This window comes from Nitrospina sp. P1_D6, from assembly GCF_052156615.1.
In the GTDB taxonomy this organism is placed as follows: domain Bacteria; phylum Nitrospinota; class Nitrospinia; order Nitrospinales; family Nitrospinaceae; genus Nitrospina.
In genome coordinates this window covers 1-115,343 of sequence record NZ_JBQKUN010000005.1, presented here as the reverse complement: position 1 = coordinate 115,343, position 115,343 = coordinate 1, and the positions used below count along the sequence as shown (strand labels likewise).

General features: G+C 57.0%; 108 protein-coding genes (1 of these 108 running past the window's edge). 55 read left to right on the top strand and 53 right to left on the bottom strand.

The features are described from left to right. The 3 genes in view from mreC to mrdA are tightly spaced (at most 24 nt apart) and all read left to right on the top strand, a layout consistent with a single transcriptional unit that may run on beyond the window. On the top strand, positions 1–566 hold the 3' portion of the coding sequence (mreC, locus tag ACTRXA_RS10125; RefSeq protein WP_442427077.1) for a rod shape-determining protein MreC. 181 nt of this gene lie to the left of the window's left edge; the window shows 566 of its 747 coding nt (coding positions 182–747); its start codon lies off the left edge, out of view; it ends in the stop codon at positions 564–566. 3 nt (positions 567–569) lie between these two features. Further along, complete coding sequence (gene mreD / locus ACTRXA_RS10120; protein ID WP_442427076.1) at positions 570–1,064, top strand: rod shape-determining protein MreD; 495 nt, start codon at positions 570–572, stop codon at positions 1,062–1,064. A 24-nt stretch (positions 1,065–1,088) separates the two neighbouring features. After that, on the top strand, positions 1,089–3,014 hold the full coding sequence (mrdA, locus tag ACTRXA_RS10115) for a penicillin-binding protein 2 (RefSeq protein WP_442427075.1): 1,926 nt from the start codon (positions 1,089–1,091) through the stop codon (positions 3,012–3,014). A 21-nt stretch (positions 3,015–3,035) separates the two neighbouring features. On the opposite strand, the gene uvrB is transcribed toward mrdA, so the two are convergent. Next, the gene (gene uvrB / locus ACTRXA_RS10110) at positions 3,036–5,024 is read right to left on the bottom strand and encodes an excinuclease ABC subunit UvrB (protein WP_442427074.1); all 1,989 of its coding nucleotides are present in this window, start codon (positions 5,022–5,024) and stop codon (positions 3,036–3,038) included. A gap of 219 nt (positions 5,025–5,243) precedes the next feature. On the opposite strand from uvrB, the gene ACTRXA_RS10105 reads away from it, so the two are divergent. Genes ACTRXA_RS10105 through ACTRXA_RS10090 form a run of 4 tightly spaced genes read left to right on the top strand, consistent with a single transcriptional unit; the run spans position 5,244 to position 8,804 of the window. Continuing rightward, positions 5,244–6,440 (top strand): TraB/GumN family protein, encoded by a 1,197-nt coding sequence (locus ACTRXA_RS10105; protein ID WP_442427073.1) that lies wholly within the window; start codon positions 5,244–5,246, stop codon positions 6,438–6,440. Further along, entirely contained in the window at positions 6,440–7,393 is a 954-nt protein-coding gene (locus ACTRXA_RS10100; protein WP_442427072.1) for a phosphoglycerate dehydrogenase, read from the top strand. Before ACTRXA_RS10105 ends, ACTRXA_RS10100 begins: the two co-directional genes overlap by 1 nt. After that, complete coding sequence (locus ACTRXA_RS10095) at positions 7,381–8,187, top strand: formylglycine-generating enzyme family protein (RefSeq protein ID WP_442427071.1); 807 nt, start codon at positions 7,381–7,383, stop codon at positions 8,185–8,187. The genes ACTRXA_RS10100 and ACTRXA_RS10095 overlap by 13 nt, the downstream gene beginning before the upstream one ends. Then, positions 8,184–8,804: a methyltransferase domain-containing protein gene (locus ACTRXA_RS10090; RefSeq protein ID WP_442427070.1), complete on the top strand. Its 621-nt coding sequence runs from the start codon at positions 8,184–8,186 to the stop codon at positions 8,802–8,804. The genes ACTRXA_RS10095 and ACTRXA_RS10090 overlap by 4 nt, the downstream gene beginning before the upstream one ends. Before the next feature lie 13 nt (positions 8,805–8,817). Here the strand turns inward: ACTRXA_RS10090 and ACTRXA_RS10085 are convergent, their stop codons facing one another. After that, positions 8,818–9,483, bottom strand: coding sequence for an SOS response-associated peptidase (locus ACTRXA_RS10085; protein WP_442427069.1), 666 nt, complete (start codon positions 9,481–9,483; stop codon positions 8,818–8,820). A 132-nt stretch (positions 9,484–9,615) separates the two neighbouring features. Here ACTRXA_RS10085 and ACTRXA_RS10080 point away from each other — a divergent pair, with 132 nt between their 5' ends. Further along, positions 9,616–11,028, top strand: coding sequence for an aminopeptidase P N-terminal domain-containing protein (locus tag ACTRXA_RS10080; protein ID WP_442427068.1), 1,413 nt, complete (start codon positions 9,616–9,618; stop codon positions 11,026–11,028). A 3-nt stretch (positions 11,029–11,031) separates the two neighbouring features. Here the strand turns inward: ACTRXA_RS10080 and bcp are convergent, their stop codons facing one another. The 6 genes from bcp to ACTRXA_RS10050 all read right to left on the bottom strand — a co-directional run bounded on the left by bcp (position 11,032) and on the right by ACTRXA_RS10050 (position 16,681). After that, positions 11,032–11,493 (bottom strand): thioredoxin-dependent thiol peroxidase, encoded by a 462-nt coding sequence (bcp, locus tag ACTRXA_RS10075; RefSeq protein WP_442427067.1) that lies wholly within the window; start codon positions 11,491–11,493, stop codon positions 11,032–11,034. Between the two features lie 13 nt (positions 11,494–11,506). Next, a complete protein-coding gene (locus tag ACTRXA_RS10070) occupies positions 11,507–11,962 on the bottom strand; it encodes a hypothetical protein (RefSeq protein ID WP_442427066.1) in 456 nt (151 codons plus the stop codon). Between the two features lie 172 nt (positions 11,963–12,134). Continuing rightward, positions 12,135–13,748 carry a tetratricopeptide repeat protein gene (locus ACTRXA_RS10065; RefSeq protein ID WP_442427065.1) on the bottom strand — a complete coding sequence of 538 codons (1,614 nt, stop codon included), beginning with the start codon at positions 13,746–13,748 and terminating at the stop codon, positions 12,135–12,137. A gap of 12 nt (positions 13,749–13,760) precedes the next feature. Beyond that, entirely contained in the window at positions 13,761–14,294 is a 534-nt protein-coding gene (locus tag ACTRXA_RS10060; RefSeq protein WP_442427064.1) for a DUF1566 domain-containing protein, read from the bottom strand. A 91-nt stretch (positions 14,295–14,385) separates the two neighbouring features. Continuing rightward, positions 14,386–15,828, bottom strand: a complete 1,443-nt coding sequence (gene gatB, locus ACTRXA_RS10055; RefSeq protein ID WP_442427063.1) for an Asp-tRNA(Asn)/Glu-tRNA(Gln) amidotransferase subunit GatB — start codon at positions 15,826–15,828, stop codon at positions 14,386–14,388. A gap of 109 nt (positions 15,829–15,937) precedes the next feature. Continuing rightward, on the bottom strand, positions 15,938–16,681 hold the full coding sequence (locus tag ACTRXA_RS10050; RefSeq protein WP_442427062.1) for an SDR family NAD(P)-dependent oxidoreductase: 744 nt from the start codon (positions 16,679–16,681) through the stop codon (positions 15,938–15,940). A gap of 116 nt (positions 16,682–16,797) precedes the next feature. Between ACTRXA_RS10050 and ACTRXA_RS10045 the strand changes: the two genes are divergently transcribed. From ACTRXA_RS10045 to ACTRXA_RS09995, 11 genes are all read left to right on the top strand, one after another. Further along, entirely contained in the window at positions 16,798–17,073 is a 276-nt protein-coding gene (locus ACTRXA_RS10045) for a hypothetical protein (RefSeq protein ID WP_442427061.1), read from the top strand. Between the two features lie 82 nt (positions 17,074–17,155). Next, the gene (locus ACTRXA_RS10040) at positions 17,156–17,371 is read left to right on the top strand and encodes a DUF2383 domain-containing protein (protein ID WP_005011682.1); all 216 of its coding nucleotides are present in this window, start codon (positions 17,156–17,158) and stop codon (positions 17,369–17,371) included. 5 nt (positions 17,372–17,376) lie between these two features. Further along, positions 17,377–18,045 (top strand): heavy metal response regulator transcription factor, encoded by a 669-nt coding sequence (locus ACTRXA_RS10035; protein ID WP_442427060.1) that lies wholly within the window; start codon positions 17,377–17,379, stop codon positions 18,043–18,045. 3 nt (positions 18,046–18,048) lie between these two features. Continuing rightward, positions 18,049–19,479 (top strand): sensor histidine kinase, encoded by a 1,431-nt coding sequence (locus tag ACTRXA_RS10030; protein ID WP_442427059.1) that lies wholly within the window; start codon positions 18,049–18,051, stop codon positions 19,477–19,479. A 125-nt stretch (positions 19,480–19,604) separates the two neighbouring features. Beyond that, complete coding sequence (locus tag ACTRXA_RS10025) at positions 19,605–20,894, top strand: ABC transporter substrate-binding protein (protein WP_442427058.1); 1,290 nt, start codon at positions 19,605–19,607, stop codon at positions 20,892–20,894. Then, entirely contained in the window at positions 20,878–21,753 is an 876-nt protein-coding gene (locus tag ACTRXA_RS10020; protein WP_442427057.1) for a carbohydrate ABC transporter permease, read from the top strand. Before ACTRXA_RS10025 ends, ACTRXA_RS10020 begins: the two co-directional genes overlap by 17 nt. Next, entirely contained in the window at positions 21,750–22,562 is an 813-nt protein-coding gene (locus ACTRXA_RS10015; RefSeq protein ID WP_442427056.1) for a carbohydrate ABC transporter permease, read from the top strand. Before ACTRXA_RS10020 ends, ACTRXA_RS10015 begins: the two co-directional genes overlap by 4 nt. Positions 22,563–22,565: 3 nt before the next feature. After that, complete coding sequence (locus tag ACTRXA_RS10010) at positions 22,566–23,585, top strand: ABC transporter ATP-binding protein (protein WP_442427055.1); 1,020 nt, start codon at positions 22,566–22,568, stop codon at positions 23,583–23,585. 45 nt (positions 23,586–23,630) lie between these two features. Continuing rightward, a complete protein-coding gene (locus ACTRXA_RS10005; protein WP_442427054.1) occupies positions 23,631–24,548 on the top strand; it encodes a PfkB family carbohydrate kinase in 918 nt (305 codons plus the stop codon). Next, entirely contained in the window at positions 24,548–26,710 is a 2,163-nt protein-coding gene (locus ACTRXA_RS10000; RefSeq protein ID WP_442427053.1) for an HAD-IIB family hydrolase, read from the top strand. Before ACTRXA_RS10005 ends, ACTRXA_RS10000 begins: the two co-directional genes overlap by 1 nt. Continuing rightward, a complete protein-coding gene (locus tag ACTRXA_RS09995) occupies positions 26,676–29,123 on the top strand; it encodes a sucrose synthase (protein WP_442427052.1) in 2,448 nt (815 codons plus the stop codon). Before ACTRXA_RS10000 ends, ACTRXA_RS09995 begins: the two co-directional genes overlap by 35 nt. A 36-nt stretch (positions 29,124–29,159) precedes the next feature. Here ACTRXA_RS09995 and ACTRXA_RS09990 read toward each other — a convergent pair whose 3' ends face one another. The 5 genes from ACTRXA_RS09990 to ACTRXA_RS09970 all read right to left on the bottom strand — a co-directional run bounded on the left by ACTRXA_RS09990 (position 29,160) and on the right by ACTRXA_RS09970 (position 32,464). Continuing rightward, positions 29,160–29,627: an SH3 domain-containing protein gene (locus ACTRXA_RS09990; protein ID WP_442427051.1), complete on the bottom strand. Its 468-nt coding sequence runs from the start codon at positions 29,625–29,627 to the stop codon at positions 29,160–29,162. 212 nt (positions 29,628–29,839) lie between these two features. Continuing rightward, positions 29,840–30,586: a DnaJ domain-containing protein gene (locus tag ACTRXA_RS09985; RefSeq protein ID WP_442427050.1), complete on the bottom strand. Its 747-nt coding sequence runs from the start codon at positions 30,584–30,586 to the stop codon at positions 29,840–29,842. Positions 30,587–30,612: 26 nt separating this feature from the next. Beyond that, positions 30,613–31,197, bottom strand: coding sequence for a DedA family protein (locus tag ACTRXA_RS09980; protein ID WP_442427049.1), 585 nt, complete (start codon positions 31,195–31,197; stop codon positions 30,613–30,615). Continuing rightward, positions 31,197–31,475: a zinc-ribbon domain-containing protein gene (locus ACTRXA_RS09975; RefSeq protein ID WP_442427048.1), complete on the bottom strand. Its 279-nt coding sequence runs from the start codon at positions 31,473–31,475 to the stop codon at positions 31,197–31,199. The genes ACTRXA_RS09980 and ACTRXA_RS09975 overlap by 1 nt, the downstream gene beginning before the upstream one ends. A 14-nt stretch (positions 31,476–31,489) precedes the next feature. Beyond that, positions 31,490–32,464 carry a DUF5685 family protein gene (locus ACTRXA_RS09970; RefSeq protein ID WP_442427047.1) on the bottom strand — a complete coding sequence of 325 codons (975 nt, stop codon included), beginning with the start codon at positions 32,462–32,464 and terminating at the stop codon, positions 31,490–31,492. Positions 32,465–32,486: 22 nt separating this feature from the next. Between ACTRXA_RS09970 and ACTRXA_RS09965 the strand changes: the two genes are divergently transcribed. From ACTRXA_RS09965 to ACTRXA_RS09950, 4 genes are all read left to right on the top strand, one after another. Further along, entirely contained in the window at positions 32,487–33,623 is a 1,137-nt protein-coding gene (locus ACTRXA_RS09965) for a glycosyltransferase (protein WP_442427046.1), read from the top strand. A 150-nt stretch (positions 33,624–33,773) separates the two neighbouring features. After that, positions 33,774–34,094, top strand: coding sequence for a TfoX/Sxy family protein (locus tag ACTRXA_RS09960; RefSeq protein WP_442427045.1), 321 nt, complete (start codon positions 33,774–33,776; stop codon positions 34,092–34,094). A gap of 30 nt (positions 34,095–34,124) precedes the next feature. Further along, positions 34,125–34,706, top strand: a complete 582-nt coding sequence (locus tag ACTRXA_RS09955) for a hypothetical protein (RefSeq protein ID WP_442427044.1) — start codon at positions 34,125–34,127, stop codon at positions 34,704–34,706. Positions 34,707–34,805: 99 nt separating this feature from the next. Further along, positions 34,806–35,174 (top strand): hypothetical protein, encoded by a 369-nt coding sequence (locus tag ACTRXA_RS09950; RefSeq protein ID WP_442427043.1) that lies wholly within the window; start codon positions 34,806–34,808, stop codon positions 35,172–35,174. Between the two features lie 23 nt (positions 35,175–35,197). Here ACTRXA_RS09950 and mazG read toward each other — a convergent pair whose 3' ends face one another. After that, on the bottom strand, positions 35,198–36,016 hold the full coding sequence (gene mazG, locus ACTRXA_RS09945) for a nucleoside triphosphate pyrophosphohydrolase (RefSeq protein WP_442427042.1): 819 nt from the start codon (positions 36,014–36,016) through the stop codon (positions 35,198–35,200). Continuing rightward, the gene (hemW, locus tag ACTRXA_RS09940; protein WP_442427041.1) at positions 36,013–37,149 is read right to left on the bottom strand and encodes a radical SAM family heme chaperone HemW; all 1,137 of its coding nucleotides are present in this window, start codon (positions 37,147–37,149) and stop codon (positions 36,013–36,015) included. The genes mazG and hemW overlap by 4 nt, the downstream gene beginning before the upstream one ends. An 88-nt stretch (positions 37,150–37,237) precedes the next feature. On the opposite strand from hemW, the gene era reads away from it, so the two are divergent. The 6 genes from era to ACTRXA_RS09910 all read left to right on the top strand — a co-directional run bounded on the left by era (position 37,238) and on the right by ACTRXA_RS09910 (position 42,779). Beyond that, positions 37,238–38,149, top strand: coding sequence for a GTPase Era (era, locus tag ACTRXA_RS09935; protein ID WP_442427258.1), 912 nt, complete (start codon positions 37,238–37,240; stop codon positions 38,147–38,149). Further along, a complete protein-coding gene (map, locus tag ACTRXA_RS09930) occupies positions 38,136–38,897 on the top strand; it encodes a type I methionyl aminopeptidase (RefSeq protein WP_442427040.1) in 762 nt (253 codons plus the stop codon). Before era ends, map begins: the two co-directional genes overlap by 14 nt. Before the next feature lie 24 nt (positions 38,898–38,921). Continuing rightward, positions 38,922–39,398 (top strand): bacterioferritin, encoded by a 477-nt coding sequence (gene bfr, locus ACTRXA_RS09925; RefSeq protein ID WP_442427039.1) that lies wholly within the window; start codon positions 38,922–38,924, stop codon positions 39,396–39,398. 710 nt (positions 39,399–40,108) lie between these two features. After that, positions 40,109–41,437 (top strand): hypothetical protein, encoded by a 1,329-nt coding sequence (locus ACTRXA_RS09920; protein WP_442427038.1) that lies wholly within the window; start codon positions 40,109–40,111, stop codon positions 41,435–41,437. Positions 41,438–41,538: 101 nt separating this feature from the next. After that, a complete protein-coding gene (locus tag ACTRXA_RS09915) occupies positions 41,539–42,111 on the top strand; it encodes an FMN-binding protein (RefSeq protein ID WP_442427037.1) in 573 nt (190 codons plus the stop codon). 41 nt (positions 42,112–42,152) lie between these two features. After that, the gene (locus ACTRXA_RS09910; protein ID WP_442427036.1) at positions 42,153–42,779 is read left to right on the top strand and encodes an FMN-binding protein; all 627 of its coding nucleotides are present in this window, start codon (positions 42,153–42,155) and stop codon (positions 42,777–42,779) included. 41 nt (positions 42,780–42,820) lie between these two features. Here ACTRXA_RS09910 and ACTRXA_RS09905 read toward each other — a convergent pair whose 3' ends face one another. Further along, a complete protein-coding gene (locus ACTRXA_RS09905; RefSeq protein ID WP_442427035.1) occupies positions 42,821–43,456 on the bottom strand; it encodes an L-2-amino-thiazoline-4-carboxylic acid hydrolase in 636 nt (211 codons plus the stop codon). A 260-nt stretch (positions 43,457–43,716) separates the two neighbouring features. Between ACTRXA_RS09905 and thiO the strand changes: the two genes are divergently transcribed. Genes thiO through ACTRXA_RS09890 form a run of 3 tightly spaced genes read left to right on the top strand, consistent with a single transcriptional unit; the run spans position 43,717 to position 46,582 of the window. Further along, positions 43,717–44,823, top strand: coding sequence for a glycine oxidase ThiO (thiO, locus tag ACTRXA_RS09900; RefSeq protein WP_442427034.1), 1,107 nt, complete (start codon positions 43,717–43,719; stop codon positions 44,821–44,823). A gap of 16 nt (positions 44,824–44,839) precedes the next feature. Beyond that, entirely contained in the window at positions 44,840–46,213 is a 1,374-nt protein-coding gene (gene bioA, locus ACTRXA_RS09895) for an adenosylmethionine--8-amino-7-oxononanoate transaminase (protein WP_442427033.1), read from the top strand. Next, positions 46,214–46,582, top strand: coding sequence for a 6-pyruvoyl trahydropterin synthase family protein (locus tag ACTRXA_RS09890; protein WP_442427032.1), 369 nt, complete (start codon positions 46,214–46,216; stop codon positions 46,580–46,582). It begins immediately after the preceding gene. Between the two features lie 85 nt (positions 46,583–46,667). On the opposite strand, the gene ACTRXA_RS09885 is transcribed toward ACTRXA_RS09890, so the two are convergent. Genes ACTRXA_RS09885 through bioD form a run of 3 tightly spaced genes read right to left on the bottom strand, consistent with a single transcriptional unit; the run spans position 46,668 to position 50,076 of the window. After that, complete coding sequence (locus tag ACTRXA_RS09885) at positions 46,668–48,323, bottom strand: formate--tetrahydrofolate ligase (RefSeq protein WP_442427031.1); 1,656 nt, start codon at positions 48,321–48,323, stop codon at positions 46,668–46,670. A gap of 21 nt (positions 48,324–48,344) precedes the next feature. Further along, complete coding sequence (locus ACTRXA_RS09880) at positions 48,345–49,367, bottom strand: NAD-dependent epimerase/dehydratase family protein (protein WP_442427030.1); 1,023 nt, start codon at positions 49,365–49,367, stop codon at positions 48,345–48,347. Further along, positions 49,360–50,076 carry a dethiobiotin synthase gene (gene bioD, locus ACTRXA_RS09875; protein WP_442427029.1) on the bottom strand — a complete coding sequence of 239 codons (717 nt, stop codon included), beginning with the start codon at positions 50,074–50,076 and terminating at the stop codon, positions 49,360–49,362. Before bioD ends, ACTRXA_RS09880 begins: the two co-directional genes overlap by 8 nt. A 154-nt stretch (positions 50,077–50,230) precedes the next feature. Between bioD and ACTRXA_RS09870 the strand changes: the two genes are divergently transcribed. Then, positions 50,231–50,518 (top strand): hypothetical protein, encoded by a 288-nt coding sequence (locus ACTRXA_RS09870; protein ID WP_005011599.1) that lies wholly within the window; start codon positions 50,231–50,233, stop codon positions 50,516–50,518. On the opposite strand, the gene ACTRXA_RS09865 is transcribed toward ACTRXA_RS09870, so the two are convergent. Continuing rightward, the gene (locus ACTRXA_RS09865) at positions 50,519–51,283 is read right to left on the bottom strand and encodes an MBL fold metallo-hydrolase (RefSeq protein WP_442427028.1); all 765 of its coding nucleotides are present in this window, start codon (positions 51,281–51,283) and stop codon (positions 50,519–50,521) included. It lies immediately after the preceding gene. 10 nt (positions 51,284–51,293) lie between these two features. Continuing rightward, positions 51,294–52,193 (bottom strand): cation diffusion facilitator family transporter, encoded by a 900-nt coding sequence (locus ACTRXA_RS09860; RefSeq protein WP_442427027.1) that lies wholly within the window; start codon positions 52,191–52,193, stop codon positions 51,294–51,296. Between the two features lie 265 nt (positions 52,194–52,458). On the opposite strand from ACTRXA_RS09860, the gene ACTRXA_RS09855 reads away from it, so the two are divergent. After that, positions 52,459–53,046: a peroxiredoxin gene (locus ACTRXA_RS09855; RefSeq protein WP_442427026.1), complete on the top strand. Its 588-nt coding sequence runs from the start codon at positions 52,459–52,461 to the stop codon at positions 53,044–53,046. A 78-nt stretch (positions 53,047–53,124) separates the two neighbouring features. Then, a complete protein-coding gene (gene surE / locus ACTRXA_RS09850; RefSeq protein WP_442427025.1) occupies positions 53,125–53,883 on the top strand; it encodes a 5'/3'-nucleotidase SurE in 759 nt (252 codons plus the stop codon). Between the two features lie 72 nt (positions 53,884–53,955). Here the strand turns inward: surE and pnp are convergent, their stop codons facing one another. The 18 genes from pnp to ACTRXA_RS09760 form a co-directional block, all read right to left on the bottom strand. Beyond that, positions 53,956–56,061 (bottom strand): polyribonucleotide nucleotidyltransferase, encoded by a 2,106-nt coding sequence (gene pnp / locus ACTRXA_RS09845; protein WP_442427024.1) that lies wholly within the window; start codon positions 56,059–56,061, stop codon positions 53,956–53,958. A 19-nt stretch (positions 56,062–56,080) separates the two neighbouring features. Then, positions 56,081–56,350, bottom strand: a complete 270-nt coding sequence (gene rpsO, locus ACTRXA_RS09840; protein WP_442427023.1) for a 30S ribosomal protein S15 — start codon at positions 56,348–56,350, stop codon at positions 56,081–56,083. Positions 56,351–56,498: 148 nt separating this feature from the next. Then, positions 56,499–57,428: a tRNA pseudouridine(55) synthase TruB gene (truB, locus tag ACTRXA_RS09835; RefSeq protein ID WP_442427022.1), complete on the bottom strand. Its 930-nt coding sequence runs from the start codon at positions 57,426–57,428 to the stop codon at positions 56,499–56,501. Continuing rightward, on the bottom strand, positions 57,421–57,777 hold the full coding sequence (rbfA, locus tag ACTRXA_RS09830; protein WP_005011570.1) for a 30S ribosome-binding factor RbfA: 357 nt from the start codon (positions 57,775–57,777) through the stop codon (positions 57,421–57,423). Before rbfA ends, truB begins: the two co-directional genes overlap by 8 nt. 22 nt (positions 57,778–57,799) lie before the next feature. Beyond that, positions 57,800–58,096 (bottom strand): DUF503 domain-containing protein, encoded by a 297-nt coding sequence (locus tag ACTRXA_RS09825; protein WP_442427021.1) that lies wholly within the window; start codon positions 58,094–58,096, stop codon positions 57,800–57,802. Positions 58,097–58,136: 40 nt separating this feature from the next. Beyond that, entirely contained in the window at positions 58,137–60,626 is a 2,490-nt protein-coding gene (gene infB / locus ACTRXA_RS09820; protein ID WP_442427020.1) for a translation initiation factor IF-2, read from the bottom strand. A 51-nt stretch (positions 60,627–60,677) separates the two neighbouring features. After that, a complete protein-coding gene (gene nusA / locus ACTRXA_RS09815; RefSeq protein WP_442427019.1) occupies positions 60,678–62,435 on the bottom strand; it encodes a transcription termination factor NusA in 1,758 nt (585 codons plus the stop codon). Next, positions 62,432–62,935, bottom strand: coding sequence for a ribosome maturation factor RimP (gene rimP / locus ACTRXA_RS09810; RefSeq protein ID WP_442427018.1), 504 nt, complete (start codon positions 62,933–62,935; stop codon positions 62,432–62,434). Before rimP ends, nusA begins: the two co-directional genes overlap by 4 nt. A gap of 181 nt (positions 62,936–63,116) precedes the next feature. Continuing rightward, complete coding sequence (locus ACTRXA_RS09805; RefSeq protein WP_442427017.1) at positions 63,117–64,826, bottom strand: proline--tRNA ligase; 1,710 nt, start codon at positions 64,824–64,826, stop codon at positions 63,117–63,119. Positions 64,827–64,896: 70 nt separating this feature from the next. After that, positions 64,897–66,666 (bottom strand): phosphoenolpyruvate mutase, encoded by a 1,770-nt coding sequence (aepX, locus tag ACTRXA_RS09800; RefSeq protein WP_442427016.1) that lies wholly within the window; start codon positions 66,664–66,666, stop codon positions 64,897–64,899. Further along, positions 66,663–66,965, bottom strand: a complete 303-nt coding sequence (locus ACTRXA_RS09795) for a hypothetical protein (RefSeq protein ID WP_442427015.1) — start codon at positions 66,963–66,965, stop codon at positions 66,663–66,665. Before ACTRXA_RS09795 ends, aepX begins: the two co-directional genes overlap by 4 nt. 19 nt (positions 66,966–66,984) lie before the next feature. Beyond that, entirely contained in the window at positions 66,985–68,358 is a 1,374-nt protein-coding gene (gene rseP / locus ACTRXA_RS09790; RefSeq protein ID WP_442427014.1) for an RIP metalloprotease RseP, read from the bottom strand. 10 nt (positions 68,359–68,368) lie between these two features. Then, a complete protein-coding gene (gene lolA / locus ACTRXA_RS09785) occupies positions 68,369–69,025 on the bottom strand; it encodes an outer membrane lipoprotein chaperone LolA (protein WP_442427013.1) in 657 nt (218 codons plus the stop codon). Further along, positions 69,022–69,657, bottom strand: coding sequence for a phosphoribosylglycinamide formyltransferase (gene purN / locus ACTRXA_RS09780; RefSeq protein ID WP_442427012.1), 636 nt, complete (start codon positions 69,655–69,657; stop codon positions 69,022–69,024). The genes lolA and purN overlap by 4 nt, the downstream gene beginning before the upstream one ends. 100 nt (positions 69,658–69,757) lie before the next feature. After that, positions 69,758–71,785 (bottom strand): UDP-3-O-acyl-N-acetylglucosamine deacetylase, encoded by a 2,028-nt coding sequence (gene lpxC / locus ACTRXA_RS09775; protein WP_442427011.1) that lies wholly within the window; start codon positions 71,783–71,785, stop codon positions 69,758–69,760. Positions 71,786–71,822: 37 nt separating this feature from the next. Continuing rightward, positions 71,823–72,494 carry a tRNA (guanosine(46)-N7)-methyltransferase TrmB gene (trmB, locus tag ACTRXA_RS09770; protein ID WP_442427010.1) on the bottom strand — a complete coding sequence of 224 codons (672 nt, stop codon included), beginning with the start codon at positions 72,492–72,494 and terminating at the stop codon, positions 71,823–71,825. 8 nt (positions 72,495–72,502) lie between these two features. Beyond that, entirely contained in the window at positions 72,503–72,994 is a 492-nt protein-coding gene (locus ACTRXA_RS09765) for a GreA/GreB family elongation factor (protein ID WP_442427009.1), read from the bottom strand. A 30-nt stretch (positions 72,995–73,024) separates the two neighbouring features. Then, complete coding sequence (locus ACTRXA_RS09760; RefSeq protein WP_442427008.1) at positions 73,025–73,876, bottom strand: septal ring lytic transglycosylase RlpA family protein; 852 nt, start codon at positions 73,874–73,876, stop codon at positions 73,025–73,027. Positions 73,877–74,203: 327 nt separating this feature from the next. On the opposite strand from ACTRXA_RS09760, the gene ACTRXA_RS09755 reads away from it, so the two are divergent. The 3 genes from ACTRXA_RS09755 to ACTRXA_RS09745 all read left to right on the top strand — a co-directional run bounded on the left by ACTRXA_RS09755 (position 74,204) and on the right by ACTRXA_RS09745 (position 79,985). Continuing rightward, positions 74,204–75,058: an HDOD domain-containing protein gene (locus ACTRXA_RS09755; protein WP_442427007.1), complete on the top strand. Its 855-nt coding sequence runs from the start codon at positions 74,204–74,206 to the stop codon at positions 75,056–75,058. A 130-nt stretch (positions 75,059–75,188) separates the two neighbouring features. Continuing rightward, positions 75,189–76,175, top strand: a complete 987-nt coding sequence (locus ACTRXA_RS09750; protein ID WP_442427006.1) for an MBL fold metallo-hydrolase — start codon at positions 75,189–75,191, stop codon at positions 76,173–76,175. A gap of 72 nt (positions 76,176–76,247) precedes the next feature. Then, entirely contained in the window at positions 76,248–79,985 is a 3,738-nt protein-coding gene (locus ACTRXA_RS09745) for a hydantoinase B/oxoprolinase family protein (protein ID WP_442427005.1), read from the top strand. A 12-nt stretch (positions 79,986–79,997) separates the two neighbouring features. Here the strand turns inward: ACTRXA_RS09745 and ACTRXA_RS09740 are convergent, their stop codons facing one another. The 4 genes from ACTRXA_RS09740 to ACTRXA_RS09725 form a co-directional block, all read right to left on the bottom strand. Beyond that, positions 79,998–80,510, bottom strand: coding sequence for a carboxymuconolactone decarboxylase family protein (locus tag ACTRXA_RS09740; RefSeq protein WP_442427004.1), 513 nt, complete (start codon positions 80,508–80,510; stop codon positions 79,998–80,000). Positions 80,511–80,618: 108 nt separating this feature from the next. Beyond that, positions 80,619–81,644 (bottom strand): alcohol dehydrogenase catalytic domain-containing protein, encoded by a 1,026-nt coding sequence (locus ACTRXA_RS09735; protein WP_442427003.1) that lies wholly within the window; start codon positions 81,642–81,644, stop codon positions 80,619–80,621. A 36-nt stretch (positions 81,645–81,680) separates the two neighbouring features. Then, positions 81,681–82,412, bottom strand: coding sequence for a YkgJ family cysteine cluster protein (locus ACTRXA_RS09730; RefSeq protein ID WP_442427002.1), 732 nt, complete (start codon positions 82,410–82,412; stop codon positions 81,681–81,683). Positions 82,413–82,495: 83 nt separating this feature from the next. Beyond that, the gene (locus ACTRXA_RS09725; RefSeq protein ID WP_442427001.1) at positions 82,496–82,936 is read right to left on the bottom strand and encodes a DUF1844 domain-containing protein; all 441 of its coding nucleotides are present in this window, start codon (positions 82,934–82,936) and stop codon (positions 82,496–82,498) included. A gap of 191 nt (positions 82,937–83,127) precedes the next feature. Here ACTRXA_RS09725 and ACTRXA_RS09720 point away from each other — a divergent pair, with 191 nt between their 5' ends. Next, a complete protein-coding gene (locus ACTRXA_RS09720) occupies positions 83,128–83,991 on the top strand; it encodes a TRAP transporter TatT component family protein (RefSeq protein WP_442427000.1) in 864 nt (287 codons plus the stop codon). Next, the gene (locus ACTRXA_RS09715; protein ID WP_442426999.1) at positions 83,978–85,057 is read left to right on the top strand and encodes a TRAP transporter substrate-binding protein; all 1,080 of its coding nucleotides are present in this window, start codon (positions 83,978–83,980) and stop codon (positions 85,055–85,057) included. The genes ACTRXA_RS09720 and ACTRXA_RS09715 overlap by 14 nt, the downstream gene beginning before the upstream one ends. A 6-nt stretch (positions 85,058–85,063) precedes the next feature. Here ACTRXA_RS09715 and ACTRXA_RS09710 read toward each other — a convergent pair whose 3' ends face one another. The 4 genes from ACTRXA_RS09710 to ACTRXA_RS09695 form a co-directional block, all read right to left on the bottom strand. Then, positions 85,064–86,716 carry a fatty acid CoA ligase family protein gene (locus tag ACTRXA_RS09710; protein WP_442426998.1) on the bottom strand — a complete coding sequence of 551 codons (1,653 nt, stop codon included), beginning with the start codon at positions 86,714–86,716 and terminating at the stop codon, positions 85,064–85,066. Between the two features lies 1 nt (position 86,717). Next, the gene (locus tag ACTRXA_RS09705) at positions 86,718–87,464 is read right to left on the bottom strand and encodes a DnaA/Hda family protein (protein WP_442426997.1); all 747 of its coding nucleotides are present in this window, start codon (positions 87,462–87,464) and stop codon (positions 86,718–86,720) included. A gap of 105 nt (positions 87,465–87,569) precedes the next feature. Then, a complete protein-coding gene (locus ACTRXA_RS09700; RefSeq protein ID WP_005011513.1) occupies positions 87,570–88,007 on the bottom strand; it encodes a hypothetical protein in 438 nt (145 codons plus the stop codon). Then, positions 88,000–88,200 (bottom strand): DUF2065 domain-containing protein, encoded by a 201-nt coding sequence (locus ACTRXA_RS09695; RefSeq protein WP_005011511.1) that lies wholly within the window; start codon positions 88,198–88,200, stop codon positions 88,000–88,002. Before ACTRXA_RS09695 ends, ACTRXA_RS09700 begins: the two co-directional genes overlap by 8 nt. A 493-nt stretch (positions 88,201–88,693) precedes the next feature. Here ACTRXA_RS09695 and ACTRXA_RS09690 point away from each other — a divergent pair, with 493 nt between their 5' ends. The 4 genes from ACTRXA_RS09690 to ACTRXA_RS09675 all read left to right on the top strand — a co-directional run bounded on the left by ACTRXA_RS09690 (position 88,694) and on the right by ACTRXA_RS09675 (position 94,081). Next, positions 88,694–90,175 carry a DegQ family serine endoprotease gene (locus tag ACTRXA_RS09690; RefSeq protein WP_442426996.1) on the top strand — a complete coding sequence of 494 codons (1,482 nt, stop codon included), beginning with the start codon at positions 88,694–88,696 and terminating at the stop codon, positions 90,173–90,175. Positions 90,176–90,263: 88 nt separating this feature from the next. Continuing rightward, on the top strand, positions 90,264–91,661 hold the full coding sequence (locus ACTRXA_RS09685) for a Do family serine endopeptidase (protein ID WP_442426995.1): 1,398 nt from the start codon (positions 90,264–90,266) through the stop codon (positions 91,659–91,661). A gap of 34 nt (positions 91,662–91,695) precedes the next feature. Then, positions 91,696–93,702: an NAD-dependent DNA ligase LigA gene (gene ligA, locus ACTRXA_RS09680; protein WP_442426994.1), complete on the top strand. Its 2,007-nt coding sequence runs from the start codon at positions 91,696–91,698 to the stop codon at positions 93,700–93,702. A gap of 70 nt (positions 93,703–93,772) precedes the next feature. Further along, the gene (locus ACTRXA_RS09675; RefSeq protein WP_442426993.1) at positions 93,773–94,081 is read left to right on the top strand and encodes a hypothetical protein; all 309 of its coding nucleotides are present in this window, start codon (positions 93,773–93,775) and stop codon (positions 94,079–94,081) included. A gap of 225 nt (positions 94,082–94,306) precedes the next feature. On the opposite strand, the gene ACTRXA_RS09670 is transcribed toward ACTRXA_RS09675, so the two are convergent. Continuing rightward, the gene (locus ACTRXA_RS09670; protein ID WP_442426992.1) at positions 94,307–95,704 is read right to left on the bottom strand and encodes a DEAD/DEAH box helicase; all 1,398 of its coding nucleotides are present in this window, start codon (positions 95,702–95,704) and stop codon (positions 94,307–94,309) included. A gap of 364 nt (positions 95,705–96,068) precedes the next feature. On the opposite strand from ACTRXA_RS09670, the gene ACTRXA_RS09665 reads away from it, so the two are divergent. The 5 genes from ACTRXA_RS09665 (at position 96,069) to ACTRXA_RS09645 (ending at position 102,014) form a co-directional block, all read left to right on the top strand. After that, the gene (locus ACTRXA_RS09665) at positions 96,069–97,778 is read left to right on the top strand and encodes an FAD-binding protein (RefSeq protein ID WP_442426991.1); all 1,710 of its coding nucleotides are present in this window, start codon (positions 96,069–96,071) and stop codon (positions 97,776–97,778) included. Further along, positions 97,778–98,716 carry a succinate dehydrogenase/fumarate reductase iron-sulfur subunit gene (locus ACTRXA_RS09660; RefSeq protein ID WP_442426990.1) on the top strand — a complete coding sequence of 313 codons (939 nt, stop codon included), beginning with the start codon at positions 97,778–97,780 and terminating at the stop codon, positions 98,714–98,716. Before ACTRXA_RS09665 ends, ACTRXA_RS09660 begins: the two co-directional genes overlap by 1 nt. Next, positions 98,713–99,597 (top strand): CoB--CoM heterodisulfide reductase iron-sulfur subunit B family protein, encoded by an 885-nt coding sequence (locus ACTRXA_RS09655; protein WP_237100792.1) that lies wholly within the window; start codon positions 98,713–98,715, stop codon positions 99,595–99,597. Before ACTRXA_RS09660 ends, ACTRXA_RS09655 begins: the two co-directional genes overlap by 4 nt. Positions 99,598–99,788: 191 nt before the next feature. Continuing rightward, complete coding sequence (locus ACTRXA_RS09650) at positions 99,789–100,388, top strand: hypothetical protein (protein WP_442426989.1); 600 nt, start codon at positions 99,789–99,791, stop codon at positions 100,386–100,388. A gap of 69 nt (positions 100,389–100,457) precedes the next feature. Further along, positions 100,458–102,014, top strand: a complete 1,557-nt coding sequence (locus ACTRXA_RS09645) for an SLC13 family permease (RefSeq protein ID WP_442426988.1) — start codon at positions 100,458–100,460, stop codon at positions 102,012–102,014. A gap of 3 nt (positions 102,015–102,017) precedes the next feature. Here ACTRXA_RS09645 and ACTRXA_RS09640 read toward each other — a convergent pair whose 3' ends face one another. The 4 genes from ACTRXA_RS09640 to waaC form a co-directional block, all read right to left on the bottom strand. Further along, a complete protein-coding gene (locus tag ACTRXA_RS09640; RefSeq protein WP_442426987.1) occupies positions 102,018–102,803 on the bottom strand; it encodes an enoyl-CoA hydratase-related protein in 786 nt (261 codons plus the stop codon). A 95-nt stretch (positions 102,804–102,898) separates the two neighbouring features. Continuing rightward, positions 102,899–104,395 (bottom strand): aminomethyl-transferring glycine dehydrogenase subunit GcvPB, encoded by a 1,497-nt coding sequence (gene gcvPB, locus ACTRXA_RS09635; RefSeq protein ID WP_442426986.1) that lies wholly within the window; start codon positions 104,393–104,395, stop codon positions 102,899–102,901. Between the two features lie 35 nt (positions 104,396–104,430). Next, positions 104,431–104,628 (bottom strand): Trm112 family protein, encoded by a 198-nt coding sequence (locus ACTRXA_RS09630; RefSeq protein ID WP_442426985.1) that lies wholly within the window; start codon positions 104,626–104,628, stop codon positions 104,431–104,433. Positions 104,629–104,641: 13 nt separating this feature from the next. Continuing rightward, positions 104,642–106,288 carry a lipopolysaccharide heptosyltransferase I gene (waaC, locus tag ACTRXA_RS09625; RefSeq protein WP_442426984.1) on the bottom strand — a complete coding sequence of 549 codons (1,647 nt, stop codon included), beginning with the start codon at positions 106,286–106,288 and terminating at the stop codon, positions 104,642–104,644. Between the two features lie 98 nt (positions 106,289–106,386). Between waaC and ACTRXA_RS09620 the strand changes: the two genes are divergently transcribed. From ACTRXA_RS09620 to ACTRXA_RS09595, 6 genes are all read left to right on the top strand, one after another. Further along, the gene (locus ACTRXA_RS09620; RefSeq protein WP_442426983.1) at positions 106,387–107,085 is read left to right on the top strand and encodes a TIGR04282 family arsenosugar biosynthesis glycosyltransferase; all 699 of its coding nucleotides are present in this window, start codon (positions 106,387–106,389) and stop codon (positions 107,083–107,085) included. Continuing rightward, complete coding sequence (gene hisD / locus ACTRXA_RS09615; RefSeq protein ID WP_442426982.1) at positions 107,082–108,365, top strand: histidinol dehydrogenase; 1,284 nt, start codon at positions 107,082–107,084, stop codon at positions 108,363–108,365. The genes ACTRXA_RS09620 and hisD overlap by 4 nt, the downstream gene beginning before the upstream one ends. Before the next feature lie 520 nt (positions 108,366–108,885). Further along, on the top strand, positions 108,886–110,712 hold the full coding sequence (locus ACTRXA_RS09610; protein WP_442426981.1) for a cytochrome ubiquinol oxidase subunit I: 1,827 nt from the start codon (positions 108,886–108,888) through the stop codon (positions 110,710–110,712). Between the two features lie 93 nt (positions 110,713–110,805). Next, entirely contained in the window at positions 110,806–112,164 is a 1,359-nt protein-coding gene (locus tag ACTRXA_RS09605; RefSeq protein WP_442426980.1) for a cytochrome C, read from the top strand. A gap of 86 nt (positions 112,165–112,250) precedes the next feature. Beyond that, entirely contained in the window at positions 112,251–113,198 is a 948-nt protein-coding gene (locus ACTRXA_RS09600) for a c-type cytochrome (RefSeq protein WP_442426979.1), read from the top strand. A gap of 60 nt (positions 113,199–113,258) precedes the next feature. Continuing rightward, positions 113,259–114,974 carry a c-type cytochrome gene (locus ACTRXA_RS09595; RefSeq protein WP_442426978.1) on the top strand — a complete coding sequence of 572 codons (1,716 nt, stop codon included), beginning with the start codon at positions 113,259–113,261 and terminating at the stop codon, positions 114,972–114,974. A 152-nt stretch (positions 114,975–115,126) separates the two neighbouring features. Here the strand turns inward: ACTRXA_RS09595 and ACTRXA_RS09590 are convergent. Continuing rightward, a partial coding sequence (locus ACTRXA_RS09590) for a DNA-directed RNA polymerase subunit omega (protein ID WP_442426977.1) occupies positions 115,127–115,343 on the bottom strand: 217 nt, incomplete at its 5' end.

The following is a 115,343-nucleotide window of genomic DNA, read 5'->3' as shown; positions in this document are numbered from 1 at the left end:
ACACCCTCATCAAGGAAAAAACCGAACTGGAAGAGGAGGTGGCGCGCCTCAACCGAATTTACAACCTGACCCAATATCAGGCCGAGGCGAAAGTGGCGTCAGTGGTTGCCACGGTCATTGCCTACGATGCCTCGCAGTGGGCGAAGACCGTGGTCATCAACAAGGGGTCGAATGACGGACTGCGCGAAAACCTTCCAGTGGTCACGGCGCAGGGTGTGGTCGGGCACATTATTCAGGTCGGTTACAACTCCGCAAAGGTCATGCTGATTACCGACAGCCGCAGTGCCGTGGACGCCCTGTTTCAGGCGGATCGCGCCACCGGGGTGGTGGTGGGCACCGGGGATGATTCGTGTGAAATGAAGTACGTACCGATAAACGCCGGGGTGGAGGTGGGTGACGATGTGTTGTCTTCGGGATTGGGCGGGGTGTTTCCAAAGGGACTTCATTTGGGTCGCGTGATCCAGGTTCAGAAGGCCACGCAGGGCCTGTTCCAGGAAGTGACCATTGCTCCCAGTGCGGACCTCGCCCGGCTGGAGGAAGTGCTGGTCCTCCTTCTCCAGGATTGAATCATGTGGTGGCGCATCGCGTTGACATTCCTGCTGTTGTTCACGTTCCAGACCACGCTTTTGGACACGGTCTCCGTGGGCGGTGTGCGACCGGATCTGGTTTTGATCCTGGCGGTGTATTGTGCGATCATTTTTGAAGAAAACGCCGGGGTGGCCATGGCCGTGGCCCTTGGATTTTTTCAGGACTGCCTTTCCGGTGACCTGCTGGGGGTCAATACGCTGTCAAAAGGACTCATTGGGTTTATGTTTGCCAACTTGAAAAGCAAACTGGTGCTGGAAGGGTTTGGGCCCACAGGCACGTTCTTCGCGCTTGCATCTTTGTTCGATGGGATGATTTTTTACCTCGTGTCCGTATTCATATTTAAAGCTCATCTTGCATTCGGCGTCTTTTTTCCCTCACTCATTATCTTCACGATCTACAACGCGGTTGTGGGGGTCGCCGGATTTTATCTTCTCAACTGGGTCCGCCGCCGGTGGGTCCGGCGGCCTGGTTTTTGACGGGTTTCGAATGGGGAACGGTTCGTGAACAAATATCTTTACAGCCATGACGTTTCCGAGGAAGTCCGCAGAAAAGTACGGATTTTCGTCATTCTGGTGGGTGCGTGTTTTCTCGTCCTTTGGATGCGTGTGTGGTATTTGCAGATCCTCAAGGGAGAAAACTTTGAGACCCTGTCCGAAAACAACCGGGTCCGCCTGGTTTCCCTTCCCTCGTTTCGCGGCAAGATCCTTGACCGCAATGGCACGGTCCTGGCCTCCATCCGCCCCTCGTACAATCTGTACATCACTCCGGAGGACGCTGGAAACCTCAACCAGACGCTACGCACTCTGAAACGGCATTTGGATTTCGATATCGACCGCGTCCTTGAGGACGCACGTACGTCGCGTCCGTTCAAGCCGGTTCTCGTGCGGGCGGACATCGATCGAAAGGTCGTGGCGTTCATTGAGGAAAACAACCGTATCCTGCCCGGGGTCCAGATCAAGGTGGAGCCTCTCCGCAATTACCTGCACGACCATCTTGCTTCCCACCTCATGGGTTACCTTGGCGAAATTTCCGAAGCGCGCCTGCAAGTCATGAAAGATGCCGATTACATGATGGGTGACATGATCGGGCAGTACGGTCTGGAGTTGTTCTACGAGTCGGAATTGACCGGCAAAAAGGGTTACAAGGAAATCGAAGTGGATGTCGCGGGTCGCCAGTTACGCACCCTGCGCAAGCTTCCGCCCCAAAGCGGCCGCAACCTCGTTTTGACTCTGGATTACGAAGTGCAGAAAGTGGTTGATAAACTGATGACCGGTACGAAGGAAAATCCCATTGTCGGGTCGGCAGTGGTGATGGACGTCACCAACGGGGAGGTCATCGCCATCGTCAGCAAGCCCGACTTCAACCCCAACCTGTTCGCGCGCGGCATCACGCTGGAGGAATGGCGGCAGATGCAGTCCGCGTCCCACAACCCCCTTCAGAACCGCGCCGTGAACGGGGTGTATCCCCCGGCTTCGACTTACAAGATTGTGACCGCCTACGCGGCGATGGAAGAAGGGATCATCCAGGAAGACACGAAATACAATTGTCCAGGTTTTTTCTCCTTCGGCCCCCGCAAGGGGCGATTCAACTGCTGGAAACGAAGCGGGCACGGGCAGGTCAATTTGTACGATGCCCTGGTCCAGTCCTGTGACGTTTTCTTTTACCACATCGGTTATGAACTCGGCGTGGACCGCATTGCCCAGTACGCGCGGCAGATGGGGTTGGGCGATTTCACGCAGGTGCGCATGAACGGGGAGAGGCCCGGGCTGGTGCCGACCGTCAAATGGAAAACCACCACTCAGCGGGGACTGTGGTTGCCCGGCGATACCATCGCCGCCTCCATCGGTCAGGGTTACAACCTGGTGACGCCCATCCAGCAGGCGAGGCTGATCTCTGCGATTGCCAACGGCGGCAAGCTGTTCCGTCCCATACTGATCAAGCAGATCAAGGACAAGGACAACCGGGTCCTCACTGCACCGGAACCGGAACAGGTCGCCCAGCTTCAACCCAGGACGCATGTACTGGATGTGATCCGCAATGCCCTTCTGGGAGTGGTGTATGACAAGAAAGGCACCGGCCGGCGCGCGGGTTCGAGGAAGATCAAGGTAGCGGGAAAGACGGGCACCGCACAGGTGGTCGCATTGAGCGCGCTCACCAAATATGAGGAGAAAGAAGACATCCCGTTTGAGTTTCGTGACCACTCGTGGTTCGTCGGGTTTGCACCGTACGACAATCCCAAAATCGGCGTGGCGGTGATCCTCGAACACGGAGGGTCCGGGGGCAAGGTGGCCGCTCCCCTCGTGCGCAAGATCATTGAAGCCTATAATAAGGTCAATACGCTGGACAAACCCTCAACGCCCGATGGCCTGCCTCCGGAAATGGCGGGCACCAGCCGGGAATCCGGACGCGCGGTGAAGGACATCTGACCACCGCATTCCCTTTTGGGGTCAGGAACCGAATTCCAGTTCTTTCTGCCGAAGCGTTTTGATTCGGTCACGCAACTCCGCCGCCTTTTCGAACTCGAGATTCTTTGCGTGGGTGTGCATGCGTTTTTCCAGCTGGGCGATGAAGTCCAGCACATTGCCGCCTGCCATGTATTCTTCCTCTTCTTCCTGAACCATGGGCACTACCGTGTGCCGTTCCCAGTCGCCCATCGTGTCCTTGATCGATTTTTGAATGGAGGTCGGTGTGATGCCGTGCAGTTCGTTGTATTCCGTCTGGATGGCGCGGCGGCGCCCGGTTTCATCGATTGCCTGCTGCATGGCGGGGGTCACCTTGTCGGCATACATGATGACGTGCCCCGAAAGGTTGCGCGCGGCGCGGCCTGACGTCTGGATGAGCGAGGTGGCGGAACGCAGAAACCCTTCCTTGTCTGCGTCGAGAATGGCGATCAGCGACACCTCGGGGATGTCCAGCCCTTCGCGCAGGAGGTTGATGCCGATCAATGCGTCGAACTCGCCCAGCCTGAGCTCGCGGATGATCTGGATGCGCTCGATGGTCACGATGTCCGAATGCAGGTACTTGACCTTCAATCCCATCTCGGTGAAATGTTCGGTCAAATCCTCGGCGAAGCGCTTGGTGAGGGTGGTGACCAGTGTCCTTTCGTCGCGCTCGGCGCGTTGGACAATTTCGTGGTACAGGTTGTCCACCTGTCCACTCACCGGACGCACCTCAATCAGTGGGTCGACCAGTCCCGTCGGCCGCACGATCAATTCGGCCACCTTGTCCCCGGACTGCTCCAGTTCGTGGGAGCCGGGCGTGGCGCTGACATATAGCAGGCTGTTGTGCCGTGCCGAAAATTCCTCCCACTTCAGCGGCCGGTTGTCGAAGGCCGAGGGCAGGCGGAAGCCGTAACGGATGAGCGTCTCCTTGCGCGCGCGGTCCCCTTTGTACATGCCGTGCAATTGCGGGATGGTGACGTGACTTTCGTCGATCACGAACAGGGCGTCGTCCGGAAAGTAATCGAGGAGGGTGGGCGGCGGGCTTCCGGGGTCTCGTCCCATCAAGTGCCGCGAATAGTTTTCGATACCCTGGCAGTATCCGATCTCGCGGATCATCTCCAGGTCGAACATGGTGCGCTGTTCGATGCGCTGGGCCTCAATGAGCAGGTTCTGGCTGCGGAAATACTGGATGCGTTCGCGAAGTTCGTCCTGGATGTCGGAGATGGCCCGCTCCAGCTGGTCTTTCGGCGTGGTGTAGTGGCTGGCCGGGTAGATGGCGATGCGATCGATTTCATTCAGCGTCTCCAGCGTCAGGGGGTCGAACGTGGAGAGCCGCTCGATTTCGTCCCCGAAAAACTCGATGCGCACCGCCTCGTTGCGTTCGTACACCGGCAGGATTTCGACGATATCCCCCCGCACGCGGAAGGTGCCGCGCTGGAAATCGATGTCGTTGCGCTTGTACTGGATGTCGACCAGCTTGCGCAGGACCCGTTCGCGGTCGGTTTCCATGCCGCGTTCCAGAAACAACAGCATCCCGTGGTACGCCTCCGGCGAACCGAGGCCGTAAATGCACGAAACGCTGGCGACGATAAGAACATCCCGTCGTTCAAACAAAGCGTGGGTGGCTGCGTGGCGCATCTTGTCGATCTCGTCGTTGATCGAGGCGTCCTTCTCGATGTAGGTGTCGGTGGTGGGCAGGTACGCTTCCGGCTGGTAGTAGTCGTAATAACTGACGAAGTAGCCCACTGCGTTGTCAGGGAAAAAATCCTTGAACTCGTTGTACAACTGGGCAGCAAGGGTTTTGTTGTGGGCGATCACCAGGGTCGGCCGCTGGAGTTTTTCAACCACGTTGGCGACGGTGTAGGTTTTTCCGGATCCGGTGACGCCAAGCAGGGTCTGGTGACCGCCTTCCGTGTACTGCCGGACCAGCTGTTCGATGGCCCGTGGCTGGTGCCCGGAAGGGGAAAAATCGGCTTTCAATTGAAAGGGTTGCATATGCGGAATTGCGTTATTGTCTGGTTTTTGGCAAGTGTGTTACATTAAGGACCTGAAAACTCTGACTTTTCAGAACCCTGGAAGCCCAGCGTCCTCCCCGGACGATCTTCAGCACGGCGGACCCCGGAAGGTTTTCCGGCGCCGGTGCCCGCGGAAAGAAAGCGAGGGCGGCCTTCGGTACAGTTTACGACACCTCCAACCCGCGAAGGAAACGATTTTGTGGAAGCCGCCTCCAATGCAGATGTGATCAAAACCCTCCACCACAACGGCACCACGATCACCCTCCTCGGCACCGCCCACGTTTCGCAGAAAAGCGTGGAACTGGTTGAGGAAAAGATCCGTACCGGCGATTACGACTGTGTTGCGGTCGAGTTGTGCCCGCCACGATACGAAAACATGGTCAACCAGTCGTGGTGGAAAAACCTCGACATTTACCAGATCCTGAAAAGCGGAAAGGGATCGCTGTTGCTCATCAACCTGGCGCTTTCCGCCTACCAGCGGCGACTGGCGGACAAGCTGGGCATCGAACCGGGCAAGGAAATGGCGCGGGCCATTGATCTCGCCAAGGAGCACAATCTGCGGCTGGAGGTGATCGACCGCGATATCACCACCACCCTCCAGCGCATGTACCGGCGGGTGGGGTTCTGGCAGAAATTGAAACTGGTCGGCGGCATGATCGCCAGCATTTTTGTCGGTGAAGAGGTCACGGAAGAACAAATCGAAAATCTGAAAGAAGGCGACATGTTGCAGTCGCTGGTAGAAGAATTCGGTGAGGAATTGCCGGAGATCAAGGAAGTGCTGATCGACGAACGCGACCAGTACATGGTGGGAAAACTGGTGAAGCTGGCCGAGACCCCCGATGCACCGAAGAACATTCTGGCCCTCGTCGGCGCCGGCCACCTGATCGGCATGGTGCCGGCGTTCCAGTCGCCCCCGGATACAAAGGTGGTGGAAGAGCTTGATCGGAAACCGCCTCCCGGCCGGGTGGGGTATTACGTCGGCTGGGGCATCGGGCTGTTTATCATCAGTATGTTCGCCGTGGGGTACATGCGCTCGCCGGAGCTCGGCACCGACCTCATCCTCACGTGGGTGGTGTTGAACGGAAGCCTGAGCGCGCTGGGTGCGGCGCTGGCGTTCGCGCATCCGTTGTCCATTCTCACCGCGTTTGTCGCGGCTCCGATCACCTCACTCAACCCCACCATCGGGGCCGGCATGGTGGTGGGCATCGTGGAATCCTTCATCCGCAAACCTCGGGTTGCAGATTTCGAGTCCATGCGGTCAGACATCGCGCAGTGGTCCATGTGGTGGAAAAACCGCGTGGTGCGGGTGTTCCTCATCTTCTTTTTCGCCAACCTGGGGTCCGCCGCCGGAACCTTCCTGGCCGGCACCTCCATCGTCCATCAACTGGTGCGCTGATGACTTCCGGGAATGCATCCCGCGTGGCGGTGACTCCCCCCGCGATCAGCAAATCTCCCTTCCTGCGCAAGAGTATTTCCGACCTGTTTCCCGACGTGCGGTTCAATGATTCCGGCCGGTACCTTACCGAAGACGAACTGATCGGGTTTTGCGATGGAGTGGAGGCATTGTTGATCGGTCGCGATCCCCTGACCGAAAAAGTGCTCGCGGCATTGCCTCAACTTCGCCTGGTCGCCAAGTACGGCGTCGGACTGGATAACCTGGACATCCCGGCCATGGAACAGCGAGGGGTGCGCCTGGGCTGGAAGGCGGGGGTCAACCGGCGCTCGGCGGCGGAGCTGACCCTGGCCTTCATACTGGGCCTGTGCCACAACGTGTTTCGGACCGGAAGCGCGCTCAAACAGGGGCAGTGGGAAAAAGCAGGAGGCGTCATGCTGGAGGGGAAAACCGTTGGGGTCATCGGTTGCGGCCATATCGGTTCCGACGTAGTGCGGCTTCTGCTACCGTTTGACTGTCGCATCCTCGTTCGTGATATTCTGAACAAGCATTCGTTCTGTGCTGACATGGGAGCCCAGCAGGTGGATTTTGACACGGTGATCCAGGAATCGGACATCGTCACCCTGCATGTCCCCCTGACCGATGAAACGCGAAACCTGATCGATCCCTGGGCGTTTCGGGAAATGAAACCGTCGGCGTTTCTGGTGAACACCAGCCGCGGTGAAGTCGTGGACGAAAAGGCCCTCAAGCGTGCGCTCATGAATGGTGACATTGCCGGTGCTGCATTGGACGTTTTCGCCTTGGAGCCGCCGGAAGATGCGGAACTGCTGGACTGTTCCAACCTGTTTGCCACGCCGCACATTGGGGGCAATTCCAAGGAGGCGGTGGAAGCCATGGCGCAATCGGCCATTTCGTTTATCGTGGACCATTTCAAGGAAAGTGGGTGGATTCTGTGAACGCACGTGGAACGATATTGGTAATGGGAATGCTTTGTGGCCTGTTGGGGTTCCTGCCGTTGGCTCAGGCGGTCCAGACCGTGGACCCTCTGAAAGCTTTGGAACTGCTTCGCCAGAAAAAAGAATTTGAAGAAAAAGAACTGAAAAGGCTGTCTACCATGAGGAAAGTTCCCGCCGGGGAGTTTGTGATGGGACGCAACGGGGTCAACAAAAACGAGGCTCCCGCGCACAAGGTGTACCTGGATGCGTTCTATATCGATGTTTACGAAGTGACGCAGCTGCAGTATCTGGAGGTGATGAAAGAGAACCCCAGTTATTTCAAAGGTTGTTTACTGTGCCCGGTGGAGAAAGTGACGTATTTCCAGGCTGTTTCCTATTGCAGCAAGGTGGGCAAACGCCTTCCCACTGAGGCGGAATGGGAAAAGGCCGCACGGGGAGGGACCCAGACTCCCTATCACTGGGGGAAGGACCTCATCGATTTTTATGCGTGGTACGGCAACAACTCCGGAGGCCGCACCCAGCCGGTGGGCCAGCGGAGACCCAACTCCTTCGGCCTGTACGACATGACCGGCAACGTATGGGAATGGGTGTCTGACTGGTACAGCCGTGATTACTACAAAATCGCCCCGGCGAAAAATCCGCGTGGGCCCGATGCGGGCACATTGAAATCGGTGCGCGGCGGCGGATGGGGCGGACCGCCGGAGTTGCAGGCGCACGCCTACCGCGATTACAAGGAGCCGGACACGCGCTATATCAACGTCGGTTTCCGCTGTGCAAAGGATGCCCAATCATGAGCGACGAGCTGGAAGACTTGACCGGCGACGGTTACACACACGCGGACTGGCAGAAACATTATGACGACGGCGATATGCCCTGGGACCTGGGTGAAGTCGCGCCCCCCTTCGTGCGTTTGTGGGAAGACGGGCGCGTGCCGCCGGGCCGCATGATCGTTCCCGGGTGTGGGCAGGGCCATGAAGTGAAGTTCTTTGCGGGGCACGGAATGGATGTGACCGCGGTGGATGTCGCTCCCGGGGCGGTTGAGCGACTCCGCACCCATCTGCAAAATGCAGGAGTGGATGCAAGGGTGATCCATGCAGACTTCTTTTCACTGAGCGGCGAAAACGATTCGCTTTATGATGTGTTCCTGGAACAGACGTTTTTCTGCGCCATTCATCCCGATCTGCGCGCCGGTTATGCGGACGTCGCCCACCGCATCCTGAAACCCGGCGGATTGCTGATCGGATTGTTTTACGAAACGGGAGAAAAGGGCGGGCCGCCGTTCAACACCACCGCCGACGACATCCTCCATCATTTCAGCGAACGGTTTTCCATCCGCAACCTTGAAAAATGTGAAGATTCCATCGAAAAACGCCAGGGCAAGGAGTGGTTGGCGATCCTGCAGCGTCAATGAATGGAAAAGCGGTTCAGTTTGTGAGCGGTTTCCGGCAATCCGCGACGTCGTTTTTCGTTGAATTGACCAGAGTGGTGACAGGGTGAAAGCCGAGTGTGTCATCGGCCAGGGGGCGTAGCAGGGTTTTTAAGGTCTGGGGCGGCGTGGAAGCGTCAAGCCAGACACCATAATTATCCGGATTCAGAATTACCGGCATTCGGTGGTGCAACCCCTGCAATTGCCGGTTGGCTTCCGTCGTGATGATTGTGAAGGTGTCCACCGGCCCTTTCGGGTCGTTCCAGGTGGACCACAATCCCGCAAACGCAAACAGGCCGCCGTCCTGCATGAATATGTATTGCGGCGTTTTGGCGCCGTTGTCCTGTTTCCATTCGTAAAACCCGTCGGCGGGGACCAGACAACGGGTTTGCCGGAACGCGGTTTTAAAGCTGGGTTTTTCGTGCACCGTCTCGGCGCGGGCGTTGATCAGCTTGTGTCCCAGCTTTTCGTCTTTTGCCCACGTGGGAAGCAGTCCCCAGCGCATGGGGCGCAACTGACGTTCCCCATCCTCGGTCACCACGACGGGCAAAACCTGGCTGGGAGCGATGTTGAAACGCGGATTGTGTGTGATGCCGACAGGAAGTGCCTCAAAATGTTCTTGAAGGGTTTTCACAGGTTTGGTCAGGCTGTAGCGTCCGCACATGGTTATTGGTTTCCTGTTTTACTGGAAAATGCAGAAGGGGGTTTCGATTCCTGTTCCTATGAATATAATAATATTAATTCACATTGCAAATGCTAACTGATTTATTCGCGGTCACAGCGGGGTTTGAACTTTATGATGCAGAGAGACGGTAAAAAAATCTATTCCGGTATTTTTCGCGACGGCGGCGCAGGGGCTTACGCCAAGCGCCGCTTCCGGGAGCGCCGTAAAAAATTGATGGATGCGGAAAACATGTTGATGGTTCTGACCGGTGTACCGTACGGTCCCGGCCAGGAAACGTTGTGGACGTACGCCTTTGTTCCGACTTACCAGGAACCGAGCCTCATGTACCTCACGGGGGTCAACCAGACGGAAGTGATCCTTTTGCTGGATCCGCATTCCAGGGAATCGGATGAAATCCTGTTCGTGAAAAAAAAGGATCCGAGCAAGGAGTTCTGGGACGGAATCCGCTTCGGCGTGGGCGATCCCAAAAGCGTGAACGAAGTCAAACGCGTGACCGGGATGAAAGATGTGCGGGATATCGACGATTTCGAAGCGGTATTCAAGGAGCGCTTCCTGAAACAGCCGGAGAAAAAAGTCGGCGCGTTCTGGCTGGAAGGCATCCGTAACGGCAAACGGACCACCATCAAGTCCGACCACAACTGGAATTTCAAGCAGCAGGTTGAGCGTATGTTGCGCAAATGGAAGGCTCCGAAAGGGGCTTTGCACAACATCATGGAAACGCATTTCGATCTGCGCCTGCCGCTGGACAAGTACGATGTGGAGAACACGTTGAAGGCGAACCGCCTGACGGCCGCGGCATTCAAGGAAACGCTGGGACGATTCCGCGAGTTCAGGACCGAGTACGAGATTCAGGGCTTCATCGAAGGGCAGATGCAAATGCGTTCGCCCTACGGATTGAGCTTCCCTTCCATCATCGCCTCCGGTCACAATGCCACGGTTCTGCATTACGTGAAGAACGACGATCCGGTGAAGAAGCAGGAGATGGTTCTACTGGATTTCGGTGTGCGCTGGATGACCATGCACGCGGACATCAGCAGAACGGTTCCCGCATCCGGAAAGTACAATCCATTGCAGAAACTTCTTTATGAGATTGTGTTGAAAGCGCAGTTGGAAGTAGAGAAACAGGCCTGCGCCGGCCGGACCATCCAGGAACTCAATGAACTGTGCTGGGATACGGTAAATTATTACCTTAAAAAAGATTTCCTTGATGAGGGCGGCAAATGCAAGCTCAAGTACAAAGAGCGGCCGCATGGAGTGAGTCATCTCATCGGCGAGCAGGAGCACGACGGCGATCCGTTCCGCAATTACGCCGTTCAGCCCATGAAGCCCGGCTGGCTGATCAGCAACGAGCCCGGCCTATATGGCCAGTTCAAGATCAGGTTGAATGGAAAAAGCTTCGATCAGGAAATCGGCATCCGCATTGAGGACAACCTGTTGATAACGGAAAAGGGATGCCGCAATCTTTCGCAGTCCGTACCGAAGCGCGTTGCGGAGATCGAAAAGCTGATGAACGGGAATAAGTGAGGACTACTTCAATTCCTTGAGGGATTCCAGAACTTCTTCGGCGTGGCCCTTGACCTTTACTTTCGGCCAGATTTTGCGCACGACGCCCTCTTTGTCAATCAGGAAGGTGCTGCGCACGATGCCCATGAAAGTCTTGCCATAGAGTTTCTTTTCCTGCCACACGCCGTATTTCTGCACCACCTTCTTGTCCTCGTCGCTGATGAGAGTGAAGGGCAGGTCGTATTTTTCGATGAACTTCTGGTGGCGTTCCGGGGAGTCGACGCTGACGCCAAGCACCTGCGTGTTTTTGAATTTCTGGTGGAGGTCCCTGAAATCGCAGGCTTCGGTGGTGCAACCCGGGGTCATGTCTTTGGGGTAAAAATAAAGGACAACGTTCTTTTTGCCGCGGAAGGAACTCAGCTTGACCTTGTCGCCTTTTTGATCGGGAGCCGTGAAATCCGGCGCTTTGCTGCCTTCTTTTATCATACAGCGCCTCTGATCACAGCCCCAGTTGGCCGTAAGCCTTATCGAGATTTTGATTGAGCTCCTGAATCATTTTCATGAGTTCCTGAGGCGGGGTGCGGCCGGGAGTTTTATTGACGATTTGCCGTGCCAGGTCCAGATTGGCGGCAATGGTGTTGAATGTTTCCTGGGAAGGTGCATTGGATTTCGAGCACAGGGTGTCCCAATGGGTCACCAGCCGGGCCAGCTTGCTGTCCACCTGGAAGCCAATCATCGACTCCCCTCTAAGAGAGGTGGCTTTTTCCATATAACCCCATACCCCTCCCTGTGCCTGGGTGGTTTGTAAGTTTCCCCGCAACTGTTTTGCAGCTTCTTCACAGGCCGACTTTTCTGCGAGCCCCACATTGGCAAAAAACAAGCTGGACATAAGAAAGAGGCCCAGAAGACGGGAAACAGTTTGGACTGGGCGGCGGTTCCTAACATTGTCAAACATCCTAACCTCCTTTTAGGGCGGTCACAGATCTGTCCGGTTGATCAGTTGATTACACTTTTATGATTAACTTTCCAGCATCTAATCATTTATTGACCAGTTGTGTCAAATTTTATTTAGAGTCCAAAGTCCATCAAAATATTGAAAACAGGGAAGCTTTGCTTGAGCCAATGCTTTACCGAAAGAGGGCGAGGTGCCGGTATTTGGTGAAAGCGGGATCCTCCCGGAGACTGGGTAAAAGTTCAGGTTTATTCTCTCTGACAAATTGGAGATTGCGTACCATCTGGGGTTCGTCGCCTTTTTGTGCGTAACATTTGGCAAGCAATACGTGGTGCGACAGGATGTATTCGTGATTGGGGTGGTTCATGGAAATTTTTTCCAGCATGGAGATGGCGCGGCCGTACTCGCCGGTGTTGTAGTGGGTGGCGGCGGTGTTGAGCTTCGCCATCAGGTGGTTTGGTGCCATGCGCAACACCATGGAGTACACGGCCAGGGCCCGTTTATGCATTCCGTAATGAGAAAACAATTCACCACGGCGGTTCAACGCTTCTGCAGGAAGAAAAAACAACTCGTCCGGATCCAGGGCGTTGGGGATGCTGTGATCGTTGGGTGGTAACTCCGAAAGGCTGGTTTTGGCCAGATTGTCCGGGTCCCCCAGCTCCATGGCTTTCTGGTAAAACTTACGTGCATCTTTCATGTTGCCGCGCAGAGCATACAAATCCCCCATCTCCTGGTAAGACTTGGCCTGCAATATGGGGTCGCTGTCGATGTTGGCCATCATGGTTTCGATGGAGATCTCGGTCAATTCCAGCCGGAGCAGGAGGCTGGCGAGACCCACCAGGATTTCCTGAGTGGGTTTGTCCTTCGGATTCAGCCGTGCTGCGGTCTGGATTTCAAACAGGGCCAACCCATATTCGCCCGACTGGTAGAGGGAGCGTGACCGGCTCATGTGATACTGGTGTGCAATCACGGTTTTCGGTAGTTCATCGACGCGATCGGTCTTGATCATTTCAATCAGTTTGCGCGCAGATTCCACCTTCGGGTGGTTGGTCCGCATTTCATAAAGGCGCTCGAGATACGACTGCGACTTTTCAAGTTCGCCGCGCACTGCGTACAAGTAGCCCAGTTGATACAGCGCGTCCAGATGTTTTGGGTCGATTTCGATGGCTTTGAGAAACGCCTTCTCAGCGCCGGGAAGGTCGTTCAGGTAAAAATGATTCATCCCTCTTTCATAGGGGTAAACGGGGGATTCTGGATCCAGCTCCGCGGCCAGTTCGAGTTCCAGGTTGGCTTCGTTCATCTCCCCGTTTGCCGCGAGTGTGAGCGCGTACTCGTAATGAGCCTCCGGCAGTTTCTGGTGCTGGTTGACGGCAATACCGCATCCGCGCTTGGAAAGATCCACCACCCCAAGCATCCGGTAAATCTCGCAATTTGCGTAATGGATGGCCGGGTGACGGGGCTGGATACTGCGTCCTTTCAACAGCGTCTGGTGTGCTTCGCGATAACGGCCCAGTTCATACAGGAGAAGCGATTTCAGGACCAACGGTGTGCCCTTGTTGGGCCGTTCCTGGATGAGTTTTTCTGTAAGCGGCAGTGCCTCGGCGAACTCATTCTTCTCTGCGTGCGCCAGCACTTTTAGATACTCCTTGTCCTGGCGGTCCTGCCTGGCGAAGTGCGGGTCCCACAGGGCGATTTCGATGCTCGGCCAGGTGGCGAAAGCGGGGGAGGCCTGCAGGGCGAAAGCCGTGAGCAGGCCTGCTGTTCCAATCCAGAATTTCAAGCGTTTCAAAATAACGTTCCTTTATTGTTGAAGGTATTTCCTGCGGAAGTCGGGATTTTGTATGAACCGGACCGCGCGGGTCGCCTTGCGGCTCCGCGATTTTTTGTTGGCCGAAAACCGGGTGCCGGTGTTGAATATCACGCCGAAGGAATTGAAGTGGCCGTTGGCTTCGGAGGACCACAGGGCCCCGCATCCCTCTTTTGCGAAAATGGGGTCAATGTGGATGACCATCTCACTTCCGACCTGGGAGCTGTTGGTTTTGTCGGCCTCATACAGCGTGCGCAACTCCTCCAGCGTCGGCATCCGCCAGTCGATGTGACCGGCATAGGTGGTGTCGTTCAGGTCCTCAACGTAGGAAAACACTTCCCGCCAGTTCATCCAGCGCCCCGTATCGAGATACGAATCCTTTTTGGCCCACATGAGACCCGTCCGGGTGTCGCTGATGGTGCCGTCGCCGTGGTCAATGAACCTTTTGTCAGCCGACCACGCCGCAACCGGCATGTCCAGGGATTGGCCGGGGGTGGCGCCTGCGAGCATCAGAATCAAGGACAACATCAGTCCGGATAGGACAGGCAAAAGACGATGGGATATTGATTTCATTCTTTCCATATTATAAAAATCCCGTGCGAAACAAAACCCCGGCGATTCAGGCCTGCCCCAGCTTCTCCTTGAATAGTTTGTTGAGCAGGCCGGGATTGGCCTGCCCCTTGCTGGCCTTCATGGCCTGTCCGATGAAATAACCGAGCACCTTGTCCCGCCCCTCCTTGAATTGCTGCACCTGATCGGGGCTGGCGGCGATGATGTCATCCACGATCCTGCCCAGCTCCCCCTCGTCGGAAATCTGCGTCAGTCCCTTTTCTTCAATGATAGCGGCGGGTTCCTTTCCGGTCTGGTACATTTCCTCGAATACCGCCTTGGCAATCTTGCCGCTGATGGTCCCGGCATCGATCAATTTCAGCATGTCAGCAAGCTGACCAGGGGTCACCGGGCAGTCGCCGATGTCGCGGTCATCCTGGTTGAGCAGGCGCAACAGTTCCCCCATGATCCAGTTGCTGACCAGCTTCGGCTGGTTGAACAGCGCGACGCACTCTTCGAAATAGTCGGCCAGCGTGCGCGAGGTGGTCAGCACCCCGGCGTCGTATTCGGGAATGGCGTACTGCTCGACGAAGCGCTGGCGTTTTTCCTCCGGCATCTCCGGCAATTCGCGGCGGATCGATTCAATCCAATCCGCATCGCATGCGACGGGAACGAGGTCCGGTTCCGGAAAATAGCGGTAGTCGTGCGCCTCTTCCTTGGAGCGCATGGAGAAGGTGACGCCCCGGTTGGCATCGTAGAGCCGGGTTTCCTGAACCACTTGATCGCCCTGATCAAGTATCTTGGTCTGCCGCTCCACCTCGTGCTCGATGGCCTTCTGCACGAATTTGAAGGAGTTGATGTTCTTGAGCTCGACACGGGTGCCGAATTCCTGTTGCCCCACAGGGCGGAGCGATACGTTGGCGTCGCATCGGAAACTGCCTTCCTCCATGTTGCAGTCGCTCACGTCCGCGTACTGCAACACAGATTTGAGCGCTACGAGGTACTCCCTCGCTTCCTCCGCGCTCCGCAGTTCCGGTTCGCTCACGATTTCGATCAACGGCACACCGGTGCGGTTGTAATCGACATAACTCTTGTCCCGATCGCCCAGGTTGTCGCCGTGGATGGACTTGCCGGCGTCTTCTTCCATGTGGATGCGTGTGAGGCGGATGCGCTTCGGTCCGCCGGAAGTCTGGATGGTCAGGTGGCCGCGGAGCCCGATGGGCAGATCAAACTGCGAAACCTGGTAGCCTTTCGGCAGGTCCGGGTAAAAATAATTCTTGCGCGCGAACTGGTTCACCGGCTGGATCTCGCAGTGCGTGGCCAGGCACGCCTTCATGGCGTATTCCACCACCTTGCGGTTGAGCACCGGAAGCACCCCCGGCATGCCCAGGCAGACCGGGCAGGTGTTCTCATTGGGCTCTTTGCCGAATTCGGTGGAGCAGGAACAGAAAATCTTGGACCGGGTTTTCAACTGGGCGTGGACTTCCAGTCCGATGACCGTTTCGTATTTCATGGGGCGTGTGTTTCCGGGGCCGTGGGCCGGGTTGCATTGCGGCCGGAGGCCGGGCAATGGATTGAATTTACGGATTCTAATACATGGCGGAAAATGCCGTCAACTTTCTCTACATGGCGGTGAAACCCCCGTCCACCGGAAGCAGGGTGCCGGTGACGAACGACGACTCGTCGCTGGCCAGAAACAGGCAGGCGTTGGCGATCTCTTCCGCCTTTGCGAACCGCCGCAGAGGATAGTAATGTTCCTTCCAGTCCTCCATCAATTCGGCGTTGCCGCGCAGTTCCTCGGTCATGTCCGTCTCCACCATGCCGGGACAGACGGCGTTGGAACGGATGTTCATGGGACCGTACTCCACCGCAATCGAACGGGAAAGCTGGTTGAGTGCGCCCTTGGAGACGTTGTACGCTCCGGTTTGCGGAACGGCAACGAGGCCCAGGATGGAACTGATGTGCACGATGGAGCCGGATTTCCGTTCGACCATGTGGGCCAGCACCCGGCGGGTCAGGAGGAACAGGCCGCGCAGGTTGATGTCCAGCACCTGATCCCACATGTCGTTGGGGGTCTCGTGCAGGGAACCGCCCCCGAGTGTTCCCGCGTTGTTGACCAGCACGTCGATCTGGCCGAACTGCTTGAGGGTGAGGTCGATCAACCGGTCCACGTCTTCTTCTTTGGTGATGTCTCCCGGCACGGCCAGGACGTTGGCTCCCAGCCGCCGGGCCGCCGCTTCCAGCGGGTCTTTTCGCCGCCCGAACAACGCGAGGCGCGCACCTTCCCTATGAAACCGCTCCGCGCAGGCAAGGCCGATGCCGGTACCGCCGCCAGTGATGATGACGGTCTTGTTTTCAAGTCTCATGGCCGATTCCCCGTACAAATGTGGATGTTTCATCTATATAATGGTGAAGCCTGAAATATACCATTTCACGCCGCAGCAAAACACCGCAATTCTCCAACGGACCCGGAGGCACCGGAATGGCCAGTTTGAAATACGTTTACTACCTGTTCGGCGGATTCATCGGATTCGTCTGCGGGCTCATTATCCAGATGATATTCATGGCGCTGGAGCGGTCCGGCACCCTGATCCTGGGTAACTTCGCCCGCGACTTTGGCGTGGTGGGCCGCATCCTGATTTACCTGGTGGAGGGCATCCCCTACATGGGTGTGGCCTTCGGCGTCCTGCTCGTCCACTATATGTTCGGACAGCGGTTTGCCGAGGAAAATCAGGAGGATGGCGGTAAAGAAAATTGAAACCAAAAACTGCAAGGTTTACAATAGCCTCCGATTGAATCGGTGATACAATAAAAATATCAATACCTTCTGACGCAAATTCATGACCAGCAAGTTCAACGAAAATATCCTGAAAGCCCTCACCACCACCGAAGAGGCGCTTAAAATATGCAAAGAGGCGATGGAAGACGCCAATGACGAAACCTGTCGCGCCATGTATGCGGCCATGATCAAGGACTGCGAAAAGCACGTCCAGATGCTGAAAGGGGAGATCGATCTCCACAAAGTCCAGAAAAAATGGGATGACAACTCGAAGTAGTGAGTATGCGTATCTTGATCGTTGAGGACGAGAAAAAGGTCGCCGGATTCATCAAGAAAGGCCTGGAAGAGGAGACCTACGCCGTCGATGTGGCTACCGACGGGGAGGAAGGCCAGAACCTGGCGGAGATGAACCACTACGACCTGATCATCCTCGACCTCATGTTGCCGAAGATCAAAGGGCTTGATGTGCTCGCTCACCTGCGCGGAAAGAACATCAATACCCCGATCATCCTGCTGACAGCCAAGGATTCCGTGGAGGACAAGGTGACGGGGCTCAACCAGGGCGCCGACGATTACCTGACGAAGCCTTTCGCCTTTTCGGAACTGCTGGCGCGCATCCGGTCGTTGTTGCGGCGGGGGCAGAACGAGACCAAGACCCTCCTGCAGGTCGGCGACCTGACGCTTGACCTTGTGAGCCACAAGGTGAAGCGCGGCGGTGAGGAGATCGAGCTCACAGGCAAGGAATACAGCCTGCTGGAATACTTCATGCGCAATGCGGGCAAGGTGCTGACGCGGACGATGATCGCCGAGCACGTGTGGGATTACAATTTCGATACGTTCACCAATGTCATCGACGTGTACGTCAACCACCTGCGGAAGAAGATCGACAAACAATACGATCACAAGTTACTGCACACCTTGAGGGGCGTCGGATATGTGATGAGGGAATAGAAGATGGTATTCAATTCCATTCGTTCCAGACTGACCGCCCTCTACGTCGCCCTGCTGGGAATCATCCTGATTCTGTTCAGCATCATCCTCTATTACTTCCTCAACAACCGCCTTTACGAAAGCATCGACAACTCCCTCAAGCTGTCGGCCAGCGTGGTGCGCAAGACCGCGCAACTGGATTACTCCCGCACGCCGCTTCCGGGCCTCGAGTTCTTCTTCGAGCAGTTTCTGGGCTACGGCAACCTCAATAAGTTCTACCGAATCTACGACGGCTCCGGCAACGTCGGCTCGCGTTCCAAAAACATCGATGCCTCCAAATTTCCGTTGTCGCAGGATGCTTACGGGCGGGCGTTGAAAGGTGAGATGACGTACGAGACCTTCACCGTCGCCGACGGCCACCCCATCCGCGTCATCACCATGCCGGTACTCCGAGACGGCACGCTGGTCAACCTCATCCAGGTGGGAACGTCGCTTGAAGGCGTCAAGGAAACCATGCGGAACCTGCGCATTTTTTTGTTCACCGGGGTACCGACCGTCTTGCTGTTGAGTGCGCTGGTGGGACGCTTCCTCGCGCGGCGGTCGCTGGAACCGGTGGCGAAGATCACGCACACCGCACGCGACATCGCGAGCGGCGGCGACCTCAGCCGGCGCATTCCGGTACCGGAGGTGCAGGATGAAATCGGCAACCTCGCTCTCACGTTCAATGACATGATGGACCGCCTCGAGCGGTCGTTCGCCAAAATCCGCCAGTTCAGCAGCGATGCCTCCCACGAACTGCGTACGCCGCTGACGGTGATGAAAGGGCAGAGCGAGCTCGGGCTCAGCAAACTGCGCAAGCCGTCGGAGTACCAGGAGGTGCTGTCCAGCAATCTGGAAGAAATCAATTACATGTCGCACATTCTGGACGACCTGTTTGTCCTCGCGCGGGCGGACGAGGGGCAGCTTCCCATGGAAACGGAACGGGTCAACCTCGTCACCGTTATTGAGGACGTGTGCAAGAACGTGGAAATCCTGGCTGAAGAAAAGGAAATCGAAATCAAGATCGCCTACCTGGAGTCGGCGGAAGTCATTGGTGACGGGCATCGCCTGAAGCAGATGGTGTGGACGCTCCTGCACAATGCGGTCAAGTACACACCGGAAAAAGGGCTCATCAAAATCACCCTGCAGGATCTGGGCGACTACGCGTTTCTCAGCATTCAGGACAACGGCATTGGAATCCCGGAAACAGACCTGCCGTGGATTTTTGACCGGTTCTACCGGGTGGACAAGGCGCGGTCACGTTCTGAAGGCGGCAGTGGGCTGGGTCTCAGTATCTGCAAACACATCGTCGAGATGCACAACGGCACGATCGAGGTGGACAGCAGGGTGGGCGAGGGCACCCGCTTCAAAATCCGGTTGCCCAAGGACCGGGCCGCCAGCCGCAAGATCGCCTGAAACTCCTTCGAAACCTCCGCTTTCTCTCTTTTCGATTTCTCCAGCCTGGCTTGCCGGGATTCTGCAGAATTAGAATTTCCGTGGTACCCTGTACTCATTCCCCTTCCACATTCCACAGGAGATTTATGGTTGGACTGCGGATTGTGTTCATTGCCCTGTTTCTTGTGGCCCCCGGCTGTTTATTTTCCGGCACCCCGCCGGAAGCTCCCAATACAGTCCATTACTATCAGTTCTCCCTTCCCGGTTTCAGCGCCACCTTTGACTCACTGGCCAAACGGTTCCATCAGCTTCACCCCGACTACCGGGTTCAGGTGCATCAACTTCCCACCGGCACCGACGACCAGCACCAGTTTTACCTGACACATATGAAAACCCGTGGATCCGGCCGCATTGACGTGTTGGCACTGGATGTCATCTGGATGGCGGAATTTGCCCGGGCCGGGTTGCTCTCTCCACTCAATGAGGTTGTGCCAGAGGAAGAGTGGAACGATTTCTTTGCCGCCAGTGTGCAGGCGGGAATATTTGGTGAAACCCGCTACGGTGTGCCGCTGTTTGTCGATAGCGGTGTGATGTACTCAAGAAAAGACTTGTTGCAAAAGCATGGATTCAGCAAGCCACCCGCCACATGGGGTGAGCTTGTGACGATGGCTGAAACCATCACGCAGGCGGAACAGGACGACCGGCTTTACGGGTTCGTCTGGCAGGGACGCCAATATGAGGGGCTGGTCTGCAATTTCATGGAGTTTCTGCCCCGGGGCGAGCCGTGGCTGTTACCGGGGAATGGAGAGCGGTTGAACCGTGCCCTGATCGAACCGCGTCTGCGGTTCATGCGAAGGCTTTTGACCGACGGAGTCTCACCGCCGTCTGTTTTGGCGATGGCGGAAGAGTCGAGCCGCCATGTTTTCCAGAACGGGCGGGCGGTGTTCATGCGCAACTGGCCGTATGCCTGGCGGCTGATGCAACAGCCGGATTCGCCGGTGGCAGGCAGGGTGTGGATGTCGCCTCTGCCGGCAGTGGAACGGGGTGAGGCGGGACGTGGAACGCTGGGCGGGTTTTTGCTCGGCATGCATCGCGACACGCCGGTGCCGGAAGCGGCGCGGGCTTGGATTGCGTTTCTGACACAACCGGATGTTCAGCGCGTGTTGTGGCTCAAGCTGGGATTGACCCCTGCGCGCAAATCGGTTTTGCGAGGTGCCCCGCCTCCGTATGCTCCACCTGTAAACGTTCTATTTGAGGCGATGGAATACGCGGCGCCGCGTCCGGCCATGCCGCTGTACATGCCGCTGTCGCAATCCCTGCAGGCCTATCTGAACGGGGGGCTGGGGGATGTGTATACCATAGACGAGGCCATGCGGTTGATAGACGCGGACCTTCAACGCTTGACGCGGGTGCTGAACGATGAAGCAGGAACTTAAAGACCGCCTGCTGTTTCTGGGGCCAATGTTGATTCTTCCGGGACTCTTAGTGGCGTGGCCGCTTTTCGAAATCGTGATCCTCGGATTCAAAACCAGGGTCGCGCTGTTCGGGATCGACCGCTGGGTGGGGCTGGAGAATTACCGGTACCTGTTTGGTGAGGATTTTCGTTTCTGGAAATCGGTGACGAACACGTTGTACTTCACCGGCGTGTCCGTGATGCTGGAATTTGTCATTGGACTTTTTTTTGCACTGTACCTGCGGTTCGGGTCGGGATCGGTGTGGTGGAAAACGATCCTGCTTCTGCCGTGGGCGATTCCGAACGTGGTCAGCGCGCGGTTGTGGCAGTGGATGTTCCACTCGGAAGCGGGAATTGTCAATCACATCCTGCAGGCACTGGGAACCGTGGAGGGGCCGGTGTACTGGCTGGCGGATCCGGACCTCGCTCTTCATGCCGCCATTCTGGCGGACGTGTGGAAGACGACCCCGTTCATGACGCTTCTTTTATTCGCAGGATTGCAGCGCGTTCCAGAATCTCTTTTGATGGCGGCGCGGGTGGACCGCACACCCCCGCTCCGCCTGCTCATGCGCATTTTGCTTCCGGCACTGCGTCCGGCAATCCTCACCGTACTGGTCCTGCGTCTCCTCGACGCGTTCCGGGTGTTTGACGTGATTTATGTGATGACAGGCGGCGGCCCGGCCAACAGCACGGAAACGCTTTCCATTTATGCTTACCGCACCTATTTTCAGGCATTGCAGTTCGGGTACGGTTCGTCGGTGGCGCTGGTGCAGGTGGGAATGATGGTCGCCATCACCTGGATTGTTGTCGCTGTCTTAAAAGACGGGAGGCAGACGGTATGAGGCGGGTGAATCATTTTCTTTTCCTGTTCGTATTGTTCGCGTGGAGCCTGGGGCCTTTTATCTGGCTTTGGATCACCTCGGTGAAGCCTCCCGGCACGGTGGCGCAAATGCCACCGGTGTGGCCACAGACGTTCAGTTTGGAGAACTACCGTTCCGTTTTGCTGAACGAGGCGTTCCTGAATGTGGTGGCGAACAGCCTTTGGGTGTCGCTGGGTGCGACGGGGGTGTCGCTCGTAGTGGGAACGATGGGTGCGTTCGGATTGAGTGTGCTGATGACGCGGAACCGCGAGCCGGTCCTTCTGGCCTTGCTGGTGGTGTTCATGCTGCCGCAGGTGGCGGTGGTGACGCCACTGTACGAAGTGTTGGGTGTTCTGGGTGGAATGGACACGGTATGGGGGCTCGTCCTCGTGTACAGCCTGTTCACCGTACCGCTGGTGGTGTGGGTGATGACACGGTATTTCGAGGAGATTCCCCTTTCCTTGTACCACGCTGCGCGGGTGGATGGATGCGGCGCGTGGACCGCGTTCCGGCGCGTGTACCTGCCACTCGGCGTGCCGGGCATGGTGTGCGCGGGACTGCTCGGAATCCTCTTCTGCTGGAACGAGTTCCTGTTTGCCTTGACTTACACCACGTCCTACGCGTCGCGCACCATTCCGGTTGGCATCACCCTGTTCACGGGGCAATTCGAGTTTCCGTGGGGAGAAATCGCCGCCGCCAGTTCCCTGGTCACATTCCCCATTCTTCTGGCGGTGGTCGTGGCGCAGAAATACCTGGTACGCGGACTGGTGGGAAGCGGGATCAAAGGGTGAAATATGGGTACCATTCGTCTCGAACACATCGCACACCGCTTTGGCGAACGAAGAGTCCTAAATGACATCGACCTCGATATCGAGCAGGGCGAGTTTCTCATCGTTCTCGGTGCCAGCGGCTGTGGTAAAACCACCCTGCTCAACCTGGTCGCGGGATTGCTGACGCCGGAATCCGGCCGCATTCTGTTTGAAGAGCGCGACGTCACGGTGCAGGATGTGTCCCGGCGCAATGTCGCGTACGTATTTCAGGATTACGCGCTTTACCCGCACATGACGGTGGAGGAGAACATCCGGTTTCCGCTGGAGAATATGAAATGGTCGAAAGCGAGTATGGCGGTCCAGGTGGAAGAAACGCTTGAGCGTCTCCATCTGGAAGACGTCCGTGACCAGATTCCGGCTCAGTTGTCCGGCGGACAGAAGCAGCGGGTGGCCGTTGGGCGGGCGCTGGTACGGGACCCAGCCTTGTTCCTGTTCGATGAACCGCTTAGCAACCTGGACCCGCAGCTTCGCGACCATCTGCAGGTCGAACTCAAACACCTGCACCGCCAGCTGGGAAAAACGTTCATCTATGTGACGCACGACGCGCATTCGGCGATGGTGCTGGGTGACCGCGTGGCTTTTTTATCGGGGGGGCGTATCCGGCAGGTGGCGTCGCCTGGGGTCCTGTACCGGGAACCGGCGACCTTGGAAATTGCCCGGTTTTTCGGCTTTCCCCCGTTCAATGTCCTTGAGCAGGAAGGGTTGAACCAATTGTTACAGGAACCGGTTCCGAAAACCGCCGTGAAAGCAGGCATCCGTCCGGAACACGTGCGGATCGTCCCCGATGAAAGCGGGCCCCATCAAGTCCTGTGGGGGCAGTTGCTGGGAGACCGGGCTTTCGCTACGGTGTCGTTGGGAGGTGTTTCCCTGTGTGGTGTGTGCGAATATTCCGACCTGCGGGAAGGGGAAAGGGTGTCCGTTCACATCGATAAAAATAATATGATGTATTTTGACGATGAGGATTTTAGAATAGCGGATTGTTGACTGGTTTCAAAAATTTGTGGATGGTTTGAAGAGGAGGAATCTGGGATGCGGGTGCACCGACCTTACGGACCGGTTCTTGTGATGGGCGAGGTCCTGTTTGACAAGTTTGAAAGTGGAAAGCGGCTGGGAGGGGCGCCGTTCAATTATGCCTTTCATCTTCATAAGATGGGCATTCCCGTGCACTTCATCAGCCGGGTCGGAGACGACGCCGAAGGCCGTGAAATTCTGGAGTTCGCCCGGAGCCACGGATTCCCCACCGGGGGCATCCAGATCGATCCTCACCATCCCACCGGCGAGGTGACGGTCCGCCCCGATTCAAGCAACGGGCATCGATTCGAAATCCTGCCGGACCGCGCTTACGATTTCATCGAGGTCGATGTGTATCTCCAAAAACGTTTTCGTGATGACATTCCACTGGCTTACTTTGGTACCCTCATCCAGCGAAATGGGAAATCCCGCGAAACCTTGCAGGAGATTCAGAAGAAGCTGGGGCTGAAGTCCACCTTCTTGCTGGATATCAACCTGCGTGCTCCGTTTTATGACCGTGATGTGATCGAAAATTCGCTTAAAAACTGCGACATCCTGAAAGCCAACCGGCATGAGCTTCAGGAAATCAAAAAGCTTCTTGCCATAGATAAAACGGTGGCGGAGCTCCCACGGTATCTGGCGGAACGTTACAAGCTGGGGCTGGTCTGCGTGACGAATGGAAACAAGACCAGCGTCATTTTTGAAACGGGAAACCGGAATCCGTTCCAGTGCACCCCGGATGACAGCTATGAAATCGTGGATTCCGTCGGGGCGGGGGACGGGTTCAGTTCCATGTTGTCGCTCGGCTACTTGGCAAGCTGGCCGTTGCAGACGGTCCTCGAGCGCGCCTGTGTGTTTGCCACCGGGTTGTGCGGTGTGCAGGGCGCGTTGCCGGGCGACGACAAATTTTATCAACCCTATCGACTGGTCAGGTGATGGGTCAGAACAGCCAGGGCTTGTACATCATGATGTTCAGCATCCACGGATTGGTCCGCCCCCGGAACATTGAAATGGGCCGGGACGCGGACACCGGCGGACAGGTGAAGTACGTCATCGAACTGGCTGAAGAACTGGGCAAGCGTCCGGAAGTCCGGCGGGTGGATCTGTTCACACGTCTCATACGTGACCGCCGTGTCTCGGAAGATTATTCCGTTCCGGTGGAAAACCTCACCGACAAGGTTCGTATCGTTCGCATTCCCTGCGGCGGCGGCAAATACATCCGCAAGGAATTGCTGTGGAACCACCTCGACGAATTCATCGACAAGACGGTTAAGTACATCAAGCGCGAGGACGACATCCCTTATCTCGTTCACGGGCATTATGCCGACGGCGGTTATGTGGCCCGTCACCTCGCGTCCTTGTTCGGGGTGCCGTTCGTTTTTACCGGGCACTCACTGGGCAAAGCCAAAAAATCCAAGCTGTGCGACGAGGGCTTGTCCGACGAAGACATGAACCGGAAGTATCACATCGATTACCGGATCCGGGTGGAAGAGGATATTATCGGTTGCGCCGACCTTGTGGTTACCAGCACGCACCAGGAGGTGGAACGGCAATATGGAATGTACGAGCACAACACCGTTCCCGAATACCTGGTCAATCCCCCGGGGCTTGATCTGGAACGATTCTTTCCTTATTACGCGGAGGATCAGGAAAACGAGCACAGCCGCCAGGCGCGGGTGGCCATCGACAACGAACTCAATCGTTTTTTCCTGAACACGGACAAACCGCTCATTCTTGCTTTGTGCCGTCCGGACAAACGAAAAAACATCGGCGCACTCATTCAGGCATACGGCGAGAGCAAGGAGTTGCAGGCCATTGCCAATCTGGCCGTCTTTCTCGGCATTCGCAAAAACATCATGGACATGGGCGACAACGAAAAATCCGTGCTCATTGAAACTCTTTTGCTCATGGACAAATTCGATTTGTACGGAAAGCTGGCGATTCCGAAGAAACACGATTTTACGTATGAGGTGCCGGAGCTATACCGCATGGTGGCTTTGCGTCAGGGGGTGTTCGTGAACCCCGCACTCACGGAGCCGTTTGGCCTGACCCTGCTGGAATCCGCCGCCTGCGGTGTTCCCATTGTCGCCACCAATGACGGCGGTCCGGTGGACATTGTCAAGAACTGCCAGAATGGCCTTTTGATCGATGTCTCGGATCCGAACACCATCAGCCGGGCTATCAAGGAAATTCTGATCGATCCGGAAGAATGGAAGAGGTATTCCAGCAACGGTATCAATAACGTGCGCACGCATTACACCTGGGATGCGCATATCGATCGTTACCTGGAAACGATCCATGGTTTGAAGGGCGGGTCCCATAAGGATTTGTATGCCATTGACGGCGATCCCATTGCCGTAAAGATGCTGAGCCGCAACAAGATGATTGTGTGTGACATCGACAACACCCTGACCGGGGACCCGGAATCCCTTGAAAAGCTGCTTGCCTTGATTGACCCTTATAAAAAATCAATTGCATTCGGTGTGGCAACGGGTCGAACCATCGACTCCGCCCTGGAGTTTCTCAAGGAGAATAATGTTCCGGTTCCGGAGATACTGATCACCTCTGTCGGCGCTGAAATTTATTATGGAGGATCCGGCAATCCCGATCAGGGCTGGGCCATGCACCTGCGCCAGAAATGGGACAAGGAAAAAATCAAGAGGTTGCTTGGCACGCTTCCTTTTTTGGAACCCCAGGAGCCTGAAACCGAACGGGAATTCAAGGTCAGTTACTATATGGAACCTAAAGAAGAATATCTAAAGCAGGCTCATGATCTGTTGACCCGCAACGGTTGCCGTTACCAGTTGATTTATTCGCATCAGCAGTTTCTCGATATTCTGCCGCAACGTGCCTCCAAGGGGAAAGCGCTTCGCTACCTCAGCTATAAATGGGAGATTCCGCTGGAAAATTTCCTGGTTGCCGGGGATTCCGGAAACGACGAGGAAATGATGCGCGGTGACCCGAAGGGTGTGGTGGTTGGAAATTACAGTGAGGAAATGGAAATGCTTAGAGGCAAGCGGGGTGTATATTTTTCCAAACTAAACTACGCGGCGGGAGTGATCGATGGCATTCACCGCTACCGATTCCTGGAGTCTTGAAGTGAACGATTCGTATTCCATCGCAACGCTTTTGAAAGAAGAGGAGATCAAATGCTTCCGCGAGTTCATTTATGAACTGGATCATGATCCGCAGAAGCATTTTCTACGCAACGACATTGTTCTCAAATCCGAAGCGTACCTCAGGCAGAAAAACCAGGCCCATCCGGAATTGGGCGGATTCGAAGGTCTGGAACTCTTTCTTTCGCGGACGCAGGAGATGCTGTTGCTTGACCAATACGCAGTGCTTCTCTATCGCGCGAAAGTCGGTCAGTATCAGTTTTACCGGTTTCATAAAAATGAAGAAACGGTGGATGAATTGAATCCGGAGGAGTTTCTGGATTACCGCGAAGTGGTTGCGGGCTACCCGTACGAACCCGCCGAAAAGAAACTGGAAATCAACTTCGGCCCTTTTTACAGTCTGGGGCCGGTGATCCGGGACCACCGTAAAATCGGTTCGGGGCAACGGTTTTTAAACAGTTTCATGGCGGGAAAACTGCAAGGGGAATGGAGCAAATGGCAGGCCCACCTTTGCGACTTCCTTAAAATTCACAGTATCAACGGGGAACAGATTCTCGTGGATGGGCAAATCGTGCAGGACCCGCACCAGCTGTTCGAAGCCCTGCAAAAAGCCATCAGCTACCTGGAAAGTCAACCGGAGAACGGACCGATCCAGAAGGAAAAAAGTCATTTGCGGGGTCTGGGGTTCTGTGACGGGTTCGGCGATACGGTGGGCAGGGTGCTCAAGAACCTCCAGTTGCTGGCCAACCTGCTTGAGGAACCGCGGGCGGAAAACCTGGAGGAATTCATCAGCGTCATTCCCATGGTGAGCCGGGTGGCCATCATTTCTCCCCATGGATGGTTCGGGCAGGAGAATGTGCTGGGCCGTCCGGATACGGGAGGGCAGGTCGTTTATATCCTCGACCAGGTCAAGGCTCTCGAAAAATACCTGAAGGCCTCGCTTCGGAACGCGGGCCTCAAGGCCCAACCGAAGATCATCATCGTCACCCGCCTGATTCCGGAAAGCGAAGGAACCACCTGCGACCATCGTTTGGAAAAAGTACACGGAACACAGAACTGCTGGATATTGCGTGTGCCGTTCAAGGACGAGCATCAGAACATCGTTCCGCACTGGATGTCACGATTCCGCGTGTGGCCCTACCTTGAGCAGTTCGCGCTTGATGCCAAGAACGAACTCTTGACGGAATTCGGCGGAAAGCCCGACCTCATCGTCGGCAACTATTCCGATGGCAACCTGGTTGCGTCGCTTCTCGCATCGTGGTTGCAGGTCATTCAGTGCAACATCGCGCACGCGCTGGAAAAACCAAAATACCTGTTCTCCGCACTGTACTGGAAAGATCTTGAGCCCGACTATAATTTTTCCCTGCAGTTCACAGCCGACCTCATTGCCATGAACAAGGCGGACATCATCATCTCCAGCACCTCGCAGGAGATCGCGGGCACCGACACGAGCATGGGCCAATACGAATCGTATCGACTATTTTCCATGCCGGGTCTATACAAGGTGGCCAATGGCGTCCATTTGCATCACCCAAAATTCAATGTGGTGTCGCCGGGTGTGGATGATTCCTTGTACTTTCCGTTTACGCAGAAGAACAAGCGCATGGAAAATCAGACGGGCGAGTTGACGGAACGATTGTTTCACCACGGTGGGCCTGAGGCCTACGGCGAGTTGAGCGATCCGGACAAGCCGCCTATTTTCACCATGGCACGCCTGGATAAAATCAAAAACCTGACAGGGTTGGTTGAGGCATATGGCCAGAGTCCGCAGTTGCAGGAAATGGCGAACCTCATTGTGGTGACGCGGTCAATTCGCGAAGAGGGTGTGGAAGACGATGAAGAGCGGCATCAATTGAAACGTATGTATGAATTGATCGCGCAATACGATCTGTATTCCAAAATACGCTGGGTGGAAAACTCGTCACGACAGAACGGAGCTGAGATGTACCGGATCGTCGGAGATCGCCAGGGGGTGTTTGTGCAACCAGCCCTGTTTGAAGCTTTCGGGCTGACGGTGCTGGAGGGCATGGCCAGCGGCCTTCCTGTATTTGCCACGCAGTTCGGCGGGCCACAGGAGATCATTCAGGATGGCAAGAACGGCTTTCTCATCAACCCCACCCAACCTTCGCTCATCAGCGAACCCCTGGTGAAGTTCCTGGATCGCGCCGGATCCGACTCAACGTATTGGAAAACGATTTCGGGCCAGGCCATTACGCGCGTTAAAGAGGCATACACGTGGAAGCTGTACTCGGAGAAACTGCTCAAGTTCGCAAAGTTGTATGGATTCTGGAATTACTCGGAATTATCGGAGGAAAAAAAAGAGCTGGATCAATACTGCAATCTACTGTTCCACCTGTTTTTCAAGAAACGCGCCGACATGTTGATGCCAAAATAAATCGGTCATTTGGAAACGTGGCATGTGGCGGCCAGGTCAGCGGATCCACACCAAGGGCTGGTACACCCATGCCTTGTCGCCCATCGCATCAACGATTTGCACCCAGTTGTTCTCCACTTTGAGGACTTTTACCGAAAAGTATTTGTCCACCGGGCTCCACGGCACGCGGGAATGATTGGTTCCGGGCCCCGTTCGCATATTTGTTTTGTTCTGTTTGACCACCGCGCATTTGAAGTCATTGGTGATCAGTCTCTCGTGCAGCCAGTAGATGTCACCGTCTACATCTTGAACCCTGAGCCATTCGCCTTTCTTTGCCAACTGCTGGAAGGGCATGTACTTAAACACCTCCCACAATTTTTCGTAATTCAGGCCGGGACCTTTTCGTAAATTGGCTTTTTTGACGTTCACACATAGAGCCTGCGCCTCGGTGACGGCAAAGGGATGAGAAAGAAGGGTGACAGCGAAAATAAAAAGGAACGCGAAAGGCAATTTAAAGCGGTGCATGGTTGTTTCCGGGTTTGATGGTGATTGCTGGATTGAAGTTCGAAAACCTTGAAACATGCTGCAACAGTGGTCTACAAAGGATCCTGGGCGACAAGCCGCTTCGGTCAAACTTTGAATGCAGATGAGGTGCCACCTGCAAGTGAAATGTTGGCATTCAGCTTACCACCATCCAATGCCAGATTCAATTGGCCCTCCGGCGCAGAAAAACGCACTCAACGCCGTCTTCGTTCCAGCCACCACAGACCGCCTGAAAGCACCAGATGAATCATTCCTACCTGTAAAAGGAATCGCGGCAAACTCCAGTAAGAAATTTCGCGGTCGTTCAAACGGTAGGTGAATGAAAAAAAATCTTTCTTGATGCGGTCGCCTGCCTGGACTTCCTGGTACAGGTCGGGCTTCACCCGCTTTTTCTTTTCGACGCCTTCATCGTTTTTCACCGACAAATAATAGGACTGTGTTTGAAACAGTTTCTCCTCAATGTTTTTGTCCGTGATCTCCCCGGTCATTGACGTAAAGAATTTAAAAAAATAAAGGGCCCCGAACACCGCGATCATCAGCACCCTGGGATTCAAAAGCAGGCGCTGCATGCGTTCTTTTTCTGATGGACGCGCCCGCAGGTCGCCCACGAAAAAGGAGTGGATGAACGGGGTGATGAAGTCGTACTGGAAATACGGGTAGCCGGAGTAATGAGGACGGTAAAACCGGCGGGGACCCTGCGGCCCGGAGTGTGGCGATGAAGTGCCAAACAACTGTGCGTCGTAACCCCTGCGCCGGTTCAGGTTGGACAGCACGCGGTAGGCTTCCGCAATTTCGGCGAAGCGGTCGTGATGGCCGTCATGGCTTTCCGGGTTTTTGTCCGGGTGATGCTGTTTCGCCAGTGTGCGGTAGGCCTTTTTGATTTCTGCATACGTCGCTTCGGGTGCCACGCCCAGGATTTCGTAAAAATTCTTTTGTGTCATAGGGGATGCATGTTGGTTTGCCGAATTCAGGGACGGTGCGGAGAACGCAGGGTTCGGCGGGCGATGATGTACAACACCAGTACGAAGCACACCGCCACCGCCACGTTGCCCCACTTCAATTCCTTGAGTGCATCCAGCACAAACGGTCCCGAATAAAAACTGGCGGCGGTGTAGGTTATCGAGAACAACACGTTGCCCAGAAACGAATACACCACGTAACGGCGCGTATCGTAGTGGATCATCCCGGCGAACGGCGGAATGATTTTCGACACCGCAAACAGGAAGCGGCCGAGGATCACCACCACTGCCGGGCGCGTCTGGAACATGCGGTGCGTGGTGACAATGGCGCCTTCCATGCGGCGCACCCAGGAAAACTGCATCCAGTAAGCCAGCCCCGTCTTGTAACCGAGAAAGTAGAGGAACAGGTCGGCGATCCATCCCCCCGCAAACCCGCACAAGAGAACGCCGTACACGTTCAACAGGTCCTTGGACGCGGCGATGCCGCCGAACACCAGAAACAGGGGGATGCCGTAATGATCGAAATAAGTGCCGGCGAGAACGATGCCGTACCCGTAATCCGCGACCAGACCCTCAATGGTCTCGGGAGACATTATTCACAGGCATCGCAAAGCAGGTTGGACAGGGCGTTCATACAGCAACATCCGGCATAGGCGCCGGCCCCGGAGGTGGCGCTGTGGACGAAGGTTTCCTTCAGGTCCGGGCGCTCGTAATAGCCGGGCGGCATCTGCCGGTTTCCCTGATGGGGCGGGCCCGGTTGCTGGTATTGCTGGGGAGTGCGCATTTCGGGATTGTCCACGATCTGCGTGCCGCACCGCGTGCAGAAATTGGCCTGATCCGAGTTCTCCGCTCCACAGTTCGGGCAAAACATAGTCTCTCCTGTCGTTAAAAATCCTTGCAGTTGAAAAACATCTTTTCCGAAACGGGCTTTCGAAGCACCATCGCGTCGTACGCCTGCCGCGCTTCCCGGTCCAAACTGTAAGTGACGATGTTGTTCACGATCGGCCAGGCGTCGCGCAGGTCCAGATCCGGAAGCCGGTTCAGCATGCGGTCGCGGCCCGCGTGGACCGTTTCGAGGTACTTATTATAGTAATCCCGCAGGCAATTTTCATCGGTTAAATTCAACCCCGGTTCGGCGCGCAGGATAGGGTTGAACCGGCTCGCCGAACGGTCCGCGTGCAGGTCGGCCATGGCATCGAGAAGGTTTATCAGCCGGCCCAGCTCAAAGAAAAAAGCGTACAAGGCTTCAAAGCGGTCTTTGGCAATTTTATCCTGGAACGCCTGCGTCATGATGTGCGCGAATACCTTGCCCCACTGACCGAGAAAGCGGGCGATGTCCGTCACCGACAGGTCCTGCTCCATGCGGTGCAGGACGGCGACCTCCCGTTCGATATATTCGAGGTCGATGTGGAACCGGTTATACAGTTTTTTGCTTTTGCGGAATGTGCGATTGAGACGGCGTTGAACCCAGCCGTTGTATCGCCTCAGCCAGAACCCGGTTTCGTCTTCCAGGTTGTCCTGAAACTTGATGACGAAGGCGAGGAGGGATACCGCCGCGCCCAGTTGCACCGCCTCGTGCTCCGGGGGCAGGGCGGCAACTTTGGCGATCGGCACACCGGAACAGCGGTCCTTGACCGCCCCGATGTCTTGCACTACCATCTCGTTATAGAGCATTGCCAACAAGGTGCCTTCATAGCTGTTGATGAAAGCGTAAGGCCGCGAATGGTTGCGCACCAGGTGTCGGCACACACTGCAATAATACAGCTTGTAGTAAGTGCAGTCCTTGACCAGCAGTTCCATTTTGAAGGGTTTGACCAGTCCCAGCATGGGGGTATCCGTGTTGAAGGCCGCAAGTTTCAATTTTTCCCCGGTATTGTAGCAGATGGCATGGCTCACGGTTTTGCAAATAATAGTGGTTGTGATCGTTGTGGTGTATTTCGGATCCAACCTGCTGTCGCTGGTCCGGGTGCGCCCGGCCGCGCCACCCCTGCCCAGCATGCCGCTTGTTTCCATCTGCGTCCCCGCTCGCAACGAAGAACGCGACATAGAAGCCTGCCTGACGTCCCTCCTCCAACAGGATTACCCTGAGTTTGAAGTCATTGCGGTCGATGACCACTCCACCGACCGGACGGCCGAAATCATCCGCGCGTTGCAGGAAAAATATCCGCGCCTGAAAAGCATCCAGAGCGCCCCTTTGCCGGAGGGCTGGTACGGAAAGCCATTCGCCCTTCACCAGGCCAGTCAGGTGGCCAGGGGCAAGCTGTTGCTGTTCACCGACGCCGACCCTGTTTTCGAGCCGCACGCGCTGGCCTCGGCGGTGCACTTCATGCAGTTGCGTCGGCTGGATCTGTTGACCCTCATGCCGCGTGCGCTCTTCGGTTCGTTCTGGGAGCGGGCCGTGCAGCCCGTGATCTTCGGTCTGATCGCGGGATTGAGCCGCTTTCGGAAAATCGCCGATCCCAACGACCCCCACGCCATGGGTTTCGGCGCGTTTCTCCTGATCACCCGCGATCTGTACCGCAGGATGGGGGGACATGAATCCGTGCGCGCCCGCATTTTGGAAGACATCAGTCTCGCCCGCGTGGCCAAGCAGAACGGAGCCCGCATGCTGGCTGCCGACGGCAAACGGCTGTTCTCCATCCGAATGTACCATTCGCTCCGGGAAATCTGGGAAGGCTGGCGCAAGAACGTGTTCCTTGCTTTCAAGCAGTCGATCCCGAAAACGTTTTATTACGTCACCATGATCCTCGGCTTTACCCTGACACCGTGGGTTCTGGCTGTCGTCAATGCAGCGGTCGATGCCGCGGCGTGGGTGCAGGCGGTGTCCACCGTTACGCTGCTCATGGTGCTGTTCACTGAAGTCAGCCTGTGCGAGGAACTCGGCCTCTCCGGGTGGTGTATATGGATTTTTCCGCTGGGTGGCATTGTGGTGTGCGGCATCCTCGTCAATTCCATGATCCACGTGCTGTTCAAGAAACAATCCATGTGGCGGGGACGGCGCTACGCTTCTCCTACCTGAATGGTCGTATTTTCCCTTGCTCTGGAACCCCCAGGCTTTCCGTGAGTTGAATAATAAACAAGCTCCGTCCATTTGGCGTTATGATGGAAACAGTCTGTTCGCGGCGGTTTTCTGAGGGCCGGGTTGTTCCCCATTTATCCCAATATAAATATGACAGATTCTTCTTTCACCGACTTTGTACTGGAGCAGCTTGAAGGGATGGGACCAGTGCGCTGCCGTGCCATGTTCGGCGGTCACGGGCTCTACGCCGATGACGTTTTTTTCGCCATCATTTACAACAACGTGCTGTACTTCAAAACCGATGGGAAAACCGTGTCCCAATTTGTGGGGCAGGGGATGCGACCGTTCCAGCCGAGGCCGGGCCAGACCCTCAAAAATTATTACGAAGTTCCTACAGAGGTTCTGGAAAACGCTGACACGCTGATCCAGTGGGCGAGGCAGGCTGTGGCCGTGGACGACTCCAAAAAGTGAGGGGATGCGCTTGAATATGGAGACTTTTTTATGAATTGGACATCTAAATGGTGGAGGAGCGCACTCATCCTGCTTCTTTGGATCGGTGTGGTGATCCCTGGCTTTTACGGGGAAGCGGAATCGGCGGACAGCCCGCCTGAGTTTTATATTTCCAAAAACATCTGCCCTTTCGAGTGCTGCAGCTATGGCCGCTGGCGTGCGGTGAAACCCGTGGACCTGAAAGATTCGCCCAACGGCAAGGTGATTGGAAGGGTTGAGGAGGGAGAACGCGTCGACGCCATCACCGGAGAGGTTCACGCGAAGCCTGGCATTCTGAAAGTGGTGGTTCCTTTCAAACAGTTCAAAAAAGGCGATACGATTTACATCCTTCATTATGTTGGCGAAGGTTTTTTCAAATATTGGCATCAGGGGAAAGTCGGTGGGGAAGAATTCATTTTTCTCCTGAACCTGGCGGAGGACGATCCCCTGTGCAAAACCCCGCGCGAGGACTGCTGGGGACAGTTGCAAAAGGCCGAGGAAAGCGTGTGGTGGGTTCAAATGAAAAACGACGGCGGAACCGTCGGCTGGACGGACCGTCCGGAACTTTTTGGCGACAAGGACAGTTGTGGTTGACACAGGGAAAGGGGTGCCTTTGCGTTTTCGCCCTGGAAGGACGAGGAGCGACAAACGTGGCCGGCGAAGTTCCTGTGAACGTTTACTAGAGAGGTGTTTATGAAACTCACTCCCGGTAACTGCTGGGCTTATGTGCTGTTGCTGATCGTCACTGCGGGGTACAACGTGATGGTGATCTCCGGGCTCGCTTTGCTCAACCAGCACCTGGAGGCCATTGCGCCGGTCACATACTGGCCGCGCATCACGGTGGTGTTTGCCAACGAAGCGACGGTGATGCTGTGGCCGATCCTCGGCATCGTGTCACTGATTGGAAACGTCGCCTGGGGTGTGCACCGCGCCGGCGACACCGCCAATCGCGCACCGCATGCGCTTCCCATGTTCTGCCACCTGGCGTGGATCGTCGCCTGTTCGCTGTGGCACATTGCCGGAGCCATGGCGCCGTTCATCCTGATGGGTGAGCATCTTTAAGGAGGGAAGGGGAGGGGAACGGCTTATTTGCTTTTCGCTTCCTGCCAGTAGCGTTCCATCTCTTCAAGCGGGGTGTCCTTGAGCGCCTTGCCCTGTTTCGCCACCTGTTCCTCAATGTAATGAAAGCGTTTTACGAATTTGTTGTTGGTCTGGCGAAGGGCTTCCTCCGCATCCAGCTTCTGAAACCGCGCCACGTTGGCCAGCACGAATAAGATATCTCCCAGCTCGCTTTCCACGTGCGCCTCGTCGCCGTCCCGCACCGCTTCCTTGAACTCGGCGATCTCCTCGTCCAGTTTGGCGAACACCTCGTCAATCTTGTCCCAGTCGAAACCCTGCTTCGCGGCTTTCTTCTGTAACTTCTGCGCCCGTTTGAGTCCGGGTAAATGCAACGGCACGCCATCCAGAGCCGAGGAACGCCCTTGATTGGCTTTCTCGGTTTTCTTGATCTGTTCCCACTGGTCCACCACCTGGTCGGGCGTGTGCAGTTCGCCTTCCTTGAACACGTGCGGGTGCCGCCGCACCATCTTGTCGGCGATGGTGTTGACCACGTCCCGGATGTCGAACTCCTTTTGCAGTTCGGAGATTTTGGCGTGGAATAAAATCTGGTAGAGCAGGTCGCCCAGCTCGTCCTTGATTTTTTCCGGATCGTTGTGGTCGAGTGCTTCCAGCGCCTCGTAGGTTTCCTCCACGAGGTAGGGTTTGAGCGACTCGCGCGTCTGCACCCGGTCCCACGGACACCCGTTTTCCCCCATGAGGCGATCCACAATGGCGACCAGCTCTCCGAACGCTTGTGCGGCGTTTTCGTTCATGTTGTCTTCCTTGTTGATGTTGGATTGGTTCATTCGATGAATTCGAGGATCACCGAGTCGGCCAGGTACAACCCGCGCGTGGATAAGGCCAGGCGGTCGCCGTGCACGGACACCAGATCCTGTTCGCGCAGGCGTTCGACGACGGAGCCGAACACCGTTTCGAACGGCACCTGGAACCGCTGTTCGAATTTCGGGATGTGTACGCCGCGTTTCATACGCAGGCCCAGCATCAGGGTTTCGCCCATGGCCTGCCGGGCGTCGAGGCGTTCCCGGGTCTGTACCGCGTGGCCGTCGGTTTGAACACGGTCGATGTAATGCGCCGGCGTGTTGAAGTTTTTGCAGCGCACGCCGTCGAGGTAAGACGACGCCCCGGCGCCGAGTCCGAGGTAGTCGCCGTTTTCCCAGTAGAGCGTGTTGTGCCGGCTTTCGTAACCGGGTTTTGCGAAATTGGAAATCTCGTAATGCTCGTAGCCGGCTTCCCCCAGCCGCTCGATGCTGTACTGGTACAACTCCAGTTGAAAATCTTCTGAAGGCAGGGTGAGTGTTCCCGCTTCATGCAGTTTGTGAAAAGCCGTGCCCGGTTCGATGGTCAGGTTGTAGGCGGAGAGGTGTTCCGGGTTTTTGGCGATGGCCTGTTCCAGGTTGTCCTGCCAGCGTTCTTTCGACTGGCCTGGCAGGGCGAACATGAGGTCGAGCGACAGGTTGTCGAAACCCGCCCGGCGGGCGCGCTCGACCGTCTGGTGGATTTCTTCGACGCTGTGCACGCGGTCGAGGGTTTTCAGTTCGTCCGCGTCGAAGGACTGCACGCCGACGCTCAGGCGGTTGATGCCCGCGGCGCGGAGGCATTTCAGGTTTTCCGTCTCGACGGTGGACGGGTTGGCCTCGGTGGTGATCTCCGCGTCGCTGGCTACGTCGAAATACCGCCTGCAGGCTTTGAGGATGCGGATCTGGTCTCCCGCCGGAAGCGTGGTGGGGGTACCGCCCCCGAAAAAGATCGTCTCCACCCGGCGGTCTTTCAGCCGGGGGGCGTAATGGCGGATTTCTTCGATCAATGCCGGAACGTACCGCTCCCGTTCGGAGGCGTTCTCCGGATGCGAATTGAAATCGCAGTAGCCGCACTTGTGCAGGCAGTAGGGGATGTGGATGTAAAGGCCGATCGGGTCCATTGCGTTAACCACTTGGTTTCTGGTTTCACCTATAATACAATCTAACATTTTCGGCGTATAGCCCGCATTTTTAGGGAGTGCCCACAACATCACCACCCACGACACAGGATTCAAATCCGGATATGCCAGCCTGATCGGCAAGCCCAACGTCGGCAAATCGACGTTGCTCAACCGTCTGGTCCGCGAAAAACTGGCGGCCATGTCACGCCGTCCCCAGACCACGCGCAACCGGATCACCGGGGTCTGCCACCTGAATGGAGGGCAGATCATCCTCATGGACACGCCGGGTATCCACCAGGGGGCGAGCAAGCTGAATGAGGAGATGGTGAAAACCTCGCTCAGCACCTACGGCGATGTGGACCTGATCCTGTTCATGATCGACGCCCGCCACGGGTGCGGGGAGGACGATGTGTTTGTGCTGGAATCCCTGAAGCAGACGCGCACACCGAAAATCCTGGTGATCAACAAGATCGACCTGATCCCCAAGGCGCGTATTCTCGAATTGACCGGCGAAATCAATGCACGCGAGACGTTTGTCGAAACCGTGCCCATTTCGGCATTGAAGGATGACGGGCTGGACCTGCTGGAGCAGGTGATTCTCAAACACCTTCCCGAAGGACCGCGCTATTTTCCTGATGACATGATCACCGACGCACCAGAAGAATTCCTGATAATGGAAATCATTCGCGAAAAAGTGTTCAAGCTCACCGCAATGGAAATTCCTTACTCCGTTGCGGTGATGGTGGATGGTTTGCGTGAAGGAAAACGTGGTATGTTGGTGATCGATGCAACCATTTTTGTGGAAAAAGCATCTCAAAAGAAGATAGTCATCGGTGGAGGTGGAAAACTGCTCAAGAAGATCGGCACCTGGTCACGCGAAGAGATCGAGCGGCGGTTCGGCAACAAGGTATTCCTCAACCTGTATGTTAAAGTGAAAGAGCGATGGCGCGACAACGTTCGTGACCTTAAGGAGTTTGGGTACAAGCATGGTTTCCATTAAAACCGATGAAGAAATCGAAAAGATGCGGGTGACCGGCCGGCTGGCGGCGGAGGTCCTTGTGATGATTGAGTCGTACATCAAACCGGGCGTGACGACCAACGAGCTCAATGACATCTGTCACGACTACATCATCAAGAAAGGGGCTATTCCTGCTCCCCTGAACTACCGGGGGTTTCCCAAAAGCATATGCACTTCGGTGAACGACGAGGTGTGTCACGGTATCCCCTCCGACCGCAAGCTGCGAAACGGAGACATTGTCAATCTGGATGTCACCACCATCGTGGACGGATACCACGGCGACACCAACAAGACGTTTTTCGTGGGGTCGCCGCGCAAGAACGCGCAGAAGCTCACCGAGACCACCAAGATCGCCCTGCACAAGGCCATCGACGTGGTGCGGCCGGGGGCCCATCTGGGCGACATCGGAGCCACCATCCAGCAGTTTGTGGAAAAGAAGGGGTATTCCGTGGTGCGGGAGTTCTGCGGGCACGGCATTGGAGCCAAATTCCACGATGAACCCCAGGTGCTTCACTTCGGCCAGTTCGGACAGGGTATGGAGTTGAGGCAGGGAATGACATTCACCATCGAACCCATGGTCAACATGGGTGGACGGGAGCTGCGGATTCTCGATGACAACTGGACCGCCATCACTCTGGACGGTTCCCTGTCTGCGCAGTTCGAACACACCATCCTTGTTACGGCCGATGGGGCAGAAGTGCTGACTCGAACAGAAGGAACCTCATTTTAAACGTTCTACTTGGAGGAGCGATTCATGAAAGGTGATAAAAAAATCATCGACGCGCTCAATGATATTTTGACCGGGGAATTGACTGCTATCAATATTTACTATCTGCATTACAAGATGCAGGAAAACTGGGGGTACGAAAAACTGGCCGCGCACAGCCGGGAGGAGTCGATGGAGGAGATGAAGCACGCAAACCAGCTCATCGAACGCATCCTGTTTCTGGAAGGCGCTCCCAACATGGCCCGGTACGAGGAAATCCCCGTCGGCAAAAATTGCCAGGAGCAGTTGAAAAGCGAATACGCCTACGAAAAGAAACACGTTGAAAAACTGAAAAAGCACATTCGGCTGTGCCTAGACAAAAACGACTTTGTCACCAAGGAACTTCTCGATGGGATCCTGAAGGATTCAGAGGAAAGCTGTGACTGGCTGGAGACCCAGTTCTCGCGTATCCAGGACATTGGGATTCAGAATTATCTGACAGAGCACATGAAGACCGAAGAATAACCCTCCTCACACGGACTCTCCCCCGAATTCCAGGCCGCCCGGTTTTAACCGGGCGGCTTTTTTTGTCCCACCTCAAACCATTTGATTCCGGATTTCATTTTCAATTGGGAAGTCATGAGAATACTGAAAACAGGAATTGCTTTGAACCACAGGATGTCAATAAATTATTGTAAATAAAGTAGTTTTGTTTTATCTGTAAAAATTTTGCGAGCCCCCATTGACAATGATTCTCAATTTCGGTATTAATGACTTTATATGAATGATAATGAATCTCAGAATCTTTGATTTTTGGAGGCATCCCTATTCATGAATGGCCACGACACATCCATCACGGTTTGCCAGGGACCAGGCTGTAAAGCCTGGGGATCGAAAAGTGTGTTGCGAACTCTGCGGTGCCATTATCGTGAACATCCCGAAGCCATGGGGTCGGTCCGAAGTTCACGGTGCATGGGTCGTTGCGGTGGAGGAGCCGCGGTTCAGATCGATTCGCAGGATCGTGTGATCAAGGTACGCAAGGCAAAGGATGCCATTCGTAAGCTTTTGAGATTGCCTTAGTGGAAATTCAGTTACGTTCTGAGTCAAAGGTAAGTTGCCAAGGTAGGTGTCGGCTTCCCGTCAGGGATCGGGTGCCGACATTTTTTTGTAGTTCATTCGCCCTTTAAGGATTGGGTTTTCCCATACGGGCGCGACAAAAAAATCTGGAGGAGGTAATGAAAAAAACACTTGCAACGTTAGTGTGTCTGGGCATGTTTCTGGGCGGGACCACCGCCTGGGCTCAGCCTGGTGGTTTGATCATTGAGGAGGAAGAAATCGGCAAGGGAGGCGAACTCATCATCATTGAGGAAGAGGGCGCCAGCCTGGAAGCTTTGGAGAAGCAGGTTGAATTGATGGCGGAGGAAATCGACGGCCTGCGCGATGATGTCAGCACCTTCCGCCGCAACGTCAACGTAACCGGTTACGGGGAAACCCACCTGCGGTTTCCTTCGGATGAACGCCGCAACAATTTCGACGCGCACCGGTTCGTCATCGGCATCAACGCCAAGTTCAACGACTGGATCTTCCTGAACGCGGAAATCGACTACGAGCACGCGGCTCAGCAGTTGGAATTCGAGATGGGTTACCTCGACTTCCTGCTGGATCCGAAATTCAATATCCGTGCGGGTACGGTCCTGATGCCTGTCGGCTTCCTGAACGAATTCCACGAGCCGGTCTTCTTCTGGACCGTCGAACGCCCGCTTCTGCAAAACCGGGCGATCCCCACGACCTGGAACGGCACCGGTGGTGGTGTGTTCGGTACCTTCGGAAACTTTCTGGGCGGCATGAACTATCGCGTTTACGTGGTCAATTCCCTGCAGGCCATCCGCATCAATTCCAGTGATACGGGGTCCGGTGTCGGCGCTGGCGGGGCAGCGGGTCAGTTTTCCTCCAGCGGCATCCGCGGTGGTCGTTTGCAACCCAACAACATGATCGCTTCCGACCTGGCCGTGGTGGGCCGCTTTGAATTGCCCAACCTGTTCCCTGGATTCCAGTTGGCAGGTTCGTTCTACACCGGCGACACGTCACAGAATTTCATTGATGCGGGAGCCCGGGTCACCCTGTTGGAAGGTGACATCAAGTTCCGCAAACGCTGGTTTGAGATGAACGCCACAGTGGTTCACACTCACATCAACAACGCGGCACAGATCAATGCCCACAACCAGGCGAACCTGGGTGCCCCTGCAAACTCGACCGGCACCTTCGTCGCATCGAACCTCTTTGCCTGGAACGTGCAGGCGGGTATTCACCTGTTCCAGTTGATGAAGGTGGCTACTTCGCACGATCTGGTTCTGCACGGCATGTACGAGCGCATCGACACCCAGAACGAAATGCCTGCGGGTGCTGCGGCCGACCCGGCTCAGGAACTCGATGTGTTCACGGGTGGTTTTGCCTGGTTCCCGACTCCGAACGTGGCGATCAAGCTGGATTACACCAATCAGGACCGGGGTAATGGTACCAGCAGCCAGGAGTTCAACCTGGGTATGGCGTACATGTTCTTCTAATCGAACTTTACCGGTCGGACTGGGAGGAGGAAACCGGCTGTTCAGCCGACCGGATACAGTCTAAATCTGTTAATATAGGTGTTAAAAAAAGAGGATCGCAAATGAATAAATTGAACGCGAAGAAACCCAACCCGCTTTATGGGGGCCTGGCGTTGATCATGCTGGCTGTATGGATCGGGATGACCGCATTGCCTGCCCATGCTTTGAATGTCAGCAACAAGGAGGATGCGCTCAAGCACCTGTTTCCCGGCGTCAGCAAAGTCATCAAGAAAAAAATCTGGCTGAGCACAGCCCAGCGGAAAGCGATTTCCAAACTTGCCCAGCAAAACGTATCCGAAGACCGTGTCAACGTGTACGTGGGTATGCAGGGCAGCACCCCTATGGGCTACGCCATTTTCGATTCGGTTAAAAACCGCTCCTGGCCCATCAGCTATGTGACGGTTTTGAACCAGGATGGTACGGTGAAGGATGTGGAGGTCCTGCAATATGAGGGGGCTCGCGTCTGGAACGTGCAGTACGACTCCTGGCTGAAGCAGTTTTTCGGGAAAAAGATCGGAGCCGATTACATCCCCAACGCTGTCACCGGGGCTACGGTATCCGTCCGCGTTGTTACGGCCGGGGTAAAAAAGGCCTCCGCCATCTACCAGATCCTGTTTCTGGACAAGGTAAAATGAGTTTGGACAAATTCAGGTTGTTGTTTATATAATAGCCACCTATGCAATCTGAACCGGGTTACAAACCCGTCCATCCGGGCCGCTGGTCCGGGTTGGGCGGGTTTGTATTTTTACTTTTGATCGTTTCCTTTATTCTTCTACCCACCCTTGTGGTGTTCGGGGAAGAAGAATACGTGGAGACCGTCTACCTGACCAAGATGGAAGCGCTGAAACTCGCGTTCCCCAACACCCGCTTCGTCAAAAAGAAAAAAGTCTGGTTGAGCGAAGCCCAGCGCGAAGCCATCTCCAACATCCTGGAAGAAGATTACGACGAACGCCGCCTCACCTGGTATATCGGGCTGGACGATAAAAAAGAGCCCCTGGGCTACATGGTGGTGGGAAACGAGATCGGCCGTTCCTATCCCATCACGTTCATGGTGGTCATCAATCCGGATGGAACGGTGCGGGATGTCGAAATCATGGTCTATCGCGAGCCGCACGGGTGGGAGGTGCGGTTCGAGCCCTTCATGAGCCAGTTCTTCGGCAGGGACTCGAAGAACCCCTTCAACGATATCAACAACATCACCGGTGCCACGTTGTCTGTGCGGTCCATGACGCGGGGGGTGAAAAAGGCCGTTGCCGCCTATAAAGTGATCTTCATCGACAAGGTGGAAGGCATCCTGGGCTGAGGCGCCCGCGGGTTCCCCCACTCAACCGGATTGAGGGACGATCACTCTCCCTCAGAGGGGGTGTAGCGGAACTGGCAGAAGGTGCCCAGTTTGGCGAAGGTGTTGTTGAGTTTCAGGTTCACGTAATCCGTTCGGGCCTCCGCCGGAATGCGGTCGAAGTTGCAGGCGGTCTCGATGTAGTCCGGACGCCCCAGCCGGATGAACAGACTGTGGAACCAGCAGGACTTACTCTTGAACTGGAACTCCTTGTCGCTCGCCTTTTTGACTTCCATCAGGAAATGCCGCCAGCTGAAGTAATCCTCCACCCGCGGCTGTTCCTTCTCCACAAAGGTCTTGAAGGGGTTGTCCGAGGCCTTCTCCTCCGCCACCTGTTTGTCCGTTTCCGGAGCCAGCCACGCCCTCAGCGCATCCGCGATGTACTCCCGAGCCCGAATGACGTTGATGCTGTAGTCGTCCAGCGCGTTGTGGCAGGTGTAGATGAACAGGCCGATGGTGGCCAGGTACTGCTCTTCTTCCGACAGGGTGTCCCCGCTTTCGAACTCCCACATCTGGTTGAAATGCGCCCGTATGCGGTCGAAGTCGATATTCTGGCCACCTGCCTTCAGGTGCGCCAGCATCGGTTCAATGCGTTCAGAAGCGTTGGTCTGGGTTTCGGTCTGTTCGGGATTCTCGGACATGGTCCATCCTTCAGGTTGCGTTGCATGAATTCGGTTCAGGCATTCCAAGTATTCCGAAGTTCGGGAATCGCCTGAATTTGAGACTCGGACAGGTAAAAAAGTACCACATACCATGCTCGCAGTTCAAGGAAACTCGGGGTGGCGGCCCGGCCCGGCCAACGGCCGGAGGCTTGTAAAATCCGGGCTTTGTGTGGTCTGGTGCGGGAAAGTCGTATACAATGAAGCTTTAAGCCACCCGTCATGGAGCGAGGATTCACGCAGTGCCGCAGTACGATGTGGTGATCGTCGGGGCCGGGGTCATCGGCCACAGCATCGCCTTCAAAACCAAGCAGGCCCGCCCGGACTGGAGCATCGCGGTGCTGGGCGACCCCATGCATTCTCTTGCGGCTTCCCGTGCCGCTGCGGGGATGCTGGCCCCCTTCTGTGAATGCCGTGAGGCCAACCGCTTCTTCCAATTCTGCCGCGAATCGCTGGACAAATATCCGCGTTTCATCGAAGAGGTTTCCTCGGTGAGCGGGAAAGACGTATTTCTGTCCGACGCGGGATCGATCATGCCGGAGAAATCCATCGGCGACCAGTGGGACGAGCGTCTGCAGTTCTTCAAATCGGAAAACGTGCCGCACACTGTGTGGTCCCCGGCCGAGGTGCGGAAAAAACTGCCGCACCTGTCGCCGGATGTCGGCGCCTGCATCTGGGTCGGCGAGGCGCAGATCAACAACCGCCAACTGCACGACGCACTGGTTGCGGCCTCGGCGAAACTGGGCGTCATGGTGGAGAACGCCAGCGTCACTGGATTCCGCCGCGACGGTTCGACGTTGTTCGCCGCGGTGACGGATACGGGTGAGGTGGAAGGAAAACGGTTCGTTCTGGCGGCGGGAAGCTGGTCCCAACAGCTGGGGACGGTGCTCGGTGTCTCCATGCCGGTGCGTCCCATCAAAGGCCAGATGTGCCGCGTCGATGTGGAAGACATGACACTCGCCTATACCATCCACGGCATGTGCACTTACATTGCGCCGTGGCGGCAGGGCAATGGATTCGTGCTGGGCTCGACGATGGAGGACAAGGGGTTCGACAGCCTGATCCAGGACGACGTCATCCAGGCCATCATTGACCGCGCGGCCGCCATCCTGCCTGCCATCCAGGATGCGCCGCTCATCGAAACGTGGGCGGGGCTGCGTCCTGCGGCGGAAGACCGCATGCCCGTCATGGGAGCGAGCAGCAAGTTTCACAACCTGTATTATTCAACGGGACATTTCCGCAACGGCATTTTGCAGACGCCCAACCAGGCCGACTACATGGCCGGGATTGTGACCGGCGATGCGCAGGAGTTGGTCGCCGAGTTCGACCCGGCTCGTTACGAAATGTGAACACAAACCGGACGTCATGAAACTCCCTAAAAGCGCGCCCCCGCGCGACGAAGACCTGATACGCGATTTCCATTACATCTGGCACCCGTGCACGCAGATGAAGGATCACGAATCGGACCCACCCCTGCTGATCGACCGCGCCGAAGGCCTGCACCTGTACGACCGGGAAGGCAACGGCTATCTGGACTGCATTTCGTCGTGGTGGGTGAACCTGTTCGGCCACAACCACCCGCATATCAACACAGCCATCACCGATCAATTGCAGAAGATGGCGCACGTCATGTTCGCCGGCATCACGCACCAGCCGGCGGTGGACCTCGCGCACAAGCTGGTGGAGTGGTCGTCGCCGAACCTCTCCAAGGTTTTCTTTTCGGACAACGGTTCCACCTCAATCGAGATCGCGCTCAAGATGAGCCTGCAGTTCTGGGCGCAGACAGGCAAACCCGGGAAAAAGCGGTTCGTTTATTTGAAAGGTGGGTACCACGGGGAGACGCTGGGGGCGCTGTCCGTCTCCGGCATCGACCTGTTCCGCGATAAATTCGAACCGGTTCTCATGGACAACCTGAAGGTGGAAGGACCCGACTGCCTGCGCTGTCCTTATGGCCTCACGCGCGACACCTGCAAGGCCGAATGTTTTGAGCCGATGGAAAAGGCACTTGTGGAAGAACATCAGAATATCGCCGCCGTCATTGTCGAACCTCTCGTGCAGGGGGCGGCCGGGATGAAGATGTACCCACCGGTGTACCTCGAAAAACTGCAAACCACCTGCGAGACTTTGCGCGTGCACACCATTTACGACGAGGTCGCCGTCGGATTCGGCCGAACCGGCGGTTTGTTTGTCTCGGAACAGCTGCGCCACAAGCCGACGTTCCTGTGCCTGTCGAAGGGCATCACCTCCGGTTACCTGCCGCTCGCGGCGACGCTCACCGAGGACCGCATCTACCAGGCGTTTTACGGCGATTACGATACCTTCAAGCTGTTCATTCACAGCCACAGCTACAGTGCCAACCCGCTGGCCTGCGCTGCCGCCAACGCCACGTTCGAACTTTTTGCGGAAGACGGCTTCTGGGACGCGCTCAAAACACGCATCGCAACAATGAAAGAGTGCGGGGAGATGTTGAAGGAACTGAAATGGTGCGGAGAGTTCCGGCAGACGGGACTCATCGGTGCGGTCGAGCTGGTGCGTGACCGCGACACGCTGGCGGAATTTCCCGTCACGCAGAGGGTGGGCTACCGGATCTATAAAAAGGCGCTGGAACGCGGACTGTTCCTGCGTCCCCTGGGCAACGTGGTTTACTTCATTCCGCCGCTGGTGATCGATCCCGATACCATCCGGTCGATGATGACCACGGCGCGCGACTGCATCCACGACGTGTTGAGCGAGGTCTGAATGTACGAAGTCTATGTCACCACCCGGTTCTCCGCGGCGCACCAGTTGCGCGGCTACGACGGTAAATACGAAAACCTGCACGGCCACAACTGGACGGCGAGTGTTACCGTCGAGGCGAAGGAACTCGACGAGATCGGGGTCGGCATCGACTTCGTCGAACTCAAGAAAATGGTGGACGATTTTCTCTCAAAGCTGGATTACCACAACATCAACGAAGTGCCACCGTTTGACAAGCAGAACCCTTCGGCTGAGAACATTGCGCGCTGGCTGTTCAAACAGCTGGAAGGGTCTATCGACAAACAGCACGCCCGCGTCAAGCGCGTGGAAGTGTACGAAACCCCCGAAAGCGGCGCCGCTTATTTTGAATAAGATCCCTTCTCCCCTTGCGGGAGAAGGCCAGGATGAGGGGGCTTTATGATTTTTCCTTTATCAATAGCTCACCAACATTTTACTGTTATTTAATCCCCTCAATACGGCCATCGACGACGTCGATGTGCTCCGCCTGCGGATTTTTGGGCAGGCCGGGCATGCGCATGATCTCGCCCGTCACCGGGATGACGAATCCCGCTCCCGCCGACAGTAAAATCTCCCGCACCGTCACCGTAAACCCCAAAGGCCGCCCGTACAGTTTGGGATCGTCGGAGAGCGACGACTGCGTTTTGGCGATGCACACCGGCAGTTTATGGTAACCCCATTTCTCCAGGGTCTTCAGGTCACGCTCGGCTTTTTTGCTGTACTCGATTTTCTCGGCGCCGTACATGCCGTGCGCCACCTTCCAGATCTTCGTCGGAATGTCTTCCGCCCAGTCGTAAAGCGGATGAAACGGGTCGGGTACTTTTTCCGCGTGTTTCATGACCGTCCGCGCCAGTTCCATCGCCCCGTCACCTCCGTTCGTGAAATGATCGCTCACCGCGAAAGGCACTTTGAGTTTGTTCTCGCAATGCTCACGTACGATCTGGGTTTCGGCGTCGGTGTCGGTGTCGAAGCGGTTGAGGCAGACGATGGGGGGTTCGCGGAAGCGCTTGATGTTCTCGACGTGACGGTCGAGGTTGACCAGCCCTTTCGCCAGCCGTTCGGGATCGGGGGAGGTGAGTTCGTCTTTTTTCGCGCCGCCATGCATTTTGAGAGCCCGGCAGGTGGCGACCAGCACCACGGCGGCGGTATCGAGCCCCGCGCTCACGCATTTGATATCGAAAAACTTTTCCGCGCCGAGATCGAATCCGAATCCCGCTTCGGTCACCGCCCAGTCGGCGAGACCCATCGCCATTTTTGTGGCGATCACGGAGTTGCAGCCGTGCGCGATGTTGGCGAACGGACCGCCGTGGATGAACGCGGGCACGCCTTCGGTCGATTGCACCAGGTTGGGCATGAGTGCGTCTTTGAGGAGTGCCGTCATCGCGCCGGTGGCGTGGAGCGAGTCGGCGGTGACGGGTTCGTCGTCGTGGGTGAAGGCGACCAGGATGCGTGCCAGGCGTTTTTTGAGGTCATCGAAGTTATCTGCCAGGCAGAGGATGGCCATGATTTCGGATGCGGCGGTGATATCGAACCCGCCTTCGCGTGGCACTCCCTGCAGGACGCCCCCCAGTCCCAGCACGATGTTACGCAGGGCGCGGTCGTTCATGTCCATCACCCGCCGCCACTGGATGCGCCGGGGATCGATCTGGCTCATGCCTTCGTGATAGATGCGGTTGTCGAGGAGCGCCGAGAGCAGGTTGTTGGCGGCGGTGACGGCGTGGAAGTCGCCGGTGAAGTGGAGGTTGATCTCGTCCGCCGGGTGCACCTGGCTTTGTCCGCCACCGGTCGCGCCGCCTTTCATGCCGAGGCACGGCCCCAGTGAAGGCTCACGCAATGCGAGGCACACGCGTTGGCCCAGTTTCGCCAGTCCCTGGCCGAGTCCGATGGTGGTGGTGGTCTTGCCTTCCCCCGCGGCGGTGGGGGTGATGGCGGAGACGAGGATCAGTTTGCCCTTCGGTGGATGTTTTTCCAGCAAGTTCAGCCGCACCTTGGCCTTGGTATGGCCGTAGGGGACGAGGTCGGCTTCCGCCAGACCCAGCTTCCCGGCGATTTCGATGATGGGTTGCAGATTGGGGGTGGTGGAATCGGATGGCATGGCGTCTCCTCTATTAAAAGATTACAGCCAGCGGTGTTGCCGGTACCAGTTTATGGTGCGGCTGAGGCCCTCCTTCAAATCATAACGCGGTTGAAATCCGTACGTGGCAAAAAAACGTTTGGGCGATGCCGTCCACGCGCCCTGGTCGATGTCGCGGACACGCTGCCGGTCCAAAAGCGGCGGCTCCTTGCTGAACTTTGAAAACGTTTCCGACAGAAACGCCAGCGCCGTGAGTGCGGTCTGCGACAGAACGATGCGGCGTGCGCGTACGTTCAGTATTTCGATCACCGCCTCGGCCACCCGGTCCCACGAATAACACTCGCCGTCGGTGACGAACAGCACCCGCTCGCTTTCCGGAGGACGGGCCGCGGCGTGCAGGATGGCGCGGGTGAGATCTTCGATGTAAATGAGCGACAGGATTTTCGGTTTCCTCCCGATATGCACGTTCCAGCCTTTGCTGATGAGCTTGATGTAGTCGAGCAGGTTGCGATCACGTTCGCCATACACGACGGGAGGACGCAGAATGGTGATCGGCAGGAAACGCGAGAAGGTGAGGGCAATCACTTCCCCTGCCAGCTTGGAATGGCCGTAGTCCGAGTGCGGCCGGCACGACGCGGTCTCGTCGATGGGCGCATCCACGGGGGACGGACCCGAGGCGGCGATGCTGCTCAGGTGAACGATGGACTTCAGGTGCCTGCCGTGTTCAAGGCAGGTTTCGTACAGGCTGTTGCAGGCGGTGACGTTGTTGCGGTTGAAGTCGGACGGTTTCCGAGCCCGCACCGTGCCGCCGCAGTGGAGAACGACGTCCACCTGTTTCAGCAGATCGCGGTAGGTGGCGGGTTGCAGGAGGTCTCCGGTATGCAGATCGATTTTGGTTGTATCCAGCCACTTTGCGCGTTTGGGATTCCGCACCAGCGCCTGAACCGTGATGTTTTGTTGAAGAAGCGCGTCCACCAGGTGGGAACCGATGAATCCGCCGGCTCCCGTCACCAGCACGCGCGCGCCGTAGAGGTCGGGGACTTCGGTCCTGTCCTTGTCAGCCATCGAGGAGCGCGGGCAGGTTGATCATCTGTTCCAGGTGAGCGCACACTTCCGGGGTGAAGCTGTCGGTGGACAGGTCGTCGATGAAGGGCAGGCGGCCGAGAACCGGGACCTTTGACAGGTGCGAGATGAGCGCGGGTTGCAGGGCTTCGACATCGGTCAGCCCGTCCTCCTTACGATCGCTGAAAATCACGCCTTTGACCGGGATGCCCCGGGCGTGGAGGGCGTCGAGGCTGAGCAGGGTGTGGTTGAGCGTGCCCAGTTGGAACCCGGAAACGAGGATGACCGGAAAGCCAAGCGCGGCGATGAGGTCGATCACATGATAGTCAGGAGTGATGGGCACCCGCAGACCGCCAACGCCTTCGACCAGCAAAGGATGGTAACGCGAGGCCAGGGCGCGGCAGGCGTCCTCGATGGCCGCGGGATCGATTTCCCTGTTCTCGACTTCCGCCGCCTGGTAGGGCGCGGCGGGGGTTTTGAGGATCAGCGGACAGATGGCTTCCAGCGGCTCGTTGAGGCCGGAACATTCCAGGAGGAATTTGGCGTCGGAGTTGGCGGCGGAACTGCAATGTGTGTCCACCCCCGTCTCGATGGGTTTGATGAACCCCGCGTTCTGTCCGTGCTGGCGGAACAGGGTCAACAGCACCGCTGTGACCACGGTTTTGCCGATCCCGGTGTCGGTGGCGGTGATGAAGTATCCGTTTGCGGCCATGAAAAGGGGTCTCCTTGAACAAACGCGTTCATTGTAGGCAAGGTGGCGTTGCTTGCCAACGTGAATTTAGCCGGGGGGCTCCCTTTTCAGTGCCCCGGCTCTCTGATATAATTTAAAACATTGGAGTTGTTTAACTGAATCTTGAAGGCGATTTATGAGCGACAAACTTGAAATCCTCTGCCCCTGTTGTGAAGCCAAACTGCAGGTGGACCAGAAAACCGGGCAGGTGGTGTGGAAGGAAGAGAAGAAAAAGCCGGTCGGCAACCTGTCTGACATGGTGAAGGACCTCGACCGTCACCGCAAGGAAGCCGAAAGCCTGTTCAAGAAGCAGAATGAAATCGAAAAGGACCGCTCCCGCCTGCTCGACGAGAAATTCAAGGAAGCGCAGAAGCACGTGGACAAGGACAGCTCCAAACCCCTCCGCGATTTCGACCTCGACTGATCACGCCTCCACTTCCATCCGGTCGAAAGCAAGTTCCACATTCTCCGGCAGTTCTTTGTTCACCGATTCGTGATCGAATTTGTGATTGATGTGCGTCAGGATGGCGCGTTTCGGTTTCAGCATGTCGATGGCCTTCAGCGCGTCGTCGAGGCAGAAATGCGTCGGGTGCGGCTCGAATCCGAGTGCGTTCAAAACGAGCACGTCCAGCCCCTTCAGTTTTTCCACGCTTTCCTCCGGGATGCCGGAGCAGTCGGTGACGTAGGCGAGGTCGTTGATGCGGTAGCCGAGGATGGTCATGTTGCCGTGAGTGATGTCCACCGGCAGGACGTTGAGACCCCCCAGCTCGAACGGGTTGGATTCGATGACGATCGGATCGAGTTGCGGGATGCCGCCGCCCATTGGCTTGTGGCCGTTGAAAATGTAATTGAAGTTGCGCTGGATCGCCTCGAGCGTCATGGCATTGCCGTAACAGGGGATGACGGTTTTGTGGAAGAAATTGAACACGCGCAGTTCGTCGATGCCGTGCACGTGATCGGCGTGGTGGTGGGTGTAGAGCACGGCGTGAATACGGTCGATGTCGTGGTTGAGGCACTGCTGGCGCAGGTCCGTGGAGGTGTCGATCAACAGGTTGAAGCCGTTGTTCTGCACCATGACCGAGGCGCGCAGACGTTTGTTGCGCGGATCGTCGGAGCGGCAGACGTCGCAGGGACAGCAGATGGTGGGCACGCCGGTGGAGGTGCCCGTTCCGAGAAAGACGAGTTTCATATCAGGCCGTTCAGTGTTTCATGTCACACAACGCGTCCGACACACTGCACGGGCTGAACTCGAACTGGATGGTCGAATGGGTGATGTTGAAGCGGTCCTTCAACAACGCCTTTATTTCCTTCAAAGTGTCGTCCACCTGGGAGACCTTGCTGTTGTTCACCAGTGCGTGCGTGCTGAGCGCGTAGATATTTGAACAGATGCACCACACGTGCAGTTCGTGGATGTCTTCCACCGCCGGGATGGCGGTGAGTTCCCGTTCGACCTCTTTCAGCGAGATGCCGCGCGGGACGCCCTCCAGAAGGATGTGGAAGGAGTCTGCGATGATCGACCGTGCGCCCCACATCAGGATTAGGGAGATGAGAGCGGCAATGACCACGTCCAGCACGTACCATTGAGTGTACCACATCACCACACCACCCAGGAGCACGGCCACCGAGGCGAGGGTGTCGCCGATGACGTGATAAAACGCACCTTTCAGGTTGAGGTCGTGGTGATGACCGTGGCCCACGGAATCTTTGAGAAAATACATGACGCACAGATTCGTGACAAGGCCCAGCAAGGCCACTACCATAACCGTCGGCGTGTGCACCGGAACGGGCGACTGGAATCGTTCCATGGCTTCCCATAGAATCCAAAATGCCATTATAAACAATAAGATACCATTTATGAGCGCGGCGAAGATCTCCATCCGGTGGTAGCCGTAGGTTTTGGTGGCGGTGACCGGTTTATCGGCAATTTTGAGGGCGAACCAGCTCAGGCTGAGGGAAAAAACGTCGGTCAGCATGTGGGCGGCGTCGCCCAGAAGCGACAGGCTGTGCGCCAGGATTCCGCCAACCGCCTCCGCCACCATGACGAGGGAGGTCAGGAAGATAGCCAGCTTCAATTTGTTTTGGACCAGGGCGGATTTCATATTTTTGAAACTTTGGTGGGGTTGGGGCATCTAATCCAGCCGACGACACCCATTCCGGAAAATCAGATAGAATCCAGATTTATAAGAGCTTTCTCATTTTAGGTTGAGCCGGAATACCTGTCAAGGAGGTCGCCAGGGCGCTGAAATACCGCAGTTTGTGTTCCTGGAAAGCCCGGCCCGCCAATGCCTTCAATTGAAGACGCAGGATCATTTGTGCTACATTAAAGCCCTTTGAATTTAACATTTATAGAAAGAGGAGTTAAACATGGCGACATTAGTTGCAAAGCAAGCCCCCGATTTCACCGCTCAGGCCGTCATGCCGGATGGGAGCTTCAAAGAGATCAAACTCTCGGACTACCGTGGAAAATATGTGATCCTCTTTTTCTACCCGCTGGACTTCACCTTCGTGTGCCCGACGGAAATCATTGCTTTCAGCGACAAGATCGGCGAATTCAAAAAACGCGATGCGGAAGTGCTGGGCGTCTCCATCGACAGCCAGTTTTCCCACCTTGCATGGCGTAACACGGACCGCAAAAAAGGCGGTCTCGGAAGTATCGACTACCCGCTCGTCGCGGATCTGGATAAAAACATCAGCGCCTCCTTTGACGTCCTCACCGAAGACGGTATCGCGTTCCGCGGGCTGTTTCTGATCGACAAGGACGGGGTGGTGCAGCACCAGCTCATCAACAACCTGCCGCTCGGCCGCAACATCGACGAGGCCATTCGCATGCTTGACGCGCTTCAACATCATGAACAGCACGGCGAAGTGTGCCCTGCGAACTGGAATCAGGGCAAGGACGCCATGAAACCCGGTCCCCAGGAGTCGCAGGAATATTTCCAGAAACACGGTTGATTCCCAAACCTATTCCCTGCTGAAAGCTTTTCAAAAACAGACAGGCGGAACCTGCGGGCTCCGCCTGTTTTTTTGCCTATGATTGTCCTGACAAATGACGACGGGTTTTACGCGGCCGGCATCCAGTCCGTGTGGAAGGCCCTCAAGCCGCTGGAAGACGTGATCATCGTTGCTCCGGAAAGCGAGCAGAGTGCCGTCGGCCATGCCATCACCCTGGCCAATCCGCTTAAAGCGCTTCCGGTGAAAACCCAGGAACACGGCCTCATCGGGTATGCCGTCAGCGGCACCCCGGCGGACTGTGTGAAAATCGCGGTGACGGAGCTGCTGGACGAGCCGCCGGAAATGGTCATCTCCGGAGTCAACCACGGCGGCAACATGGGAACCAGCATCATTTACTCCGGAACCGTGTCGGCGGCAACGGAGGCGGCAACGATGGGCCTGCCCGCCATCGCGGTGTCTCTGGATTCGTGGGAGAGCCGCGATTTCAGCGTGGCGACGGAGTTCATCCGCCAACTCTACCCGCGGGTGCTGGAGCACGGACTGCCGGAAGGGGTGTCGCTCAATGTCAACATCCCCGCCGTGCCGCGTGACGAGATCAAAGGCGTGGCGGTGACGCGTCAGGGCAAGTCCCGAGTCATCGAGAAATTCGACAAGCGCGTGGACCCGCGGAACAACATCTATTACTGGCTGGCCGGGGAGATGACCTTCATGGAAGTGGAGCCGGGTACGGACTGCGAGATGGTGCGGGAGAACTACATCAGCGTCACGCCCATCCATTTTGACCTGACGCGGCACGATGCGCTGGACCGCATTAAAGAATGGAAGTTGGAGTTTTGAGCTTTCAAACGGGGAACAAAAAAAACGGGTTCAGGGACAATCCCTGAACCCGTTTTATTTTTGCGTTGGACTTTAGCGCAGAGCGGCCTCGGCTTCGTCGCGCATGGCCTCCTTGCGGCTCAGCTTGACTTTGCCGTTGCGGTCCACGTCGATCACCTTGACCACGATTTCATCTCCCTCGGAGATTTCATCGCTGACGCGCTTGATTCGCCGGTCGCAGATCTGCGAAATGTGGACCAGTCCGTCGGTGCCGGGGAAGATTTCGACGAAGGCGCCGAAGTCCATGATCTTCTTCACCTTGCCCATGTAAATCTTTCCGACCTCGACATCCTGCACGAGGTTCTGGATGATGCCGATCGCCTTTTCCGCGGCCGCTTCGTCCGCCGAAGCGATGGTCACCAAACCGCTGTCGTTGATGTCGATCTGGACACCGGTTTTGTCGATGATATCGCGGATCACCTTGCCGCCCGGCCCGATAACGTCGCGGATCTTGTCCACCGGAACCGTAATGGTGGTGATGCGCGGCGCGTACTTGGACATCTCCGGGCGCGGTGTTTCCAGCGCCTTGGCCATTTCGCCCAGGATGAACAGGCGTCCGGCCCGGGCCTGTTCCAGCGCCTGCGCCATCAGCTCCTTGGTCAACCCGTCGATCTTGATGTCCATCTGCAGAGCGGTGATGCCGGCATCGGTCCCGACGACCTTGAAGTCCATGTCGCCCAGATGATCCTCGGTGCCGGTGATGTCCGACAGGATGGCGATGTGGTCCTGTTCCTTGATGAGGCCCATGGCAATGCCCGCTACCGGTTTCTTTACCGGCACGCCCGCGTCCATCAGGGACAGGCTGCCGCCGCACACCGAAGCCATCGACGACGATCCGTTGGATTCCAGAATGTCGGAGACGATGCGGATGGTGTAGGGGAAATCATCGCGGCTGGGGAGCATCGGAGCGAGGCCGCGTTCCGCCAGCATGCCGTGGCCGATTTCGCGGCGGCCCGGACCGGAGATGAATTTCACCTCCCCGGTGCAGAACGCCGGGAAATTGTAATGGAGCAGAAAGTTTTTACTGCCGCGGAAATCCAGCGTGTCCATGCGCTGTTCGTCCGACGAAGTGCCGAGCGTGGTGGTGACCAGCGCCTGCGTCTCGCCGCGGGTGAAGATGGACGAACCGTGCGCCCGGGGAACGTACCCGGTCTGGCAGGTGATCGGCCGGATTTCGTCCGGTTTGCGTCCGTCCACCCGGGTCTGCGTTTCCAGAGTCAGGCGGCGCATGACTTCCTTTTCCACTTTCTTGAAGTACCCCTTGATCTCGCCTTCCAGATCCGGGTCGGCTTCCGGGTTGAACTGTTCCTTCATGGATTCCTTCAACTGATCGATGGCATCCTGGCGGTCCTGCTTGCCGGGAATCTGCATGGCTTTTTCCATGCCGGGCGTGAGGAACGCGACGATCTTGTCCTGAAGGTCGGCGTTGACCTCCGGAGCTTCGACCTGCGCCTTTTCCTTGCCCAGCATCTCGCGCAGCTCGACCTGGATTTTCACGATTTCCTTGATGTGCTCGTGGCCGAAAGCCAGAGCCTCGATCATGGTCGCCTCGTCCAGTTCCTGCGCTCCCGCCTCGACCATGGTGATGGCGTCGGCCGTTCCGGCCATGACCAGATTGAGGTCGCTTTCCGCCATCTGTTCGAGAGTCGGGTTGATGAGGAACTTGCCCTCCTTGTCGCGTGCGACGCGGGCGCCGGCAACGGGAGTGTGGAAGGGGATGTCGGAAATGAGCAGGGCGGCCGAAGCGCCGGTGATGGCGGCGACGTCTGCCGGATTTTCCTGATCGTGGGAAATGACGAAACAGACGACCTGCGTCTCTTTCTTGAAATTGTCCTCAAACATGGGACGGATCGGCCGGTCGATCAACCGGCAGACCAGCGTTTCCGGGTCGGAAGGCCGCGCCTCCCGTTTCAGAAATCCGCCCGGGAAGCGTCCCGCGGCGTAGGTTCGTTCACGAAAATCAACAGTCAGTGGAAAAAAATCGATACCCTCGCGGGCGCTGGCGGCCATCGTGGCGGTGACCAGCACCATGGTGTCGCCTTGTCTCACAACGACGGAGCCGTTGGCCTGCTTGGCCAGCCATCCGGCTTCCAGCGACAGGGTTTTGCCGTCCAATACGGTCTCTACCTTCTTTTGCATTCACTTGTCTCCAGTAAAATTAGCGTCGGATACCCAGATCCTGAATGATCTTCTGGTATCGTTCCAGGTCTTCCCGTTTCAAATAGTCCAAAAGCTTGCGCCGCCTGTTGACGATACGGATCAAACCCCGGCGGGAATGATGGTCCTTGCCGTGGGTTTTGAAGTGGTCGTTCAGGTAGTTCAGGCGCTCGGTCAAAAGTGCGATCTGCACCTCGGAAGACCCGGTGTCCTGCTCGGTTACCTTGTACTTCTCAATGATGTTTTGTTTCTTATCCTTCGTTAATGCCATTGCTGACACCTCCTAAATTGGTTCTGCGTTCTGCCGGAGGTGTGCCGAATGTTTTCGTAGAGAAAATTCACACCACGGCCCGTTTGTCACGTCCGGGGAATTTCCCCTGCGAAAACATTCCAGCCACTCCGGCAGGTCTATCAAAAACTCAAATCAAAACGCGTTTGAGCTTAAAAGCAATTTCGTCCGGTTCCAGGTTGATAAACCGGTCCTGGTCCACCAGCGGCTCGACGATGGCCACGAGGCGGTTGTCTTCGTTTGTCACACGGAAGTTCATTCCCGGTCCAAACCGGTTGGGAGAATGCTGAACCCAGGCCTTGGTAAGGGCACGGCCGTGGGCAATGGATTGGACTCGATCCGGATGGACCTGGATTTCGGGCAGGAAATCCAGAGCCTGTTCCGCTTGCAGGAGTTTGGTGGAAAGGTTGCCTTGTTCCTTGGCGAGTTCCAGTTCTTCCAAAGACAGGGAAGACTCCAAATCGAATTCGCCCACCTTCTCCCGAATCAGGTGCGACATGTGGGCGCCGCACCCCAGCGTTTCGCCGATATCATGACACAAGGTGCGGACATAGGTCCCCGCGGAGCAATGCACGCGAAAATGGACCTTCTCGTCGATCTTTTCGATAAACTCGGTGGCATGGATCCGGATATCCACCGGTTTTCTGTCGATAGTAATACCATTTCTGGCCAATTTGTAAAGGGGAATCCCATTCTTTTTTTTGGCCGAATACATTGGCGGCACCTGTTTTTGCAGTCCCACGAAGCGGGCCAGGAGGCTTTTCACATCTTCTTCCGTCACCCCGGCGGGGTCGCGACGCTCCAGGACCTTGCCCTGCCGGTCCTGCGTGTCGGTGCTGACCCCCAGGGTCATCGTCGCCCGGTACACTTTGGTAAGCGGGGTCAGGAACTGGATGACCCTGGTGGATTGGCCGAGGCAGATGGGCAGGACGCCCTCGGCCAGGGGGTCCAGGGTGCCGATGTGTCCGGCTTTTTTGACTTTCAGCAGACGCCGGACCGACCGTACCATGTCGAACGAGGTGGGCCCGGCGGGCTTGTACAGGTTGATGATTTTATTCATCGTCGTCTTTGTGGATTTGCCTCAACAGCTGGGTGATGCGGTCCACCTGGTCTCCGGAGGCATCCAGTTTGAAATCCAGTTCGGGAATCGCTTTCAGGTACAGTCGCTTGCCCAACTGGCTGCGTAAAAATCCCTTCGCGCTGTTCAGCCCTTTCAGGCTTTCTTCCCGCACCTGATCGGTCCCCATGATGCTGACGAACACCCTGGCATGTTTCAGGTTGTCCGTCAGGTCGATCCGGGTCAGCGTCACGAAGCCGATACGCGGGTCCTTCAGCTCGTGCTGGACCATTTTGGACAACTCTTCCAGGAGCAGTTCCTGGACCCGTTCGGATCGTTTGTAGCGAAACATGATGGTTTCCCGGCTTCCTGGGTCAGCCTTTGCCGAGGTTCAAAACTTCTATCTGGTAATCGGTCATTTCGGCCAGGTGCATCTGGTCGATGAAGTTGACAACCTGTTGCATGAGGCCCTCCACATAGGGGCCGTCGCCACTGACCGCCGCAATGCCGAGATGGATGCTCTGGTGCACATCCTGGTCGCCCACCTCGGCGATGCTGATATTGAATTTGTTTTTCACCCGGTCTTTGATGGCCCGGATGATCTTGCGCTTTCCTTTCAGCGATTCGTTGCCGTGCAGGAACAATTTGATGGCGCAACATCCCACTTTCATGGCGGATCCTTGAAAGAACGGGCGCTGTTTCGAACTCGTATTACGGGGCGACTTCTTCCAGCACAAACGGCTCGATGATGTCGCCCTGTTTCACATCCTGAAATTTTTCCAGCGACAGGCCGCATTCGTATCCGGAAGCGACTTCCTTTACGTCTTCCTTGAACCGGCGGAGCGTCTGGATTTTGCCCTCGTACACCACCACGTTGTCGCGCAGGAGGCGGGCGCGGCGGTTTCTCTCCAACGTGCCGGAAAGCACGTGACAGCCCGCCACCACACCGACCTTCGGGATGGTGAACACCTCACGGATTTCAGCACGTCCCGTGACCTTTTCACGGAAGGTGGGCTCCAGAAGACCTTCCATCGCTTTCTTGATGTCTTCGATGGCGTCGTAAATGATGCCATACATACGCACATCCACGTTTTCCTGCTGGGCCATGGCCGCCGCCTGTTCCGTGGGCCTTACATTGAAGCCGATGACGATGGCATTCGAGGCGCTTGCCAGCAGGACGTCGGATTCGGTGATACCGCCCACCGCGTCGTGAATGACCTTGATCCGCACCTTGTCCGTTCCGACCCGCGTCACTGCTTCCTGAACCGCCTGGATGGAGCCCTGCACGTCGGCCTTGATGATCAGGTTCAGCTCCTGGATTTTGCCTTCCAGAATCTGCTGGTGCAGGTCTTCCATGCTGATACGCGGTTTTGCCGACAGCACGGTTTCCCGCTGGCGCTGGAGTTTGAGCTGGCTCAACTGGCGCGCCCGCTTTTCATCCTTGACCACCATGAACTTGTCGCCCGCATCCGGAACTTCCGGAATACCGACCACCTCCACCGGCATGGCGAGCGTGGCTTCATCGATGGTTTTACCGAGGTCATTGTTCAAGGCGCGAACCTTGCCGAAATAGTTTCCGACGATGAACGGGTCGCCCACTTTGAGACTGCCTTTTTCAACGATGATGGTGGCGACGGGGCCGCGTCCCTTGTCCAGATGCGATTCGATGACGGTGCCGCGCGCCCGGACCTTGGGGTTGGCTTTCAATTCCATGATCTCCGCCTGCAGGAGCAGCATTTCGAGCAGGTTTTCAAGTCCGGTTCCCATTTTCGCCGAAACTTCGGCGATGATGGTCTGCCCGCCCCATTCTTCCGGAATGAGACCCTGGTCGGCCAATTGCTTCTTCACCTCGTCCGGCTTGGCATCGGGTTTGTCGATCTTGTTGATGGCCACGACCAGCGGCGTGCCCGCGGCGGTGGCGTGGTGGATGGCCTCCTTGGTCTGCGGTTTCAGACCATCGTCGGCGGCGACCACGAGCACCACGATGTCCGTGATCTGGGCGCCGCGCGCCCGCATGGCGGTGAAGGCCTCATGGCCGGGAGTGTCCAGAAAGGTGATGGGTTTCCCGTTGACCTTCGCCTGGTACGCGCCGATGTGCTGGGTGATGCCGCCTTTTTCCGACTCGGTCACGTTGGTTTTGCGGACGGCGTCGAGCAGGGAGGTTTTGCCGTGGTCGACGTGGCCCATGATGGTGACGATGGGCGGACGCGGAACCCGGTCCTTCTCATTATCCGGTTCGTCCTCATCCTCAAAGCCCACTTCGGACTCAGGCGTGACGCGTTCTACCTCGAAGCCGCGCTGGTCTGCCAGTTTGAAGGCAATATCAAAATCCAGGCTCTGATTGATCGTGGCCATGACCCCCATACCCATCAGGTCCTTGATGAGGTCGTTGGGCGTACATTTGAGTTTGTCGGACAGGTCGCGCAGGGGGGTGGTGTCCATGAGGCGGACCACTTCAAACCCTTCTTCCTCCACAACGGCTGTGGGTGCAGGGGCCGGCTGCGTTGCTGCCGGACGCCTCGGTATGTTCCTGTCACCGCCGCGTTCGCCTTTTTTCTGCGACGGTTGCGGTTTTCCTTTGGCACGGGGCGGCTTGGGCGTGCTCTCCTTGTCCTGGCCTTCTTTTTTGACGATTTTAAGACCCAGCTTGCGTCCGGTCTTGTTCCCGTCTTCGTCCAGCTCTTCCTGGTCAACCGGCTTGACGGCACGGCCGCCGGCGTCTTTCTTTTTCGGCTTGGAGGGCGATGGTTTCTCCGTCTGGGCTTTCTTTTGGGTTGATTCCTTGCCCGGAGCGACTTCTTTTTTGGCCGCGGGTTTGGAGGCGGTTTTGGGTTTGTCGGTTTCTTTCGCTTCGGTTTTTTTGGAGGTTTTGGCCTTGGCAGGTTTTTTCGCGTCCCCTTCTTTTTTCTCTACGGTTTTGGTAGCGGCCTTGGCAGGGGTTTTGGTCGCCGCTTTTTTCTTGGTCGCGGTTTTGGCTGTGACTTTCGAAGTCGCCTTGGCTTTGGTGGTGGAGTTTTTCTTTTTGCCGGCACCGTCAACCGGTTTTTCGGTAAAAAAATCCCGTATGTAATTGGCCATGTCCTCATCAATGGAGCTCATGTGGTTTTTGACCGGGCAGTCTTGATTCTTGAGCTCGTCGATGATCTGGTCATTCTGGACGTTGAGTTCCAACGCCAATTTGTTAATCCTGATTTTAGCCAAAGGCAACCTCCTGAACTGTGGATGTTATTTTAGGTCCTCATAATCATCCCCTCAAACGTTTTCGTACTTCTCCATAAGCAGTTTGGCCTGGGTGATGATGGCCTGAGCCGTATCTTCGTCAATACCTTCGATTACCGCAAGTTCTTCCACTGCGGTGACGGACAACTCGGCAACGGTCTGGAACCCGCTGTCGGCCAGAGAGTCGATGATGGAGGGGGAAACACCCGCCAGCGCTTCAAGCCCGAGTTCCTGTTCTTCTTCCTCTTCTTCCTCATTGTTGTTATTTGCGGAAACAGTCTCTTCCTCCGCCGGCACCGGTACCGCTTCTTCGGCGGGGGTCTCCTCCGGCGCGGATGCTGTGGCGGTTTCGTCCTTTTCTTCACGGGGCTCAGCGGCTTCCGTCAGGGAATCCAGAAACCCGGATTCCAATGAGGGTTTCTTGAGACTGGGGGAGGTGTAAACGAGGTTGTCGTTTTCCTCCACCGTGTTCACCACGGGCGGTGGAGCCGCCGGTGCGGGCTCGGCTGCTTCCGGACGTTTGGCGATCTGTTCCTCTGCAAACTCGACCAGCGATTCGGCTTTTTTCGGACCGATACCGGGCAGTTCCTGCATGCCGGCGGGGCCGCGCTTCACCACTTCGTCGAAGGAGACGATGTTGTCGTTGAACAGGATGGAGACGATCTTCTCCCCAAACCCCTTGGTGTTTTTAAGGATCTCGAAAAAGTCCTCTTTGGGGGAAGTCGAAGTCTGAAACAGGCTGGGTGCTTCCAGCAGACCGCCTGCCTCCGATTCCCCTTTGATATCGATCTTCCATTTGACCAGCTTGGCGGCAAGGCGCACGTTCTGCCCCTTCTTGCCGATAGCCAGCGACATCTGGTCGTCGGCGACAATGATGGTCATCTGCTTTTCGTCCTTGTTCATCAGGATGCGCGAAATCTTCGCCGGGCTGAGGGCGTTGCGGATGAAGATTTCCGGGTCTTCGGAGAACTCGACGATGTCGATTTTCTCGCCGCGCAATTCCTGCACGATGGACTGGACGCGCAGGCCACGCATTCCGACGCAGGCGCCGACGGCGTCGATGTCGCGGTCGTTGGTGCGCACGGCGATCTTGGTCCGGCCGTTGGGCTCGCGCACGATGCCCATGATTTCTACCATGCCTTCGCTGATTTCCGGAACCTCCAGTTCGAACAGGCGCTTGATGAGTCCGACGTGGGTGCGGGAAAGGATCACCAGTGTGTTCTTCGCCGTCTTGCGCACGTCAAGGACATAGGCGCGAACGCGGTCACCGCGGTTGAAGGATTCGCGAAACACCTGTTCTCGTCGTGGAAGAATGCCTTCCGCCTTGCCCAGGTCCACGATGATGTCGCCATGCTCGAAGCGTTGCACGATGCCGTTGATGAGGTCGTCTTTCTTGTCGATGAATTCGTTGTACAGGATTTCAATTTCCGCTTCCCGCACCTTCTGCAGGATGACCTGCTTCGCCAGCTGCGCGGCGATGCGGCCCAAATCCTCCAGTTCCCGTTTCACCAGCACGACGTCCCCGTTCTCCGCGTCGGGGTGCAGTTTCTGCGCCTGCTTTTTGGTGATCTGCGTTTCCGGGTCGCTGACCCGGGAGACGACAGTGCGCTCGGTCAGGATTTCCACTTCGCCGGTTTCTTCGTTGAAATGGCTTTGCAGGGTTTCGAGGTCCGGCAGTTTTTTGCGTACGGCGGCTTCCACAGCGCTCTTGAGAGCATCGATCAGCACGTCGCGGTCGATGCCCTTTTCCCGGCACAACTGGTCAATGATGTGGATGACTTCAGAGGTCATAATTTGAATTCGATTTCCAAACGGGCGGAGGCGATGTTATTCAGCGGAATGGCAAAGGTCTGCCCCTGCGCATCCACGTGCACATCGCCGTCCTCAAAGTTTTTCAGAGTACCCTTGAAGTTTCTGCGGTCGCCGATCGGGGCATAGGTGGTGATCTGGACCTTCTTGCCCAAATAGCGCCGAAAATCCTTTTCCTTTTTCAGCGGCCGGTCCAGACCCGGCGACGATACTTCCAGGATGTAATGCGTGCGGACAATATCGTCCACCTCAATCATGTCTTCCACCATGCGGCTGACTTTCTTGCAGTCCTCCACACCCACACCACCGGGTTTGTCGATGTAAATGCGCAGGATCCAGTTGCGACCTTCGCGCCTGTATTCGACATCCACCAGTTCCAGACCCTGGGCCAGAATGACGGGCTCCACCAGCGATTCAACTGCTTGTGGTATTGAGCCTTTGGACATGGTGTGGCCGGTTGCCGCTAGGTTGCCAGTTTGCATGGTTGTCAAAATTCCGTCTAATGCGCTCTGGAATTTTGACGTACGGTTTGCATGATTCGATACAAAAAAAGCGGGCTGGAAGCCCGCCATCAATGCAGACCGCTCAATTTGTGTAAATTTTAACCGAAATTCGGCGGAGCTTGCAAGCTAATTTCATGAAACGGAAGGGCCGGGAGCAAAATCAGAGTTCCGAAAGCAGCGCCGGAATTTTTTCCAGAATGGCGGGGAAGGGATGGTTAACCGACTCTCCGGTCCGCCGGGTTTTGACCTCGATTTCACCCTGTTCCAGGTTTTTGGGACCGATGACCAGTTGCAGGGGGAAGCCAATCAATTCGGCATCCTTGAACTTGACCCCCAGCCGGTCGGCGCGATCGTCCAGCAGTACCTCCACGCCCAGCTCGGTGAGCCGGCGGTAGGCGGTGTCGGCGGCGTCTTTCACCTTCTCGTCGGAATAGTTGGTGGGCAGGATCACCACCTGGAACGGTGCCAGGGGCGCGGGCCAGACGATGCCCTTGTCGTCGTGGTTCTGCTCGATGGCCGCGGCGGCGGTGCGCCCGACGCCGATGCCGTAGCACCCCATCACCAGCGTCTTTTCCTTGCCGTTCTCGTCGAGAAACCCGGCCTTCATCGCCGTGCTGTACTTGGTGCCGAGGATGAAGATGTGTCCGACCTCGATGCCGCGCCGGATCTGATAGGTTCCGCCGTCGCAGTGCGGGCAGGGGTCGCCTTCCTCCACCGTGCGCAGGTCGCCGACCTGCTCGACCTGAAGGTCGCGCCTGAACTGAACGCCGGTGAAGTGCGCGTCGGCCTTGTTCGCACCGGTGACGAAATCCTGCATGGCCGCCACTTCATGGTCGGCATACACGGGCAGGGGCAGGTTGACCGGTCCGACGTAGCCCACGGGGAGTCCGGTTTTCTCCCGGATCGACTCTTCGCTGGCCGGGTGCAGCCATTCGCAGTCGATCAGGTTTTTCAGTTTGACCGGATTCAACTGCCGGTCGCCGCGCACCAGTCCGGCCACGAGGCCCTTCTCGTTTTCGAGGATGAGCGTTTTCACCAGCTTCTGGGGCGGTACTTTGAGGAATGCCGTCACCGCCTCGATGGTTTTCTGACCGGGTGTCGAGACCTCCGTGAGCGCCTCCGAACCGTTGGCCGCAGTGCCGTTTGCGGGTGGCCGGGCGGCGGCCTTTTCAAGGTTGGATGCGTAGCCGCAGGCGTCGCAGAACACCACCGCGTCTTCGCCGGAAGACGCCAGCACCATGAACTCGTGCGAGAAACTGCCGCCGATGGTGCCGCTGTCGGCTTCCACCATTTTAAAATCGAGCCCGCACCGCCGGAACACGTTGTTGTAAGCGATCTTCATGTCCTCATAGGTTTTCTGCACGTCCTGTTCGTCGGCATGAAAACTGTAGGCGTCCTTCATGGTGAACTCGCGTCCGCGCATCACGCCGAAACGCGGCCGCACTTCGTCGCGGAATTTCGTTTGAATCTGGTACAGCACCAGCGGCAGCTGGCGGTAGGAGCGCACTTCGCGCCGGACGATGTCGGTGATGACCTCTTCATGCGTCGGACCGTAGCAGAACTTGCGATCGTGGCGGTCGATGATGCGGAGCAGTTCCTTGCCGTAGAAATCCCAGCGGCCGCTTTCCTGCCACAGCTCCGCCGGCTGGATGCTGGGCAGGAACACCTCCTGCCCGCCGATGGCGTTCATCTCCTCGCGGATGATCTGCTCGACCTTCCTCAGCACGCGCAGGCCGAGCGGCAGGATCGAATAAATGCCACTGGCGAGCTGGCGGATCATCCCGGCGCGCACCATCAGCTTGTGGCTGATGACTTCCGCGTCGGAAGGCGCTTCCTTAAGAGTGGGAATCAGTAACTGCGAATAGCGCATGCGTGGTCTCGTGAGTTCGTTTCAGACCGGCAAAACCGGTTGAGGGATGATAAGCAACCTGCCGAATAAGTCAAGGGGTGGGAATTTGCGGCGCATCGGATGCGGTGGAGACGAAAAGTTCGTTGGCCAGTTCGATGTCCTGCGGGAAATGAATCTCCAGCCAGCCTTTGTGGATTTCGAGGTAGTGAACGTTGAAACCGCGGTCGATCATTTCCTGTACGAGGTCGGTGAGACGGAACTTGGAGACGTCTTCCGCTTCCTGGATCTGGCCCCGCAGGTTCTGCCGCACGTCGTGCCAGGTTTCGAGGAACTGCTCGGCGCCGGTCTTGGTGAACTTGGCAAGCCCGATGAACTCGTGCGTCGCCAGTGCGGGGTCGATCTTCTTGCCGATCTTGGCGATGGTGTTCTGGTAATCGAAACTGATGGTGCGTCGTCCGCGGTTTCTCTTGTTGCGGCTGATGACGTAATCCGTCGCCTTGCCGTCCACAGAGTCGAGATACTGGATGGAGTTGTCCACCACCAGAACGATGTCTTCGCGTGAAGCCAGCAGTTTTGAGAACACGCCATACTCGACCAGGATGTCGGAGTACAGCATGATGAAGCCGTTCGACATCTTGCCCTCGGCGGCCAGGATGCTGTCGAGCTCGGTGTTCTTTTCGTAATCCGGCGCTTCGATGAAGCTCACACCCTCCGCCCGCATCTTGTCTTTGCCGTGGCCGGTGACCACGGTGATGTCGGTCAGGCGGTTGATGTTGAGCGATTTGATCTGGCGTGCGAGCAGGGTTTTCCCCGCGATGTCGATCATTGCCTTCGGCGTGTCGCCGATGACTTGCTCAAGATCCGGAGCGCGGCCCGCCGCCGGAATGATGACCGGCGTGTTTTTATTGGACTCGTCGAGCCGGTCTTTTTCCTTCACATCGAGGAAGCCCACGGCATCAAAGATGTCGCGCAGCGGCGCGCACATCGGATCGGCCTCAAACGAACGCTGGTTGAGCAGAATGGTGCGAGCGGTTTCGAGCATCGACTTGTACGCGGTGCGCAACAGGTGGTTGGCGTAGATGACGATGTGGAATCCGGATTGTTTGAGTTCGTCCTCGACGATGTTGTTGTATGTGGTCGGCACGCAGACAAGCGGCTTGTCCATCTCCAATTCAGCGAGGAGACTCTGGTAACGTTTTGCAAACTCGAGGATCTCAGAAGGGTCCTTGGATTTGGAATGGATCATGATGCCGTCGGCCCCGGCCTCGAGATAGGCGCGGGCTCGGTCGAGTGCGTCGTCGAGTCCCAGTCCGGCGATCAGGCTTTCCAGCCGGGCGATAATCATGAAGTCGCCGGTCATCTGCACGGCCTTGCCGCGCTTGATCTTGTAGGCGAAGGCCTGCGGTTCCTGCAGGGTCTGCGTGGTGCCGGCCTCCAGGCTGTTGCGTTTCGGGAACACCTTGTCCTCGATGATGACGGCGGAGACGCCCGCGCGTTCCAGTTTGGACACGGTGTATTCGAACATGTTGGGATCACCGCCGGTGTCGCCGTCCACGATCATCGGTTTCCTGGTGACGGCGAGGATTTCCTGGATGGTGTGCAGGCGCGAGTCGAAGCTGATGACCTCGATGTCCGGATGGCCCTTGGAGGCGGAGTCGGTGAGGCTGCTTTCCCAGATGGCGTCGAATTCACGGACCACCTGGTTGCCGTCCGCGTCCTGCCCTTCGATGCGGGCGTTGTCGGCAATGATGCCGCTTAGCCCGTTGTGGGCTTCAATGGCGCGGACCAGTCGGCCCTGTTGGAGCATGTGTTTCAGTTTGCCGCGCCGTTCTTCCGGCAGGGTTTTGTTCAAAAGGGTCATGGCGATGGGAATTCCTGATCCGGGCCGCCCAGCTTTTCGCGGATCCAGCCTGGAACGTAAATGGTTTCCAGATCGAACGATTTCAACACGTTCAGAATGATTTCAATATGTTGAACCGGACTCAGCGTTTTGTCCAGCACAATCAGGTTCCGGCCGTGGACTTTGCAGTGGCCGCTGGCGACGGGAAATTCGGTCTCGTCCAGTCGCGTGACCTGGATTTCAATGTTCAGTTTTTGCGCAACCGCGTGCAGGTCGTCCAAGCGTTGTCGCGTGAGGGCGTCGGGTTCGGCTGGCGGCATGGGCGCACCGGGTTCTCCATCATTTCATGATTCGCATGATGTCGTTGTAGAACGCGAAGATCATGAGGAAGAGGATCATGAACAGGCCGACCTGGGCGGCGCGTTCGCGGCTTCGTTCGCTGACCGGCTTGCCTTTAAGGATCTCGATGAGGAAAAACATGATGTGGCCGCCGTCGAGAATGGGGATCGGGAACAGGTTGATGAGGCCGAGATTGATGCTGAGAAGCGCGGTGAGCCGGATGATCTGGTTGAATCCCTGTTCCGCCTGCTGGCCGTAAAACTGGAAGATCATGATAGGCCCGCCGATGTTCTCCGCCGACACCGAGCCGAAAATCATTTTCTTCACGCTGACGGCGATGAGGTAAGTCAGCTTCCACGTCTCTTCCACCGACCGCCACATGGAACCGAAAAGGCCATACTGTTCGACTTCCATCTCACCCTGCAGGGCGACACCCAACTGACCTATGGTGATGTCCTTGCCGGTTTCGTCTTTCATCTTCTCCGGCTTCGGCGTCAGCTTGAGATCGTAAGTCATGCCGTCTTCACGGAGCACCGTGACATCCAGTTGCTTGCCCGGGTGATCCATGGCGGCTGTCTTGAGGTCCTGCCAGCCGCGGATGGGCGTGTTGTTGATCTCCAGCAGGACGTCGCCTTCCTGAATGCCGGCTGTCTCCGCGGCAGACCCCTCCTCCACGGCAGCGATGCGGCGGACCAGCGGCGTGATGCCGATGAGGCCGACGGTTTCTTTCTCACCCCACAGGTTGGTGATTTCTTCGGAAACCGGAGTGATGGTTTTTTCAACCAGGGACTTGCCATCCTTTTCCACAACGAACTGCATGGGCTCCCCCGGCGCGTCGTGCACGATTTGCAGCAGTTGATCCCAGAACCGGATTTCCTGTCCATTGACCTCGACGATGCGGTCGCCGGTCTCGATGCCCGCCGCCAGCGCCGGGGAGTCGTCCCGCACCATGCCGACGGTGGTGCCCAGTGCAGGTACCCCGTTCATGTAGACGATCACGTAAATGAGGATGGCGAACAGAATGTTGAACAGGGGGCCGCCGAAGGCGATGGCGATGCGGTGGTACACGTTGGCGTGGGAGAACGAACCCGTGGTGTCCGCCAGTTCCTCACCGGGGTCTTCGCCCTTCATTTTCACGTAGCCGCCCAGCGGGATGGCGGCGATGAGGTACTCCGTGCCGCCCTGCTTGAAGCCGACGATTTTCGGTCCGAAACCGAGCGAGAATTTTTCGACGACGACGCCGCACTTGCGCGCGATCAGGAAATGACCGAGTTCGTGAACGAATATGAGGGCGGCCAGGCCCAGCAGGAACACGAACATGTCGATGCCAAAGGCGGCGATGGAATCCAGGGAAATTGCGGCGACGTCAAACATGTCGGATGTTTCAGGGTTGAGCGGCAAGGTCGATCAGTTCCACGCCCGGAGGTACCTGGAACTGAAACTGGGAATCGGAAATGCCGGGATTGTTTTCGATATCTTCAAACATCATCTGTGTCCGGTTCCCTAATTTATCATACACACTGGACCCGATGATTTGGAAATTATTCCGGTCGGCCAAAAGCACCAGGCGATCCAGGCCCTGTTCTTCGGTTTTGGGAATCAATTCCACTACGAGGTTGCCGTCTTCATGTTGAATTTTGCCCACATTGAACGACTCGGTGAGCTTGCCTTCGCCGGACAGGAAGAGGGCGGGGGTGTTCGAGGAATAGATGCTGTCCACCTTCATGCGGGTCACCTGCGACTCTTCCGGCAGGTACAGCCACAACAACTTGTTGTTGCTGATGAGCACCTGTGGATCCGGGGCGTTGTAGGTCCATTTCATCTTACCCGGTTTTTTGATGAACACCTCGCCTCTGGCTTCCTGTGTCTGGTCCATCACCTTCAGGTAGGACTTCTGCACAAATCGGGCTTTGAAGGATTGTGTCGCGTCGTATTTCTTCTGGATGGCGGCGATGATGTCCTGCTTCGATTCCGCCAGCAGGGGCGTGGTGAAAAAGAAGAGAAGGGCGAGGAAAGCAGTGTTTTGAACGATGCGTTTCATGGTTGCCTTTCGGGACTCTTTGCGTGGACCACCCGGCGGTTTTCGATGCGCAGTTGGTTGTCCACGATCTGTTGGATGGCTTGGGGATAAATGACATGTTCCTGCTCCAGGATACGGGCCGACAGCGTTTCCGCCGTGTCGTCGTCCTCCACCGGCACCACGGCCTGCAGGATGATGGGCCCGCCATCGACTTCCTCATTCACGTAGTGCACCGTGCATCCGGAAAACCTGACGCCGTAATCGATTGCCTTCTGCTGCACGTCGAGACCCGGAAATGCCGGAAGAAGGGAAGGGTGGATGTTGATGATGCGGTTCGGAAACGATTCGAAAAACGGCTCCCGCACGATGCGCATGTACCCGGCGAGACAGACGAGATCGACCGCCTTGCCCTGAAGGATTCTCACCAGCTCCGCATTGTACGCCCTCTTGTCGGCAAAGGCTTTGGGATCGACAAACTGCGCTTCGATGCCGTGCTTTCGGCCCCGCTCCAATGCCTGCGCGTCTTTTTTATCGCTCAGGATGACGGCGATTTCGGCGGTCAACCGTCCGTTTTCGATGTGGTCGATGATGGCCTGCAGGTTGGTGCCGCGCCCGGAGGCGAGCACTCCCAGTTTGAAAGCCTTTGAGTTCATGAAATTCCAGCAAGGGATTGGCGGAAAGCCGGTTGGTTCCGGGGTTGCTGCAACCAGATTACCACCGGCGGAAAGCAGGAATCAACGGACTGCGTCGACCTCAGCAATAGGCGGCCTGGATTTGTTTGAGCAGGCCGATGTTCTGGGTGTGCCCGGATTTGTGCGCCCTGATGTGGCCCCGCACCGGTTTTCCGAGCAGGTAGAAGTCGCCGAGAATATCCAGAATCTTGTGGCGGGCGAATTCGTTTTCGTAGCGCAGTTCGGTGTTGAGGACTTTCTTTTCGTCGAGCAGGATGAAGTTGTCCAGGTTTCCCCCCGCGGCGAAACCCATTTTCATCAGCATGGCCACGTCTTTCATGAACCCGAAGGTGCGCGCCGGGGCGATTTCATTTTTGAACTGGTCCGGGCTGGAAAAATCGAATACGTGATCCATCACCCCGATCGGTTCCGGGTACTCCATGTGGTAGGAGACCTTGAACCCGTCATAGGGTTCGATGCTGATGTGAGCCTTGTTCGGGTCGTCGCCGAAGCTGAGCTTTTCCCTGATCACCAGTTCTTCGTAGCAATCTTCCTGGTCCTCGAACTCTCCGTCTTCGACGAGCTGGCAGAAGTCCTTGGCGGAGCCGTCCATCACCGGAGCTTCGTCGCCGATCTTGATGAGCAGGTTGTTGATGCGGTACATGTGCAGGACCGCCATGATGTGTTCGATGGTGGACACCGACGCCGCGCCCTTGCGCAGGCAGGTGGCGTATTCCGTGGACTGCACGTTTTCCAGACGGGCCGGGATGGTGGCTCCACTGGAGATGTCGCCGAAGATGATGCCGCTTCCCGGAGGAAGGGGTTGCATGATGAGCCCGGTTTTGATTCCGGAATGCAATCCACTGCCGCACAACACCACACTGCGTTTCAGCGTTTTCTGTTTGAGTTGCCCGTTGCCGTTGCCGTTGGTGGCGGCGGTGGCCGCACCCGTTTGCATGGCCCGGATGGCGGGAGGCAGGTGATTGACGGTGATTTCGTCTTCCGGGTGCACCTTGCGGCTGAGTTGCTCCAGCACCAGACGCATTTCCTTCAAATTTTCCGGCCAGTCGTAACGGCTGAGGACGTCCATCGCCTCCGGAGACACCTGGTGCGCGGGCAGGTCGCTGCGTTCCGCCTGTTCCTCAAAGAACCGGGTGACGAGAGAGGGAATCATCGCCGCGTGTTCCTTGAGTGGAGGGATGTACACGGTTTGTTCCTTGAGGAATTCGTAAAGATCCGCGTTGAACTCGCCCTTTTCCACCATGTCTTCCAGGTCGCGATTGGTCGAGGCAAAGATGCGTGACGGCAGGAGGTACGCAGACACTTCCGCGGGGGCTTCCGGGTTCAGGCATTCGGCCAGGCGCTCCTGAACCGGACCGGCCAGGGCGTCAATGTTTTTCAGGTACACCACGCGGCGGCGCGATGGATGCGACCGCGAGGGAAGACGTTTGCGGCCCTTGGCCTTGCCGGTGGATTCCTGCGCGAACAGCTCGGATTTGATCTGGTTTGTGGGGCGCAGGCCGCAGTTGAGTTTCACGAACGGCATGTTGTTTTTGCGGCTTTGCTGGTGGATTGCCTGCGCGATGAATTCCTTGCCGGTTCCAGACTCGCCCTGAATCAGCACCGGACGGCCTGTGCGGGCGTGCTGCTTGATGGTTTTTTTCACGTCAACCATCAACTGGAAGCAATGCGGCAGTTCGTGCTTTTGTGGAACGTGGCCGTTGGCACCGTTCTTCGACGTTTTTTGAGAGAGTGCCTTGCTCACCGACTGGACGATCTGGTTCAGCGAAAACGGTTTTTCGATGAAATCGAACGCGCCCAGCTTGGTCGCGTTGACGGCGGTGTCGATCGTTCCATGGCCGGACATCACCAGGACTTCAATTTCCGGGTAATACGTCTTGAGTGTTCGCAGAACCTCGATACCGTCCATGCCCGGAATCCAGATGTCGAGCAGGATGAGGTCCGGAGGGTCGTTCTGCACCATCTCCAGGGCATCCAGGCCGTCCTCGGCGGTGGCGATTTCGTAACCTTCATCGGAAAGAATTTCCTGAAGGGAACCGACTATATTTTTTTCGTCATCGACGATCAACACGCGTTCTTTGTTAGCCAACAGTCTTCTCCGTAATGCAATTCAATAAATTTGATAATCAGGGGGCCAGGACGGGGGAGACGGGTTCCGGTTCCGCCACCTCGGCGCATTTGATGAAATCCATGTAATAAATCTGTTTGCCGGCGTTGATGAAATTCCGTTCGTACTTGGTGCGCGGCGTGTCTTCCCGAAACGTAATGTAACCCTTTTCCGGGTGGCGGTTTTGAAGGGACGACTCGGCATTCAGAAACTCGATCATTTCCTGAAAGTATTCCTCGTGATCGGTTGCCAGCCTCAGCGACCCCTCCATTTTCAGTTTGCGTGACAGCATGGCGATGAAAGGCGGTTTCATCAGCCTCCGCTTGTGATGCCGTTTCTTCGGCCACGGGTCCGGGAAGTTGATATAAACCTCATCCAGCTCTCCGTCCTGAAAAATTCCGGGAACGCGTTCCTTGGCGTCGCCGTAAGCCAGTCGGACGTTGGGTATCTGCAGTCGGTCGAGACGCGTGATCACCTTGCGGATTCCCTTGTGGTAGAAATCCATCGCCACAAAGTTGCTGTCCGGTTCGCGCACAGCCATGTCGATCAAAAAATTGCCGTTGCCGAAACCGATTTCCAGCTTGAGGGGCCTGTCATTGCCGAACACCTTTCTCCAGTCCGGCCACTCTGCAATATCCAGAAAACAGGGATGCGCCTGGACCTTCTCAAAAGGTAAATAATTTTTTGCCATGTTCTATGTCAGGATCCATGCCCTGAATTGTTCAGGCTGTCGTGAATGGTGGTGACCTGCAAAACTTCGAACTCCTGTTGTTTTCCACCAAATTTCAATTCCACGTCGTCGCCTTCGGTTTTTCCCAATAACGCCTTGCCCAGCGGGGAGGCGAGGGAGATCCTGCCTTCCTCCGGGTTCACTTCTTCAGGAAACACGAGGTTGAAGGTTTTTTCCTCTCCGGAATCCAGGTCTTTCAGGAGCAGGGTGCTTCCCAGACCCGAACGGTCCTTGGGGATGCGGTTGATGTCGATGGACACGATGTCGCTGATGCGTTTTTGCAATTGCGAGACACGGGATTCGAGAAACATCTGCCGCTCCTTGGCGGCTTTGTATTCGGCGTTTTCACTGAGGTCACCCATGTCGGTGGCCACTTTGAGTGCTTTGGGAATGTCTACTTCCAGTTCCCGTTTGCTCTCCATTAAATCTTTTTCGAGTTTGTCGATGATCGGAAGTCGCATGAATATGAACCCATTGATAATTCAGGGGAGTCAGTTATTGAGCGCGGCCGAAGAGGGCCGCCAGTTCCTTATAATAAAAGCATCTTCCCGCCCTTGTCCACGGAGTTTTTCTCTCAGGAGTATGGCGTTCTCGTAATCGGGGGCATGGCCTGCAATCACCTGGTACCAGGTTTGGCCGTCGCGGTCCACCGGACGTACTTCGCCATCGTATTGCCGCGAGAGCTGCTCCGCCGAGTTGCGGTTTTCAAAAAGGCCCAGTTGAATGCTGTAGAAAACAGTGCCCGGTCCGCTGGCCAGGGTGACTTCGGGTTTCCGGGCGGTTCCGGATTCTAGCACCGTCACGCGCACCCTTGCGGTCCCCTGGTCGGCCATACCGAGCAGTTGCGCCGCCTTGAAACTGAGGTCGATGACCCGGTCCCCGACAAAAGGGCCCCGATCATTGATGCGGACGGTCACCACTTTTCCATTTTCCAGATTGGTCACCCGGACACGGGAATGAAACGGCAGGGTTTTGTGTGCCGCCGTCAGGGCATTCATATTATACACTTCTTTATTGGAGGTTTCCTGCCCATGAAACGGGTGCCCGTACCAGGAAGCGACCCCTTCCTCGGAAAATCCGTCAGCCCGGTCCAGCGGCTCATACACTTTGCCCTCCACATCATAAGGCATGGTTTCATCCACCGTGGAGGTTTCATGAGAAATGGGTTCGGTTGGCATGTGTTTGGCATTGAGGTTGTCCATTCGTTCCAGTGCGGGGCTCAGTGCCCCGTGCCCGTGCCCCATTGCGGGCGTCAGGTCATGCGTGCAGGCGGAGGCACCTGCCAGTATCCATAATGTAAGCAGGTACTTAAAGGTAAATGAGAGGGGTTGTCGGCTTTCCATTGGGACAGATCCTGATTGAATGATTGATTTGAAGGAGGAAGGGGAAGCCCGCGAAATCAGGGAATCCGGTGAATCAGGGCTGACAGTTTCATGGGCTATCCTATAACCTGTTCAAACTCAATCAGTTATGGATGAAATCGTTTTGATTGTATGAATTTGCGGGTGGGAGGTCAACCTTTATCTGGAAATGTTGTCATGCAGGCGAAACTTCCATAAATCATTGACAGATTTGGGGAAACCAGTGACAATCGTTATATGAAACCCCTTTTTGGTCCCATCGGGCATCTAACAGTTTTTATATCAATATTTTTTTGAATATTTCCTCCCATGCGGGAACACATTCTGGAAATCATCCAGGAGAAGAAGAACATACCGCCTTTGCCGGACATTTTGCACCGTCTGGAAGCCAAAATTGGCAGCCCCAAAAGCCAGGTCAGCGACATTGCCATTTTGATAGAAACCGAACCGATCCTGTCCGGCCGACTGATCCAGCTTTCCAACAGCGTTTTTTTTGGCGGCACCGGCTGCAAGGTGGAGAAGTTGCCCGACGCCATAATCCGGCTGGGTCTGAAAATGATCCTGGACCTCGCTTACACGCTGGAGTTGCCCAAACTGTTTTTACGCGAGAGTGCGTTGAACCAGAAAAAGTTCTGGCAGCATTCGCTGGCCGTGGCCATCCTCGCGCGCCTTCTGGCCGAAAACCTGAAGCCACTGAATTGTGATCCGGACCCCTGTTACCTTTCCGGCCTGATGCACGACATCGGAATCATGGTGTTCAGCTTTGTGATTCCGAAGGAATACGGACAGTTTTTGAAAGATGTGCGCGGCATCAACCAACCCTTGCATGCACTGGAGCAGAAGCGGTTCGGCATCGCCCATCCGGAGCTGGGAGCGGAGTTTATCAGGAAATGGTGGCCGATTCCCTCCAATGTGGTGCTGGCTGTGGAAAAGCATTTTCTGCAGGTGTCAGAAAAAGGAAAAAAGTTTCCCACACTGCTCAGTGTGATCATGGCCAACGACATCGCCAACCATTTTGGCATGGATCACAATATTTCTGCCTACAAGGAGGAATTGGATCGCGGTTTCCTGCAATCCTACGGATTGACCCCCGCCATGCTGGATGAAATGATCGATAAAACCCGCGACAGTCTGCATATGGCGCAGGAAGTGCTTTATAAATGAAACCAATCCTTTATAATTAAAAACTCGTTCCCAGCCGGAACGGCATCAACATGCGGGGTGGACCCCTCGGTGAGGTTCCCCGCGTTCACGCCAACCCTGATTTCAGAAACCGGATTCAAAGCAACTCATCATGCCAGCAGACCAATTTCAAGTAACCTTCCGGGGTGTCCGTGGATCGTTGCCTTCCCCCCAGTTGAGCCACGATATCGAGGAAAAAATTTTGAAAGCGCTGGAAATGGCCAACCCCGCAGATTTGCAGGACGAAGCCAGTCGTCAGAAATACGTCAGTACGCTTCCGGAGCATGTCCGCGGCTGTTTCGGCGGCAACTCGGCCTGCGTCCAGCTGGAAGTGGGGGGCAAGAATCTGGTTTTCGACTGCGGTTCGGGGTTGCGGGAGCTGGGGCATCACTATATGCAACGGGAATTCGAAAAGGGGCAGGGGGAAGTCCACATTTTCCTGTCGCACACCCATTGGGACCACATCATGGGCCTGCCGTTTTTCGTGCCGCTGTTCACCAAGGGCAACCGCATCCGGTTTTACGGGGTTCATAAGGATATCAAGGAACGCCTCATGAACCAGCAGGATCCCCGCTATTTCCCGGTGGCCTTCGGTTCCTTCACGGCCGATGTTGAAGTGCTCACCCTGAATGGGGAAAAGAACATCGTGTTCGGGGAGGAGTCCGATCCGGTCACCGTCACCTGGAAGGAGATGGATCACCCCGGGATGAGTTTCTCCTATCGGGTGGAATACCGCGGCAAGTCAGTCGTGTATGCCACGGATGCCGAATACAAGAAACTGTCGCCGGACGATCTCAAACCCACCATCGACTTTTTCCGCGAGGCGGACCTGTTGATCTTCGATTCCCAATACACTTTCATCGAAGGGGTGGAGAAGGAAGACTGGGGACACAGCTCGACGTTCATCGGCGTGGACATCGCGCTGGAGGCAGGGGTGCGAAACCTGGCTTTCTACCATCATGAACCCACCTACAGCGATTTCAAGCTGGTCAACATCCTCGACAAAACCCGCAAGTACCTGGCTGCCATCGGCGGCGACACCCCCCTGAACTGCTTTCTGGCGCGCGAAGGAAAAACCTTCGACCTCCTTGCGGAATGATTCCAGACCATGGGCCGCGGCTCTCCTTTCCGCGGCGCGTTGCACTTTAGCCATTGACCGGGAGAGGTGCCGATGGCCGACCCCAACCGTTTCCGATTTTCCATAGACCGCGGAGGCACCTTCACCGACGTGTACGCGGAAGTGCCGGGCGAGCCGGGTTACCGCGTGGTCAAGCTGCTTTCGGAAGACCCGGACCACTATCCCGATGCGCCGGTCGAGGGCATCCGCCGTGTTCTGGAAGAATTATTGGGCACGCCTTTACCAAAGGAAGGGTTTGATGCTTCGTCCGTCGAATGGGTGAGGATGGGGACGACGGTGGCGACCAATGCTCTTTTGGAACGGAAAGGCGCAAAGACGGCGCTGGTCGTCACCAGGGGATTCGCCGACGCGCTGGCCATCGGCAAGCAGAACCGCCCGCACCTGTTCCAACTCGCCATTCCCACTCCGCAACCGCTTTACTCGACAGTGCTCGAAATCGACGAACGCCTGCGCCTGCTCAAACCCGATGAAATCGACCGCACCCCACACGCCATCCGTTGTCCTTCCGGCGACGCGGTGGAGGTGCTGGCCACTCCGGAATGGGGGGAGGTTCGCGACGACCTGCAACGTCTCAAGGACGACGGGATCGAGAGCCTGGCCGTGGTCCTGCTCCACGCCTATGCATGGGATGCCCATGAAAAAAAGATAGAGGCACTGGCGCATGAGATCGGGTTCGCGCACGTGTCCGTGTCGTCGGCCACCATGTCCCGCATCAAACTGGTGGAACGGGGGCAGACCACGGTCGTGGACGCGGCCCTCACGCCCCATATCCGGCTCTATCTGCAGGGGTTTCGCGGGCGATTTCAGAATCCCAAAACGGACCTTCTGTTCATGCAGTCGGACGGGGGACTCGTCCGCGCCGACCGGTTTAAAGGATCGAACGCGATTCTTTCGGGACCGGCCGGTGGGGTGGTGGGCTACGCCGCGACCGGGTTCGATCCGCACCATCCGCAACCGCTCATCGGTTTCGACATGGGGGGCACCTCCACCGATGTGTCGCGCTTCGACGGCCATTACGACTGGGTGCAGGAAACCGAAATTGCGGCCGTGCACCTGATGGCGCCGCAGCTGGATATCCGTACGGTGGCGGCAGGTGGCGGCTCGCGTCTTTTTTTCCAGAACGGCATGCTGGCGGTGGGACCGGAGTCCTCCGGCGCGCATCCGGGTCCGGTGTGCTACCGCAAGGGCGGTCACCTCTCTCTCACCGACGCCAATCTCCTGCTGGGCAGGCTGGTGCCGGAGTTTTTTCCACATATCTTCGGTCCCAATCATGACGAACCGCTTGATACAGACGCCACGCGCTTTGCGTTTGAATCGCTTGCACAAAACATCAATGCCGAACAGGAACTTCGAGGCGAAGCGCCGTTGAGTCTCGAAGCCATTGCTTTGGGATTTGTGGAGGTGGCGAACGAAACCATGGCCCGTCCCATCCGCGAGCTTTCCATCGCCCGCGGTCACGATGTGCGCACCCATGCGCTGGCGTGTTTCGGCGGCGCCGGGGGGCAGCACGCCTGTGCCATCGCCCGCTCGCTCGGTATCCGCCGCATCCTCATCCACCGCTTTGCGGGCATCCTCTCGGCCTACGGGCTGGCCCTGGCTGACGTGGTGGTGGAAAAAGAAGAACCGGCGTCGTGGGTCTGGGATGCGAACGGCAAAGCCAGGTGGGAACCGCGCCTTGCAGATCTGCGCGGGAAGGCTCAAGAGGCGTTGCAGGCGGAAGGATTCAACCCGGCCTCCATCGAGGTGCAGGAGTTTTTGAGCCTGCGTTATGAGGGCACCGACCATGCGGTCATGGTCCTGCGTCCGGATGACGACGACTTCGCCACCCCGTTCCGCAACTTGTACCGCCGCGAGTATGGATTCGAACTGGAAGGACGGCCGATTCTCATCGACGGCCTGCGGGTACGCGGCATCGGCAAAACGTCCCGGCCGGACGCGCCGCCGCTCGCGCCCAAACAAACGCCCACTCCACCTGCGGCGCATACCAAGTGTTACTTCAAAGACGGCTGGCAGGAGACACCGGTGTTTCGATTGGAGTCGATGGGAGCGGAGGAAACAATATCCGGCCCGGCGATCATTTTAAATAATACGTCCACCGTACTGGTCGAACCCGACTGCACCGCGCTCATCACAACAGCGGGCGATGTGGAAATCGAAGTCGGAGCCGTTTCCCGGACGAAAGTGGACACGCGCTGGGACCCGGTCCAGCTGGCCCTGTTCAGCAACCGGTTCATGTCGATCGCCGAGCAGATGGGGCATACGCTCCAGCGCACGGCGGTGTCGACCAACATCAAGGAACGGCAGGATTTTTCCTGCGCTGTGTTCGATCCGGAAGGCGGGCTCGTCGCCAACGCACCGCACCAGCCGGTGCACCTGGGGTCGATGGGCGAGGCGGTGCGGGCGCAGATCCGCCTCCATGGCGACGCCATGCAGGACGGAGACGTGTTTCTGTCGAACCACCCGCAGGCGGGCGGAACGCACCTGCCGGACATGACTGTCATCACCCCTGTGTTCAAAGATGGACGCATTGTGTTTTTTGTCGCCAGCCGCGGCCATCACGCCGACATCGGCGGCAGCACACCGGGATCGATGCCCGCCTTCTCCACCCGCATCGAAGAGGAAGGTGCGGCGGTGGAATCGTTTCATCTGGTGAAGGGCGGTGTGTTCCAGGAAGACGCGCTCAAGACCTGGCTCACCACACCGCCGGATGTGACGCGACCTCCGGGCGTACCGCCGCTTTCCGGCACGCGCGCGCTCGCGGATAATGTGTCCGACCTCAAGGCGCAGATCGCCGCCAACCGGCGCGGTATCGACCTCCTCGGCTCGCTTATTGAGGAGTGCTCGCTTCCCGTGGTTCATGCGTACATGGGCTACATCCAGGAGAGTGCGGAGATGGCGGTGCGCGAGGTGTTGAAAGAGTTGTACCGGAAACACGGAGGGCAGCCGCTGGCCGCGGAGGATCGGATGGACGACGGGACTCCGATTCACTTGCAGGTCGGGTTGCAGGAAGATGGCGGCGCGGTGTTCGATTTCACCGGCACGGGAAAGGAGGTGGCAGGTAACCTGAACGCGCCGGTGGCGGTGACGTACTCGGCCGTGCTTTACTGCCTGCGTTGCCTGGTGCGCCGCGACATCCCACTCAACCAGGGCTGTCTCAATCCGGTGCGGTTCGTCATCCCGGAGGGATCGATCCTGAATCCGTCCAGACACGCGCCGGTGGCGGCGGGCAATGTGCTGACCTCGCAACGCGTGGTGGACGTGGTGTTGAAAGCGTTCGGTGCGGCAGCGGCTTCGCAGGGATGCATGAACAACCTCACCTTCGGCAATGAACGGTTCGGTTATTACGAGACCATTGGCGGCGGGGCGGGGGCGGGAGCGGGCTGGCACGGTCGCTCCGGAGTGCACACGCACATGACCAACACGCGCATCACCGATCCCGAAATCCTCGAAAAACGCTATCCGGTTTTATTGCGCGAGTTTTCCATTCGTAAAGGATCGGGCGGGGAAGGGCAATTCAATGGAGGCGACGGACTCATCCGCGAACTGGAGTTCCTGCAACCGTTGCAGGTCACCCTGCTGTGTGAGCGCCGCGTGCACGCACCATTCGGGTTGAACGGCGGCGGCTCAGCCGCACCCGGGGTCAACCTGCTTCTACGCACCGATGGCACCGAGGAAAACCTCGGCGGCAAAAACGAAATCAACGTGAACCCCGGCGACCGTTTGCGCGTGCTCACCCCCGGTGGCGGCGGGTACGGCGAGCCGGGGTTCTGATCTCCACCCCCTTCATCCCTGTTTGAACATGTTGTCGAGTTCCGTGTGGGCAATGTGGTTGGCGTAGTTGGTGATGGTCTTGAGCGCGATGATGCCGACGATCTCAAACACCTGACGGCGGTCGATGCCCCAGTCCTCGAACTCACCCAGGTCCTCGGCGGTCAGCCAGCCTTTTTTCTCCAGTGTGCGGGACGTGGCGTCCACCAGGTGCTGGTCGCGTTCATTTTTAAGCGGCGTTTTGTTTTTGACCGCCTCGACATCTTCATGACTCGCACCGGCTTTTTTTGCCACCATCCCATGTGCCGCCTTGCAGTAACCGCACCCGTTGTAAGTGGACACCGCGAGGATGACAAGCTGCTTCTCGCGTTCGTTGAGCACGGTGTCGTTCATGATTTCCGTGCCACTCATGTACAGGTCCAGGGTTTCCGGGCTGATGGCGAGTTCTTTCAAAACATTGGGCACGAAGCCGAAACTTTTTTCGGCTTTGTCGAGGAGTTCCTGTGCTTTGGTTGTGACTTTTTCCATGACGCCTCCCTGTGTTGCCGGTGAGTATTGGGTTTCTGGATCCGGTCCGTATGAAACCCGATTTTGGGAGTTGGTAGTCCGTGAAGCCGAAAACTTACAAATCGAAATTCACTGGCGCCGCATACTGATCACGACCTTGTTTTCGGAGAAGGCGGACTCGATGGCTGATTGCGCATTCGTGAGCGGCTGCACGGAGGTGATGAGCGATTTCAAACGGTCCTGGTGTTGTGCGAGAATTTCGACGGCCGGCGCGAACGGGCCGCAGCGCGAGCCTTGTACGCACAACTCATCGACCACCAGCTTGGTCATGTCCAACCCTTCGGCGGGCAGGCCGCAGGTGGTTTTGGCGGAGATGGTGCCGCGGGGCCGGACCAGTCCCAGCGCCTGGGCGAAGCCTTCCGGCCGGCCGGTGGCGTCGACCACGATGTCTGCGCCCAGCCCATCCGTCATGCGGTGGATCCGGTTGCGGGCGTTTTCCGGAGAGCAGGCCTCCGTGGCGCCGAACTGGAGGGCGCGTTCGCGTTTCTCCAGGCTCCGCGAAACGGTCACCACCTTCAGGTTGTGCACCACGGAAGCGACGAACACGATGAGGATGCCCAGGCGGCCCGGACCCAATACCACGACCACGTCGTTTTCCTTTGGCGGAGTCATGACGAAGGTCTGCAACGCCGCAGCAAGGGGTTCGATGAGCGTGGCGGCGACAGGATCGATCCCTTCCGGAATTTCGTGGAGAGTGCCTGCGGGAACCACAATCTCTTCGGCGAACGCGCCGTCTTTCGAGATGATGCCGGTGACGGTGCGGTTCTGGCAGTGGCTGGGGATGTTGCGCTGGCAGGCGCGGCAGGGGGTGGGCGACCCGTAGGCAGTGCAGGTGTTGTTGATCTCGGCGGTGACGCGTTTCCCCTTCCATTCAGGGTCCACGTTGCCGCCGGTTTCCGTGACGGTGCCGACGAATTCATGCCCGCAGACGAGCGGCAGAGGCACGGGATAATCGCCGGAGAAGAGAGCCAGGTCGGTGCCGCAAACGCCCGCGTGCTCGACCCCGATCACCACTTCGCCCGCCCCGGCTTTCGCTTCGGGACGGTCCTGCAGTTCGATGGTTCCGGGCGAAATCAATGTGGCGGCGCGGGGCATGGTGCGGCCTCCGGTTGCGGTGTGATGGATCGGCGATTACTTTTTTTTCTTTTTCTTCTGCTTCTGTTTCCAGGCCAGCAGCCAGTGCTGGATGAGCCGCAGTTTCTGCGAACCGGTGAACTTGCGGCGTTTGAACTTGGGTGTCTGTTCGTACTGCAGGCGCGCGATGACCGTCGGCGCCACGGCTTCCTCGATCACCGCACCGCGCTGGGCGTGCTCCAGTTTTTTGGAGTCGCACACCTCGCGGAACGCCACCATGGTGCGGCAGTCCAGCGGCCGGTTCTCGTGAATGGCGCAACTCTGGTCCTCTTCCAGAAACGGGCAGGGCTGGTTGATGACCATGGTGTACCAGTCCACCTTGTCCGGATCGACACCGGACTCCAGCGTTTTCTCCACCTTGTGCATGCTTTTCCCGGCGCGTTCGATGATGGCGTCGAGATCGACGCCTTTCCGGCGCGCGGCGTTCACCATCTCTTCCCATTCCAGTTCGGTGATCATGACGCCGGTGTGACAGCAGTGGGCGCATCCCTTCTGGCAGGTGAGCGGCGGTGCTTTTTCCTCGTAAGCGCGGTCGAGAATTTTCCACAATGCCTGGATGGGGGGAATCTTTTCCTGCTTCGCCAGCGCCTTTGCGCCTTCCAGCAGGTGTTCGTAGGCGTACTGGATTTCCGCTTCGGCGTATTTCTGCTGGATGTACCGGCGCAGGTCTTCCGGGTCCGTCATGCCGTAAAGGTAAATGCCGTTGTGGTCGGCGAACTGGGTGGTCATCGTGAGATTCCTGTGGTTGCGTTATGTCTTCAAGATACCATCCGGGGTAGAAGCGGGGCAACCGGCGAAGTGGACCATGAAAATCAGGGGGAGGGTGCCTGGCCTTTTTTCTGCTTGGCGATGTATTTCATCTGCAGTTCATAAATCAACTGCTCCAGCAGTTTCTGTTCCTCGTGGTCGAGGTTGTTCTGCGTTTTGGCCTTGAGCATGGTGAGGATGTCGATGGTCTGCTGGACCGCGGGCAGGTTTTCCTGGGTCTGGCCCGTCATCGGATCGGGAATGTCGCCCAGATAATAAAAGGCGGATGAGGTGAGTGACAGCACGAAGGTCGAGAAATTGATCTCCATCTGCCCCTGCGGGTCGTGCGCGTGGGAGTCCTCCTGGTCTGCGTGCTTCTGGGCCTCCTTCTCCTGTTCCTTTTTAATTTGCTGTTCCTGTTGCTGGTTGTCCTCCTCAGACAAGCGGGAGGACCGGCGGTCCTGGAAACTGAAACTGCTTTCTTCCTTTTCTTCGTCTTTGCTCATGGCAGAACCCCTGATAAACGGTTTGAAGGAACCGGATTGGAAGGTTGGGCCAAACGGGCGCGACCTGATTCCGGGTCGACGCTCCGGACGCTTTCCCTGATAAAATTAAAACATAGCAATATGGCGGATTCATGTCAAAACAAAGCTGTTGTGTTGTTGCGGCGCATTCGTTTTGTTATCATTTCAGGACTATGGCATACCGATTTCTCGCGTTGGCGATTGTACTGCTTTTCTTTCAGGCCTGCACACCCCGCCAGATGGTTCTCCGCATGGCCTCTCCATTGTTCGAAGGCCAGGTGGCGGCGCTCAACGAGGAGCCCGACCCCAAGCTGGCCGAAAGCGCCATCCCCGCCAGCCTCAAGATGATGGAAGGACTGGTGAAGGCCGATCCCGAAAACGCCTCCTATCATCACAAACTGGCGGAAGGGTTCTGCGGTTACGCCTTCAGCTTCGTTGAAGGCAATGACAACCGACGCGCCTCGGACCTGTACCTGCGCGGACGCAATCACGCCGTGCGGTCGCTTATCCTGAACGGCGCCCCGGAAAACCTCCTGCAACTGCCGCCGGACGAATTCAAGTCCGCGCTTGAGAACCTGGACAGGGAAACTCTCCCGGGCCTGTTCTGGACGGGCCAGTGCTGGGGCGCGTGGCTGATGTTCAACCTCACCGACATCGAAGCCCTCGCGGCGTTCCCGAAAGTGGAAGCGGTGATGCGGCGGGTCCTGGAGTGGGACGAAACGTTTCATTTTGCCGGGCCTCACTTGTTCTTCGGGGGATTTTATGGGGCGCGCTCGCCCATGCTGGGCGGCAAACCGGAACAGGCGCGGCAACATTTCGAGCGCGCCCTCGAGCTCACCGAACACAAATACCTGATCATTCAGGTGATGTACGCCAAAACCCTGGCGGTGCAGACGCAGGACAAGGAACTGTATACCCGGCTTTTGGATGAAGTGGTCGAGACGCCGGAAGGCGTGTTGCCCGGTCAGCGCCTCGCCAACGAGGTGGCGCGCCTGAAAGCAAAACAACTTCTGGAGGATGTGGATGTTCTTTTCTGATCGAAGCGACGGCAACGCAACCCCCCCGGCCCCACGCGCGAAACGCACGCGGTTTCTTTGCGTCGCCTGCGGTATTCTCGCGTCCCTGCTGTTTGCGCTGGTGATGTGGACCGTGCAGGCCACCCCGGTTCACGCCAAGACATTTATCAAACTGTCCACCCTGGCACCGGAAGGGTCGTCGTGGATGAACCGCATGAACGAGCTGGCGGCGGAAGTCGAGAAGGCGACCGACGGCGAGGTGGCGTTCAAGTTTTATCCCGGCGGCGTGTCCGGCGACGAGATCGATGTCATCCGCAAAATGCGCATCGGGCAGGTGCATGCAGCGGGTTTCACCGGCGTCGGGCTGGGGGAAATCCTGCCGGAAGTGCGCGTGCTCGACCTGCCGTTCCTGTTTCGGAACGACAAGGAAATCGAACATGTGTATGAACGCATGACGGGTTATTTTACCAAACAATTCGAGAAGGAAGGGTACGTATTGCTCGGCTGGGTGCCGGTGGGATGGATTCATTTTTTCTCGCAGAAACCAATCGAACAGGTCGGTGACCTGCAGGACAAAAAAGCCTGGATGTGGGAGGGCGACCCGCTGGTGCAGGAAACCTACAAGCACCTGGGCGTCACACCCCTGCCCATGTCCATCACCGATGTTCTGCTTTCACTGCAGACGGGCATGCTGGACACCCTGTACGCTTCACCCGTCGGGGCGCTGGCATTGCAATGGTTCACGAAAGTAAGTTACATGTCGGAGCTTCGTATGGGCAATGCCACCGGTGCGGTGCTCATGTCGAAACGCCAGTTCCGAAAGCTGTCCGACGCGCATCAGAAAGCGGTACGGGAGATCAGCGCCAAGCATTTAAAGAAACTGGTTCAGCAGGTGCAGAAGGACAACGACAAGGCCATTGAGGTGATGAAAAAAAACGGGCTGAAGGTGGCGCCCATGCCCTCGGATGCCGAACGGCAGAAGTTTTTTGATGTGGGGGAGAAGGTACGGAAAGGTCTTGTCGGCAAACTGTTCGATCAGAAGTTACTGGATATGGTTCTTGGCCACCTGGATGAACTTCGTTCCTGAAGCCCCTCACTGGTCGGCAAGTTTGACCGCCGCCCAGTCGCCCAGCTTCTCGCGGTTGATTTTCGCGTTGTGCCGGATGTCTACCGGAAAACCCGGGTGAAACAGCACCATGTCGATGGGTCTCGTGACCGGGTTGCCTGAGCCCAGTTCCAGGAGTTCCGCCAGCAAACGAGTCTTCGTCGCCGGGTCCTTGATGGACGGGGGATCGTTCAATTCGACCACGACAACTGGAATCTGCTGACCTTTGTTTCCAACCCCGACCAATGCCGACCGCCTCACCTGGGGGTGGCGGTTGAAGATGGCCTCGCACATGATGGTGAACAGTGGCCCCGCCTCCGTTTCGATCCTGTGACTTTTCCTGCCGCAGAACCACAACCGGCCCTGCTCATCCAGGTATCCCACATCACCCATACGGTGCCAGGTACGTTCCCCGTCCTTGATTTTTGATTTGCGGTTGGCATCCTCCAGGGACACATACCGGTGTGTCACCCAGGGGGCCGTGACCGCAATTTCACCAATGGTCCCCTCGGGCATTTCCAGCGAGGCATCCCATTGCGGGATGGCGTCGTCAGTGATGCCCAGGATTTTGAGTTTCACGCCTTCCACCGGTTTGCCGACGCAGGTTCCCTCACCTTCCTGAGTGTGCTGCCAGGTTTCGTCCACCACCTCCCGCCGTTCGATCGAACATACCGGCAGGGCTTCCGTCGCGCCGTAGGGGGTGTGGACTTTTGCGTCGGGAGCCAGAATGCGGTCGAATCGTTCGAGCAACGATCCCGGCACCGGCGCCCCGGCGATCAGGATGCGTTTCAGCGGTTCCAGGTTTCGGCCGTGTTCGATGCAATACCGCGTCACCGTGTCCCACAGGGCGGGCGACCCGAAACTGCTGGTGATGTTGAATTGCTTTATGGGACCGAGGATGTTCTCCGGGTTCACCTTTGCCGGGCGGGTGGGGTCCATGTCCGGCAGAACGCAGGTCATTCCGAGGCCCACGCCGAACAGGCCGAACAACGGAAATGTCGGCAGGTCCACTTCCCCAATGGTGATGCCGTAGAGCTGTTTTATCTTTTCGACCTGCAGGGTAAACATCCGGTGAGTGTAAAGCACGCCCTTGGGCGGTCCCGTACTGCCGCTGGTGAACAGGATCGCCGCCGGGTCGTCCGGCCGGGTCGCAACCGGGACCGCATCACGGCGGCCACGAGCGCGCAGGGACCGCAGGGTGATCCCGCTCCACAACCAGCGTCTTCCCACCGTCACCCATTGTGTGACCGATTTGAAATGCCTGCGGTACACCAGCCTTGCGAGATGAGCTTTGGGCACACCGATGAACCCGGTCGGCGCCACGTTCTCGATACTGGTCAGCACCTGTTTGCGGTCGAGACCGGGATCGATCAGCACCGGAACCGCTCCGATGCGGAACAGCGCGAAAGTAAGCGTGACGAATTCGATGCCGAACGGCACCATCACCAGCACCCGGTCGCCGTGGGCAAGCCCGGACTGGCGCAGTCCGTCCGCAAGCCGGTGCGTTTCCCGTTGCAGTTGGCGGAAGGTGATGCGTCGGCCGCTGTCGGCGCGCGGCACCACCAGGGCATCGCGGTTGGGAACGGTTGCGGCCAGGTGATCGACGAGGCAGGCAATGTTTTCCACGGAAGGAGTGGTCATGTCATGAGTCCTGCAGGCCGAGGGCCGCTTTGACCAGTGGCAGGGTGACCTTCTGCCTGCGCGCCAGGGATTCCGTGTTTATACGGGACACAGCGTTTTTGATCGATGAAAAGTCGCGCGGCAGACGGGTGAGCAGATAGTGCGTGATTTTATCCGGAACTTCCAGGTTCATGTCCTGTCCGAGCTTTTTGACCAGCTGCCCGGTGGTGGCGTCGTCGATCGGTCCCAGCTCCGCCGTCACGCCCCATTGGAAACGCGAGCGCAGGTAACTTTCGGTATCAGGCAGGCGGTTGGGGGCAGTGCGCCCGGCAAAAACAATTCGTTTGTCGTGTTCGCGGCGCGTGTTGAAAACCAGGTACAGCTTCTCTTGCGCTTCGGTGTGGCCCGCAATGCGGTCCATGTCATCCATCAGCAGCAGATCCACCGTTTCCAGAGGAGCGAGGGCCGCTTCGTTCGATTTCTCGCCGCCAGCCACGGTTGCAAGAAAATCGTCGCAATGAATGTAAAGGGCGGATTGGGTTTCGGAAGCAAGGTTGCCGGCGGCCATCAACAGGTGGGTTTTTCCGAGTCCTGCCGCGCCTGCAATGAACAGGCTTTGCGAGGGAGCGGTGCCGGGCGTGGAAAACTGCCGGGCTGTGGTGAAGGCAAAGTCCGAACCTGTGGAAAGAATGAAATTTTCGAAGGTGTATTCCGGATGAACGGGAAAATTGAGAATACGTTGTCGGTTGCTGGAATCCTGACGAGACATGGAGCGTTGCCTCAGGGCCTGGAAACCCTTTCGATGGATACGAATCAAGGGCGGGCCCGTCTCATGAAAATGACCGTCCCCGTGTGGCCCGGAATGTCTGAAAGTTTATTTCGGGCCGATCTGGATTTCAATGTGTGTCTTGCCGAGGTGGGACGGCGTCACGCTGACCGTACAGACCTGGCCCTTGCGCTGGTAAAGCATGATGCGTGTGTCGTGCTCCACAATCTGGAGGGGTGTCCAGCCGTTCTGCACCATCTCGGTACGAAAGTAATCCACTACATCCTCGGTCTTGTTCCAGACGGAAAATACCAGCCTGCCCACTTTGATATCACCGCTTCCCGATTCGTAGATGAACGTTTTGCCCCGGTCGAGCTCAATGCCTTTCGGGATGGGGACGCTGGGAAACTGCATGGCCACGGACGGCGGCGGGGATTGTTCCGGTGCGGGGCCGGTGGCTTTCTTCGGCGTGTCCGCGCAACCGGTGAGGCCCAGAAGGGCAAAAACGGCGGTGGCGACAAGGGTCCGTTGGATCGATTCAGTCATTGGAATACATTAACCTCCCAAAATATACGACGACCAGCCCCAGAACGATGATGACAAACCCCAGGCCGCGCAGCACACCGTTTTCAATGGATGGAATCTTTGCAGCCAGGGCTTTGACTTGATCCGGAAAACAGAAATAAGGGATACCTTCAAAAATCATCATCAGTCCGATGGCGGTGAGGAACAGGCTCATGGCGTGTCCACCGTGGAGAGCTCCTGTCTCGTCATGGTTGGGGCAAGGATGGGCGCCTCCCGTGTCTTGCGGATGCAAGCTGAGACCACCCCGATTTCAAAATGGTTGGCTATCAGGTTGCGGGTTGACCGGAACATCCCCCGGAGATGTTCCGCCGATAGTCGTTTTTGATTATCTTTGATCCCATCCATGGAGTCAATATGTAATTGAATCAATAGGATAAAACCGCTGGATTTAGAGTTGTAAATGCAGAAATGGACATTATATAATTTAGTACAAGTCGATGATTTTTGACCAATCCCGAAACAGGTTTTCAGGTTTCCCGCATTCATCTGGATGGAATTTTGCGGTCGATTTGCCCCCACTATCTGTTCAAGCCAAGGATTGTTGGCCGCTTATTCTTATCATTTTTATCCGGCAATGGAGCCTGGCTGGCCCGACCGGCCACGCGATCCAAGCCATTGCCCACACGGTTATAAAACGAGGATTCCCAATGCTTAATCAGTTAAAGAGAGTTTCCGCCATCAGTTTCCTGGTATTTCTGTGGACGTTTCCCGCGACCGTTCCCGGTCCGATGGCCGGCATCGATTTGGCGGATTCCGCCCACGCCCTCAGCAGTCAGAGCATGCCGCTGGGAAGCAATATTTTTGTGGAAATCGCCAAAGAAAAGAATCCGGCCGTGGTCAACATCAGCATTCGGGGCAAGGCGCAGATGAGTTCGCGGACTCCTCGTGGCGGTGATCCCCGGTTTCGCGGTGAACCGCGCGAGCCGTTTCAGGATTTTTACGACCGGTTTTTCGGTCAGCAGGACCCGCAGCCGAGGCGCGGCATGGGTTCCGGCTTCATCATCAGTCCGGAAGGCTTGGTCCTCACCAACTACCACGTCGTGCAGGGCGCGGATGAAATCATTGTCAACATAGACGATGGCGGCGCCGTCGAAAAGGAATACGAGGCAACGCTCGTGGGAAGTGATCCCAAGACCGACATCGCCCTCATCAAACTGGTCCTGGACGGTAAGGACAAGGTGAAGTTCCCGCACCTGGACTTCGGCGATTCCGACAAGCTGGAAGTCGGCGAATGGGTGATGGCCATCGGCAACCCCTTCGGTCTCAGTCATACCGTGACCGTGGGTGTGGTCAGTGCCAAGGACCGCGCCATCGGTTCCGGTCCGTATGATGAATTCATCCAGACCGACGCCTCCATCAATCCGGGAAACAGCGGCGGGCCTTTGCTCAATATCAAGGGCCAGGTGATCGGAATGAACACCGCCATCATCTCCGGCAGCACGGGTGGGAACGTCGGCATCGGTTTCGCCATCCCCATCAACATGGTGAAATCCATCCTTCCCGACCTGAAAGAGAAGGGCACCGTCACCCGCGGCTGGCTGGGTGTGATGATCCAGAAGATCACTCCGGAACTCAAAGACTCCTTCAACCTGAAATCGTTTGAAGGTGCGCTGGTTGGCGATGTCATTCCCGGCGGTCCTGCGGAAAAGGCGGGCATCAAGCGCGGGGACGTGATCGTTCAGTTCGGCAAGGAGACCGTGGATACGATGGAAAGCCTGCCGAAAATCGTTGCCGCCACGCCTCCGGGTGAAGCCGTCAACGTGAAGGTCATCCGTGATGGCAAGCCAGTGAACATCTCCGTCACCATCGCCGTTCTCAAAGATGAAGAGACCAAGGTTGCCGCTCTGGACCCGCTCGGTATCCAGACGCAGGACATCACTCCGGAGCTGGCGCAGAGCATGAACCTGGAATCCATAGAAGGAGTCCTGGTGTCCGACGTCACCCCGGGGGAATCCGGCGGTGAGGCGGGACTGCGTCGCGGCGACATCATCACCGAGGTCAACCGCAAACCGGTGACCAATGTGCAGGATTACCAGTCGGCGGTCCGCGGGTTGAAATCCGGGGACACGGCGCTGATGCTGGTCAAACGCGGCGGCACCACGATTTACATTGCGGTGAAGCTGAACTGATCCGGCGGATCTCACATTCCACAATCACACACGGAGCGGCGGGGCAGGGGCCCTCCCGCTCCGTGTTGTCTTTCACGCCTGAAGAATCATGATGAAGAACCGATGGGTGCGTGCCGTTTGCCTGCTCGCGGCGATCGCTCTTGCCGGCGGACTGGCCCGGGTTCCGGTGGCGGATGCGGGCCCCTTCCCGCGCCGCACGCCGGTGGTCGAAGCGGTCCAACAGGTCGGTCCCGCCGTCGTCAACATCTTCACGGAAGAAGCTCCCCCTCAAGTCAAAAACCCCTTCCGCGATTTTTTCGGCAATGGGCTGCTCGACCCTTTCTTCCGCCAGTTCGACTCGCGGGGATCCCAGCGGCGCAGTCTCGGTTCCGGCGTGATCATCCACCCGGACGGCTACATCCTGACCAACGAACACGTCATCGCCAAGGCCGTGCGCATCCAGGTGACGCTCATCGACAACCGCGAGTTTGACGCGAAGCTGATCGGCGCCGACCTCAAGTCCGACCTGGCGGTGATCAAGATCGATTCCGACCAGCCCCTGCCGCACGTGAAGATGGGCCGCTCGCACGACCTGATGATCGGCGAAACCGTCATTGCTATCGGCAATCCGTTCGGCCTCAAGCACACCGTCACCTCCGGCATCATCAGCGCCCTCGACCGCACCATCCACGCCGGGAAACGGGAAATCTACAACGATTTCATCCAGGTGGACGCGTCCATCAACCCCGGCAACAGCGGCGGCCCCCTGCTCAACATCAACGGCGAACTGATCGGCATCAACACCGCCATCTTCCAGGACGCGCAGGGCATCGGTTTTGCCATCCCCATCGACACCGCACGGCGCATCGTCGAAGACCTCATCGAATTCGGCGAGGTGTTCCGCGGCTGGATCGGTGTGGCCGTGCAGGACCTGACCCCCATGCTGGCGCGCCAGTTTGCGATGGACCACACCCGCGGCGCGCTGGTCACGCAGGTCTTCAGGGACAGCCCCGCAAGCCGTGTCGGGTTGAAGCCCGGCGACATACTCACCGCCATCGACGGCCACGAACTTCTGGACAAGGCCGACTTCAAACGCAAGCTGACGTCGTACACGGTCGGCGACAGCATGGAGATCACCTACCGGCGGTCGGGACGCGACGCCCGCCTGCGGCTGGATGTGGTGAAGATTCCGGACAACGCCGCATTGCAGTTCGCCAAGGAAGGACTGGGTATTGAAGTGCGTGGGATCACGCCGGATCTGCGCCAGCGCTTTCGCCTGGCCACGTCGCAGGGGGTGGTCATCGTCAGTGTGCGGCGCAACAGCGAGACGTACCGGATCGGCATACGTCCCGGTGATGTCATCCGGCAGGTCAACCGGGTGGTGGTGAAGGACCCGGCGGATTTCAACGAAGCGCTCATCGAGGCGCGCAAGCATTCTTCCGTTTTACTGCTCGTTCAACGCGGCCAGTCCGGGTATTATGTCACCCTGAACCTGGAGCTTCCCTGAGTTCCCAAATCCAACCCGATCCCGCGCATCCCCGATGGCTTCCAAAATCGAAAAAGAAATCGAACAACTCCGCCGCGACATCCACCACCACGATCACCAGTACTACGTGCTCGACCAGCCAGAGATCAGCGACCGCGAATACGACCGGCTTTATAAGAAGCTGGAAGAACTGGAAGCGAAGCATCCGGAGCTCGTGACGCCGGACTCGCCGACACAGCGGGTCGGCGGCAAGGCGTCGGAGAAGTTCGATCCCGTCGAGCACAAGGTGCCGATGATGAGCCTCGACAACACGTACAACGTCGAGGAGGTGGAAGACTTTCATCAACGCGTGTGCAAGACGCTGGGCACGGAGGACGTCCAGTACGTGGTGGAGCTCAAGATCGACGGCCTCGGCGTGACCCTCGCCTACGACAACGGCCGCTTCGTGCAGGGTGCGACGCGCGGCGACGGCAAAGTGGGAGAAGATGTCACCGCCAACCTCAAGACCATCCGCTCGGTGCCGCTGTCCCTCGATCAGTCCAAACTGAAACACAAGTACCTTGAAGTGCGCGGCGAGGTGTACATGGACCACACCGGATTCCAGAAACTCAATGCCGCGCGTGAAGAGCGCGGCGAGACGCCGTTCGCCAATCCGCGGAACGCCGCCGCCGGGTCGGTGCGTCTGCTCGATCCCTCCATCACCGCCGAGCGGCCGCTCCGCATCTGGGTGTACAGCGTCGGCCACATCGAGGGCCCGGCGTTCGAGACCCATTACGATGCATTGCAGACGCTCAAGCAACTCGGCTTCCGCACCAACCCGCACACCGAGCTTTGCAAGGACTTCGACGCGGTGCGAAAACTCATCGACCGCTGGCAGGAGAAACGAAAGACCCTGGATTACGACGTGGACGGGCTGGTCGTCAAGGTCAACCGCATCAAGTCGCAGAACAAGCTGGGGTACACCGCCAAGCATCCGCGCTGGGCGGTGGCGTACAAGTACGAGGCGGAGGAAGCGCAGACGAAGGTGAACGCCATCAACGTGCAGGTGGGGCGGACGGGGGCCATCACCCCGGTGGCGGAGCTGGAGTCGGTATTGGTGGCGGGCACCACGGTGAAACGCGCCACGCTCCACAACGAAGACGAGATCAAGAAGCTCGACGTGCGCGTCGGCGACGATGTCGTCATCGTCAAGGCCGGGGAAATCATCCCGAAAGTCGTGCGCGTGGTGACGCCGGAGGGAACCCAACGCGGCAAGCCGTACACCATGCCCAAAACCTGCCCGGAATGCGATACGCCGATCGTGAGGCAGGAAGGAGAGGCGGCGTGGCGGTGCGTCAACGCCTCGTGCCCGGCGCAGTTGAAGGAACACCTGCTCCATTTCGCCTCGCGCGACGCAATGGACATCGATCATCTGGGCACCGCCGTGGTGGAACAGCTGGTCAACTCCGGCCGGGTGAAGACGGTGTCGGATCTCTACACGCTGAAGCACGAGGAGGTGAAGAACCTCGAACGCTTCGCGGAGAAGTCGGCACAGAACCTGATCGACGCCCTCGAGAAAAGCAAGCGGGCCGGATTGAGCCGGCTCATCCATGCGCTGGGCATCCGCTTCGTCGGCCAGCGCGTGGCCCAGGTGCTGGCGAACACGTTTCACACGATTGACGCGCTGGAGAAGGCAAGCTTCGACGACCTGGAGTCGATCGACGAGATCGGCCCAAAGATCGCCGAGAGCCTGTGCCAGTTTTTCGACGAAGACAAAAACAAGAAAGAGATCGCGCACTTGAAAGAGATGGGCGTGGTGATGGAAGAAGAGCGCACGGAGCAAGCCGGGGACGGCGCGCTTTCCGGCAGGCAGTTCGTGCTGACGGGAACGCTGGACAACTTCACGCGGGAGGAGGCGAAGGCGCTCATCCACAAGGCCGGCGGACGGGTGACATCCAGCGTATCGCAAAAAACCGATTACGTGGTGGCGGGCGCCGACCCGGGAAGCAAACTCGACAAGGCGAAAAAACTCGGCGTCACCGTCCTCGACGAAGCCGCGTTCGAAAAACTGTTGAAGGGGTAGGAACCACCGATGCACACAGATAAACCATAGATTCTTCGCTTCGCTCAGGATGAGGGGGGCTTGAACAATTTTGGGAAAATTTATCGAGACACATTTCATCGGCTCATGGATGCCGTGGGTCGGTGGCGGGTTGCTGGCAGGGTTGTTCCTGCTGTTCGCGGGGGTCAACGCGGTGGTGTTTTATAAAGGGGTGATCCGTAAAGAAAAAGTCGGCTCCGGCGTTCCCTTCCTCGGCGGCCTATTCGGCATGATCGGCTTCCTCACGCTCCCCGTTCCCCTCCTCAACGAATTCTTCTGGCTGCCGCTTCTCCTCGATTTGGGATGTGTGCCTCTGATTATTTATTTTCCGATCTGGTGGATGTTCCTGAAAGAAAAATGAAAGGGACCTCCGGTGTACGCAGACGAACACAGATAAAACCTAGATTCTTCGCTACGCTCAGAATGACAGATGGTATCCCGGAATGTCATTCCGAAGAGGTACAGGCGACGAAGAATCTGTGTTTGATCCCCTCCTTTGGCAGGAGGGGAGGGTTGAAAGCATTCTTTTGGAAAAATGAATCGGAAGTTGGATTCGGCGGTGGGGTAAGAAAAAAAAGAGCAGGTTTTAACTTGTGGACGAACTGGAGGGGTTGGGACCGCTTCGGCGCCGGGGGTTGGAGGACCTGCGGCCGCGCGACCGGTTGCCACCGCCGCTGCCTCCACTGCCGCGATTGCCTCCACCTCCGCCGCTTCCACTGCGGCGCGGGGGACGTCCGTTGCGGGCCGGACCGGAGCCGCCGCCGGGGCGTCTCTGCCCGAACGGTCTCGGCTTGCGCCGGGGCGGGGTGCCTGGCAGCTCTTCCTCGAACATCTCTTCTTCCGGCCACTCGACGGGAATCTTCACCGTCAACGTCTCCTCGATGCGCACCAGGTTGTCCACGTACTCCTCGCAGGCGAGGCTGATGGCGTCGCCGCGCTTGCCCGCACGCGCCGTTCTGCCGATGCGGTGGATGTAGTCCTCCGGGTCCTGCGGCAGGTCGTAGTTGATGACGTGCGTGATGTCGTCGATGTGCAGTCCGCGCGAGGCAACATCGGTGGCGATCAGGATGTTGAGTTCGCCTTCGGTGAACTTCTCCAGCGTCTTGATGCGTTTTTTCTGCGGCAGGTCGCCGGAAATCTGCGCGGCGTTGTAACCGTTGTGCTGCAGGCGCAACTCCAGGTTTTCCGCTTCCGCCTTGGTGTTGGTGAAGATGATGACCTTGTCACCCTGTTCCTGCTTGAGCAGGCCCAGAAGCAGGCTGAATTTCTCGTGCGAACCGACGTGGTACATCTTCTGGTCCACCTTGTCCACCACCAGTTTTTCCGGCTCGATGCGCACCGGGATCGGATCGTTCATGTGCTCGTAGCACAGTTCCATGACGCGGTGGTTCAGCGTCGCCGAGAACAGCATCGACTGGCGTTTGTTGTAAGGCGAAATGTTGCGCAGAATGTAGCGCAGGTCCTTGATGAAACCCATGTCGAACATGCGGTCGGCTTCGTCGATGACCAGCACCTCGACGGATTTCAGGCTGAAGAATTTCTGTTTGTAAAAATCGATCAGGCGGCCCGGCGTGACGATGAGCAGGTCCACGCCTTTCCTGATTTCTTCCCTCTGCTTGTCGTAATCGACACCGCCGTAGATGCAGACGGTGCGGAATCCCGTGTGCTGGCCCAGTTCGTGGGCGTCGCGTTCGATCTGGATGGCGAGTTCGCGCGTCGGCGCGATGACGAGTCCCCGTGGCGCCACCCAGGTGTTGCCTTTCTGTTCGGGTTTCGGCGTCCGCAGCAGTTTGGTGAACAGCGCGATCAGAAAGGCGGCGGTTTTTCCGGTGCCGGTCTGCGCCTGTCCGGCGACGTCTTTGCCTTCGAGTGCGTGGGGAAGGGTTTTCGCCTGGATGGGGGTGCAGTGCTGGAACCCGGCACTGCGGATTCCCTCCATGACCTCCTCAGGCAAAAGGAGGCTTTCGAATTCAACTTGTTCCATAGTGGTATTTTGTTTTCCGGTTCACCAGTGGAGGAGGCCGTAAGGCGGTTCGCACGGGATCGATTTCAGGATGGTCCGCAGATTGCGGACTTCGGCACGAGGTATTGATTTTTTACAAGTTGCGCTAGTATATACCAGCTATTGGGGTTTGCAAACCATTACCTCATTTTTCTTGACAACCCCTTCGGGTTGGTGGTTCAATGCCCCTTCTATTTTAACGGCTTCCCTGACAGGTTGCGACACATCTCGCCCATGGAATGCTTCGCCGGGGGCACCCCCGCCGGGTCTGTATTCGGACCGGACAGCGTTATGGATTCTATATAAATCAAACAGTTAACTCTATTTCGAAACAAGCAGGTGGCGATTGATTAAGCACGACGTATTGATAGTGGGGGCGGGCCTGGCGGGAATGCGCGCCGCCCTGGAAGTGTGCAAGGAACTGGATGTCGGTATTCTCAGCAAGGTCTATCCTTCGCGGTCGCACAGCGGCGCCGCGCAGGGCGGCATTGCCGCCGCGCTGGCCAACTCCGAGGACGATTCCTGGGAAGAGCACATGTTCGACACCGTCAAGGGCGGGGATTACCTGAACGACCAGGATGCGGTGGAGGAATACTGCAAGTCCGCCTCGCGTGTCATCTACGAACTGGAACATTTCGGTTGCGTGTTCAGCCGGATGGAAGACGGGCGCATCGCCCAGCGCAGTTTCGGCGGGCACTCCAAACCGCGCGCCTGTTTCTCCGCAGACCGCACCGGACACGCCATCCTGCACGCCCTGCACGAACAGGTTCTCAAAAACAGCAAATCGATCAAGATTTATTCCGAGTGGTATTTCCACGAGCTGATCATCCAGGACAACCGTTGCCAGGGTGTGGTGGTCAGCGACATCCGTACGGGTGAAGTGGAAGTGATCCAGGCGAAGGCGGTCGTCATGGCCACCGGCGGTTACGGCCGCGTGTTCCAGATCACCACCAACGCATTCGCCAGCACGGCGGACGGCGCCATTTCCGCCATCCGCGCGGGACTGCCTCTGGAGGACCCGGAGTTCGTGCAGTTTCATCCGTCCGGGTTGTGGCGGCAGGGCATTCTGTTTTCAGAAGCAGCACGGGGAGAGGGGGGATACCTGCTGAATGGAGCCGGTGACCGTTTCATGGAGAAATACGCACCGTCGCGCATGGAACTGGCGCCGCGCGACATCGTGGCGCGCGCCGAGCAGAGCGAGATCGACGAAGGCCGCGGCGTCAACGGCGAGGATTTCATCCACCTCGACCTGCGGCACCTCGGCGAAAAACGCATCATGGAACGCCTGCCGCAGATCCGGCAGCTGGGCATCGATTTTATCGGCGTCGATTGTGTGAAGGATCCGTTGCCGATCCAGCCGTCGGCGCATTACTCGATGGGCGGCATCCCGACCAACATCCATGGTCAGGTGGTGCGCGATGGAGACGGCACAGCGGTGGAAGGATTCTTCGCTGCGGGCGAGTGCGCCTGCGTCTCCGTTCACGGCGCCAACCGGCTGGGTACCAATTCCCTTCTGGATGCCACCGTCTTTGGAGAACGTGCGGGACGCTCCGCGCTGGAATATGGCCGTGGAGCCACGTTTGGTCAGGTCAACGAAGGCCAGGAAAAAGCCCGCGTGCTCAAATCCATCGAGGAAATCTTCCAACGCGAAGGCACGGAAAGCTACAATGATGTCCGTAATGAAATGAAACAGACCATGATGCGTCTGTGCGGCGTGTTCCGAAATGAAGAAAACCTGAAGGAATGCGTCGATTCCATGCGCGCGCTCCAGGTGCGGTTCAAAAAAGGCAAGGTCACCGACAAGGGCAAGATTTTCAATTCCGAGTTGTATGAGATCATCGAACTGGGCAATATGTTGATGATGGCGGAGATCATCGCCACCGCCGCGTTGAACCGGAAAGAAAGCCGCGGCGGACATTACCGCACCGACTTTCCCAAACGCGACGACGAAAAATACCTGCACCACACACTGGTCTATGGGCAGAACGGCGGCCTGGATCTGAAAACCAAGCCGGTCGTCATCACTCGATTTCAACCGAAGGAAAGAACGTACTGATGGCTACTTTTCGCATCAAGCGGTTCAATCCGGAAAAGCAGGCCGAACCGTATTACGAGGAATTCGAATACGATTTTCCGGAAGGGGCGACCCTGCTGGACTGCATGAACCACATCAAGTGGACCCAGGACGGCACGTTGACCTACCGAATGTCTTGCCGGAGCGCCATCTGCGGCTCCTGCGGCATGAAGGCGAACGGACGCGCCGTGCTGGCCTGCCAGCGCCAGGCCGCGCACCTGTTGAAAGACGGCAAGGTCACCATCGAGCCGCTCGGCAACATGAAACCGATCAAGGACCTGGTGGTGGATTTCAAACCGTTCTGGGACAAGATCGACGCGGTCAAACCGTATCTCGAAAACAACGAGAAACCGCCGGAAAAAGAACACCGCATGAGTCCCGAGCAGTTCAAACTGCTCGACGACACCAGCACCTGCATCATGTGCGGCAACTGTTACTCCGACTGCAACATGCTGGAGGTGGATGACAATTTCCTCGGTCCGGCGGCACTCGCCAAGGCCCAGCGCTTTGTGGACGACTCGCGCGACCAGGCGAGGAAGGAACGCATCAAGGAGCTCAGCAAGCCGGGCGGCATCTGGGACTGCACCCACTGTGCGGAATGCGTGGAACGCTGTCCGAAACCGGCGCGGCCGTTTTACCGGATTAAAGAATTAATGAAGGTGGCGCTGGACGAAGGCGTAACCAACAACAACGGCGCGCGGCACGCGTTGTCGTTCGCGAAATCGATCAAGCACAGCGGGCGGCTGAACGAAAACACCCTGCCCGTCGAATCGGTCGGCTACTTCAACATCAAGGGCCTCATGGACCTTCTGCCCGTCGGCCTGCGCATGGTGCTCAAGGGCAAGGTGCCGCCGATCATCCATCGTTCGATCGATGACCAGAAAGACGTGAAGCGTATCTTCGAGGAGTTGGGAGAATGAAGTTTGCACTGTTCACCGGGTGCGTGTCGAAAGGCGCGACCCGCGAGTTGATGCTGGCCACGACGAAATCCGCCCAGGCGCTGGGTATCGAATACGTGGAAATGAAAAGCGCCGCCTGCTGTGGCGCGGGTGTGCTCTCGGAAAAGAACCCGACCCTCACCGACGCCCTCAATGCGCGCACCTTCGCCATCGCCGAAGAGCAGGGACTGGACCTCGTCACCATCTGTTCCACCTGCCAGGGCAACCTGAAGAAATCCGAGTGCAACCTGAACGATGGCGGCGAATACAAGGATCGCATCAACTACATCCTGAAAGAAGGCGGCCACCAGTACCAGGGCGACAAGATTCAGATCAAGCACTTCTCCAACATCCTCGCCACCGAGGAAGGCAAAAAACGCCTGCGCGAGAAGATCAAGCGTCCGCTCACCGGCCTCAAGGCCGCGGCGTTCTACGGCTGTTACGTGCTGCGCCCGTCCGAACTTTCCGAGTACGACGACCCGGACAACCCGACGGAGCTGGAAGAGTTGTTTGAAATCCTCGGGGCGACACCGGTGTATTACGACAACCGCATCAAGTGTTGCGGTTTCCCCATCATCATGATGAACAAGGAAGCCTCGCACGAAATGGCGGGCAACGCGCTCATCGACGCCGCGCAGCAGGGGGCGGACGTGGTCGTGACCGGCTGTCCGCTGTGCCACCTGAGCCTCGACTCCTACCAGCCGGAAATCGACAACCTGCGCGAGGCCGGCTACGTGATGCCGATCCTGCACCTGCCGCAGCTGGTGGCGCTGGCGCTCGGGTTCTCGCCGGAGGAGATCGGCATGGACACGCACATCGTCTCCACCGCGGGCATCGACCGCATCCTCAAGCAGCACGCCTGAAAACTTTGGTTAGCTTTCTCTAAGTTGGTTTTTCGTAAGAAAAAGCTGTACCATAGCTAAAAGTTCATTTTGCCCCTTCCCTCATAAGAACCAACCTTTCCTTCTATATGAGCCCAAGGAAGAACATTCCCGAATCAGTAGAAAATGAAGTTCTTGTTCAAGTAAGGCGTCGTTGTTCCTTGTGTTTTGGGTTGAACCGAGATGATAAGCCAAAGAGAGGGCAAATTGCCCACCTTGATAAAAATCCGAGTAATAATAATCCTTCAAATCTTGCTTTCTTATGCTTTGACCACCATGATGAATTTGATTCAAGAACAAGCCAGAGTAAGGGCTTTAAGGCAGGTGAAGTAAAAAAATATCGTGAGGAACTTATAAAGCATTTTGGGGTATGGACGAACCAAATAAAACAAAATGAGCTTCTTAATTTTCTCGCTTATACTATTGATTTAGATGTGATGGCAGATGCCGCAATTAAGGTTTGTTCAGGATTAGATTTATACGGGGTGGAGCACGCTTTTGAAGTATTGACAACAGATTCATTTAACCATTGTGATTACGATCTCTTAATTCCCCATCTTTTAGCCTTAGATTATTTCGCCTCTTGGGGTTGGCTAACATATACTGATGAAGAAAAAGAAATTCAAGGTGAAATGCCTCGGGTTTTTGTCACTGTGACACGAAAACCTATCTGTGATGAAGTTGCGAATGCCATATTAAAAAAGCTTCGTGGAGATGGGAAAAATGTTGATCAAATGATTAAGCAAGCCAAAAATCGAGGATGGCTAAAGTAATGTTTCATATCTTATTTTAAAATTTACCCAATAGTAGAAACGAATGCCCCCTGCTACACTGGGTGTGCGATGTTTACGGAAAAATTCCTGATCCGCAAAAAACTGGCGTTGATGGCAGGCGGCCTGTTCCTGTTCGGCTTGCTGGTGGCGAGTCCGCCCCTTGCCGGGCTGAGTGCTGACTCACAGAAAATGGTGGCGGTGACGTTCCTCATGGCCGTCCTCTGGATCGGCGAGGCCATCCCCATTCCCGCCACGGCGCTCATTCCTCTCGTGCTGTATCCCCTGCTCGGCATCCTGCCCAGCAAGGATGTCGCTCCGCATTACGCCAACCACCTCGTGTTCCTGTTCATGGGTGGATTCATGATCGCGCTGGCGATGGAGCGCTGGAACCTGCACAAGCGCATCGCGCTGGTCATCATCCGCGCCATCGGCGGCAGCCCCAGCCGCATCGTGCTCGGCTTCATGGTGGCGACCGCGTTTCTTTCCATGTGGATTTCCAACACCGCGACGACGATGATGATGCTCCCCGTCGGCATGGCGGTGGTGCAACAGATTGCCGTGCAGACACGAGCGAGCAACGGAGACGCGGTCGATCCCGTTGTCATTGAAAAGCAGTTCGGGCTGGTGCTCATGCTGGGACTGGCTTACGCGGCGAGCATCGGCGGGGTGGGGACGCTCATCGGGACACCGCCCAACATCGTTTTCGCCGGGTTTTACAAGAACAGTTTCCCGGAAGAACCCGACATCACCTTCACCGGCTGGATGGGGTATGCCCTGCCGGTGGTCATCGTATTCCTGCCGCTGGTGTGGTTTTACCTGTGCCGTTTCGCAACGGGCGTTTCCATATTTCAATTTCAGGTGGAAGACGGAACGAAGAGCGTCATCGACCGCGAACTGGAATCGCTCGGACCCATGAGCCGTGCGGAAAAGTTCGTCGGCGTGGTGTTTGTGACGGCGGCTTTTCTGTGGATCTTCCGCAAGCCCCTTGCCGTGGGTGCACTCAGTATTCCCGGCTGGTCGGAGGCGTTTCCGTGGTCGTTTTACCTTCATGATGCGACCGTGGCGATCCTGATGGGACTGGTTCTCATGATTGTGCCCATTGGTTTTCCCGGCGGCATGATGCTGGGCGAGCGGCGGGAGTTCTTTGCGCTCGACTGGAAAACCGTGCAGGAGGGTGTGCCGTGGGGCATCCTGCTGTTGTTCGGCGGCGGCTTTGCGCTCGCCGCGGGTTTCCGTGAAACCGGGCTCGACCTGTGGATCGGCGAACGCATTGCGGCGGGCAACGGCATGCTTTCTCTCTGGGGCCTGGTTCTCGTTTTGTGCCTCGGCATCACCTTCCTCACCGAGTTCACTTCCAACACGGCGACCGCGACCATGATCCTCCCCGTCATTGCCGGGGCCGCGGTGGCCATGCCGTACCATCCCCTGCTTCTCCTGATCCCGGTCACGCTGTCGGCGTCGTTCGCGTTCATGATGCCGGTGGCAACGCCGCCCAACGCCATCGTGTTCGGAAGCGGCTGGGTGACGATTCCCAAAATGGCCAGGGTCGGGTTCTTCCTCAACCTGCTGGGAGCGGGGCTGGTGACGGTCTGGATGGTGTGGGTGGTGCGGGGATGGATCGGCTGAACTCTACCGTCCGGTGAATCTGGGCACGCGTTTTTCCAGGAACGCACGGATGCCTTCCTTTGCATCTTCTGTATCGAATCTCGCACCAAACAGGCGCGCTTCTTTTTCGAACGCGTGTTTTTCCAGTTCGTCGTCGCGGGGGAGCAGGGTGGCGAGGATGGCGTTCACCGACCCCTTGCTTTTTCCCTGCACCTGACGGGCCAGTTCAAGCGCTGTCTCCAGCGCCGCGCCGGGTTTCACCACCTGGTGCACGATGCCGAGACGCGACGCCTCCGCGCCGTCGATTTCCTTTGCCAGCAATATCATGTTCATCGCCTGCGTCACCCCCAGGATGCGTGACAGGCGCACCGTGCCGCCGAATCCGGGAAGCAGGCCCAGGTTCACCTCCGGCAGGCCGAGCCGGGAGGCGGTGGTGGCGATGCGCAACGGACAGGCCAGCGCCAGTTCCAATCCTCCACCCAGGCAGACGCCGTCGATGGCGGCGATGACGGGTTTCGGCAGGTGCTCGATCTGGTGCAGGACCGCCTGGCCGCGTTCGGCGTAGGCGCGTCCTTCATTGGAGTTGCGGATGGCGGCGAGTTCCCGGATGTTCGCCCCGGCGGAAAAGAATTTGGGGAGCGCGCTGTGGATCACCACGGTGCAGATGTCGATGTCGCCTGCGAGGTGCTGGATGCGGCAGGCCAGTTCGTCGAGAACGGAACGGCTGAGCGCGTTCACCGGGGGGTGGTGGAGGGTCAGAACGGCGGTGCCGTCTTCGACCACCTGCGACAGATGCGTGGTGTCGTTCATGAGCGCCCCCTGAAAAAAGGTTCCCGCCTGCTTCAGGCATTATATCGCAAGAGGGAGAAATTCAATAATGGAGCCGGGAGGGAAAACGTCCCGTATCAGGACGCCGGTTTCCAGCGCAGTTTGGGATGGCGCGCGGCGCGAGCTTCGTCCGGGCGCGACACCTTGGAGAGATACGGCGCGTCGTGGAAACTTTCGGCGTCGTTCTCCGCCTGTTTGGCGATCTCTTTCATCGCCTGGATGAAGTCATCGAGGGTCTCTTTGGACTCGGTCTCGGTCGGTTCCACCATGAGCGCCCCCTTGACGATCAGCGGGAAGTACACCGTCGGCGGGTGGAATCCCTTGTCGATGAGCGCCTTGGCGATGTCCATGGTCTTCACGTTCTGCTTGAGCTGGTTCTTGTCGTTGAACACGCACTCGTGCAGGCTGGGTCCGGGGTAGGGCAGGAAGTAGGTGTCCCTGAGCCGCGCCTTGATGTAGTTGGCGTTCAACACCGCCGACTCGCAGGCCTGGCGCAGGCCGTCGGGTCCGAGTGTGCGGATGTAAACATACGCGCGGAGCAGGATGCCGAAGTTCCCGTAGAAAGCGCGCACCTTGCCGACGCTTTCCGGCTGGTCGTAGTCGAGCGAAAACTGCCCGTTGTCGTTCACGATGCGTGGCACGGGAAGATAAGGCTCCAGAATCTTTTTGACGCCGACGGGCCCGGCGCCCGGTCCGCCTCCGCCGTGCGGGGTGGAGAACGTTTTGTGCAGATTGAAGTGGAGCACGTCCACACCCATGGTGGCGACCTTGCAGACGCCCATCAGCGCGTTGAGGTTCGCGCCGTCGCAATAGACGAGGCCACCCTTGCCGTGCACGATCTCGGTGATTTCCAGAATGTCTTTTTCGAACATGCCCAGCGTGTTGGGATTGGTCAGCATGATGGCGGCGGTGTCCTCGTCCATCAGGTTGCGCAGTTTGTCGATATCGATCAACCCTTCCGCATTGGAGGGGATGTGCACGACGTCATAACCGCACAGGGTGCAACTGGCGGGATTGGTGCCGTGCGCCGAGTCGGGCATCAGCACCTTGCTCCGCTGTTTGCCTTTGGCCTGGTGGTAGGCGCGGATGGTGAGCATGCCGGTCATCTCGCCATGGGCGCCCGCGGCCGGTTGCAGGCTGACCGCGTCCATGCCGCTGACTTCCTGCAGAAACTCCTGAAGCTCGTGCAGGAGACGCAGGCTTCCCTGGGACAGGGACTCCGGCGCATAGGGATGGTTCTGCGCGAATCCCGGCAGGCGGGCCATGTCTTCGTTGATCTTCGGGTTGTATTTCATGGTGCACGAGCCCAGCGGATAGAACGCGCTGTCGATGCTGAAATTCCACTGAGACAGACGCGTGTAGTGGCGCACCACGTCGAGTTCCGACAACTCGGGCAAATGATCAATGGGCTCGCGGAGTTCCTCCGGCGGCAGAAGAGTTTGCAGTTCCACTTCCGGGATGGTGCTGGATGGCAGGGAGTAAGCCCTCCGTCCGGGGGAACCCAGTTCGAATACCGGGGGTTCCTCGAACACCAGTCCTTTGATGCCGGTTTTGCTTTCTTCCACGTGTGCCATGAAATTCCTTTTTTTGGTATTTATATTGAAATGGGTCAGATTGCTGACTGGGTGTCGTCCGCCTTGCTGGTGTCCTCCGCCTCGTTCATGAGCATGATGGGAATGCCGTCGCGAATGGGGTATTTCAGTTTGCAGGCGCCGCAGAGCAAGCCATCTTCATTTGGCGACAACTGCAGGTCTCCCTTGCACTGGGGACAAACCAGAAAATCGAGCAATTCTTTGTCAAAAGCCATGAGTATTCCAGGTTCAGTCCACCCGCATTCCGTCTGGAGTCCTGGGTGGAGCCGGATGGGAACTGCCATTCAGGCAGGCGCGCACCGTTTCGAAGACTTCGTCAACCGATATGCCTTCCATGCATTCGTTATGGGTGGGGCACGTTCGCTTGTAGCAGTAACTGCAATGCAGTTTTTTGACGATCACCTTGTGATGTGAGCCGTAGGGTCCATTATAAACAGGATCGGTGGGTCCAAACAAGGACACAGTGGGAATCCCCAGCGCCACGCACAGATGCAGGGTTCCCGTGTCGCCGCCGACGAACAGGCTGGCGCGGTCGAACAACGCCATGCTCTGGTGCAGGCTGCTGGGCGGCGCCACCCAGTGCGGTTGTTTCATATGGGAAGCCAGACGGTCGACTTTCCCCTTTTCACCGGGCCCCCAGGTGAGCAGGATGTGGGCCCCCAGTTCGTTGTGAATACGGTCGCCCAATTGGGCAAAACGATCGAGTTCCCACTGTTTGGTCTTGTAACCGACCCCGGAATGGAGCACCACCACCGGCCGCGTACCGAGGTCCGGATTCCGGTCGAAAAATTCCTGCGCCTGATCCTGGGCGGCTTCAGGAATCCGCACCACGAACTCCTGTGACAGGTCCCGGGCGCCGAGTGCGCGGATCATCGACAGGTTTTTATCGACAACGTGGATGGTGCGTCCCACGGCCGGAACCTTGATGTTGGTGAAGAGCGCGTTCCACTGCTCGCGGCAGTCGGTGCGGTCGAAGCCGACCCGGAGCGGCGCGCCGGATAGCGCCGCCAGCACCCCGGTTTTGATGAGCCCCTGGATGTCGATGGCGAGATCGAAGTTGCGCCCGCGCAGTTCGCGGTAAAAGGATCGCATTTCCATCAGGGTCGCGGGAGTGAGGTTCTTTCTCCATTCGCGGGTGCGCACCACCAGCACCTCATCGAGGTCGGGGTTGCCGTCGAGGACGTCCGAAAACTTTTCCTCCACCACCCAGGTGATGTGTGCGTTGGGAAACGTCTGGCGCAGCGTGCGGAGGGCGGGCAGGGTGTGCACCACGTCGCCCAGTGAACTCAGGCGTACCAGCAGGATGCGCCGGATGTTCCAGCCCGGCCCGTTGAGCGGCAGGACTTCCGGTGCCAGGTTCCAGTTTTTGGGAGCGAATTTGTAAATGGAAAAAGCCATGACCGTTCCCACCCCCATCCCCATCAGCACGTCGCTGGGATAGTGCACGCCCTGATACAGTTTGCTGATGCACCCGCCCAGCGCGAATAGAAATACCGGCACCGCGGCGCGGCGGAAATAGCAGCTGGTGATGGTGGCGAATGCGAACAGGTTGGCCGCCTGCGACGAGGGAAGGGAATAGGAATTCGAACAGAAAATCAGCGGTGTCAGGAATTCCAGGTCGTGGCAGGGCCGGGGGCGGGCGAACACCGGCTTCAAAACCTCGTGGACCAGAAAATCCGTAAGCAGAACCGTTGCCGCCGCTGTCAAAATATAATACAGGGCCTTTTCTTTTTTAAGATAAACCAGGGCGCCCGCGGCAACCAGACCGGGAAGCAGATAGACCCTCTTGTCATTCACAGCGACGACGAAAGAGTCCAATGTCGAAAATTGCAAATTCTGCTTGATCCAGTACAATACCGCGATTTCAAATTCCATCAGCAAGTCCAATTTGTGTTGCGTTTCAATGGTTTCCAAGTCTATGGGCATTGCTGGGGGGAGTCAATTCTTTTGTCGGTTGCGAAAGGCCTTGAGAAGTGGGAGTTTCCGGGAAACAGGCACTCATTCTTTTCGCCAGGGACCCGCAGGCGGGAAAGGTGAAAACCCGCTTGCAGACCTGGCTGGACACCGACGCCACCTACAGGTTGTATTGCCATATTCTGGAAGACAGCCTGCGCAACGTGTGTGCCGTGGAAGGCGTGGACCGGTTCGTCGGCATTCATCCTGCTCACCAGTCCGGGTTTTTCGACACGGTGGAAAAATCCGGACAGGTGCGCCTGTTCGAACAGGCAGGGGAACACCTGGGAGCACGCATGCGGAACGCGTTTGAACAGAGGTTCGCCGAGGGGTACGAGACGGTGGTGATCATCGGGTCCGACAGCCCGACTCTGCCCCTGCCGTATATCCGGCAGGCGCTCGACACCGATCGGGACATGACACTGGGCCCGTGTACCGACGGCGGTTATTACCTGATCGGCATGCACCGCAAAGTGACCGACGTGTTCGAGGGGATCGAGTGGGGATCCGAGCACGTTCTGACCGCCACGCTGGAGCGGGTGAAGCAGGCCCGCAACACATTGTTGCTCCTGCCCGTGTGGTATGATGTCGACCGTCCTGAAGATTTGCGGTTTCTCAAAACACACCTTGAATACCTTCAGCATACGGGGCTCGAGGAACACACCGACACCCTGAGCTTTCTTCAACAATTGAATTTGAACTGGGAATCTGCCGTATGAGGTTATTGAAATTTTCCGATCCCGATTACCGGGAAGAAATCGAGCGTCTGGTGAACCGTTGCGACGTGGATTTTTCCACCCAGGACCAAGCGGTGCGCGACATCATTGAACGTGTGAAGAAAGAAGGCGATGCCGCGGTGGTCGCCTTCACCAACCAGTTCGATCATACCGAATACAGCGTGGAGGACCTGCGTGCCACGAAAGAAGAAATCCAGCAGGCCTACGATGCCGTCAAGCTCGAAGAACTGGAAGCGCTGAAGCTCGCGGCGGACAACATCGAGCGTTACCACCAGAAGCAGGTTCAGCATTCCTGGGAATACAAGGAAGGCGAAGTGTACCTGGGGCAAATGATCCGACCGCTGGAGACGGTGGGGGTGTACGTTCCGGGAGGGAAGGCGTCGTACCCCTCTTCCGTGTTGATGAATGTGATTCCCGCACGCGTGGCGGGGGTCGAGCGTATTGTCATGGTCAGTCCCACGCCGCGGGGAGAAGTGAGTCCGCACTGTCTCGTGGCCGCAGACATCGCCGGGGTGGACGAGATCTACAAGATAGGCGGCGCGCAGGCGATTGCGGCCCTGGCGCTGGGAACCCGAGTTATTCCGCGGGTCGATAAAATTGTCGGTCCGGGCAATATTTATGTCGCCCTCGCGAAGCGGCTGGTGTTCGGGCTTGTCGATATCGACATGATCGCCGGCCCGAGCGAGATCCTGGTTTTGGCGGACGACACCGCGCGCGCCGACTTCATCGCCGCCGACCTGCTGTCGCAGGCAGAGCACGACGAAGACGCCGTGCCGATCCTGGTGACACCGTCCGAGGCGCTGGCCGAGGCGACGCGCGACGAAATCACCCGTCAGAAGGCGGAATTGGGCCGCAAAGGCATTGTGGATGCGTCGCTTGAAAACAAATGCCTGCTCATCGTCACCCGCACGCTGGACGAAGCGGTGGACCTGGCCAACCGGGTGGCCCCCGAACACCTGGAACTGGCGGTGGACAATCCCCATGAGATGGTGAAACGGATTCGAAACGCCGGGGCCGTGTTTATGGGCCACTACACCCCGGAAGCCATCGGCGATTACCTGGCGGGCCCCAACCACGTGCTTCCGACCAGTGGAACCGCCCGTTTTTCCTCGCCTTTAGGCGTATACGACTTCATAAAACGAACGAGCCTGATTTCTTATAATAAGGAGGAATTGGACCGTGTAGGGCAGGCCTGTAGCGTACTGGCCGAAATGGAGTCTCTCGAGGCACATTCCAGGGCGGTGAAAATCCGGATTTCATAAGGGGTTAAACCCCCGGAAACCCTTAAAAACAAAAAATTAGAATTTTCTTGACAACCCCAATTAGCCATGTTAAAAATCGGCGTCTTATTATGTCCAAGTGCCCCTATTTGCCCTAAGGCCTTATTATATAAAGGTTATTGAAATCAAGCATTTAGGTTGGCGGTAGTGACTTGATGGCGTGAAAAAGGCTTCAAAAATGCATCCTGTGAACGTCTGGTGGTTGGCGGAATCTGTCGTAGTTACAGGAGCCGAACGTGCCCGAAAATAAAGGAATTGTGAAGAAGTTTTTGAATATAGAAGCATTATCCAAGTTATTGTTTTTCTTTTAGGATACCGGATCTTTCCTTAAGGAGGTTAGACGATGTTCAACGCAGAGGCTAGAAATTCCAAAGTGCTGTCCCTGGCACTGGTTCTGGCGTTCACCTTGTTTGCTCTTCCCGCGGTATTTGTTGATCAGGCCCAGGCCAAGGAGGCGTTTGCTGAGCAGGTTTTTGCTGAGGAAGCGTTTGCCAAGGAAGTATTGGCTGACGAAGAGGCCGCCGGTGAAGAGGGTTCAGGTGCGCCGGAAGTTGAGTGGAGTCAGGACGTGTTTTACAAGGACTGGGAGGGGAATCCGCTCAAAGGTCCGGTAAGCGGCGCGCCTGCTCCTGAGTTGGGGCCGAATGACTACGATAGTTATTCTTTTGTTCCCAGCCGCATCCTGATCTGGATTGCCAACCAGCAGCACCTGTATTTCGGTAGCTTCGTGTTGGCGGTTCCGATTTTTTGTATGCTCATCGAGTTCATTGGTATTCGTACCAAGGAAAACGATCCGGTCCTTTCTGCCAAGTATGACCGGCTGGCTCACGACCTGATGAAGGTTTCGCTGACTGCGTATTCCTGGACGGCGATCCTCGGTGGTATTCTGCTGTTCTCCTTCATCACCCTGTTCCCGGGTTTCTTCAAGTACATGGCCAGCATCTTCCGCCCCGTCATGCACGTTTACGCGCTGATGTTCCTGGCGGAGTCCGGCGTTCTTTACGTGTACTACTATGGCTGGGACAAGATGAGTCAGGATCCGTTCCTGAAGTGGATTCACTGCTCCCTGTCGGTTCTGCTGAACCTCATCGGTACGATTCTGATGTACCTGGCGAACAGCTGGGCGACCTTCATGCAGGCGCCGGGCGGTATCGACGAGCAGGGACGCTTCCTGGGTAACATCTGGCACGCCATTCATTCCACGCTGTGGAATCCGGTTGGCGTGCATCGCATCCTGGGTAACATCGTTTTCGGTGGTGGTATCGTTGGTGCTTATGCCGCGTATCATTATCTGAAGGCGAAAACCCCCGAAGAGAAAGCCCATTACGACTGGGTGTGCTACATCGCCATGTTCATCGCCATCTTCGGCCTGATCCCGCTGCCTTTCGCAGGGTACTGGCTGATGAAAGAGGTGTATGCGTTCCGTCAGCAGATGGGCATCACCCTGATGGGCGGCATCATGGCCTGGCTGTTCATCATTCAGGCCGTCATGATCGGTCTGCTGTTCTTCGGTGCGAACTCCTACCTGCATAACTCGATGTCCCGCGTTAAGGGATCGCATCGTTACATGAAGTACTGCAAGTACATGGTTCTGCTGTTGATCCTCTGCTTCACGGCGTGGATGACCCCGCACACCATCGTTATGACGCCGGCTGAGCTGAAAGCGATGGGTGGCGCGCAGCATCCGATTGTCGGTCACTTTGGTGTTATGTCTGCAAAGAACACCGCGGTGAACCTGATGATCACCTGTACGGTTCTTTGTTTCCTGTTGTATCAACGGTCTAATAAGAGGATCGTGGTGCCCTGGGCGACCATCGGGAACTGCTGGCTGACCGCCATTTTCATCGGCGCGGCCATCAATATCGTGTTCCTCGGTGTGTACGGTTACTTCCTGCCCGCCAACCAGCGCGTGGGTCTTTCCGTTCCTCAGGTAACCACTACCCTGACGACTCTGTTCGTTGGCACGGCCATCAATATCTCCATGTTCAAGGATGCGGAGTCGTTCGGTGAGATTGAGTGGGGTACCCAGTCGAAAGTGGGCACCTACGCCATTCTCCTGATGGCGATCTCCTTTACCTGGCTGATGGGCCTCATGGGTTATATCCGTTCTGCGGTCCGGTTGTTCTGGCATGTTACCGAGGTTCTGCGTGATAACTCGGTGGATGCTTACACCCTGACCATTGGTGAGGCGGGTAAAATCCTCACGTTCAACGCCCTGTTTGTATGGGTGCAGTTCGTGGTTGTTTTCTGGGTAGGTGGCTTGGCTGGTAAGAAGAAGGCCGCAGAGGTTCCCGAAGGGGTTCCGGTACCTGCTCAACAGCAACAGTAAGAAATAGATGAGCCGCCAGCCTCCGGGCTGGCGGCTTGTTTGGAATTTAACTTAAGTTTTTAGTCTTGTATTAGCCGAGGAGAGGAGAAAGGGATGCTTCCAGAGCAGCACGATATTTTGTGGTCTTTTCTCACAATGATGTGCACCATCTTCGCTCTGTATGTGTTCAATTCCGTCGTCCAGATCTGCCGGGCGAAAGAGGAAGTGAATACGACGAAGTGGGGCGTGGTGTTTGGCGTATTTTTGGTCGTTATCTTTGTGATGACCGTCCATATGTTCACTCTGGTTCAGCGCGACCAGATGTTTTTCTTTTTCTTCAGACAGTTGCCGGTGGTTCTGCTCCTGCTCCTGATTTGGGGATATTTCTTTAAAAGCGAAGATATCGAAAGCCAGTCCGAGCCTCTGATTCGGGCCGGCTATTTTTTCGCGGTCGTTTCCATTCTGCTGGCGGGTTACACCAACTGGTTGCCGCAGCAGCGCAGTGATCCCCCGCCCAAGGGGGGTATCGAGCTGACCGGTGAGATGACCATGGAAGAATACACCGAGCTGGGTCGCGTGATTGTTTTTGGTGCAAAACAGGTGGCCGGTCAGAAGGCAATTGGTAAAGGCCAGTGCCCTCTGTGCCACAGCTTCGATCCGGGTGACCATATGGGTCGCTGCCCGAATTTGTTCGGGGTTGAGGAACGGAGTCACTCGCGGGTCAAGGAAGACCGTTACCTAAACTCTCCGATCAAGGTCGGTGAGAAGGATCAGGCTTCCGGAATCATCAAGGGCAAACCTGAAGAGATTCCTGAAGAATATCGCCGCAGTGGCCCCTATGAGCTCGCCGGTGAGGATTACCTGCGTGAGTCTTTGATGTGTCCGTCCTGTTACGTGGTCGAAGGATTCGGTAAGGCGGGTGACACGGTCAGCCCGATGCCGATCATCCACAAGCCGCCGATCAGCTTGAGCCGCATTGAGTTGAACGCGGTTGTGGCCTGGATGCAGGCCAAGGACACCCCCGGAGACTTCGCGAAGGTTACCGTTCCCTTGCCTTCACCGGAAGATAATGCCGCTCAGGAAGAGGAGTCGGCCGGTGGTGATGATGAGGAACGGCCTGTCTTTGTGACCGGTAACGAGCCTATTGAGGAGATCATCAATACGCTGGGTTGCCCGCTCTGCCACAAGATTCCGGGAATTCCGGGTGCTGTGGGTGAGTTGGGACCGCCTCTGTACGAAAAGGTGAATACCCCGAAACGTTTGAAGGACCCGAACTACAAGGGGAAAGCCAAGACTGCACATGAGTACACCAAAGAGTCGATCCTCAACCCGAGTGCGTATGTCGTGTTTAATGAGGAAGCCGGCGAGCCGTATCCGGATGGCGTCATGCCTCAGGATTTTGGCCAGAAGCTGTCGGTCCAGGCTCTCGATAAGTTGGTGGACTTTATCGCCAACACGGAACCTGAAGGTTAATCCTGGAGGAAATCGGGAGGATTTCAATGAATCAAGGTGTTAGAAACGTAGTAATAGGTTTGGTTTTATACGCCGTGGGCTGGGCAGTGTTTCACTTTGCCCTGTTGCCCTGGTTTAAATCCGGGGAATCCGGCTGGTTCCATTACATCATCCAGAACCGGTACTCCGGCTTCGGCATCCTCATGCTTTACTTTGTGGCCTTCAACCTCATTTTAAAGCTGAAGCCGCCGATGTTTATGAACGCAGCTGTCGTTTGGCTTGCGGGTTTGTATTTTTACAAATTCATTCTGTATCCGCCGATCCCCTGGACGCTGCTGATCACCTACATGATGCTGTGGACGATCGGTACGTTTTTGTACATCTCCCAGGACCCGAAGACGTTTACGGAATTCCGTCAGCCCATTGTTCATACCATCCTGGCTGAGACCAAGGGTTTCAGGATTGCCAGGTTGATTGTGTTCACGGCACTGCCTCTGCTTGTTGGTTTTGCCACTTACGACGGCCTTCTGCCGAAGTTTCAGGAGCCGGTAGAGTTGCGGACGGTCCATCCGGCACCGCCCGCCACCACCCGGGTCCATGGTAAGACCTATCAGTTGGAAGGTTTGACCAACCCGTTCCGTATCGATGAGCAGGATAACTACAAGGACAGTTTCCCGTTCCTGGATGCGGACAAGCAGGAGTACATGAAGTATGTAACCGAAGGTGGTACGGTATTTTTTCAGAACTGCCACTACTGCCACGGTGATCAATTGAACGGCTTGGGAATGTTCTCCCATGTTTTTAACCCCACTCCCGCTAACTTCGTCGACCCGGGAACCATCGCCATGTTGCGCGAATCGTTCCTGTTCTGGCGTGTTGCGAAAGGCGGACCTGGTTTGCCGAACGAATCCACTCCGTGGTCCTCGGCGATGCCGCCTTGGGAGGAACACCTCAAGACTGAAGAAATGTGGAAAGTCATCCTGTTTGAGTACTGGTACACAGGCTGGCATCCGCGTACGTTTGACGACGAATCTTCGGTTAAGGGTGGAGAGTAACCGTTCATTCAATGAATTGAAAATTCAAGGTTTTAAATATCTTTCATGAACGAGGAAAACATGATGAGCATTTCCAAGAAGATCGTTAGGCGCTGGCTGGTGACGGCAGTTACATTGGCCGTCCTGAGCGTGCCTTCCATCCTTTTTGCTCAAGACTACCGCAAGCCGGATCCGGTCCAGGAAGACAAGCTGGAACTCGGGAAGAAGGTTTATTTCAAGCGGTGTGTCTGGTGCCATGGGGTGGAAGGTGGCGGTGACGGTCCCTCGGCGGACCGCCTGTTCACCCGCCCGCGTAACTTCATCCAGGGTACCTTCAAGATCCGGACAACGGACTCAGGTGAGTTGCCGTTGGATGAAAACCTGATCAATACCGTTAAAAACGGCCTTCCCGGGTCGGCCATGCCCCCCTGGGGTGAGGTTCTCAGCAATGAAGAAATCGTATCCGTTGTCCAGTTTGTAAAAACACTGGTTCAGGATCGTGACTTCAGCGGTGATTTTGAAGAACTGGCAGTACAGGACTTCGGGACCATGCCGTGGAGTGTTAAAGAACCTTTCTATATGGGTGTTCCGCAGGAAGCCATCGATGCCGGTAAGGAAATCTTCCAGAAAAACAAGTGCTGGGAATGTCACGGTGGCGAAGGCCGCGGTGATGGTAACCCCACCATGAAGGATGACTGGGGATTCCCGATCGTGGCAGCCGACTGGACCCAGTGCTGGAATTTCCGTGGCAGCCGCCGCGATCCCTACAATCCTTTCCATGTTGTTCGCACGGTATCCACCGGTTTGAACGGAACCCCGATGCCGAACTTCAAGGATCAGATCACGGTGGAAGACCGCTGGAAGCTGGCTGCTTTCGTCAACTCCCTGTGTCCGCGGAAGAAAATCGACGCCTTGACCAACAAGCCGGTCAATGACTTCCTGATCGGTTCCAAGTACACGGAAGGTCCTGTCTCCACGGATTTCAACGATCCCATGTGGCAGGCTCCGGAGCACGATCCGAGAATTGTAAAACGCCCGGAAGGATATGAAGGCGACCAGAAATGGCATTACATTGCCCTGGCTGGTCAGATCACCCGCGGGAAGCGCAATTTCGACCCGAAGGTGGACAACCTCTGGGTTATGTCTCGGTGGAGTGCCGAGGAACAGGCTGTGTACTACCTGGTTGAGTACCACCAGCGGTTTCTGGGCGACGATCCTGAGTATCCGGAAGCCGTGGCCATTCAGTGGCCGGGCAAACTGGAGGAACTCTTCGGCGCGGAAAAACCGTATTTCATCTACGGCGATTCCAAAAAGCCGGTTGACATCTGGAAGGCCAAATTCCTTCCGAAGAACTACTCCGCCACCAATGCACCCAACCCTGACGGCTACGACCTGGATATCAGCGTCGTCGAACTGGTTGGTCATGGTTTCGAGGATGTGAAGGAAAAAGAAACCCCCGGTGGTGTTGAAATTGTCAACTCCAAGTTCCATCAGGGCCGAGTGAAAATCATGTTCAAACGGTCGTTGACCACTGAAAATCCGGATCAAACGGATGTTCAGATCCCGACCAAATCTTTTATCCCGATCTCCTTCATGCAGTGGGCAGGACGGGATAAAGAGCATGACGAGCACATGGCGATTTCGACTTGGGCTTACACCATTCTCGAACCGCCTCTGCCCGCAGAGCGCATCTGGCTGCCGCCTATCATGGCTGCCGTTTTCTTCGGCTTCCAGCTTTGGCTGGTGCGGATGACCAAACGGACCCGCCAGATGCATGCTGAAGGGAAAGCCAATTAATTCCCTTTAACGACGCAAAACCAGAAAGGCCCGCCGAAAGGCGGGCCTTTTTTTATTGTCTGAATTATTGTAAAAGCCGGGATGGTACGGTTGGGCCGGGGGGTGTTGCCGTCTGGATTTAAATAACAGGAGAGGAGACGAGACGAGACGGTTCAGGCGCTGATCTGTTCGAGGTCCATGTTGCCTTCGATGATTTCCCGCAGGGACAATTCGTAGAAACTTTTGGGGCTGTCGTACTCAGCTTCCTTCACTTCAATCGTGGGTTGGGCTCCTTTTTCCAGCTGGTGGATTCGCTGGGCCACCAGGATGCATAGCAGATACCGGCTCTTCACCACATCCAGTGCTTTCTTTTCCAAAACAAGAATTTCT

Coding starts and splice junctions, on each gene's coding strand:
- mreD (WP_442427076.1), top strand. CDS start 570: ATGTGGTGGCGCATCGCGTTGACATTCCTGCTGTTGTTCACGTTCCAG.
- uvrB (WP_442427074.1), bottom strand. CDS start 5,024: ATGCAACCCTTTCAATTGAAAGCCGATTTTTCCCCTTCCGGGCACCAG.
- ACTRXA_RS10100 (WP_442427072.1), top strand. CDS start 6,440: ATGACTTCCGGGAATGCATCCCGCGTGGCGGTGACTCCCCCCGCGATC.
- ACTRXA_RS10090 (WP_442427070.1), top strand. CDS start 8,184: ATGAGCGACGAGCTGGAAGACTTGACCGGCGACGGTTACACACACGCG.
- ACTRXA_RS10085 (WP_442427069.1), bottom strand. CDS start 9,483: ATGTGCGGACGCTACAGCCTGACCAAACCTGTGAAAACCCTTCAAGAA.
- ACTRXA_RS10080 (WP_442427068.1), top strand. CDS start 9,616: ATGATGCAGAGAGACGGTAAAAAAATCTATTCCGGTATTTTTCGCGAC.
- bcp (WP_442427067.1), bottom strand. CDS start 11,493: ATGATAAAAGAAGGCAGCAAAGCGCCGGATTTCACGGCTCCCGATCAA.
- ACTRXA_RS10070 (WP_442427066.1), bottom strand. CDS start 11,962: ATGTTTGACAATGTTAGGAACCGCCGCCCAGTCCAAACTGTTTCCCGT.
- ACTRXA_RS10060 (WP_442427064.1), bottom strand. CDS start 14,294: ATGTTGTCCTTGATTCTGATGCTCGCAGGCGCCACCCCCGGCCAATCC.
- gatB (WP_442427063.1), bottom strand. CDS start 15,828: ATGAAATACGAAACGGTCATCGGACTGGAAGTCCACGCCCAGTTGAAA.
- ACTRXA_RS10050 (WP_442427062.1), bottom strand. CDS start 16,681: ATGAGACTTGAAAACAAGACCGTCATCATCACTGGCGGCGGTACCGGC.
- ACTRXA_RS10045 (WP_442427061.1), top strand. CDS start 16,798: ATGGCCAGTTTGAAATACGTTTACTACCTGTTCGGCGGATTCATCGGA.
- ACTRXA_RS10040 (WP_005011682.1), top strand. CDS start 17,156: ATGACCAGCAAGTTCAACGAAAATATCCTGAAAGCCCTCACCACCACC.
- ACTRXA_RS10035 (WP_442427060.1), top strand. CDS start 17,377: ATGCGTATCTTGATCGTTGAGGACGAGAAAAAGGTCGCCGGATTCATC.
- ACTRXA_RS10030 (WP_442427059.1), top strand. CDS start 18,049: ATGGTATTCAATTCCATTCGTTCCAGACTGACCGCCCTCTACGTCGCC.
- ACTRXA_RS10025 (WP_442427058.1), top strand. CDS start 19,605: ATGGTTGGACTGCGGATTGTGTTCATTGCCCTGTTTCTTGTGGCCCCC.
- ACTRXA_RS10020 (WP_442427057.1), top strand. CDS start 20,878: ATGAAGCAGGAACTTAAAGACCGCCTGCTGTTTCTGGGGCCAATGTTG.
- ACTRXA_RS10015 (WP_442427056.1), top strand. CDS start 21,750: ATGAGGCGGGTGAATCATTTTCTTTTCCTGTTCGTATTGTTCGCGTGG.
- ACTRXA_RS10010 (WP_442427055.1), top strand. CDS start 22,566: ATGGGTACCATTCGTCTCGAACACATCGCACACCGCTTTGGCGAACGA.
- ACTRXA_RS10005 (WP_442427054.1), top strand. CDS start 23,631: ATGCGGGTGCACCGACCTTACGGACCGGTTCTTGTGATGGGCGAGGTC.
- ACTRXA_RS10000 (WP_442427053.1), top strand. CDS start 24,548: ATGGGTCAGAACAGCCAGGGCTTGTACATCATGATGTTCAGCATCCAC.
- ACTRXA_RS09995 (WP_442427052.1), top strand. CDS start 26,676: ATGGCATTCACCGCTACCGATTCCTGGAGTCTTGAAGTGAACGATTCG.
- ACTRXA_RS09990 (WP_442427051.1), bottom strand. CDS start 29,627: ATGCACCGCTTTAAATTGCCTTTCGCGTTCCTTTTTATTTTCGCTGTC.
- ACTRXA_RS09985 (WP_442427050.1), bottom strand. CDS start 30,586: ATGACACAAAAGAATTTTTACGAAATCCTGGGCGTGGCACCCGAAGCG.
- ACTRXA_RS09980 (WP_442427049.1), bottom strand. CDS start 31,197: ATGTCTCCCGAGACCATTGAGGGTCTGGTCGCGGATTACGGGTACGGC.
- ACTRXA_RS09975 (WP_442427048.1), bottom strand. CDS start 31,475: ATGTTTTGCCCGAACTGTGGAGCGGAGAACTCGGATCAGGCCAATTTC.
- ACTRXA_RS09965 (WP_442427046.1), top strand. CDS start 32,487: ATGGCATGGCTCACGGTTTTGCAAATAATAGTGGTTGTGATCGTTGTG.
- ACTRXA_RS09960 (WP_442427045.1), top strand. CDS start 33,774: ATGACAGATTCTTCTTTCACCGACTTTGTACTGGAGCAGCTTGAAGGG.
- ACTRXA_RS09955 (WP_442427044.1), top strand. CDS start 34,125: ATGAATTGGACATCTAAATGGTGGAGGAGCGCACTCATCCTGCTTCTT.
- ACTRXA_RS09950 (WP_442427043.1), top strand. CDS start 34,806: ATGAAACTCACTCCCGGTAACTGCTGGGCTTATGTGCTGTTGCTGATC.
- mazG (WP_442427042.1), bottom strand. CDS start 36,016: ATGAACCAATCCAACATCAACAAGGAAGACAACATGAACGAAAACGCC.
- hemW (WP_442427041.1), bottom strand. CDS start 37,149: ATGGACCCGATCGGCCTTTACATCCACATCCCCTACTGCCTGCACAAG.
- map (WP_442427040.1), top strand. CDS start 38,136: ATGGTTTCCATTAAAACCGATGAAGAAATCGAAAAGATGCGGGTGACC.
- bfr (WP_442427039.1), top strand. CDS start 38,922: ATGAAAGGTGATAAAAAAATCATCGACGCGCTCAATGATATTTTGACC.
- ACTRXA_RS09920 (WP_442427038.1), top strand. CDS start 40,109: ATGAAAAAAACACTTGCAACGTTAGTGTGTCTGGGCATGTTTCTGGGC.
- ACTRXA_RS09915 (WP_442427037.1), top strand. CDS start 41,539: ATGAATAAATTGAACGCGAAGAAACCCAACCCGCTTTATGGGGGCCTG.
- ACTRXA_RS09910 (WP_442427036.1), top strand. CDS start 42,153: ATGCAATCTGAACCGGGTTACAAACCCGTCCATCCGGGCCGCTGGTCC.
- ACTRXA_RS09905 (WP_442427035.1), bottom strand. CDS start 43,456: ATGTCCGAGAATCCCGAACAGACCGAAACCCAGACCAACGCTTCTGAA.
- bioA (WP_442427033.1), top strand. CDS start 44,840: ATGAAACTCCCTAAAAGCGCGCCCCCGCGCGACGAAGACCTGATACGC.
- ACTRXA_RS09890 (WP_442427032.1), top strand. CDS start 46,214: ATGTACGAAGTCTATGTCACCACCCGGTTCTCCGCGGCGCACCAGTTG.
- ACTRXA_RS09885 (WP_442427031.1), bottom strand. CDS start 48,323: ATGCCATCCGATTCCACCACCCCCAATCTGCAACCCATCATCGAAATC.
- ACTRXA_RS09880 (WP_442427030.1), bottom strand. CDS start 49,367: ATGGCTGACAAGGACAGGACCGAAGTCCCCGACCTCTACGGCGCGCGC.
- bioD (WP_442427029.1), bottom strand. CDS start 50,076: ATGGCCGCAAACGGATACTTCATCACCGCCACCGACACCGGGATCGGC.
- ACTRXA_RS09870 (WP_005011599.1), top strand. CDS start 50,231: ATGAGCGACAAACTTGAAATCCTCTGCCCCTGTTGTGAAGCCAAACTG.
- ACTRXA_RS09865 (WP_442427028.1), bottom strand. CDS start 51,283: ATGAAACTCGTCTTTCTCGGAACGGGCACCTCCACCGGCGTGCCCACC.
- ACTRXA_RS09860 (WP_442427027.1), bottom strand. CDS start 52,193: ATGAAATCCGCCCTGGTCCAAAACAAATTGAAGCTGGCTATCTTCCTG.
- ACTRXA_RS09855 (WP_442427026.1), top strand. CDS start 52,459: ATGGCGACATTAGTTGCAAAGCAAGCCCCCGATTTCACCGCTCAGGCC.
- surE (WP_442427025.1), top strand. CDS start 53,125: ATGATTGTCCTGACAAATGACGACGGGTTTTACGCGGCCGGCATCCAG.
- pnp (WP_442427024.1), bottom strand. CDS start 56,061: ATGCAAAAGAAGGTAGAGACCGTATTGGACGGCAAAACCCTGTCGCTG.
- rpsO (WP_442427023.1), bottom strand. CDS start 56,350: ATGGCATTAACGAAGGATAAGAAACAAAACATCATTGAGAAGTACAAG.
- truB (WP_442427022.1), bottom strand. CDS start 57,428: ATGAATAAAATCATCAACCTGTACAAGCCCGCCGGGCCCACCTCGTTC.
- rbfA (WP_005011570.1), bottom strand. CDS start 57,777: ATGTTTCGCTACAAACGATCCGAACGGGTCCAGGAACTGCTCCTGGAA.
- ACTRXA_RS09825 (WP_442427021.1), bottom strand. CDS start 58,096: ATGAAAGTGGGATGTTGCGCCATCAAATTGTTCCTGCACGGCAACGAA.
- nusA (WP_442427019.1), bottom strand. CDS start 62,435: ATGACCTCTGAAGTCATCCACATCATTGACCAGTTGTGCCGGGAAAAG.
- rimP (WP_442427018.1), bottom strand. CDS start 62,935: ATGCAAACTGGCAACCTAGCGGCAACCGGCCACACCATGTCCAAAGGC.
- ACTRXA_RS09805 (WP_442427017.1), bottom strand. CDS start 64,826: ATGCGCTATTCGCAGTTACTGATTCCCACTCTTAAGGAAGCGCCTTCC.
- aepX (WP_442427016.1), bottom strand. CDS start 66,666: ATGACCCTTTTGAACAAAACCCTGCCGGAAGAACGGCGCGGCAAACTG.
- ACTRXA_RS09795 (WP_442427015.1), bottom strand. CDS start 66,965: ATGCCGCCAGCCGAACCCGACGCCCTCACGCGACAACGCTTGGACGAC.
- rseP (WP_442427014.1), bottom strand. CDS start 68,358: ATGTTTGACGTCGCCGCAATTTCCCTGGATTCCATCGCCGCCTTTGGC.
- lolA (WP_442427013.1), bottom strand. CDS start 69,025: ATGAAACGCATCGTTCAAAACACTGCTTTCCTCGCCCTTCTCTTCTTT.
- purN (WP_442427012.1), bottom strand. CDS start 69,657: ATGAACTCAAAGGCTTTCAAACTGGGAGTGCTCGCCTCCGGGCGCGGC.
- trmB (WP_442427010.1), bottom strand. CDS start 72,494: ATGGCAAAAAATTATTTACCTTTTGAGAAGGTCCAGGCGCATCCCTGT.
- ACTRXA_RS09765 (WP_442427009.1), bottom strand. CDS start 72,994: ATGCGACTTCCGATCATCGACAAACTCGAAAAAGATTTAATGGAGAGC.
- ACTRXA_RS09760 (WP_442427008.1), bottom strand. CDS start 73,876: ATGGAAAGCCGACAACCCCTCTCATTTACCTTTAAGTACCTGCTTACA.
- ACTRXA_RS09755 (WP_442427007.1), top strand. CDS start 74,204: ATGCGGGAACACATTCTGGAAATCATCCAGGAGAAGAAGAACATACCG.
- ACTRXA_RS09750 (WP_442427006.1), top strand. CDS start 75,189: ATGCCAGCAGACCAATTTCAAGTAACCTTCCGGGGTGTCCGTGGATCG.
- ACTRXA_RS09745 (WP_442427005.1), top strand. CDS start 76,248: ATGGCCGACCCCAACCGTTTCCGATTTTCCATAGACCGCGGAGGCACC.
- ACTRXA_RS09740 (WP_442427004.1), bottom strand. CDS start 80,510: ATGGAAAAAGTCACAACCAAAGCACAGGAACTCCTCGACAAAGCCGAA.
- ACTRXA_RS09735 (WP_442427003.1), bottom strand. CDS start 81,644: ATGCCCCGCGCCGCCACATTGATTTCGCCCGGAACCATCGAACTGCAG.
- ACTRXA_RS09730 (WP_442427002.1), bottom strand. CDS start 82,412: ATGACCACCCAGTTCGCCGACCACAACGGCATTTACCTTTACGGCATG.
- ACTRXA_RS09725 (WP_442427001.1), bottom strand. CDS start 82,936: ATGAGCAAAGACGAAGAAAAGGAAGAAAGCAGTTTCAGTTTCCAGGAC.
- ACTRXA_RS09720 (WP_442427000.1), top strand. CDS start 83,128: ATGGCATACCGATTTCTCGCGTTGGCGATTGTACTGCTTTTCTTTCAG.
- ACTRXA_RS09715 (WP_442426999.1), top strand. CDS start 83,978: ATGTTCTTTTCTGATCGAAGCGACGGCAACGCAACCCCCCCGGCCCCA.
- ACTRXA_RS09710 (WP_442426998.1), bottom strand. CDS start 86,716: ATGACCACTCCTTCCGTGGAAAACATTGCCTGCCTCGTCGATCACCTG.
- ACTRXA_RS09705 (WP_442426997.1), bottom strand. CDS start 87,464: ATGTCTCGTCAGGATTCCAGCAACCGACAACGTATTCTCAATTTTCCC.
- ACTRXA_RS09700 (WP_005011513.1), bottom strand. CDS start 88,007: ATGACTGAATCGATCCAACGGACCCTTGTCGCCACCGCCGTTTTTGCC.
- ACTRXA_RS09695 (WP_005011511.1), bottom strand. CDS start 88,200: ATGAGCCTGTTCCTCACCGCCATCGGACTGATGATGATTTTTGAAGGT.
- ACTRXA_RS09690 (WP_442426996.1), top strand. CDS start 88,694: ATGCTTAATCAGTTAAAGAGAGTTTCCGCCATCAGTTTCCTGGTATTT.
- ACTRXA_RS09685 (WP_442426995.1), top strand. CDS start 90,264: ATGATGAAGAACCGATGGGTGCGTGCCGTTTGCCTGCTCGCGGCGATC.
- ligA (WP_442426994.1), top strand. CDS start 91,696: ATGGCTTCCAAAATCGAAAAAGAAATCGAACAACTCCGCCGCGACATC.
- ACTRXA_RS09670 (WP_442426992.1), bottom strand. CDS start 95,704: ATGGAACAAGTTGAATTCGAAAGCCTCCTTTTGCCTGAGGAGGTCATG.
- ACTRXA_RS09660 (WP_442426990.1), top strand. CDS start 97,778: ATGGCTACTTTTCGCATCAAGCGGTTCAATCCGGAAAAGCAGGCCGAA.
- ACTRXA_RS09655 (WP_237100792.1), top strand. CDS start 98,713: ATGAAGTTTGCACTGTTCACCGGGTGCGTGTCGAAAGGCGCGACCCGC.
- ACTRXA_RS09645 (WP_442426988.1), top strand. CDS start 100,458: ATGTTTACGGAAAAATTCCTGATCCGCAAAAAACTGGCGTTGATGGCA.
- ACTRXA_RS09640 (WP_442426987.1), bottom strand. CDS start 102,803: ATGAACGACACCACGCATCTGTCGCAGGTGGTCGAAGACGGCACCGCC.
- gcvPB (WP_442426986.1), bottom strand. CDS start 104,395: ATGGCACACGTGGAAGAAAGCAAAACCGGCATCAAAGGACTGGTGTTC.
- ACTRXA_RS09630 (WP_442426985.1), bottom strand. CDS start 104,628: ATGGCTTTTGACAAAGAATTGCTCGATTTTCTGGTTTGTCCCCAGTGC.
- waaC (WP_442426984.1), bottom strand. CDS start 106,288: ATGGAATTTGAAATCGCGGTATTGTACTGGATCAAGCAGAATTTGCAA.
- hisD (WP_442426982.1), top strand. CDS start 107,082: ATGAGGTTATTGAAATTTTCCGATCCCGATTACCGGGAAGAAATCGAG.
- ACTRXA_RS09605 (WP_442426980.1), top strand. CDS start 110,806: ATGCTTCCAGAGCAGCACGATATTTTGTGGTCTTTTCTCACAATGATG.
- ACTRXA_RS09595 (WP_442426978.1), top strand. CDS start 113,259: ATGATGAGCATTTCCAAGAAGATCGTTAGGCGCTGGCTGGTGACGGCA.